Below are 113,664 nucleotides of genomic sequence, written 5' to 3'. Positions count from 1 at the left end.
GGTGCTCGTACGCGGTCTTGCCCTCCGGCGAGGAGTACAGCAGCGTACGCGCGTGCGCGAGGATCAGCGGGTCGTTGTCGACGTACACGATCTTCGACTCGGGGGCGTACCGCTGGGCGACCTCGTGGGTGTTGTCGGCGGTGGGCAGCCCCGTACCGACGTCCAGGAACTGCCGCACGCCCGCCTCTTCCACGAGGTACCGGATGGAGCGGCCCAGAAAGGCGCGGCTGCTGCGCGCAATGGTCACAATGCCGGGAAAGACGGCGGTGTAGGCGTCACCCGCCGCCTCGTCCACCGGGTAGTTGTCCTTGCCACCGAGCCAGTAGTTCCAGATACGGGCCGAGTGGGGCACCGTGCTGTCGATCTTCGTCATGCGGTCCATGGTGCACTCTGGGGGAAGTGGCGCGCGAGGGCTTGGGGTTGATGGGTGCGGGGGAAGCCCTGAAGCCGCCGCTTTCCGCCCGTTCGCGAGATGCTGAAGCATGGCCAAGGCTCACAACCCCAGAAGCTGGCGCGTCGAGACCGCCGGTGCGCACATCGGGCTGGCGTGTACCGCCGTCATCTTGGCGGTCGTCTTCCACTTCGGTGGGCTGCGCCGGGCGTTGCTCGTCTTCGGAGGGTTCCTCGTCTGGTTCCTGCTCGCCCTGACCGTGATCCTCATCCGAGGCCGACGAGGCGGCGACGCTCTCCGAAGGGCTTACGTGGCAACCTTCGGCTGGGGTGACTACGTCACGCCGTGAGGGGCCGTCCAGCCCCGGAGGCGATGCTGACACTGCCGGGTCCGTGGAGAGACTTCGGCAGTGCCGGGAACCGGGGGAACGTCAAAGCGCGCTCGCGCCGACGTCCGGTCGGTCAGGGGCCTGCTGAAAAATTCGGAGAGGGGTTGGGCATGATGGCAGCCAAAGCTGGTGAAGTCACGCTCAGGCGGCGATCCTGGCTTGTCTTTGGCGGAGCGATGATCCTAGGGCTCGGTATCGGAATGGTCGGGGCGGTCTATGGGTGACCTCGGTGAACGGGTTCCGGACCGGCTGGCAAGGCATACCCGCCTTTTTGGTGACCGCCGCCATCGTTGGCCGGATCTCGAACAGCAAAGTGGTCCTGAGTGGCGATGTGCTCACGGTCGTGAATCCGTTGCGTAGTCACGTCATTCCGAGGTCGGCGATCCGCAGAGTTGAGGTTGATACCGGTGGGACGCTTGTGGTTCGGATCGGTGGGGAAGCCGCGCTGAGGATCAATGGCTGGCTTCGTGCGGGTGGTGGGGCCGACGCTGGGGGGCCTCGGGTCCAGTGGACTCGGTGTCTGAGTGCCGATGTGTCGCTTGCCCTGTGTGTGCTCACGGTGGGAGTCGGCGCGGTGTGGATGGCGTTCAGCGGTAGTTGACCGTTTTCTGCGCGGAGGAGGGGGCACCCGGCGTGATGACCAGGTGCCCCCTCCTTTCCCCCGGGAGGGTGCTGCTTCGGTTCCCCTCCTGCTTTACCGGGGCAGCACCACGACGTAGGCGGACGGGGGGCGGTCGGCTGCGGTGAGGAGTGCTGTGTGGAGCACCATCGCCTGTTGTTCCATCGACTCGCGGAGTTTGCGGGGGGTGATGTGGACGACCGTGATGCCGAGGCGTTCCAGGGTTTCGCGTTTGCGGGCGTGGTCCGTCCAGAGGGTGTCGTCGTTGTGGTGGGGGGTGCGGATGTCGAGTTCCAGGGCGACCGCGTGGTCCGGCCAGTACGCGTCGAGGCCGCCGAGGTGGGGGCCGCCGGGGAGGCGGAGGTCGACGTTCCAGAGGGGGTCGGGGAGGGCGTGGTCGCGGACCAGGCGGTAGAGGCGGTTCTCCGCCAGGGCCCGGCTCTCGGCCATCAACGAGTCCACCGCGTCCACGACATGCGGTCGCGTCAACAGCTTCGCCCGGCTCAACTCCCGTACCGCCGCCGCAGGTTCACAGTGACCGTCCCGTACCGCCTCCGCCATCAGGCGCCGTACGACGCCGGTGTCCGTAAGGCCGGAGAGCGCGTCGGCGAGAGCGCGAGCGGCAGGAGCCACGGGAACGCCGTCCAGGAGCAGCGGAGTTGGCGGGGTCGCCGTGCGGATGATGCGGACGTACCCCGTGGAGCGCAGGCGGCGCAGGCGGGGGACCAGGACGTCGATGTGGTCGTGGGTGGGGAGCGAGGTGAAGCCGTGCAGCCGCAGCGCCGCGAGGCCGGTGAGCATGGACTCGGCGTCGGGGGCGCCTTGCCGGGGAATCGCACCCCGCCCCGAACTCCGGTTCTCCCGCGCCGCGTACAGCAGCGCCCCCCGTACCCGCTCCTCGTCGCTCAGTTGCCCGGCGTGCAGCGCGTACACCCCCGGCAGCACCTGCTGCCAAGGCCCGCCGGGCCGGCAGCGTTCGTTCGTCTCGGCCTGGGAGACGCCGTGGGAACGGAGTTGAGGGGTCGTCAGGAGGGAGTCGGTGGCGGCGCAGCTGCGGGGGGTGTCGGCGTTCATGGAATCGGGATTCCCGCGCTCGGCCCGCGCTTTAACCGGTGTTACACGCTCGTCGATAAATGCGGACAACGCCGTACTAAAGGACGGATGTTCGGATGCCGATAAGCGCCCGAAAATCGCTGGTCCAAGGGGAGAGAGCCGGAGGTTACGGGTTCGATTACCCGAATTCCGTAACGGTCACCGACAGCGGAATTAATGGCCCTAGGGCCAAAGCTTCAGGCATGCAGCGTGGGCCGGTACACGAGTTCCTGAGTACGCCCGTCGAACGTCCGGCTCCCGATCAGTTCGAGGTCGAAGTCGGCGGCGCCCTCGAAGACCCGGTAGGTCCCGGTCCGGCCGCTGAGCACGGGGAAGATCGTCAGCTGGACGCGGTCGACGAGCCCCGCGGCCAGCAGCGCCCGGTTCAGCGACAGGCTGCCGTGCGAGCGCAACGGCACGTCGGACTCCTTCTTGAGGCGGGCGACGACGTCGACGGCGTCGCCGGGCGCGACGGTCACGTCCGGCCAGGCGAGGGGTCCGGTGAGCGTCGTCGACACCACGGTCGTCGGCAGGGAGCGCATCCGGGAGTTCACCGGATCGAGGTCGGCCTCGGGAATCGGGCCCAGCAGTTTCAGGAACTGCCGGTAGGTGTTGGCCCCGAGGACCATCCGCTGCTCTTCGCGCATCTCGGCGAGGCGGTTGGCGAGGAATTCGGGGCCCTGCTTTCCCCAGTAGCCGCCCCAGTCGCCGTCGGGACCGTAGGAGCCGTAGCCGTCGAGGGTGGCGAAGACGTCCCAGGTGTAGGTGGCGGTCATGGCGATCTCCTCAAGTGCGGCGACGGTTGCTGTGGATACAGACGGGGAACCGCCGCGAAACTCATCGCACTTGGAACATCAAAAAGCGGGGCCGACGAAAACGCCGGCCCCGCCCGACACCAACTCCCCTACACCCCCTGCGCCTTCAGCGCCCGAGCCAGATCGTCCCGCCCCTCCAGCACCAGCCGCCGCAACGCGGGCGCAGCCTCCTCGTGCGAGGCCAACCACGCATCGGCCGCCCCCAACACCTCCCGCTCAGCCCCCGGCAAGGGATACGCCGGGAACAGCCCCGACACCACGTCCACCCCGATCTGGATGGACCGGTCGGCCCACACCCGCTCGATGGAGTCGAAGTACTTGGCGACGTAAGGCGCGGTCAACTCCCGCTGGGACGACCGGGCGAACCCGGCGATGGTCGCCCCGACGAGCGCGTTGGACAGCGCGTCCCCCTCGACGACCTGCGCCCAGGCCTGCGCCTTGACGGCGGCGGACGGACGGGACGCGAGGCACCGTACGTGGTGCCGCTTCCCGGAAGCCGTGTCGTCCCGGACCAGCTCGGCCGCCAACTCCCCTTCCCCCACGGCCCCGTGAGAAGCGAGGGCATCGAGGAACGTCCACCGCAGCTCCTGGTCCACATCGAGCCCGGCGATCTTCTCGGTCCCGTCGAGCAACCCCCGCAGCAGCCCCAGGTCTTCGGCGGAGGAAGCGCCCGACGCGAAGAACCGGGCCCACGCGAGCTGAGGTTCACTACCCGGCTGGGCGGCACGAAGGTCCCGCAGCGCGACCCGGGCGACCAACGCCTCCGCGTCCGAACGCCCCGCAGCGGGAACGTAGTTGACGAGCGCTGACCCGGCCCAGGCGTGGAGCATCTGCAACACCCCGATGTCGGACTCCCGTTGGGCGAACCGCCCCACCAACTCCACGAAGTCCAGGGCGGGAAGCAGCGCGTCCCGCGTCAGATTCCACAGCGCGGACCAGCACAGGGCGCGGGCGAGCGGGTCGGCGATGTCCCCGAGGGACTCCCGCAGCGTCTCCAACGACCGTGCGTCGAAACGGATCTTGCAGTACGTCAGGTCGTCGTCGTTGACGAGCACGAGGTCGGGTGCCTCGGCGCCGGCCAGCTCCGCTACGACCGTCCGCTCCCCGGTGACGTCCACCTCGGCCCGCGCGTACCGTACGACCCCGTCGGCAGGGGTCCGGCGGTACAGCCCCACGGCGACCCGGTGCGGACGGGCGGGCAACTCCTCCTGGAGCACGGCGAGTTCAGCGACCCGTCCGTCAACAACCCGAACCTCGGGGGTCAGCGAGTTGAGGCCGGCCGTCTGGAGCCAGGACTGGGCCCAAGTCCCCATGTCCCGCCCGCTGGTCTCCTCCAGGACGGACAGCAGGTCCCCAAGTCGCGTGTTCCCGTAGGCGTGCCGCTTGAAGTAGCGCCGCGCGCCTTCGAGAAACGCGTCCTGACCGACGTACGCGACAAGCTGCTTCAGTACGGAAGCCCCCTTCGCGTACGTGATCCCGTCGAAGTTGAGCTTCGCGTCCTGGAGGTCGCGGATGTCGGCGGTGACCGGGTGCGTGGAGGGGAGCTGATCCGCCCGATAGGCCCAGGATTTACGGCGGTTGGCGAACGTGATCCACCCGCCCTCGAAGCGGGTCGCGCCGACGAGGGAGAACGCGCCCATGAAGTCCGCGAAGGACTCCTTGAGCCACAGGTCGTCCCACCACTCCATGGTGACGAGGTCGCCGAACCACATGTGCGCCATCTCGTGGAGGATGACGTTCGCGCGGGCCTCGTACGACGCCTGCGTGACCTTGCCCCGGAAGATGTACTCCTCGCGGAAGGTCACGAGACCGGGGTTCTCCATCGCGCCGAGGTTGTACTCGGGGACGAACGCCTGGTCGTACTTCCCGAAGGGGTACGGGTAGTCGAAGTGGTCGTGGAAGAAGTCGAGCCCCTGCTTGGTGACGAGGAAGACGTCGTCCGCGTCGAAGTGCGGGGCGAGACCCTTGCGGCACATGGCGCCGAGGGGGATCTCCAGCGTCGTACCGTCATCGAGCGTCCGCGCGTACGAATCCGTCACGTAGTGGTAGGGACCGGCCACCACACAAGTGATGTACGTCGAGATGGGTTTCGTCTCGGCGAACCGCCATACGCCGTCCGTCTGCGTCCCAACTCCGTTGCTCCATACGGTCCATCCCTCGGGCGCCCGCACCTCGAAGCGGAACGGCGCCTTGAGGTCCGGCTGTTCGAAGTTGGCGAACACCCGGCGGGAGTCGGCCGGTTCGTACTGCGTGTAGAGGTAGACCTCGCCGTCCTCGGGGTCGACGAAGCGGTGCATGCCTTCGCCGGTACGGGAGTACGCGCACTGCGCGTCGACGATCAGCTCGTTCTCGGCGGCCAGGTCCTCCAGGGCGATGCGGGAGCCGTCGAACACCTCGCCGGGGTCGAGGTCGCGGCCGTTCAGGGAGACGGCGGTGACGCTCGGCGCGATCAGGTCGGCGAAGCTCGTCGCGCCGGGCTCGGCGCAGCGGAACCGGAGCGTGGTCACCGAGCGGAAGGTGCGGTCGCCGACCGGGTCGCCCACGGCCGAACGCAGGTCGAGGGACACCTCGTACGCGTCGACCGACAGCAGCGCGGCCCGCTCCCTGGCCTCGTCGCGGGACAGATTCTCACCAGGCACCGGCGGTACTCCCTCAGACAGTCGTGGACTCGGCGCGACCTGTTTCGCGGTACGCCTGGACAGCACCGATCCTGCCATGCGCGCCTGACCGGACACATGAGGGAACACCACCGGGAATGGTTGACCCGGGTCGTACGTTGGCACGGGAATACTCCGTCATTCCCCGCCGTGGCGCTCTTGAGGAGAGACATGTCCGAGAAGACCCCCGTCGACTTCTGGTTCGACCCCCTGTGCCCCTGGGCCTGGATGACCTCCCGCTGGGTCCTGGAGGTCCAGAAACAGCGCGACATCGACATCCGCTGGCACCCCTTCAGCCTCGCCGTCCTCAACGAGGACAAGCTCGACCAGCTTCCCGAGGAGTACCGGGAGCTGCTCGCGACGAAGGCGTGGAAGCCGATCCGGGTCGTCACCGCGGCCTGGCAGAAGCACGGTGACTCCGTCGTCGGGCCGCTCTACACCGCGCTCGGTACGCGCTTCCACAACAACGGCGAGGGGCCGACCCTCGAAGCGATCGCCGGTGCGCTGGAGGAGGTCGGTCTTCCCGCCGATCTCATCGACTACGCCGAGCAGGAGGACTTCGAGTTCGACGCCGAGCTGCGTGCGTCGCACAAGGAGGGGATCGACAAGGTCGGGCAGGACGTCGGTACGCCGATCATCGCTGTGCCCGGTCCTGAGGGTAAGGAAGTCGCCTTCTTCGGTCCCGTCGTGACCCCGGCTCCCAAGGGTGACGCCGCGCTTCGCCTGTGGGACGGCACGATCGCCGTCGCCTCCGTGCCGGGTTTCTACGAGATCAAGCGGACCCGTACGCAGGGGCCGATCTTCGAGTAGGCGCTCAGGATTCCGGCCGGATCTGCATCTCCTCCGGCAGGTTTCCGCCCATCGTCCACTTGTCCTTCCGCTGGATGCGCCGGCAGCCTGTGCCGGTGCACCGGTGGTAGGCCGACGGGCGGAACCGTTCTCCCTGCTCGCTCTCGAACTTGCTCATGACCTGCGCCGCTGCGGCGATCTCGGCACCCTCCAGGTCTCGGAATCGCTGCTGTGGTCCTTTGCAGGTGGGGTTGGGGCATCGGACGTGGGACATGTGGGCCTCCTCTCGGCGGGGGGAGGAGCATAGGGCGTGGGGCGGGTGGAGGGGTGGGTTCCGCGGTTTTGACGTACGTCATGCTTCTGCGTGCGGTGACTTTTTCACGGACTCGGCGTCGCCCTCGCTGAGGAGGATGCTTGTCTCGCCGTGTTCCGGTGAGGTGTACGTGAGTGTTGTCAGGCCGGGTCGCTGCGAGCATGAAGCCCCGGGAGCGTGCTCTCACGTCACGGCAACGAGCGTGTGAGCCAGACCACTTCACCGTTGTCTTCCGTGGAAACGTGATCCCGCTCGAACCCGAGCTTCTCAAGGACACGGAGCGACGGTGTGTTCCACGCACCGACAGTCGACCAGAGCCGTTTCCGCCCGGTCGCGATAGCGGCATCGAGCACCGCGCCGGCCGCCTCGGTGGCGTAGCCACGCCCATGCGCGCGCTGGAACAGCTCATACGCGATTTCAGGCTCCTCCACAGTGGAACGGCCGATGATCAGCCCGCAGTAGCCGATGAAGTCGCCTTCGTCGCGGCGCTGGATGGGCAACAGGGCGATCCCCGTAGTCGCCGTCGCGGTGAGCAGCTCCGCGATGGACGTCCGGATGTGTTCAACCGTGGGGGTCCCCTTGCCGCGTTCGGAGAGGAGGGCGCAGAACTCAGCGGCGTCCGACTCAGCCCACGGCCGCAGTATCAGCCGCTCGGTCTCAAGGTGGAACGGCATCGTCTCGTACGTAGTCATGCCCCCACTTTGCCCCACGGATCATCACGAACTGCAGCTGGAGTACTGGCCTCGATTCTTCGGTGGGTTTGGTCGTTGAGTGGCCCGGCGGTTCGCCCGTAATTTCCCTCGCCGTGTGAGGGTGGGCCGTCGCGTGTCACTGCGGAGTGCGCCGGGTTCCACGGGCCCGGAGGAGCGTCTCTGCTGCCGGGGATGTTCGCGCCGGGCTACCAGAGATCGCGTCGAGGACACTCCACCTTCGGCAATCACCCTACGGAGCGGACGGGGCTGGCGCGGGTTGTCGGGTTGAGGTGGGGGCTCGGCGTGGATGTGGGGTGGGGCGCTGAGGGGTTCGACGGAGGTGGGTGGGTAGGGATGGCGGGGATACGGTTTGGGCCGGGGGTTCGGGGAGGGGCGACGAAATGTCCGGTTCCCGGGAAGCGATGAGAAACGGTGGCTCGCCTGGGTAAAGGGCCAGGTCATGGACTGTGGTCCCCGCGCACGCGGGGATGTTCCCGAAAAAAGCCAGGTCGGAAACCATTCCGCCGTGTGGTCCCCGCGCACGCGGGGATGTTCCCCCGGGCGTGTGCGTGACCTGGACCGTCCGCTCGTGGTCCCCGCGCACGCGGGGATGTTCCCCCGGGCGTGTGCGTGACCTGGACCGTCCGCTCGTGGTCCCCGCGCACGCGGGGATGTTCCCATCCCCTCTCGGCCCGCGAGAGGGGTCACGCTGTGGTCCCCGCGTACGCGGGGGTGTGGAGAGATTTCCCTGTTGGCCTGGAGCGTCCAATGCGGTCAGCGAAATTGAGGGAGGCGGCTGTCACGGTGATCGTGATGCGGTCTGTGGACGGTTAGGGCGAGGTTCAGTGGGCGGCATGCGGAGTCTTTAGGGAGACCCGATAATCAGGCCGACGTCGAATTCGCGGAATTAGCCTGTTCTGACCTCAAAGGGGAGACGTGAATCGAGCCACCAGCACCTTGCTGTCCTTCTCTGCCGCGCTGATCAGTATCGGGGTGACCGTCGCTCCGGCCAGTGCAGCCGATTCCTCGCGTATCGGTCCCGTGCATGTGTCCAGGGGCAGCGGCGAGGAGATCATCCTGTTCGACAAAGGTTCTGAGTTCAGGTCGGAATCCGGATCAGCCAGCGGTGAAGTCGGCTTCCGCGGTGGATCGTTCACATGGGTCGCCGATTTTCAGATCGGGTTCGAGTCCCGCCACTACACCGCAGTCGACGCAGGCACCCACCGGATTCAGATCAACGGCATCTCCAACACCAGCGGGTCACCGTCGGCAGGCTGCGGCTCGTCCCAGGAAGTACAGGTGACACTCCACAGTGAGGACTTTCCCGGTGATGACTCACACGGCATGAAGACCCTGCCCTGCTCCGGCGGAACCGTGAGCTGGACCGGCAGGCCGGCCGACACCTACTACTTCTATGTACGTGTCACCGGCAACTGGGACAGTGACGACCTCACGAGCCGTCGTGCGACCGGTACGACCAGCTATCCCTGATAGGTACGGTCTCGGGTCGGTCGGTGCTTCGTGGTTGCCACCAGTTGCGGGTCAGCAGTGCTCCCGCCACCGCGCCCGCCGTGTTGAGCAGGACATCGTCCGTGGACGATACGCGGCCCACCGCCAGTGCGTACTGGGTGATTTCCACGGCCGTCGAGAGGAGTGCCGCGATGGTGGCCACCCGTCCCAGGGTTCTGGAACGGCGACTCCGGATTGGTAGAAGGGCACCGAAAACTAGGAGCAGTGCCGTGTTTCCGCCGACGTTGAGGAGTGTGACGTCCGAGAAAGCCAGTTGGGAGGAGGCGAATGAGGCCGACAGTTCGCCGAACGGCATCAGGCTCAGCGTTCGCTGGTTTCCGTATCCCTGGGACAGCGTGACGTAGAGGTACGGCAGGAGCGACGCGATCAGCAGGCCGTCCAGGAGTACGTCGCGTCTTACGTCAGCCGGAGTTCTGTTCCGGCGGCGCCAGTTGTGGAACGTCCAGGCCAAGCCGAGGCATGTCGGTACGCCGAGAAGGACAGCCGTCGCGAGTTCGTCCGCGTACGAGTTCCAGGCCCAACTCACGTTCGCCTCCTGCGCCGACGGCGAGTTCCGTCCGCCGAGCGTATGGCTCGGTGACCGTGCGGATTCGTTGGCGTGGCGGGTGGTTGGACCGGAACTGGTGTTCAGCGCTGCGGGAGGTGGGCCGTGATCGTTTTGCCGAGTTCCTGGTGGGGGTGCCAGGAGAGGTGGGTGGTGAGGGCGGTGACCACCTGGAGGCCGCGGCCGGCCTCGGTCGTGGGGGTTTCGCAGAGGGTGGGGAACGTGAGGGTGGGGTCCGAGACCTCGATCAGGAGGGTGTTCTCCTCGTCCTCCAACAGGGCCAGGTGGAGCCAGAGTTCGTGGCCGGGGCGGCGGGCGTGGCGGATCGCGTTCGCTACCAGTTCCGAGACGATCAGGATCGCGTCGTCCTTGTTGCCGGGCCAGTTCCAGAGGGTGAGGCGGCGGAGGGTTTGGCGGCGGGCGAGGGGGACGCTCCGCAGCGTCATGGGGTAGCTCATGTTCCAGGATTCGGTGACGGGGGTGGTGGGGGTGGGGACGGGGGTGGTCATGTGGGGTCCGGTCCTTTCGGTTGCCGCTGTGGGTCCACGGTGGCGGGGTGGGCCGTTCGACTGCAATCGAAAGTCCGCTGAATCATCAGTGATGGACGAAGTGGACTATGCCTGAATCTGAGCATTCGCCTGCGCCGGTCGCACACGGAGTGCCACACTCTGCACACGGTCACTTGCCGTACGCACGACAGCACAGAGAGGTGCACATGGCAGCCAAGCGCGGGCGCACCGCCCAACGACTCGAACTCGGCCTTCAGATGCGTCATTTGCGGGAGAACTGCGGGCTCGGCGACCGGGGTGGGGTGCTCTCCCGGAAGCAGGCAGTCGTGGGGCTGAAGATCTCCGAGGCGTCCTTGCAGCGGATCGAGTCGGGCGCGCTCAACTTCCGCAACGTCGGTGATCTGCGCAAGCTGTTGGACAAGTACGGGGTCACCGATCCCGACATCATCGACGGGCTGATCAGCCTCAACAAGGAGTCGAACCGGCAGGATTGGCTGACCCAGTACCGGGGGTTGATGCCCACGGGGATGCCCGGCTTCGTGGGGCTGGAGCCCGAGGCTCACTCCATGAGGGCCTATCACCCCTCGCTGATCTACGGCCTGTTGCAGACGGAGCGGTACGCGACCGCCGTGCACGAGGTGCAGAAGCCGGTCGAGGAGTACACCTCGGAGTTCATCAGCCAGAGCGTGGAGTTGCGGATGCGGCGCCAGGAGGTACTCACCCGCGAGAACCCCGTCGAACTGCACGTCATCCTGGGGGAGGCTGGTCTCCGGTACCCGATCGGGGGTCCCGACGTCATGCGTGAGCAGTACGGTCAAGTCGAGGAGATGGCCTCGTGGGACCACGTCACGATCCAGGTGCTGCCGTTCCGGCCGAGCTACCGTTCCCCCGACGACTTCGCGATCCTCGACTTCGGCGACGAATTCCCGCCACGTGTGCAGGTGGACAGCGCTTGGGGTTCAGTCTCCACTTCCGACAAACCTCGTGAAGTCAACCGGTTCGCACGGAGGTTCAGCTCCATGACAGCATCAGCACTGCCTCCTGAGGACACCCCTGCCTTCCTGCACCGACTAGAACGAGAGCTGTAGTCATGCACAAGCGTTACACCGCGCCAGAACTCGCCGCCGACCAGGCATGGTTCAAGTCGTCCTACAGCACCGGCGGCCAGAACTGCCTTGAAGTCGCCGACCTCGCCCCCCACATCGGCATCCGCGACTCCAAGAACCCCACCGGCCCCGCCCTGTTGCTCCCCCTCACCTCCTGGTCCCCCTTCCTCACGCACCTGCGCGCGACCTCCGCGTAGCCCGCCCACTCACCCGGTCCAGCAACGCCGCATACGACGCGATCATCCGCGTCCGGCTGAACCGCTCACGGCTCCCGGCGAGGGCAGAGCCCAGCTCCGTCCTCGCCGCGACCGCCTCCGACCACGCGGAAGCGATCGCGCCCGCGTCGAACGGCGTCACCAAGCCATGGCCCGCGACGATGGACGCGCTGTCGCCGACGTCCGTCGTGACCGGGATCGCGCCGCACATCATGCCCTCGATGAGGCACAGGGGAGCCGCCTCGCCCCACGCCGACGTGAGCGCCACGACGTCCGACGCCGCGTACAGCATCTCCATGTCCCGGCGCACGCCGAGCAGGTGCACCCCGGCCCCACCGAGGCCCGCAGAGGCCATCTCCGCCAGCAGCCCGGCGTTCTCCGCACTCATCCCCGCCCCGCACATCAGAACGTGCCCCTCAGGCTCCCTGGACAGCCACTCGGCCGCCGCGCGCAGGAACAGCGGGACGTTCTTCATCGCGTCGTAGCGGGCGGCGAAGACGACGACGGGGGCCGACTCGGAGATCCCCAGCTCCGTACGGACCGCGAGGCGCCGAGCCGCGTCGGGCCGGAAGCGGATCAGGTCGACGCCGTTGGGGATGACGGCCAGCAGCTCGCCGGGGACCCCAGCAGCCTCGTACGCGGCACGGGTCGACTCCGCGCAACAGACCGCCGCCGCGACCTTGCCGTCAGCGATCCCGGCAAGAAGGTCGTCGAGCGCCTGGTTCTCGGGGTCGGACCGGTGCAGCCCGACGACGACGGGACGGCGAGGAAGGCCGGCCTGGTTCAACAGCGCCAGCGGCTGTTCCTTCAGCGACAGGATGACGTCCGCCTCGGCCATCGCCCGAGCCGTATCGGCCAGCTCATCACCGGTGAAGGTGGCCGGATCACCCCCCGCGTACACACGGCCCAGCGCCGTCACCGGCACCCCCGCCGCCGTCAGCTTGCGATAGCACGTGTCGTTCTCCATGCGCTGCCGAGTCGCCTCGCGGTGGACCTCGGAATGCATGCTGAGGACGCGATGGTGCTGGCCCCCCTCGCTCAGGCCCAGCACCACGTCGCTGTGGACGATCCGGGCGCCTCCGGAGAAGAAGCCCTCGTAGACAGACAGCACACGGAGCATTCGCGCTCACCCGCCTTGCACATGTATCAAGCCATCCCCGTGTTGGTGCGGGTTAGCCGATATCAGGCGGTACGGATATTTCCGGCGGATGAACGGGGTGTTTTATTTCGCCAGATCCTGGATGACAGCGAGGTCGGATTCACTCGAACGGCTTGCGCCCGGTGCGGGGTTTCCACAGAATTCCGCTTCGATGACCGGCACGACGTCGCCCGTCCAGTCCGCGTTCAGGTTGAAGGCGACCGCGTGCTTGCCGTCCGCCGTCGTGAGGGCGACGGAACTGGAGCCGTGAATTCCGCCGTCGTGGCCCCAGACGGTGACGCCGCAGGAGAGGGTGCCCCCGCCGATACCGAGGCCGTACCCGGAGGCGGGGTGGACCGTCTTCATCTCCTTGAGCTGGGCCGGAGGCAGGAGTTTGCCCTGGAGGAGGGCGCTGTAGAAGCGGGTCAGATCGGCGGAGGTGGAGATCATCTCGCCCGCCGAGCCCGCGATCGAGGGGTTGAGTTCGGTGACGTCGTACGTCGGCCCGTCGGCCGTCTCCGCGAGCTTGCCGTACGCGCGCGAGGCCGGGCGCGGGAGGGTGACGGAGTTGCCGGGGACCGAAGTGCCCTTGAGGTGGAGGGGGTTGATGATGCGGGTGCGGACTTCCGCGCCGTACGGGTGGCCGGTCGCCTTTTCGATGACCATTCCCGCGAGGATGAAATTCGTGTTGGAGTAGAGCCAGTCGGTGCCGGGTTCGAAGTTCGGGGCGTGGGACATGGCGAGGCCCACGGCATAGGACGGGGTGCGGGGCGTGAAGCGGTTCTTGTAGAACCCGTCCTTCAGGAAGTAGTCGCGCCCGAACTGCTCGTCCTCCGTGTAGTTGTAGATCCCGCTGGTGTGGTTGAGGAGTTGGCGCAGAGTGATACGGCTGCCGTCGTGGCCGTTGCCGTGCACGACGCCCGGCAGCCACTTCTCGACCGTGTCGTCGAGCGACAGCCTGCCCTCCGCCTCCAGTTGGAGCAGGACGGTCGCGACGAACGTCTTGGTGATGCTGCCGACGCGGTAGTGGTCGCCGGCCGAACGCGGCTTGCCGGTACGGAGGTTGCCGACACCGGCGGTCATCGACCAGGTCGCGCCGTTCTCCCGTGCGGTCAGCGTGACGCCGGGTACGCCCTGCTGGACGACGCCCTCGACGGCCTTCCTGGTCGGCCCGTGCGAGGCCGGTGCGGCGGCCAGCGCCGGTGCCGCGAGGGCGACCGTCGCCGTGAGGGCCGTCGCCGCCAGCACCGTCGTACGGAGTCTCTTCATGGGTTTCCCCCTGCTCGTGATCATGCGGTCAGGGGGAGGGACGCCGTCGGATCAGGGGGAGTTGTGCTCGTTCCTGAGGGTTGAGCGGCTTTCAGTCAAAGTGGCCCGTCGCCGGGCGCTCGCGCCAGAGGCGTACGGATCTGGCGACCATGTCGCCCGTCGGGAGGTCCGGCAGGGCGTCGAGGTCGTGCCAGGCCGCGAGGTCCGTGGAGCCGTCCTGTTCGGAGCGCAACTCGCCGCCGGTGACCTTCGCTTCGTAGATCAGGGCCAGGCCGTGGTGGTCGGAGGGGAGGCGCAGGCCGCGCCGGGGAGCGGGGAAGCGGCGGGAGACGACTCCCAGGAGTGCGGTGACCTCGACGTCGTAGCCGGTCTCCTCGCTCAGTTCGCGGACCACCGCGTCGTACGGGTCCTCGCCGTGCTCCACTCCCCCGCCGGGCATGATCCACACGCCGGTGCCGCCGGGTTCGCGGAAGCGCGGCAGGAGGATGCGGTCGTTCTCGACGATCACCGCGTACGCGGCCGTCCTTCGGGTTCTTCTCACAGGCTGGTCACAGCTCCCTCGTAGCCGGTGGGTGGTTTGTCTCGAATTGGCGGTCTGCTACCTAAAGTCCATCGCGGGTTTTCCCCATTCGTTCACCACCTCACGGTCAACCCTCCCCAAACATTCACCCTGTGGGTAAAGCTGGGCGATCACTCGGGATCACTTCTGACATGAGCTAGGGATGCCCATGACCAACACCCCCCACAGACGTACGGTACGAATAGCCGTGGCGGCGGGGCTCGTCGCCGCGCTGTCGGCCGCCGGTCCCGTGCCGCTCGCGTTCGCCGGTGACCAGCACTCCACGGTCGCCCCCGCCCCCAAGTCGACCGGCGACAAGCTCGGTTCGGACGACGCCGCGGCGCTCACGGACGCGAAGGCCGAGGGGGACAAGACCGTCACGATGATGGTCGCGACCGCCCCCGGCGAGACCGCGCAGGTGGCGAAGCAACTCGACGGTCTGGACGGCGGGTTCGTCGGCCGCAAGGACGACGCGCTCGGGTACGTCCGCGCAACGGTCCCCACCGGCAAGGCGGATGCGGCCATCGCCGCCGCGTCGAAGCTGACGTCCGTGCAGGCGATCGACCTCCGCCAGGAGATCGCCCTGGACGACCCGACGCCGAGCAGCTCCAAAGAGGCGCCCAAGGCCGGGAGTTACCCCGCGCCCGGCAAGAAGACGCCTGCCGCCAACCCGTACAACCCGTCCTTCGAGACGGGTGCGGTGTCCTTCGTCGAGGACCATCCCACGTACGACGGCCGTGGCGTCACCATCGGCATCCTGGACTCCGGCGTCGACCTCGGCCACCCCGCGCTCCAGAAGACGACCACCGGTGAGCGGAAGATCGTCGACTGGGTCACCGCGACCGACCCCGTGACGGACCGCGACGGGACCTGGCTGCGGATGAACGCGGCCGTGAGCGGCCCGGACTTCACCGCTGCGGGCCGCAGTTGGAAGGCGCCCGCCGGAAGCTTCCGGTTCCAGACCTTCGCCGAGTCCGTCACCAACGGCGGTGACATGGCAGGGGACTTGAACCGTGACGGCGACAAGTCCGATGTGTGGGGCGTGCTGTACGACGCCGCCGCCGGGACTGTTCGCGTCGACCTCGACAACGACGGTGACTTCACGGACGAGACGCCGCTGAAGCCGTACAAGGACGGTTTCCAGATCGGGTACTTCGGTGTCGACGACCCGAAGACCGCGATCTCCGAGCGCATCCCGTTCGTCGTCGAGATCCGCAAGGACGTCGTCTTCAACGGCGCCGGGGACAAGTCCGACTACGTCAACATCGGCGTCGTCGAGTCCCGCCACGGCACGCACGTCGCCGGGATCACCGCCGCCAACTCCCTGTTCGGCGGCAGGATGAACGGCGCCGCGCCCGGCGCGAAGATCGTGTCCTCGCGCGCCTGCACCTGGACCGGCGGCTGCACGAACATCGCCCTCGCCGAGGGCATGATCGACCTCGTCACCAAGCGCGGCGTCGACATCGTGAACATGTCGATCGGCAGCCTGCCCCCGCTGAACGACGGCAACAACGCGCGCGCCCAGCTCTACACGCGGCTCATCGACCAGTACGGCGTGCAGCTCGTCATCGCCGCCGGGAACGAGGGCCCCGGCACCAACACGATCGGTGACCCCGGCCTCGCCGACAAGGTCATCAGCGTCGGGGCGTCCATCTCCAAGGAGACCTGGGCGTCCAACTACGGGTCCCAAGTGACCAAGAAGTACGCGATGTTGCCGTTCTCCTCCGCCGGGCCGCGTGAGGACGGCGGGTTCGTGCCGACGCTCGTCGCGCCGGGCGCCGCGATCAACACGATGCAGACGTGGTCGCCGGGGGCGCCGGTCGCCGAGTCCGGGTACCAACTGCCGCCCGGGTACGCGATGTTGCAGGGTACGTCGATGGCGTCGCCCCAAGCGGCCGGTGCGAGCGCGCTGTTGCTGTCCGCCGCCAAGCAGCGGAAGATCGCGCTGTCGCCGCTGGCGCTGCGAACTGCCCTCACCAGTACGGCTCGTGAGATCAAGGGGGTGCCCGCGCACGTGCAGGGGTCCGGGCTGATCCGGATCGTGCAGGCATGGGACGCGATCAAGAAGGGCGCCACCGCGCACGACTACACCGTCAAGGCGCCGGTCAGCACCGCCCTTTCCGGGTCGCTCAAGGAGCCCGGGTTCGGTACCGGGATCTATGACCGTGAGGGTGGGCTGAAGGTCGGGGAGAAGCGGTCGTACGACGTCGTCGTGACGCGAACCTCCGGGCCCGCCAAGGCTGTTAAGCACAGTGTGTCGCTGCGGACCAACGACGGTACGTTCAAGGTCGTCGGCGGTAAGAGCGTCCGTCTGCCGCTGAACACGCCGGTCACCGTCAAGGTGCAGGCTCAGGCCAAGTCGGCCGGGGTGCACAGTGCGATCGTCGAGCTGGACGACAAGGCGACCGTCGGGGTGGATCAGCGGATCCTCTCCACCGTCGTCGTGTCCAAGGCGCTTGCCGCTCCTTCGTACTCCTTCTCCAAGTCGGCCACTGTGCAGCGGAATTCGAGTCACTCGTACTTCGTGACCGTGCCGCAGGGGGCCAAGACGCTTGAGGTCGCGCTCGGGGGGCTGAAGGACAAGAGCCAGACTCGGTTCATCTCCCTTCACCCGCAGGGGGTGCAGGTCGAGGACTCCTCGACCGTGTACTGCTACAGCAACTACTCCAACCCCGACTCGCCCAACAACTGCCGCCCGGATCTTCGGACTTACCCGAACCCGATGCCGGGTGTGTGGGAGATCGAGGTCGAGTCCCGGCGGACGTCTCCGTACCTCGACAACCCGTACACGCTTGATGTGTCGGTGCTGGGTACGGAGTTCTCGCCGGCCGTTCGTACGGTGGCCGAGGCGAAGGTCGGTACGCCGGTTGTCGCGGAGTGGGCCGTGACGAACACGTTCGCGCCGCTCAGCGCGAAGCTGGAGGGTGGGTCGCTGGGGTCCGTGAAGTTGGCTACGCCGACCATCGCGCACGGTGCTTCGCAGACGTCGACTGTCGTTGTTCCGGCCGGTGTTGAGCGGTTCGACGTGTCCATCGGGGGTGTGTCCGACGCGGCTGCGGATCTTGACCTGACCGTCTACCGGGACGGTGTGCAGGTTGGGCAGTCCGCCGACGGGGACTCCGAGGAGTCGGTGAGTCTTGTTTCGCCGGCTGCTGGGACGTACACGGTTGTCGTCGACGGGTACAGCGTGCCTGCCGGGACCACCACGTTCCAGTACAAGGACGTGTACTTCTCGTCTGCGCTGGGGTCGGTTTCTGTGGACTCCGGGGCTGTGTCCATCCCGAGCGGTGGGACCGCGAACATTGCCGGGAACGTGCTCGTGAAGGCTGCTGGGCCTGAGGGGCGGGAGTTCTTCGGGGAGGTTCGGTTGGTGAATGCTCGGGGGACTGCGGCGGGTGTTGGGACCGTTGTCATCGAGAAGGTCGTGGGTTAGCGACTAATGGGGTGGTGCGGGGGGTTGTGTGTCGGCTGCGGGTAGTTCGTGGCTTGTCGCGCAGTTCCCCGCGCCCCTAAAAGCCTGCGGGTTGCCGCGCGTTGAAAGGCGGGGCGCCGCGCCCCTGAAAGACAGAAGCCACCCCGCCGCTGCGCAAGCGTTAAGGGGCGGGTGCTCCCCCAAGAGCGCCCGCCCCTTCTCGTCCCGCCCCGATTTCCCCCGTACTCCCCCACCTCTTTCCGGCCGACGCCCACCCCCGTGACGGCGTCGGCCGGTGCCTGGTGTGCCGGGTGATGCCCTCCCCCGAGGGAGCACCACCCGGCGATCACGAGATTAGGCCGGGTGTACGCGTGGCAGGGGGGTTCGGTTGTGGCACCACGCGGCCATGGCCGGGAGATGCCAAGAGGTCACGGCGGGTGACTCGAACGCAGGTACGGCGAAATCCGCGATCGGATACCGTCAGCGGCAGTCCGACGCCAACGACAGATCTCGGCCGCGAGGCGGCCTTCGCAGGGGGAGCCATGCTGGAGACCATCGGCATCGACCAGTCGACCCACGACGTCTACCGGTCTTTGCTGCTGCACCCCTCCTGGACCCTGGAGGACATAGCCCGTGAGACGGGGCTGGCCGAGGCGGACGTACGGGCCGCGCTCGACCGGCTGACCCAACTCTCCCTGCTGCACGAGGCCGCCGGCCACCAGTTCGTTCCCGTGAGTCCGGAAATCATCCTCTCGCCGCTACTCCAGCGCAGGGAGGCGGAGCTGGACGAACAGCGCGCCCGGCTGTCCCAGGAGCGCGCCGCGCTGGCCGCGCTGACCTCGGACTACGCGAACATGGCGGCGCACCGCGTGGACAGCGGGGTGGAGCGTCTGGAGGGCGTCGACGCGGTACGGGTGCGGCTGATGGAGTTGGCTCATCAGGCACGTATCGACGTCCGGACCTTCGTGCCGGGCGGCGCGCTGAGCGCGGCGGCGCTGGAGGCCGGGCGGCCGTTGGACGAGCAGCACCTGAGCCGGGGTGTGCGGATGCGGACGGTTTACCTCGACAGCGTCCGCAACGACCAGCCGACCGTGGAGTACGCGAACTGGCTCGCCTCGCGCGGCGGCGAGACCCGTACGGTTCCGGCCCTGCCGATGCGGATGATCCTCTCCGACCACACGACCGCCGTGATCCCCATCGACATCGACGACAGCCGCAAGGGCGCGCTCCTGATCCGCTACCCCGGGATGGTGCGGGCGCTGGAGGAGCTGTTCGACATGGTCTGGGAGAACGCGGTCCCGCTGGGCTCGGCCCCCCAGGACGCGCCCCCGGACGCGCCGACGGACCGCGAGGCGGCGCTGCTGAAGATGCTGGCGGCGGGCCTGACGGACGAGGGCATCGCGCGAAAGATGGGCGTCTCGCTGCGGACGGTGCGACGCAACACGGCTGATTTGCAGCGGCGGTTGGGAGTGCAGAGCCGGTTCCAGGCGGGGGCGGAGGCGGTTCGGCGAGGTTGGCTGTGAAGTTGCCGTCGTAGCGCTTATCGGTTGCTGGCATCTCCCTGCCATGACCGGGGGCTGACAGCGTTCTCGTGCCGATTTGGGTACGTCCGGTGCCTAAGGTCACCCCGTGTACGCAGTCAAGGTCGTTCTCCTCCCGTCGGCGCCCGTCGCTATGCCCAGCGACCAGCGGCTGCACGCCGTGGCCGAGACCACGAGAGCCGCCCCGCAGCCGGGCATCGCCCATGTCTCGCTCGCGCGGTGGGGCCGGCGGCTGGTCGGGATGACGTTCGTGGAGGCGGGCAGCCTGGACGAGGCGCTGGACCGGGCGCGGGACGGCTGGGCGGACTGGCTGAGCGTGCCGGGCCTACTGCCGGACTGGGAGCTGGGCGACTGCCGTCCGGACCGTTACCTGTACGGGGAACCACGGGGCGGTCGGGTCGCGTGATCACCGGTGATCCATGCGTCACCTGATTGGCATGTGACTGCCATGGCCTCCTGAGGCCAGCGAATGAACATGACAGCGGCATGACCGCCGGACCATCATCGTGGCTGGCACACGCTCACCGGGAACGAAGAAACCAGGGGCACAGAATGAAACGCATCACCGGCCGAGCCGTCCGCACCGCCCTCGCCGCGCTGGCGGTCACCACCATGGTGGCGCTGCCGCTGGCTGTCGCGGGGCACCAGGGTTCGGCTTCGCAGGGGAAGCAAGTGGTCGCCGCCGGCGACCCGCTGGACGACCTGAGGTACCCGCCGGGCGGGGACGGCAAGGGCAGTTGGGTCTGGGACGACCAGGAGTAAGTAGGAAGCGAGCAGGGGGGCAGGGAAAGGGGCGGGTGCCGGGGGGCGCCCGCCCTCTCTCGTGCGGTCAGGGCGTGCAGGAGCTGTATTCCTTCAACGCCCGTGTGAGGGCAGGGAGTTGGGCGCCGATCTCCTGGGTTCCGACGAAGAGGTCGTCGGGCGTGGTGGAGTCCGGGGAGAGGACGACCAGCACGGGGGCGCCCAGGGTGAGGGGGGTATCTGTCGTGAAGGTGACCGCAGTCGGTCCCGGCGTCGGCTTGTAGGCGTGCGTCACCCTGAGCGTGACCTCGGTTCCTTCTACGGTGGTGACGGTGCCCCTCACGATCGTCTCGGCGCACGCCAGGGACACGAGGTCGGGCAGCGCACTCTTCTCGGTCGAGCCGCCCGCCGCCGAGGAAACCCCCTGGTCGGACGAGGAGTTGCCGGGAACGTCGAGGAGGGCGACCCCTCCGCCGAGCAGGGTCAGCACACCGGCCGCCGCGACGCCGACCAGGGCGACCTTCAGGCGCCGGTGCCTGTACGGGGCGAGTGGGACGACCTGCGCGGGCGGGGCCAACTCGTCCGCGATCAGCGCGAGTTGCGTACGGAGTACGTCGATGTCCTCGCGTGCCGCGCGGAGTTCGGGTGTGTCCGGGGCCGACTCGCCGGTGATCGCGGCCAGGAGGGCGGCGTCGTCCTCGTACACGTCGTCTTTCTCCGCCATCTCACACCACCTCGTCCTCGTGCAGCCGGGCTCGCAGCGCCTTGACCGCTGTGTGCAGGCGGCTCTTCACCGTGCCTTCGGGGACGCCGAGTTGGTCCGCGATCGACGCCACGGGGAGGTCGGCGTAGAAGCGGAGGATCACCACCTGGCGCTGGGGGTCGGGGAGTTGGTCCAGGCCCTGGGCGACCGCCAGCGAGAGCACGCTGTTTTCCTCGCCGGACGGCTGGGCCGACTGGCGTAGCGAGGCGAGGCGTTCGCCCAGGCGGTCCTGGCGGCTTCTCGACCTGTGCCAGTCCATCGCCAGGTTGGAGGCGACGACCGCCGCCCACGCGGAGACGTCGCGCGGAGCGTCGTACCCCTTCGCCGCGCGCTCCAGGAGCCGGAGCCGGACCTGCTGCACCCCGTCCGGCAGGTCCGTCTGCGGCACCCCGCCGAGGGCCAGGACCGCGCGGACCCGGCGTTCCTGTGGCGCGTCCAGCGGGTCCTCCCCCTTCCGTTCCCGGCGCGTCGTTCTGCGCAGCACTGACACCCCTCCCCCTCGGCGTTTCCTCTACGACGCGGGGCGGGGGCGAAACGTTCGTGGGGTGTACGTCACATCTGTGGGCGTGGCGCGGAACAGCTTGCGGCGGGTGCGCGGCTCGGGGCGAATATCTCCAGCTCAGGGCGGGTACGGCCGGAGTTCTGGAGCCCTGCCCTGTGGCCGGTCCTGGTGTCGTGGGCAAAGAATTGGACAGGTGGACCGGGGTGGGCCGCATGATGGAAACGCCGCAGACACATCAGGTACAGCTACAGGGAGTCGCCGTGAGGATCGGAATCGTCGGAGCAACCGGGCAGGTCGGGACGGTCATGCGCAGGATCCTCACGGAGCGTGCGTTTCCGGTGACCGAGCTGCGGTTGTTCGCGTCGGCTCGTTCCGCCGGGTCCGTGCTGGACGGGGTGACCGTGGAGGACGCGGCGACCGCGGACTACTCCGGGCTGGACATCGTGCTGTTCTCGGCGGGGGGTGCCACGTCCAAGGCCCTTGCCGAGAAGGTCGCCTCCCAAGGCGCCGTCGTCATCGACAACTCGTCCGCGTGGCGGATGGATCCCGAGGTGCCGCTCGTCGTCTCCGAGGTCAATCCTCACGCGATCGCTGCGCGGCCGAAGGGGATCATCGCGAACCCCAACTGCACGACCATGGCGGCGATGCCGGTGCTGAAGGTGCTGCACGCCGAGGCGGGGCTTGAGACCCTCGTCGCGACGACGTACCAGGCCGTGTCCGGGTCCGGGCTCTCCGGGGTTGCCGAACTCGCCGACCAGGTACGGAAGGTGGTCGACGACGCGGAGAAGCTCACGCATGACGGTGGCGCCGTGTCGTTCCCCGAACCCGGTGTCTACAAGCGGCCCATCGCCTTCAACGTCCTCCCGCTCGCCGGGAACCTCGTCGACGACGGGTCGAACGAGACGGACGAGGAGAAGAAGCTGCGCAACGAGTCGCGGAAGATCCTGGAGATCCCGGGGCTGAAGGTCTCGGGTACGTGTGTCCGGGTGCCCGTCTTCACCGGCCACTCCCTCCAGCTCAACGCGAGCTTTGCGCGTCCGCTGAGCCCTGAGCGCGCGCTTGAGCTGCTGTCCTCGGCGCCGGGTGTCGTGGTGACGGACATCCCCACGCCGCTCCAGGCCGCCGGGCAGGACCCGTCGTACGTGGGCCGGGTACGGCGGGACGAGACCGTGGAGAACGGGTTGGCGCTGTTCGTGTCCAACGACAATCTGCGGAAGGGTGCGGCGTTGAACGCGGTGCAGATCGCGGAGTTGGTGGCGGCGGAACTCCAGGGTTAATCCCTTTCGACGGCGTACAGGAAGCAGCCGTACACCACCGAGCGCACGTGCACCTGGGCCACGTCCTCATCCTCGAACGCCCTCCGCAGTGCCCCGTCGAAGTCCTCCCCCACCAGTTCGCCGCCCATGATGTGTCCCTCCGCCGAATAGCGGCGCAGGACGCGGTGGTTGTCGGTGAACGCGGGGGTCGTCGTGTCGGCGGGGCCCTCGCAGGGGGCCGCGTGGATGAAGACGGGGCCCTGTTCGTCGTACGCGCCGGGGTTCGTCGCCCAGCGGCGCAGCGGGGCGTACGTGATCAGCGTGATCCGTTCGCCCTTCTCGCTGTCGCGGAGGCAGCAGCGGAGGGGGGCGTCGCCCTCCGGATCGTCGTAGGGGTGTACGGAGTTGTCGGCGTCGTCCCTCGTGCGGAGGGCTGTGAGGACGGTCGGGGGGATCGGCTGGACCGCGTAGTTCATGCCTCCTATGTTCGCGCCCGGCGTCGGGGTTCGCTGGCGGGTTCGCGACGTTGCGTTCCCGCTAGGGCCGGTGCCGCGAGGAGGGCTAGGGCCGCGCCGAGGTACAGGACCGCTGTCGGGCCGTACGTGTCTGCCGTGCGGCCTCCCGTGAACGCGCCCAGCGCGATCGCCGAGTTGAAGACGCCCGCGAACAGGGCCGACGCCGCTTCCCTCGCGTGGGGTACCGCTGCCGTCAGCCAGGTCTGGGCCGAGACCGAGACGCCGCCGTAGAGGAGGCCCCAGAGGGTGAGGAGCCCGGCGGTCAGGGGTAGGGACGTGTCGGCGGGGACGAGTAGTGCGACCGTAGTACCCAGGGACGACGCGACCAGGACGAGGGTGCGGCCGGGGTTCGCGCTCGCCCTCGTGCCGATGACGAACGTGCCGACGACGCCTGTCACCCCGTACCCCAGCAGTAGTACGCCGACGCCGCCCGCCGCGAGACCGTCGACGCGCTCCAGCACGGGGCGGACGTACGTGTACGCGGCGAAGTGGCCGGTCACCAGAAGAGCTACGGCGGTGAGCCCCCGCCTGAGCCTCGCGTCTCTGAGGAGTTCGGGGAAGACCACCAGGCGTACCGGTGCCTCCGCCGGAAGTAGGGGGAGGGTGACGTGCAGGGTCACCGCCACGGCGAGCGCCAGCACCGCGAGCGCGGCGAAGGACCAGCGCCAGCCGGCGAGGGAGCCGAGGAAGGTACCGGCCGGGACGCCGATCACCGAGGCGACGGCGATGCCGGAGAAGACCAGGGCCGTGGCCCGTCCGGCGTACCTCTCAGGTATCAGCCGCGCCGGAAGCCCCGCCGCGACCGCCCACACCCCGCCGATACAGACCCCGACCAGCGCACGGGCGACGAGCAGGACGGCCAGGCCGGGGGCGAGGGCCGAGAGCAGGTTGGCGGCGGCGAGGAGGAGCAGGAGGGCGGCGAGGACGTGACGCCGGTCGGCGCGGCGGACGACGACGGGCAGCAGGGGCGCGGAGACGGCCGCGACCAGTCCGGGAAGGGTGACGGCGAGCCCTGCCGTACCCGCCGAGACACCGAGGGAATCACCGAGGGACGTGAGCAGACCGACGGGAAGCATCTCGGTGGTGACGACGGAGAACGTGGCGGCGGCGAGAGCGAAGACACCGGGCCAAGGAGCCGACGGGGACCGGGAGTTGATGATGGACCGAGGGCTGGCGGAGGTCCGGGGTTCCAGGGAGGACATGCCTCCACTTTTCGCGCCGTGGCCCTGCGGGAACAACGGCGAAGTCCTCACCCTTCCATGAGCGTGACTTATCGATCGGCCCCCGACCTGCGCGAGCTGGAGTGCTTCCTCGTCCTTGCCGAGGAGTTGCATTTCGGCCGGACCGCCGAGAGGTTGTACGTCTCGCAGGCGCGCGTCAGCCAGCTCCTGCGCTCGCTGGAGCACCGGACCGGCGGCCGACTGGTCAGCCGCACGAGCCGCCGGGTGTCCCTGACCCCGCTGGGTACGCGGTTCCTCGCGCGGGTCCGTCCGGCGTACGACGACCTCGTGGCCGCCGTCGAGGACGCGCGCGGCGCCGCGCCGAGGCTCGGCTTCCAGGGGGCGGTGGATGCCGAACTCGCCGGTGCCGTACGGGAGATGGGCGCCGTCGAGCTCGTGGAGCTGCCGCTGTCCGACCCCTTCGGCGCCGTACGCTCCGGCGTCGTGGACGCGGCTGTCGTCCTGCTGCCCGTACGGGAACCGGACCTCGTCCTCGGCCCGGTCTTCTCGCGGCACCCGCAGACGCTCGCCGTCCCCCGTACGCATCCCTTCGCGGCGCGTACGGCCGTCTCGGCGGCGGAGGTCGCGGCGGAGCCGCTGGTCAGGCCCGCTCCCCCGGCCCCCGCGTACTGGCGTGCCGCGCAGGCGCCGGGGGTGGGCGGGCCCGAGGCGGGGACGCTCCAGGAGGGGCTGACGCTGGTCGCGACGGGGCGCGCGGCGATGCTGCTGTGCGCGCCGACGGCCGCCGCGTACCGGCGGGCGGACGTGGCCGTCGTACCCGTCGAGGGGCTCGGGGAGTCGGCGTTGGGGTTGGTGTGGGCGCGGGGTGGGGAGGGACGGGGGGTGCGGGCGCTGGCGGAGGCGGTGCGGGGGCTGGCGGAGGCGGGCGGGGCGTAGGCGGCGAGGGGGCTGGCGGCGTCGGGCACGGCGTAGGCGGCGAGACGGGCGGCGCCGTCGGCCGGGAGCGCGGGCACGGCGAAGACCGCAAGACAGGCAGCGGCATCGGCCGGGAGCGCGGGCACGGCGAAGACCGCAAGACAGGCAGCGGCATCGGCCGGGAGCGCGGGCGTTGGCGGAGGCGGTGAGGGGGCTGGCGGTGTCGGGCGCGGCGTAGGCGGCGAGACGGGCGGCGGCATCGGCCGGGAGCGCGGGCACGGCGTAGGCCGCAAGACGGGCAGCGGCATCAGACGGGGGCGCGTGAGGTGGGGGCGGCGAGGCGGGCGGCTTCGGTCAAGAGCTCGTGTGCTCCGCGATAGTGGCTGCGTGCCCGGAAGCGGCACGTGGAAAGATGGCCACAACCCACGCATAACGAGGAGATGACCGCGTGCCTGGCACAAACCTGACTCGCGAAGAGGCTCGGCAGCGGGCTCAGCTGCTCACCGTTGACTCGTACGAGATCGATCTCGACCTCTCCGGAGCGCAGGAGGGCGGCACCTACCGGTCCGTGACCACGGTGCGCTTCGATGTCGCCGAGGGCGGCGCCGAGTCGTTCATCGACCTGGTCGCCCCGGCGGCCTTGGAAGTGACGCTGAACGGCGACGCGCTGGACCCCGACGAGGTGTTCAAGGACTCCCGCATCGCCCTGCCCGGCCTGCTCGCCGGTCCGAACGTCCTGCGCGTCGTCGCGGACTGCGCCTACACCAACACCGGTGAGGGCCTGCACCGCTTCGTCGACCCGGTCGACCAACAGGCGTACCTGTACACGCAGTTCGAGGTCCCGGACGCGCGCCGCGTCTTCGCGTCCTTCGAACAGCCGGACCTGAAGGCGACGTTCAGGTTCACGGTGAAGGCGCCCACCGGCTGGACGGTGATCTCCAACTCCCCGACGCCCGAACCCAAGGACGACGTCTGGGAGTTCGAGCCGACGCCGCGCATCTCGACGTACATCACCGCGCTGATCGTCGGCCCGTACCACTCCGTGCACAGCGTGTACAAGAAGGACGGCCAGTCCGTGCCGCTCGGCATCTACTGCCGTCCTTCCCTCGCCGAATTCCTCGACTCCGACGCCATCTTCGAGGTCACCCGACAGGGATTCGACTGGTTCCAGGAGAAGTTCGACTACGCGTACCCGTTCAAGAAGTACGACCAGCTGTTCGTCCCGGAGTTCAACGCGGGCGCGATGGAGAACGCGGGCGCGGTGACGATCCGCGACCAGTACGTGTTCCGCTCGAAGGTCACGGACGCCGCGTACGAGACGCGCGCCGAGACGATCCTCCACGAGCTGGCGCACATGTGGTTCGGCGACCTCGTCACCATGGAGTGGTGGAACGACCTCTGGCTCAACGAGTCGTTCGCGACGTACACGTCGATCGCCTGCCAGGCGTACGCGCCGGGCTCGCGCTGGCCGCACTCCTGGACGACGTTCGCGAACTCCATGAAGACGTGGGCCTACCGGCAGGACCAACTCCCGTCCACGCACCCGATCATGGCGGAGATCAACGACCTCGACGACGTCCTGGTCAACTTCGACGGGATCACGTACGCGAAGGGCGCTTCCGTCCTGAAGCAGCTCGTCGCGTACGTCGGGATGGACGCGTTCTTCCAGGGCGTGCAGGCGTATTTCAAGGCGCACGCGTTCGGCAACACGCGGCTTTCGGACCTGCTCGGCGCGCTGGAGGAGACCTCCGGGCGTGACCTCAAGTCGTGGTCGAAGGCGTGGCTGGAGACGGCCGGGATCAACATCCTGCGGCCGGAGATCGTGACGGATTCCGCCGGTGTCATCACGTCGTTCGCGGTCCGCCAGGAGGCGCCCGCGCTGCCCGTCGGCGCGAAGGGCGAGCCGACGCTCCGCCCCCACCGCATCGCCGTCGGCCTGTACGAACTCGACGACGACAGCGGCAAGTTGGTGCGTGACGAGCGCATCGAGCTGGACATCGACGGGGAGTTGACGGACGTACCCCAGCTGATCGGCAAGCGCCGCCCGGCAGTTGTCCTGCTCAACGACGACGACCTCTCGTACGCGAAGGTCCGCCTCGACGTGGAGTCGCTGGCCTTCGTCACCGAGCACCTCGGCGACTTCGAGTCCTCCCTCCCCCGCGCCCTGTGCTGGGCCTCGGCCTGGGACATGACCCGTGACGCCGAACTCGCCACGAGCGACTACCTCTCGCTGGTCCTCTCCGGGATCGGCAAGGAGTCGGACATCGGCGTCGTCCAGTCCCTCCAGCGGCAGGTGAAGCTGGCGCTGGAGCTGTACGCGGCTCCGGCCAAGCGCGCTTCTCTGCTGACGCGTTGGACCGAGGCGACGCTGGAGCACCTGCGTGCGGCTGCCCCCGGCAGCGACCATCAGCTCGCGTGGGCACGGGCGTTCGCGGCGACGGCCCGGACCGACTCCGAACTCTCGCTCCTTGAGGGCCTGTTGGACGGGTCCTCGGTCGTGGAGGGGCTCGCCGTCGACACCGAGCTGCGGTGGACGTTCGTCCAACGGCTCGCCTCTGTCGGGCGGTTCGACGAGGCGGAGATCAACGCCGAGTACGAGCGCGACAAGACGGCGGCGGGCGAGCGGCACGCCCTGACGGCTCGCGCCTCCCGGCCCACCGCCGAGGCCAAGGCCGCCGCGTGGTCCTCGGTCATCGACTCCTCGGACCTTCCCAACGCGCTCCAGGAAGCGGTGATCGGCGGCTTCGTCCAGCCGGAACAGCGCGAACTGCTCGCGCCGTACACGGAGAAGTACTTCGAGGTGGTCAAGTCGATCTGGGAGACCCGGTCCCACGAGATCGCCCAGCAGGTAGCGGTCGGCCTCTACCCGGCGATCCAGGTCTCGCAGTCGACGCTGGACGCCACGAACACCTGGCTGTCCTCCGCCGAACCGAACGCCGCGCTGCGGCGGTTGGTGTCGGAGTCCCAGTCGGGGGTTGAGCGGGCGCTGAAGGCGCAGGCTGCGGACGCGTAGTACACACAGGGGCGCCCGGCGTTGTCGACGCCGGGCGCCCTTCGTCATGCCGTCAGGCGAACCGTCTCGATCATCGTCCGCACCTGTAGTCCCGTCTGCGCGGACACCGGGACCCACCGCAGGTCGAAGGACTTCTCCAGTTCCTGGAGCCAGTCGTGGAGGAGGACGGCGAGGACGTCCGCGGCCTGCGTGCCCGCGAGCGCCCGGTGGAGCATCGCCGCCGCGCGGATCGGGACACGGCGGGCCGAGATGCCGAGGGCCGTGGAGTGGCCCCGGTGGCCGGGGGGTTCCTCGGTGGCCCAGGTCTCGACGATGGACGGGGCGACACCGATGAGTTCGAGGGCGGCCGTACGGAGGGGGATCAGCGCCTCGGGGACCTTGGCGAGGGCCGACTCGGGTACGGCGTCGGTCAGTTGACGCGTTCGGTCCAGGAGGAGTTCGTTGACGCGAGCCGTCTCACCGTACGGGTCGGGGGCGGGGGTGGGGTCGTCCACGCCGGCCACTGCCCGGGCGGGGGACTCGACGATGGTCGTGAGCGTGCCGTACCGGCGGGGGTGCAGCCAGGTGCTCTCGGCGACGTAACCGCTCTGGTCGCGTTCGCCGACGCCCGCTTCGTCGGGGAGGACCAGGACTCCGGGCGGCCTCGGGCGCCAGTCGATGCCGTCGAGGGGGTGGTGGGTGAGGGGGATGTCCAGGCGGGCGGCGATCCGGCGGAAGGCGGCGGCGATGCCGGGGTGCTCGCGCGTCAGCATGACGAACGCACCGCCGAACTCGATGCCGTGCAGGGTGAATTGAACGTCGGGACGGAGTTCGTCGAGCAGCCGTACGAGCGCGGCGGACTCGGGGAGCGACTCCCCGCCCACCGGCATCGACTCCGGCTGCCACCCGAACTGCGGCCGGTAGAAGCGCCGGTAGGACTCCGCCAGCGACGGCTCGGCCCCCTCCTGTGGCTGCCCGCCTTCCGCGAGCATCGCCCCGTCCGGGTCCAGGCAGAGCAGGAAGTGCCAGGTGCAGTCGAGAGGTTCGAAGCGGTGCGGCCGGTGTGCCAGGAGCCTGGCCAGCCTCAACGCCGAAGCCCCGCCCACCGGTTCGTCCGCGTGCGCCCCGGCGACCGTGAGGATCTGCCGGGTCCCGTGTCCGGCGGAGAGCAGCCACAGGGGTCGTCCTGCGCGGCTCTCGCCCACGGCACGAAGGCGGAGGTCGCGCGGCGCCGAGGAGACCAGCGCGCGGGCCCGCCGCTCAAGGTCGCCGACGTTCGGAAAGGGCGACGAAAGGGACGGTGTCCGCACGCCGGTCCCCCCGTCTCAGGAGCCCTGTGAGTTGCTGGGGGCCGTGGTTTCCTTCTTCTCCAGCGGGCGGATCACGATCTTCGTTGCCATGCCAACTCCCTTTCCCGGCAAGGATGTCAGGTGTTCCATGGGATCCCCGGGGGTATCTGCTGTCAAGTGCGCCCCACGGGGCCACGAGGCCCGGGTGATGCCCCAGCGACGGAGGCTCTGTGGACGTGGTCGAGATGCTCGCGCTTCCGCGCGTCAAGCCCGAGCACCGCCCGTACCGGACCGTGGACGGCAACATCCGCATCGGCAGCGTGATCTACGGCATCGGCGCGGAGATCGAGGACCCGCAGGGCTGGATCTGGACCCTCGTCGAGACACTGGACGGCACGCGAAGCCCGTCCGACATCATCATCGAAGTCCGCTTCCGCCACCCGGACTTGGCTCCCGAGGACGTCCCGCAAGCCCTGGCGGATCTCTACGGCGCCGGTTTCGTCGAGGACATCGGCGCCCCCAACCCCCTTCCGCCCCACGAGCGCGAGCGCCACAGCCGAGGCGTCCCTCTCCTGCACTGGATGGACCGGGGCCCCCGCCGCACCCCCTGGGACGCCCAACTACGCCTGCGCGAGGCCCGGATCCTCCTGATCGGGCTCGGCGGCACGGGAGGCCACGCCGCGCAGAACCTGGTGGCCTCCGGTGTCGGTCACCTGCATTGCGTGGAGCCGGACACCGTCGAGCTGTCCAACGTCCCGTCGACATCTGGCGCTGGGCCAACCGCGTCTGCATAGCCGCCCGCCTGCCCTGGGTGGACGCCGGCTACCGCGGCCCGTTGGCGACGGCGGGCGTCTACGTCCCCGGCACCGGCGCCTGCTGGGAGGTCTGCGCGAGGGCGAGTTCGCGCGCCGGGACCTGCGCCGCTGCCCGGCCTGCGGCCAACTCACCCCGCGATGACCCGAGTTCGCCTGCATTCCGACGTCCGCTCACGCCCTGACGGTGAGGAGTGGATCGTCGGCCGGCTCTCCACGGGCCGGACGGTCGCACTCCCCAGGACGGGGAAACGGGCTCTGGACCTCCTCGCCGAGGGCCTCACCGCGCCGGAGGTGGCGACTCGGCTGCGTACCGAGACCGGCGAGGACATCGACGTACCGGACTTCGTGGAAGCCCTGGTCGCACTGGGCTTCGTGGTGGAGCTGGACGGCGAGGGGGCCGCCGAACCGTGCCACCGGCCGCCTCCGTTGGCCAAGATCCGCCCCCGGCACGTCCGTTGGCTGCTGCATCCGGTACTTCCGTTCCTCGTGGCGGCGTTGGCGACGGCAGCCGCCCTGAGCCGTCCGCCGGTCCCCCTGAGCCACCGCACCCTCCTGTGGAGCGACCACGGCAGCGCCGTCCTCGTGTCGGGCGCCTGCTTCGGCTGGGCCCTGATCATGCTGCACGAGTACGCCCACCTCCTGACAGCGCGGGCGACCGGCGTGAACGGCCGCATCGGACTGGGCACCCGCCTCCAGTTCCTGGTCGTCCAGACCGACATCAGCGGCATCGAACTCGCCCCCCGCCGCCACCGCCTGACCGCCTACCTCTCCGGTATCGCGGTCAACGTCACCGCCGCTTCCCTGCTCGCTCTGGCGACACACGCGGTCGACGGCACCCCGCGCCGCCTCCTCGCCGCTCTCGCCCTGCTCTCCTTGCTCCCGGTCCCGTTCCAGCTCATGGTCTTCACCCGCACCGACCTCTACTTCGTCCTCCAAGACCTCCTGCGCTGCCGGGACTTGTACGGCGACGGCCTGGCGTACGCCCGGCACCTCTCCCGGCGCCTCCTCGGCCGCGCCGCCCCCGAGGACGATCCCAGCCGTGCGCTGCCCGCCCGCGAGCGCCGCTCGGTACGGCTCTACAGCGCCGTACTCGTCATCGGTACGGCGCTGTGCCTGAGCGCTCTCGCCGTCGTCACCCTTCCCGCCGATGCGGTCCTCCTCGCCGACGCGCTCGCGGACCTGGGCTCCGGTTCCTCGGTGGGTGAGCGGCTGGACGCGGTCGCCGTCGTCGTCACACTCGGTGGAGTTCACGCTCTCTGGGCGCGGACGTGGTGGCGCGCGCGGCGGGCCTCAGTTGCCCGATGACGGTGGCCCCCAACGCCACCCCCATGCCCACGAGTTGCAGCGCCGTCAGCGACTGACCCAACGCCGCCCACCCCACGACCGCCGCCGTCACCGGCGAGAGGGAGCCGAGCAGTGAGACCTGGGCGACGGAGAGGCGGCCGATTCCTCGGAACCAGAGCCAGTAGGCGACGGCCGTGTTGGCTAGGGCGAGGTACAGGTAGCCGCTGATCGCGCGGGCGTCGAGGGCGGGGGGTGCGCCTTCGGCGAGGAGGGCGATGGGGGCGATCAGGAGGCCGCCTGCCGTCAGCTGCCAGCCGGCGAGGGTGAGGGGGCCTACGCCGGAAGGACGACCCCACTTCTTCGTCAGGACCGTACCGGCGGACATCGAGGCCGTGGAGGCCACTGCGGCCGTAATACCCAGGGTGTCCAGCGCGCCGCCCGCCTTGAGGACTACGAGGGTGACGCCGAGGGCCGCAGCTATGCCCGTGAGGAGGGGGCGGAGCGTCGGCCGTTCGCGGAGCACCACCGTCGAGAGGGCGAGTACGAACAGCGGCCCCGCCGAGGAGACCGCCGCCGCGAGCCCCCCGGGCAGCCGGTACGCGGCGAGGAACAGCAGCGGGAAGAACGCGCCGATGTTGAGCGCGCCCAGCACCCCCGCCTTCCACCACCACGCGCCGCGCGGCAGCGTGCGGGTGAGGGCGAGGAGGAGCAGGCCGGCGGGGAGCGCGCGCATGAGGCCGGTGAAGAGGGGCCGGTCCGGCGGGAGGAACTCCGAGGTCACGGCGTAGGTGGTGCCCCAGGAGATGGGCGCGAGGGCGGTGAGGAGGACGGTCGTGGACTTCATGGGACACCCCGGTCAGGTAGCTCGACGATGATTAGCTTAGCACTAAGCGAATTAGAGTCAAGCTACTTAGAAGTAAGCCAGTCGGAGGCAAGCCGGTGCCGCTTGAGATACTCGCCCCATGAGCACGCCCCCCAAGGACCCCGTGGACGCGATCGTCGACCAGTGGGCCGCCGCCCGCCCCGACCTCGACACCGCCGCGATGGAGATCTTCGGCCGCATCTCCCGCATCGCCCGCGCCATGGGCGACCGCGCCGAACGCGCCTACGCCCCGTACGGCATCTCCCGGGGCGAGTTCGACGTCCTCGCGACGCTGCGCCGCTCCGGCGCGCCCTACTCCCTCTCGCCCCGCGAACTCTCCTCGACCCTCATGCTCACGACCGGCGGCATGACGGGCCGCCTCGACAAACTCGAACGCGCGTCACTGCTGCGCCGCTCCCCCGACCCCCACGACCGCAGGGCCCTGCGCGTCACTCTTACGGAGGACGGTCTCAGGGTCGTCGACCAGGCGGTCGAGGCCGGCCTTGCCGTCCAGCAGCAGGCGATCTCGGTCCTGGACGCGGAAAAGGTCGGCCAGTTGGCCGACCTTTTGCGGGAGTTGCTGCCGGGTACTACGCAGGAGTAACTCTCGGGGCGTACCCGGTTAGTACTCAGGCAGCACCCGTATGACTCAGTAAGCGGACGTCAGGCCTTGGAAGCCTTGGGCTCGCGGTCCTTCGACCGGTCCAGGACCCAGACCAGGCCCGCGATCACGAGGAAGATCCCGATGGGAGCCACGACGAAGAGGCCCAGCGTGTCGACGACACTCAGACCCGGACCCGGGTCGTCACCGTCGTCGCGCGTGAGCGCGAGCGCGGGGGACGACATCAGCAGCATCATCAGCGTCGTACCGGCCGCCAGGGTGCCGGCGCGCAAGGCGTTCTTCTTGTCCACGGTGCAAAAGTAGCGAACGCCGGGGGAGGGCGCTCGTCCGGGGTGCCTTAAAGGACCGGGCGGGGCGAGGCGAAGGGACCGGGCAGGGGGGATCAGGGGACCAGTACGACCTTCCCGAGATTGCCCCGTGTCTCGATCACCCTGTGCGCGCGTCCCGCCTCCGCCAACGGGAACTCCGCGAAGACACGAGGCCGCAGCACGCCGGCGCTGTACCGCTCCCACAGCTCGCCCACCCACCCCGCGTACGTCTCCGGCTCGCGCCGCGCGACCGCCGCCACCTGGAATCCGGTGACCGAAGCACTCCGTACGAGCAGTTCGTACGCGTCGACCGTCCCGCCACCCGACCCGAACGCCACCAGCCTCCCGCCCGGCGCCAACACCCGTACGGCAGGCCCGAGTACGTCGCCGCCGACCCCGTCGAGGACGACGTCCACCGGGTCGCCCCAGCTGTCGTCGCCGTACAGCACGACCTCGTCGGCACCGAGTCCGCGCACGAACTCCGCTTTGTCCGCGCTGCTTACGGCGGCCACGACCCGCAACGCCCCTTTGTTCCGCACGAGTTGCAGCGCCAGCGACCCGATCGCGCTCGCGGCGGCCGTGACCAGGACGGTGTCCCCCTTCTCAACTCTCCCCACCTCCACGACTCCTCGCGCCACCGCACCGCTCCTCACCAGCGCCACGGCGTCGACGGCGCTCGCGTCCTCGGGTACGGCGGACGCCATCTCCGCGCGGAGGGTGGCCAGTTCGGCGTACGCGTGCGAAAAGCAGAGACCGACGACCCGGTCACCCACCGCGAACCCCGTGACCCCGTCCCCCACGGCGACGACCACCCCCGCGACCTCCCCGGCCAGCGGCCCGACCCCCTCGCGCACCTTCCGTACGGCAGGCAGCGTGACGCCGACCGCCTCCGTCCGGACGAGCAGCTCGCCGGAGCCGGGGACAGGGACGGGAGCCTCCTCCAGGAACAGCACCTCGGGACCGCCGCTGACCTCGTACCGGACACGCCGCATGGCCACCTCCTCGGATTCATAGTCATTGGGATTCCCAACGGATTCCGAGGTTAGACGTGAAGCCGTTGGGATGTCCAACGGTTTCTGGTTACCCTGCGGACATGACCGAACCTCGCCCCCTCACCCACATCCAGTCCCTCCCCAGCTGGCTCGCCGGCCGGGTGGCCGCTCGGGGACGTGAGCTGGTCGCGGAGGCATTCGCGGCGGAGGGGCTGCGGTTGGCGCAGCACGCGGTGCTGGCGGCGGTCGCCGAGCACGAACCGGTGGCGCAGGCGGATCTGGTGCGGCGGCTGGGGTTCGACGCGAAGGACGTCGTGCTCGTGATCAACCACTTGGAGGAGAAGGGGTACGCGGTCCGGGAGCCGGACCCGGCGGACCGGCGGAAGAACGCGGTGCGGGTGACGACGGAGGGGGTGCGGGTGCTGGAGCGGTGCGCGGAGCTTGCCGAGCGGGCCAACGCGGAGTTGCTGGCACCGCTCGGGGTGGGGGAGGCGGAGAGGCTGATGGAGTTGCTGCGGCGGGTCCACGAGGCGGCGGAGTAGCTCCTGCGGGGTACGGCGCGGTAGCTCCCGAGGTGTAGGGAGTTACGACCTCAGAGCCACTCCCGCCCACTCAACCCCTCACCCTCCCCCGCTCACCCGCAGCGCCTCGAACAACCCATGCGCCCGAGCCGACCCCGCCAGTTCCTCCAGGCTCACCGGCCTCCCCTCCCCGTCCGCGACCGGCAGCCGCCAGTTCGGGTACTGGTCCCACGTCCCCGGCAGGTTCTGCGGGCGCCGGTCCCCGACCGTGTCCGGCAGCCAGACGCCGACCAGCGAGGCTGGCGTACGCATCAAGTACCGGTACACGGCCCGGACTTGGGACTCCTCGTCGCCATCACCCCCGCCGATCACCCCCAGCCACTCCCGCACATCAGCCGCAGCCGCAGCCCGCTCCCCCTCCAGCGGCCCGTCCAACAACCCCAGCCGCTCCCGAAGTTCGACATGCTCCCCGCTGAGGCGAGCGGCGGTCGACGGCAGGTCGTGCGTCGTCGCCGTGGCGAGGCAGTCGGCGCGCCAGCGTTCCGCCGGGATCGGCCGCCCGTCCCCGTCCCAGTCCCGCTCGAACCACAGGACGGACGTCCCGAGCACCCCACGCTCCCGCAAGGTCTCCCGCACGCCCGGCTCGACGGTCCCGAGGTCCTCGCCGATCACCACCGCCCCCGCCCGCGAAGCCTCCAGCACCAGCACCGCGAGCATCGCCTCCGCGTCGTACCGGACGTACGCACCGTCCACCGGCGCCTCCCCCTCCGGCACCCACCACAGCCGGAACAACCCCATCACGTGGTCGATCCTGAGCGCCCCCGCGTACCGGAACAGCCCCCGCAGCAGCTCCCGGAACGGCCGGTACCCCGCCTCCGCGAGCCGGTCGGGACGCCACGGCGGCAACCCCCAGTCCTGGCCGAGGGAGTTGAAGGCGTCTGGGGGTGCGCCGACCGACATCTCCCGGGCGAAGATGTCCTGTTGGGCCCAGGCGTCGGCGCCGCCCGGATGCACACCGACGGCGAGATCGTGTACGACGCCGAGCGCCATCCCCGACTCCCGCTGTACGGCGCCGAGTTGGGCGTCCGTGTACCAGGCGACCCGGCAGTGGAAGTCGACCCGCCGCATCAACTCCAGCCGCGCACGGGCGGTTTCGTCGGACCGGGGGTCGCGCAGCCCCTCCGGCCACCGCGTCCAGTCGGCCCCGTACACCTCCGCCAGCGCACACCACGTCGCGTGGTCCTCCAGTGCCTGCCCCTGTTCGGCGAGGAAGTCGCAGTACACGGCCCGCCGACCCGGCCCGAGCGGAACGGCGACGACAGCCTCCAACGCCTCGCGTTTCAACGCCCATACGGCGTCCCGGTCGATCAACTCCCCTTTCTCCAGGACGTCTTGCCGCAGCGCGGCACCCCGGGCCTGGAGCACGGCGCCGTCGACGTAGGCGAACTCGGGGATCTCCTCGACCCGCAGATACACCGGATCAGGGAACCGCCGGGACGACGGCCGGTACGGCGAAGGGTCGGTGGGCGGCCCCGGCACGGCCGCGTGCAACGGGTTGACCTGCACGAACCCCGCCCCGAGCCCCCGCCCGGCCCACTCCACCAGCTCCCGCAGATCCCCGAGGTCCCCCATGCCCCACGACCGCCGGGAGAGCAGCGAATAGAGCTGGACGAGAATCCCGTACGACCGTGAGCCGAGCGCGGGCAACCGTGCGGGGGCGACGACGAGTTGAGCCACGCCGGTACGCCCGTCGGGCACGGTGACGGTCAACTCGTGCACTCCGGGCGGCAGTTCCTCCACGCCGTCCCGGACCTCCCCCTCCTCGGTGACGACCCGCACCACGCTCCCCTCGGGCAACTCCGGCGCCGCCCCGCCCACCCACTGCACGAGCGTCGGCGCCACGACCCGCTCCCCCAGCACCCGCCGCCGCTCCCGGATCCCCTCCCGCACGGCCTCCGGGCTCCCGGCGTCGACCCCCAACGCGCCCAGCACCCGCACCAACGCGGTGTCCGAAGCCTCGACCACCCTCCCCGGCCCCGGGCTGAACGACGGAGCGACCCCGTACAACTCGGCAAGCTGCGCCAGTTCCTGATCGGCCACAACGACCTCCTCGACAGGCGGGACGGGTCATCCCAGCACTACCCAGTACGTACTTCACAGACGCCCCCTCAACTCCGCACAACGCCCACTACAGTCTCTACTTGTGCCGTACGTCACACCTGGGGGGTTACATGAAGGAGATGACCAAGGGCTCGAACGTCGCACTGGCGGCGTTGAGCGAGAGCGCCGGTTCGGTGATCGTGAGCCTGAGTTGGGTGAGCCCGACGGGCGAGGGGGACGCGGATGTGTCGGTGCTGCTGCTGGACGAGAACGGAAAGGTGCGCAGCGACGGGGACTTCTACTTCTACAACAACCCCGTCGCCGCCGACGGCAGCGTGCAGATGCTCGGCAAGACGCCGACCGACAGCGGTGACGAGGACCGGATCAGCTTCGACCTGACCGTGGTCCCGCCGGAAGTCGAACGGATCGTCGTGGCCGCGAGCCGCTACGGGGCGGCAGGCTTCGGCGAGTTGGAGGACCTCAAGGTGACGCTGGCCGACGGGAGCGGGGAGGCGCTCGTCGGGTTCGCCATCGAGGACGCGGGGGCGGTCAGCGCGATCATCTTCGGGGAGCTGTACCGGCGGGGCGAGGAGTGGAAGTTCCGCGCGGTCGGGCAGGGGTACGACGCCGGACTCGCGGGCCTGGCAACGGACTTCGGCGTCGACATCGAGGACGACGCGGGCGCGGAGGAGCCGCCGGACCAGCAAGAGTTCCAGCCGGAAACCCTGCTGGAAACCCCGCCGAAAACCCTCCAAGGCCCCCCGCACGAAACGGCGTTGGCCCTGGTCCCAACTCCCCGCGCACCAGCCGAAGAAGAGGCGGCACCGAAAAAACCCGCACGCCCCCGGACCGCGAAGAAGAAAGTCACCGTCCCCAAGACCCCGAAGAAATCCCTCGCGGAGAACGAGAGTTGGCGTCAGTCCCGCCTCTTCCCCGCCTCCGCCCTCAAGAGCGACCACGACCGCGAGACCCGCGCGACCTCCGTCCTCCTCTCGGTCATGGCCCAAGTACCCGAGTTCGGCCGCAGATTGACCGCCGCGTTCGGCGCCCCCGCAGGCCGCATGGAGACGTTCACCGAGGTCTCGCTCCCCCACGGCGACACCCCGAAGCGCCCCGACGGAGTCATCCGCGTCGAGCGCGCCGGGAAACTCTGGACCGCCCTCGTCGAGACGAAGACCAACGGCAACGCCCTCAAGTCCGAGCAGGTGCAGGCGTACATGGACATCGCCGCGCGGCGCGGGTACGAGGCCGTCATCACCCTGTCGAACGACGTCGCCCTCGAAGGCAGCCCCCTCGTCGACGTCAAGGTCGACGGACGCCGTAAGCACAAGGTCGGTCTATGGCACCTGTCCTGGGCCGAAGTCGCCTACCAGGCCCAGATGTTGATCCGCCACGAGGGCGTCAACGACAAGGCGCACGCCTGGCTGCTCCTGGAACTCCTGCACTACCTGCGGCACGAGAACTCCGGCTGCCACGGCTTCCAGAACATGGGCGCGGCCTGGGTCCCCGTACGCAACGGCATCGACGACGAGACCCTGTGCGCGGGCGACCCCCGCGCACTGGACGTCGTGGAGAGCTGGGAACGCCTCGTCCGACAGCTCTGTCTCAGCCTCGGCGGCGAACTCGGCCAGAAGGTCCTGCCGGTCCAGCGCGCGAAACGCGGCGCCGACCCGAAGGAACGCCGCAGCCGCCTCGCCGACCAACTCTGCGTGGACGGACGCCTGTTGGCGGAACTCCGGATCGAAGGCGCGCCGGGAATCCTGGCGGTCGGCGCGGACCTGCGGACGGCGAGACTCCGTACGTCGATCGACATCCCGGCACCGGACCAGGGCTACCCCCTGACCTGGGCCAAACGCCTGATCCGCCACCTCTCCGAGGCCCCCGCCGACCTCCACGTCGAGACCCTCGTCGAGGACGGCACCGGCCCGCGCGGCACCCTCGAACGCCTCCGCCCCGAACCGGCGGACCTGCTCCCGAAAAACCCCGACACCCGCATCACCGGCTTCCGCCTCTCCCTGCTCAAGAGCATGGGCAGCAGCCGGGGCAACGCGGAGTCGGGGTTCATCCGCAGCGTGGACGACGCCGTGAACCGCTTTCACACGGGCGTCGTCGTCCACCTGGATCGGGCTTAGGGTCTGTCCGGCGGATCAGGCTGCACAAGAGTGACGGCCCCTTTCCATGCCGGTGAGCGGGGTCTGGTGCGTGCAGCTGCAAGGCGGAGGAGGGCGTCGACGCGGAGCGTCGGCAACCGACGACAACGCCGCAGATGCGCGTGCCAGACCCCGCGACCGCGGCCTGATCCGCCGGGCAGGCCCTAAAAGTCGTCGGCCCCGTTGCGGAGTTCGTACGTCCAGTACCCGGTGAGCGCCTTCGCCGGGTCGACGGCGATGCCGTCCTTGCCGGGCGCGGAGACGGTGATGACCGTGGAGTCGTCCTCCAGCATGACCTGGAACGCCGAGACGGGTTCGTTGTCCTCGTCGACGCCGCCGTCCGACAGCTTCACGAGGGCGTAGGCGGGAGCGCCGGCCGCCAGTACGACCGGGGTGGCCGGCTTGCTCTTCGCGACGGACGGGACGTCCTGCTTGTGGCTCTCCAGGAACTGGACACGCGGGAAGCCCGCCAGGCGGCAGGAGTGCCGGCTCGTGTTCTTCGCGGTGAGCACGATGTGGGTGTAGGGCGGGCCGTCCTGGAGAGCGGCGGTGATCCGTACGTCGGCTGCGGTGCACGTCGGCGTCGCCGCCTTGTCGCCGGTCGAACTCCCGGAGCCGGCCGAGCCGTTAGAGCCAGCGGCCTTCGCCGAGCCCGAGCCGGACGTACCGGACGCGCCCGGCTTACCGGCCGTACCCGCCGTCGTACCCGCAGCCTTGTCAGCCGTAGACGTACCGGCCACCGGAGTCGACGCCACCGTGACATCGGGCGACGCCGCCGCGGACTCGGTGCCCTCACCGCTCTGGCAGGCGGTGAGGGAGAGGGCGAGGGCCGTCCCCGCGAGGGCGAGCAGCGTGGAGCGGTGCAGTGCGGTGTTCATGAGAGATTCCCCGTAGGTGGTAGTGGGCCGCGACTCGATGCCGTCGGCTTTTTCGCTGAAGTCAGCTGAGGTCAGTTGTGGTCGGCCGAGCGGTCAATTGCCCCGGCCCGGCCGGTAGTTGGCAGGCAGCGTGTGGACGAACTCGCGAGCATCCGCATGCGCCGCCTCCAGCAGATCCGGCACGCTGTGGTACCCGAGCGCGTACAGATTCCGGCTCGGATCCCAGGTGTTGTACGCGTACATCGCGTTCCGCTTGGTCTTCATGTGCGCGGCAGGGATGTTCAGCACGTACGAGGCCCCGTCCGCCCGCTCCCCCTCGGGACGGCCGTACGCGTACACGTAGTTGAAGCGGACGTCCGAGATCGCCCCGTCGTTCATCAGCCGGTACGCCGCGTCGCTGCACGCCTTGTGCGTCTCCGTGTGCTCCAGCCACCCGGCGGTGAACTTGTGGGAGGCGCCCGGGTATTGCTCGGCGAGCGCCCTCACCTTGGCCTCGATCCGGCCGACGAGCTTGTTGTAGGCGGAGTCGCTGGAGAACCCGTCGTCCGCGACCTTGAAGTTGATGACCTTGTCCACGCCGAGCGCCTTCGCGGAGGCCATGAACTCGGCGGTCCGCGCGGAGACGATGTTGGTGACGCCGTCGGTCGGCCAGGACAGGTTGTGCCGGCCACCGGCGGCGCACGGGTGAGGGCTGGACCACTGCGTCAACGCGCAGGGGTCGGCGTTCATCCGTACGGCGAGGTCGGGATTGCGCCCGTCGCTGACGAGGACGAGGTAGACGGGCCGCCCGGCCGCCTTGTGCTCCAGGATCGACCCGGCCAGCCCGATCGCGTCGTCGTCCTGGTGGGGTGCGTAGAAGATGGCGGGCTTACCGGCGGCGGACGCGGGCCCTGCCGGGAGGGCGACGGCGGCGGCGGTCAGCGCACCGGCGGTGAGGACGCCGCGCCGGGAGAGCCGGGCGGCGTACGCGTTGTCGTTCATGTGGGGGGCCTCGTTCGGTGTAAGACGTAAGGGGGACGGCGGTGGAAGGCGGTCTACGGCAGGCCGACGACTGCGGATGCGCGGCAGAGCTACGGCTACGGCTACGGAAGCCCGGCACGCGGCAGAGTTTCGGCTGCGAAAGCCCGGCACGCGGCAGGGCTCCGGCTGCGAGAACCCGGCGCACGGCACGGCTGCGGCTGCGGCTGCGGCTGCGGCTGCGGCTGCGGCTGCGGCTGCGGAAGCCCAGCACGCGGCAAGGCTGCTACTGCGAAAGCCCGGCATGCGGCAAGGCTGCTGCCGCCGCGAAAGCCCAGCCCGCAGGCGGCGAGCGACCGGCACGCTTCCCCGCACCAGCGCCGCCCCCCGCCCACCCGGACCCCGCTCCCCCAGCCACCCGCCCGGCTCACCGGGATCACCGGCACCACCGAGCGGAGTACGCGCCGGACCCGGCACCCCCGCACCCGGAACGCCACCCCATACCTGGGAGCCACGCCCCGTGTCCTCCTCAAGTCGACCACCCCCCTCCCCCCTCCCACCAGGCAGTTCACCCGGCAGAACTACGTCCGTCATACTTCTGCCGGAGGCCCGCACCGGAACAACCCGGACGAGCCACCCCACCCGCCCGACCCGACCAACCCGGACAAGCCGCCCCACCCGGCCGACCCGACCGACCCGGATACCCCGGACGACCCGCACGATCGGAGACACCAACGGTGCGCGCCAGCACACCCCCCGCAGGAGACTTCGCCCAGCGGCTGCGCACCCTCCGCACCGAAGCCGGCCTCAGCCAGGAAGCCCTGGCGAACGCGGCAGGCGTGAGCGTCAGAGCGCTGGCCGACATGGAGCGCGGCCGTACCCGGGGCCCACAGCGCCAAACCGTGCAAGCCCTGGCCGAAGCCCTGAACCTGGACGACATGGAGACGGCGAGCCTGGAGAAGTCGGCCGCAGCCGGACGCCCCCGAGCAGCCAGCCCCTCGGCCGCAGCCGACCGCCCCCGAACGACCAAACCCACGGCCACCCCCCTCTCCCTCCCCCGCGACATCCAGGACTTCACCGCACGCGCCCCGGCCCTGGCCCAACTCGCGGCCACCCGCCCCCAGGTGACCGTCGTCTCCGGCCAACCCGGCCTGGGCAAAACGGCGTTCGCCGTACACGCCGCCCACCACCTGGCCCCGCACTACCCGGACGGCCAGTTCGCCCTGGACCTCCACGGCATGACCCCCACCCCCACCACCCCGAGGGACGCGCTGGCCCGCCTGCTGAAAGCACTCGGCGTAGCGGACATCCCGTCCACCACCGAGGACCGCGCGGCCCTCTGGCGATCGCTGGCCGGCAACCGCCTCCTCCTCCTGGACAACGCGATCGACGAGGCCCAGGTCGCCCCCCTCCTCCCCGGCACCGGCCTGACGATCGTCACCAGCCGCCACGCCCTCGCGGGCCTGGAGTCGGTCCACCGCACGGACCTGTCGCTGCTGCGCCGCGAGGAGGCGGTGGAGCTGCTGACCCGCATCATCGGCGCGGACCGGGTACGGGCGGAGGCGCAGGCCGCCCGCGACCTCGCCGACCTCTGCGGCCACCTCCCCCTGGCCGTACGCATCGCGGGCCAGCGCCTCGCGTCCCGCCCGCACGAACGCCTGGCCAAACTCGCCACCCGCCTCAAGGCCGAGAGCCGCAGACTGGACGCCCTCCAGGCCGGAAGTCTGCAAGTACGGGCGGCATTTGAACTCTCGTACCGCCAACTCCCGCCCGCCTCAAGGCTGTTGCTACGGCGCTCCGCGCTGGCCGCCGGAGGCGACTTCAGCCCCGAGACAGCCGCGCTCCTGGCGGGCCTGCCGTACGACGAAACGGCGGCCCGCGCCGAGGAGTTGACCGACGCGGGCCTCCTCCAGAGCGACCCCGTCGCCGAGCGGTACCGCTTCCACGACCTCCTCAAGCTGTACGCCGCGGAGCTGACCGAGTCCGAGGACACCGCCGAAGCCCTGGACCGTACGGCGGACTGGATGCTGCGCCGGGCCACAACAGCCGCGCTGCACTTCGACGTTGACCACGAGCGGACCTCGGAGGGCGACCCCGACCCGGACAGCGCGCCCACCGGCCGCGAGGAGGCCCGAGCCTGGCTGGAGGCCGAACGCGCGCAGTGGCTGGCCGCCCTGCACCGGGCGCACGAGACGGGCCGGCACCGCCAAGTCCTGGACGCGGCAAGGGCGATGCACTGGTTCTCCGACCTCAACCAGCACTGGGAGCAGTGGGTGGAGGTCTTCCTGCTCTCCTCCAACTCCGCGCGCCAGCTGGGCAGTCGGCAGGAGGAGGCCGTCCACCTCAACTACCTCGCGTGGGCGTACAACCTCTGCGTGCACGACCCGCGCGCCGCGCTCCCCGCCGCCGTCGAGGCGCTGGCGGCGGCCCGCGAGTGCGGGGACGGACTCCAACAGGGCTGGGCGCTCGGCTACATGGCGGGCGGCCTGCACCGGCTGGGCCGGGTGGACGAGGCGGAGGAACGCCTACGGGAGGCGACCGGCTGCCTCGCCCCGCAGGAGTCCCCGCAGGCCAGGCTCGCCGAGTTGAGCCTCCTCAACGCCCTCGGCACACTCCTCCGTCAGACCGGCCGCCCCGCCGAGGCCCTCGACGTCCACCGCCGCAGCGAGCGCATCTGCCGCGCCGGAGTACCCGGCCGTACGGCGGACGTCATGGCCATGTACCACGCCGTCGCCCGCCAGCAGATCGGCAACGACCTTGCGGCGCTGGAGCGTTGGTACGAGGCGGAGGCGCCGTTGCGGCAGGCGCTGGCGGCGTTCGACAAGGCGCAGATGCCGGCGTGGTCGGAGCAGGCGCGGTTGGATCTGGGCCGGGTGCTGGGGGCGACGGGGCACCCCGAGGCGCGGGAGGCGCTGCGTACGGCGCGGGACGCGCTCGCGGCGATGCGGAGCCCCAGACAGGCGGAGGCCGCGGAGGCGCTCGCCGCGCTCGACGGGTCCTAGCGTTTCTTCCAGTCGTCGACGAGGAGCCCGAGGATCACCTCGTCCACGAACTCGCCCATCACCCACGCCGAGGACTTGAGAACGCCCTCGCGTACGAAGCCGTTGCGTTCGGCGGCGGTGAGCATCGCCGTGTTGTCCGCGAGGGTCTCGATCTGGAGGCGGTAGAGGCTGCGGACGACGAAGGCGTACTGGCAGAGGGTGGCGACGACGTCCGTGCCGTAGCCCTTGCCGCGGGCTGCCGGGAGCAGGTTGAGGCCGATGTGGGCGGCACGGTTGTGGGTGTCGATGCCCCAGAGGCTGGCGACGCCGATGAGGGTGCCGCCCGCCAACTCGACGACGGAGAAGGGGACTCGGTCCTCGTCCCCCTCGTCCTCGACGAGGCGGGCGTCCTTGGACTCGGGGCTGAAGGGCCGCCAGGGTGCGTTGTCCGCGCGGGCGGCGTTGGCCACGTCGTTGAAGAGCTCGGTACGGAGGGTGGGGAAATCGTCCTCTTGCCGGGCTCGGAGCCCGATGGTGACGCCTGTGAGCATGTGAGCGTTTTATCGGGCGGGGTTGGAGGGGGCAACTGGATTAGCGGAGGACACGATGGAACACGACGCGAGCCTCGCGATGACCGTCGAGATCCACGGCGTGTTCCGGCGGCACGCCTGGATCGATCAGGTCAGCGCGGACCACGATCTCGACGAGGACCTCTTCAGCCTCGTCATCAAACGGGCCGCCGCGTACGGGTGGAGCAGCGCGTTCTTCGGTGGCCTGAGCGATCTCGCGGGCGCTCGCTGGGGGCATGCCGATGCGGGGAACGACTGGTCGCAGGACGGCCGGAACCGTCGGCTGGCGTGGCTGACGGTGTACCCCACGGCGGGGATGGCCCGGCAGCACGTCCCGATCCTCCCCATGACGCGGGTCATGACCGACTCCCTGCACCGGGTGGGGGACGTGACTTTCAACGCGTTGAGCGCTCACGTCCCCCTAGGGCTCGCGCCCAACACCGCGCTTGACCTCCGGATGGACGCGGATTGGTACGCCCTCTCGTCGCCGGAGGCCAGGACCGGCATCACGGTGAGGATCGCGGCGGGATCGGAGTTCGGTCCGGTCGAGGTACTCACGCATGCCGCGCAGCGGTCCATCGGGCAACTGCGCGTGGATCAACGCGGGTTGCCTGCGAGGGCTGCCGAGACGACGTTCACCGCGTCCGCGCCCGAGTGGACGCCGGATGCGGCGGCGTGGGTCACGGAGTTGGTCGTGAACTCGCTGCGGGAGTTCGGGGTGGGGGGTTCGGTGGCGATCAGCGTGTCCAGGGGGAGTGGATGAAGGCGTGCCAGGTGGTGGGGGTGAGGAGGAGGTGGGGGCCGGTGGGGGCTTTGGAGTCGCGTACGGCGATGGTGTGGGGGATGTTGCGAGCGACCTCGACGCACTCCTGCAACTGACCGGAGTAGCTGGACTTCACAAACTGGAACTCAGGCACGGTTAGCTTTCCTTGTACAGGCTGTCGATGAGCATGGTGGAGTCTTTGGGAGCCAGGCTAAGCCGAGCGAGCCGGTCGAACACCTCGCCGAAGTACGCGCACTCCTCATCGTTCTCCACCCACATCATGTCGTTGTGGGTGTCACTCTCCACCACATCGAGCGCTCCTGCCTCTGCGTACGAGAGGATGCAGAACGGACCGGCGGTAGCCGGGTGGGCGCCGGTCCGGAACGGCAGCACCTGAAGCCGGACGTTGGGATACTCCGAGACCTCCAGCAGGCGTTCCATCTGACCCCGCATGACGTTGGGTCCACCGATCTGCTGCCGCAACGCGCCTTCCCAGATCACCACATGGAGATGAACCGGGTTCTCACCCATCAGGCGCCTCTGACGCTTCTGCTTGACCTCGACGTCAGTCTCGATCTCATTGGGGTCTTCCCAAGCGGGGTTGGCCACAGCCATCGCCCGCGTGTACGAGGCGGTCTGCAACAACCCCGGAATCAGCGTGACCTGCCAGTTACGAATACGGGTGGCGCTGTCCTCCAGCGAAACGAAGTCGACCAGGCCCTTGCCGACGGAGGCGTTCAGCCACCACCCCTTGGCCTTCCGGCGTTCTCGGTCCAGCTTCGCCAGCGCGAGCAGCCTGGCCAGGACTTCGGCGTCCTCCAACCCGTACCCCTCACACAGCACCCGAATGTCCGGGTCCCGCATGGGCACCCAGCCCTGCTCCATCTTCACGATCTTCGTGCCGGTCGCGTTGATGGACTCGGCAGCCTGCGTCTGAGTCCTGCCCGCAGCGATGCGCAGCCGCAGCAACTCCCCACCGAGCTTGCGTCCCAAGACAGTTGACGTCCGATTGCCATCAGGCTGCGTTGATCGCTTCACGAGCACAGTGTGTACCCAGTTCGCCACTCAGGTCGACTAGTTCACCAATTTGGGGAAGAACTTCCCCGAACCGATTGCCGCAGTATCGGAACCCTCGCTACCTTCAGTGCCCCACCGCTCACGCAAGGGAGGCCCTCCATGCCCACCCACCACGAAGACGAACGCACCTACACCCCCACCCCCCACAACGTCACCCGCGCCCGCACCCGAACCGCCCAGCTCACCATCGACTGGGGCCACCCCACCCTCGCGGGCGACGTCGCCCTCGTCACCAGCGAGCTCACCACCAACGCCATCCTCCACGGCAGCCTCCGCGACCGCCTGATCCACATCCGCCTCTGCACCACCGACACCACCCTCCGCCTGGAGGTCAGCGACCCCCGCGCGGAACGCATCCCGTCCCCCCGCGAAGCAATCCCCACGGAACAGTTCGGCAGGGGCCTCACCTTGGTCAACGCCCTCTGCCACGACTGGGGCCACGGCCCCCGCGACGGCATCGGCAAAACGGTCTGGGCAGAGTGGAAACTCCCGAACTGAACGGCGAGGGCGAGGGCAAGCCCCTCACCCCCCGACCTCCAACACCGCCTTCCCCGCAACCCGCCGCCCCTTCAACGCCTCCGCCGCCAGCCCCGCAAGAACCGCGAGGTCTTCGCCCGCAGGACTGTCGATGACGAGCGCCAACAAGGCCCAAGCCGCGACGAGTTGAGAACCCCCTCAGCGCTGCGCACAACAGTCCCCACAAGATCCGACCCGAGCACACCCCCCACCGGAAGCCACGACTCACCCGCTCGGCGCAGCGTTCACGCGGCTTCTGCTCGACCCCGGGGATGGCTCCACCCGCGTCTCCACCAGCACCCCGACCGGCAACCGGCGTCACGGTCACCGCTTCCTCACCAAAACATTGCGGAGACCCCGCTTCCCTTTTAGCGAGAAGATCTTATGATTCACCTACTTATTTTCAGCCATCCAGTCACCCGGTGGCCCGTCCTCACCCCTGCACGGCCTCCGCGAGAGAACGACGGTCGCTCATGCCCGACACGCGCTCCTCCGACTACACCAGCCGCCTCACCCGCCTGGAAACGTCCGGCCTCAAACGCTTCCTCCCCACCCAGGCCCCGTACCGCTGGAACCTCCGCCGCCTCCACATGGGCAGAGTCCTGGACGTCGGCTGCGGCCTCGGCCGGAACCTCCTGAACTGCTCTCCGGAGAGCGTCGGCGTCGACCACAACCCCCACTCGGTCGCCACCTGCCGGGAACGCGGCCTGACGGCGTACACCCCCGACGAACTCGACGAGCCCCCGGGCTCCTTCGACAGCCTCCTGTGCGCACACGTCCTGGAACACATGGACGCGGACCTGGGCGTCAAGATCCTCGCCGAGTACCTTCCCCTGATCAAACCGGGCGGCAAGGTCGTCCTCATCACCCCCCAGGAAGCGGGCTACAAGACGGACGCCACCCACGTCCGCTTCGTCGACCTCACCGGCCTGCGCGAACACGCGGAAACAGCGGGCGTGACCGTGACCCGCGCCTACTCCTTCCCCTTCGCCCGCCCGGTCGGCAAGGTCTTCCCGTACAACGAGTTCGTCCTGGTGGGCACCGTCCCCTCCTGACCGGCCCAGCCCTCACCCCGGTGAGGGCTTGTTCCCGGCCAGCTATTCACTCAGTACATATACGTAGTGCATACTGCTCCCCATGAGCACCCGCCACATCCTCCTCGGCCTGCTCGCCACCGGCCCCAGCCACGGCTACGACCTGAAGCGGCGCCACGACGAGCGGTTCCCGCAGGCCCGGCCGCTGGCGTACGGGCAGGTGTATACGACGTTGCAGCGGCTCGTGCGGGACGGGCTCGCGGAGGTCGAGGGGACCGGGTCCGACGGGGGGCCGGAGCGGACGATGTACCGGGTCACCGAGAAGGGGGCCGCGGAACTCACCGAGTGGGCCGCCGAGGTCGCCCCGCCCGCCCCCTTCGTCGCCAACGAGATCTTCGCGAAAGTCGTCGTCGCGATCCTCAGCGGCGGGGACGCCGGCGCGTACCTCACCGCTCAACGCGCCGCGCACATGGGCCGGATGCGGGAACTCACCGCCGTGAAGACGGGGCGGAGTGCGGACCTCGCGACCGTGCTGTCCGCGGACTACGCCCTCAACCACCTTGACGCCGACCTCCGTTGGATGACCACCACGGGGGCCCGGCTCACCACACTCACCGAGGAGGTCGATGCCGGATGACGGACACTGCGCTTCTGTCGGGGCTCGGGCTGGGCAAGACGTACGGTGCGACACCCGCCCTGCGGGACGCCTCGCTGGAGCTGGCCGCGGGCGAGGTCCTCGCGGTCACGGGGGCCAGCGGGAGCGGCAAGTCGACGTTGCTGCACTGCCTTTCGGGCATCGTGCGGCCCGACCGGGGGTCGGTCGTGTACGCCGGGAAGGCGCTGGACGGGCTCGGCGAACGGGAGTTGAGCGAGCTGCGGCGTACCGAGTTCGGCATCGTCTTCCAATTCGGCCAGCTCATCCCGGAGTTGACGGCGCTGGACAATGTCGCGCTGCCGCTGCTGCTCGCCGGGCGGCGCCGGGACAGCGCCTGGTCCGAGGCGCGGGAGTGGCTGGAGCGGTTCGGGGTGCTGGGCCAAGAGGCCCTGCGGCCGGGGGAGATGAGCGGCGGCCAGAACCAACGCGTCGCGCTGGCGCGGGCGTTGATCACGGGCCCCCGTATCGTCTTCGCCGACGAACCCACCGGCGCCCTCGACTCCCTCACCGGCGAACAGGTCATGACGGCACTGACCCTCACGGCCCGCGAGAACGGCACGGCCGTCCTCCTCGTCACGCATGACGCGCAGGTCGCGGCGTACGCGGACCGAGAGGTACGGATGACGGACGGGGCGGTCGTGGCGGCGGGGGTGACGGCGTGAGCACCTCGACGCCGGGTACCTCCACGCCGGGCACCTCCGCGATGAACGCCCTCGCGAGTGACCTCCGCCTCTCCTGGGCCCTCCTTCGCGGCTCCGACCGGCGTGAGTGGTGGCGGGTCGGGCTCACCGCTCTCGGTGCCGGGCTCGCCACCGGGCTCGGGCAGGTCGCCGCCGCGCTGTCCTCGCTCCGGGGGTACCACCAAGTCCCGTACGCCGCCGGGCTGTTCAACGGTCCGGGCGAGCGGCAGGGGATCGTCTTCGCCCTCGTCCTCCTCCTCGTACCCGTCCTCGCCTTCCTCGGCCAGTGCGCCCGCATCGGCGCCGTGCACCGGGACCGGCGGCTGGCCGGGCTGCGGCTCGCGGGGGCCGGGGCGGGGCAGGTGCGGAGGATCGCGGCGCTGGAGACGGGGCCGGCGTGCCTGCTCGGCGCCGGGGTCGTCAGTGCGGGGTCCGTGGGGGTGCTGGCGAGCATCTGGAAGGGGGCGAGCCTCTATACGTGGGGCGGGATCGCCACCGTCGCCGTCGTGGTGCCGGTGCTCGGTGCCGGGGCGGGGATGCTGGCGTTGCGGCATGTCGTCGCGTCGCCGTTGGGGTGGGTGCGGAGGGCTCGGCCGCAGGTGGGTCGGGGGGCCTGGGCGGTCGTGGCCGGGTCGGTCGTCGGTGTACTCCTCCTCGTGTTCATGGTGCTCGTCATGAAGGTCGGCCTGGTGCTGCTGCCCCTGCTCCTGGTGGCGCTGGTCGTGATCGTCGGCATCGGAGCCGTAGCGATCGCGGGAGCGCTCGCCCGGCTCGCGGGGCGGGTGCTCGCACCCCGGGCCCGGTCGGCCGCCGTACTCATCGCGGCGGAGCGCCTGCGGGACGACCCGTGGGCGGCGGCCCGTACGCATGCGGCGGTGCTGCTGGTGACGGTCGTGGGGACGGGATACGTCGGGGTCCGCGCGGTGTTCGTGCGCAACCTGCAAGCGACCGCGATGGGCCCCGACTTCTACATCGCGGGGTTCGACCTCGCTGCCGCCGCCATCACCCTGGCCCTGTTCATCACCCTGTCCGGGCTCGCCGCGGGTGCCGGTGAGTCGATCGCGAACCGGCGGCGCGGGCTGGCCGCGCAGGTCGCCGCAGGGGTACCGCGCGCAGTGCTCGTACGGGCGCTGCTGCTGGAGACGGCCCTGCCCTTGGCTCCTGCGGTGCTGTTCGCGGGCGGCGGCGGCATGGTGGTCGGCCTCTGCTACGCCGCCGTCACGGAAGGCCCCGGCACGGGGATGTCGTACGCCTCCCCGCTGGTGCCGCTCCTGGTGTACAGCACGTGTCTGCTGGCGGTAGCGACATCCTTGCCCCTGCTCGGCAGGGTGGTACGGCCGGGGGAACTGCGGCAGGCGTGAGCCTCCCGGAGCGCGTACAGAACCCGGCTCACGTCCGCGCCGACGCCGTACACCGATCACGGCGTCGCGGCGACAGCGCCGTACGTATCCACAGCCTCCGCCCCGGAAACACGAGGGGATTTCCGGGGCGGATATGCGAAAGCCCGGATCTCAGGCCGATATGCCGTCGATCCGGGCTAGTGCGTCGTCCGCGCCATATGGCCGCAGGTACGGCAGCCAGCGCGGGTCCCTATGGCCGGTCCCGATGATGCGCCAGGCCAGGCCGGTGGGTGGGGCGGGTTTGTGGCGCAGGCGCCAGCCGATCTCCGTGAGGTGGCGGTCGGCCTTCGTATGGTTGCAGCGGCGACAGGACGCGACGACGTTGTCCCACGCGTGCTGGCCCCCGCGGCTGCGCGGGATGACGTGGTCGACGCTGGTTGCGACGCCACCGCAGTACATGCACCGGCCCCCGTCACGCGCGAACAGCGCGCGGCGGGTCAAGGGGACGGGCCCCCGGTAAGGGACTCTGACGAATCGCTTGAGCCGGACCACGCTGGGCGCGGAGACTGTGACGGTCGCGCTGTGCAGATAGGCGCCCGAATCCTCCAGGGAGACTGCCTTGTTCTCCAGGACGAGGACGAGCGCGCGGCGGAGCGGTACGACGCCGAGGGGCTCGTACGACGCGTTGAGGACCAGGACATGCGGCACGGATGCCTCCTTGGGCGTCGGCGGCGCGTGGCTCGCGCCGGGACGATCTGGTAGTCAGTCTCCCCTCTTGCCTGGTGGACGCGCCACCATCTCCCGGTAACGGGCTGGGAGTGTTTTCGACCACACCCCATGTTTTGCCGCCGTACGCCCCCTTCAAGCACGGGTGAGACAGGTCTCTGTCGGGGCACACGGACGGACCTCCACACAATGCCCCGTTAGTGTGGTGTGCCTGCCCGTACGGTGACCTTTTCGTGACCTCTCTGCGGGCCGCCGTTGCTCCTGGAGGTTCCCGCCGTGTCCCTGTCCGCCGCCTCGCCGACTCCTACGCCGTCGCCGTCCATGTCACCCGCCGTGACCGTGCCGACGTTCCAGGACGCGCAGGACAGCGCGACCAACGCCGCGAGCTGGGTCGAGCAGAACTGGTCGACGTGGCTGGCGATCGGGCTGCGGGTGCTGCTGATCGTCGTCGTCGCGGTGGTCCTGCGGAAGTTCGTGCTGCGGGCGATCACGAAGCTGATAGACCGCATGAACCGTACGGTCGAGTCGGTCGACGGCACGGCGCTCGGGGGGCTCCTGGTCAACGCCGAGCGCCGCCATCAGCGCTCCCAGGCCATCGGGTCCGTCCTGCGCTCGGTCGCGTCGTTCCTGATCCTGGGTACGGCGGCCCTGATGGTCCTCTCGACCTTCCAGATCAACCTGGCCCCGCTGCTCGCCTCCGCCGGTGTCGCCGGTGTCGCCATCGGTTTCGGCGCCCGGAACCTGGTCACCGACTTCCTCTCCGGCGTGTTCATGATCCTGGAGGACCAGTACGGCGTCGGCGACCAGATCGACGCCGGGGTCGCGACGGGCGAGGTCATCGAGGTGGGCCTCCGCGTGACCAAGCTGCGCGGCGCCGACGGTGAGATCTGGTACGTCCGCAACGGCGAGGTCAAGCGCATCGGCAACCTCTCGCAGGGCTGGGCCACAGCGGGCGTCGACGTCACGGTCAAGCCCACGGAGGACCTGGACCGGGTCAAGTCCACCCTCACGGACGTAGCCGAACGCATGAGCAAGGAGGAGCCCTGGAACGAACTCCTCTGGAGCTCCATCGACGTCGTGGGCCTCGACTCCGTCCTCCTGGACTCGATGGTCATACACCTGACCGCTCGCACGATGCCCGGCAAGAAACTCACGGTGGAACGGGAACTGAGGTGGCGCATCAAGCGCGCCTTCGACGCGGCGGACATCCGGATGGTGGGCGGGGTACCGGTGGCGGGCACGGAGGAGGCCCCGGATCCCTCGGCGGGGGTTGCGGCGCCGTCGGTGTTCGCGAACGCGGATTCGCCGCAGGTGGCGGCTGCTGCGCCGATTGCTTCTACGCAGCGGACTGCGCCGAAGTAGGGGCGGGACCTTCGGGAGGCTTCCTGCGGGTCCCGAAGGGGCGGAACGGTTCGGCACACTCGTTCGAGTGAGGCGGGGGGCTACATCCCCGTTCGCCGAGACGGACACCGGCCCCGAGTTCCGTACCTACGCCGTCGGCATCAGCACCGTTCTTCGGGAACGTTCACGCCGAACCCGCGTCACCGACGCCCAGTTCATCCCCGCAGCACGGGCAGACCGTGTCTTCGTCGAGCCAGCCGGGCTCCCCGAAGGGGTACTCGGCGTCGTCGGTGCCGATGGTCTCCCGCTCGGGGCGGTCTCCGGGGGTGGACGTCATTGTTGTCCCACTCCTTCCACGATGGTCGTACGTACCCCCCTCGGCCCGACGCGCCCGCGTCCTTGCGGAGTCAGCCCACGGTGGCGTTCTCCTTGGCCGGGGCGGGAGAGACGGGGGTGGGGGCGGCGGGGGTGCTGCCGAGGTCCTTCAGACGGAGCGCGGGCTGTTCGACGAGGTGCCAGGACGCGGCGGCCAGCGCGACGGTGAGCGCCATGGTCAGCGCGAAGTAGACGGGCAGCCCGAAGCGAGGGACGTCGAGGACGGCGAGGGTCTGCTGGACGAGGAAGCCGTAGATGTAGATGCCGTACGAGTAGTCGTTGCGGGCACCGATACGGCGGAAGGGTCCGGGGAGACGGATGGCGAGCCACAGGAGGGCGTACGCGAAGGCCGGGACGCCGACGACGAAGAAGTAGCCGAAGTGCAGGCTGCCGGCCATGACGACGAGGGAGACGACACCGAGCGCGTCACTGACGGGTATGCGCTCCTTGTACAGCTCGATCAGCATCCCGAGGGAGAAGGCGAACCCGAGGTAGATCATCCAGACCGGCGTGACGAAACCGACGCCGGGCAGCTCCACGGCGTGGAAGTAGCGCGCGTCGTACGCACCGGCCCAGAACCGCTCATCGATCGCCTGCCGGATGACGAGCCAGCCGAGGAAGGCCGTGAGCAGGAGTACGGCGCGCCGGGCGCGCGTGAGGACACCGGTGACGGCGAGGACGGCGACGACGACGTAGCACAGGGCCTCGTGGCGCAGCGTCCACAGGGAGCCGTTGAAGGCGGCGTTGTGGGTGACACCGGCGGTGCGCTGATGCTGCATCAGCCCGGCGATGTCGTACTGCCGGGTGGCGATCAGCCAGTTGGCCTTCACGTGCGCGACGAGCCCGCCGGGGCCGTTCAGCCCGGCGAAGGTGGAGTGGACCTTCCAGTACAGCAGCGGCGCCACGACGAGCACCGTCACCGCCAGGCAGACCCAGAACCCGGGCAGGATCCGCAGTGCACGGTGCCACAGGAACCGGCCGACCGGAAGCCGCACACCACTGCGCGCGACCAGGATTCCCGAGAGGACGAAGAAGCCGTACACCGCGAGTTTGCCGAGGTCGGTCTGGCCGCCGGTGAAGGTGTGACCGAACTCCTTGCCGCCGTATCCGAGAACGCGGGCGTGGGACGCGACCACCGCGGTGGCCAGCACCAGCCGGAGCAGCCCCAGGCTGTTGTTGCGCCCTCTGAGCAGTTCGGCGACGGTGCCGTGCGACCAGCGCGGCGTGAATGTGAAGGTACGGGTCCCGACCTGGACCTGACGGGTGAGCCTGCCTGACAGGTCGGTTCCGGATATCACGAAGTGTTCCCCACGGGTCGCGGACTACGAACGAGGGAGCGCGACCGGAGGTGAACAGGAAAAAGGGAGCACAGCCACAGCTGACGAAAAGAGATGCTCCTCCGGGTCCCCACCCTCACCAGCCGCCGACACGGCCGCTCCCCCCTACAGAGAGGGAGACCCTAACAAAACACAAAGTGAAATCAAAGCTGCCCCATGGCAAGCTCTCAGCCCCCACCCGGGTTAGCCGCATGCGACTATTTAAGTACGCTGCGTCACCAAGAGAAATCAATGACGCCCTTTCTAACCCTTCACCCCTTTTGAGGTCAGTGCACTGAAGTACCCGCTATTGACTTTGCCTCTCTCCCGGATTTACTAATCACGGTCTCAGGAATACGCATCGCACAGCTCCCCGAACTCCCGCCTCCGCAGCTCGCGCAGCGCAACCGCTTCCGGGTCCCGGGGATCCAGGAGGTACCCGAGGGGTGGGGGTCGGAGGCGGAAGCCGACGGATTCCCAGTGGGATGTCGTGGCCGCGATGGCACTGCAGCCGTCCGCCAGTGTCCAGATCGCCTCGGAGACGACGATCGCGCCGAGGCCGAACCCGCGCCAGTCGGGGTCGAGTCGGACGTCGTCGAGGACGAGGAGGTCGCCGTCGGTGGAGGTGATGTGGTCCTGGAAAGGTGGCCGGTAGCCGCCGTGGCCCATGTCGAAGATGCCTAGGAGTGCGTCGCGGACGCCGGGCTCCGTAAAGTCCTCGGGCTGCCAGTTGAAGAGTTCCGCCTTTCGGGCCCGGACTAGCTTCAGTTCGCCGATCTCCCCGGGCTCCACCGGCGTCCAGCCCGACCGTCCCCTCCCCCGCAGCCGTACGGTCACCGTCCAATCGTCGGCCCCGTCCCACTCCCCCTCCCGGCTCACCTGCCGCACCTGCTCGTACTCCAGGGCGAGGTCACGAGGGTCGGCGGGCAGGTCAGTGGCAGGTCGTCGGGTCATGGTCGAGAAGACTAGGAGACCCCTCATAAGGAACCGAACACACGCTCCCCGCGTATTCATGGGCAGAAGGTTCATGCGCAGGTGGTGACACGAACCGATCAAGATCCAGTGAAGTCCGGTGCGCGGTGCGCCTCGGGGCGGTGATACTTGCGGCGCGGACGCGACACGGGGGAGGTCGGCAGTGGGGAATCGGCCGGATGTGGGCGGTCGGAGAACGGCGTGGGCGGAGAACACCGAACGGCTGAAGCGCGCGGCGACGACGGAGCCGGGACGGCTGCGGATCATCGGCGCGGTGCTCGCCGTGCTGGTGATCGTGTTCGGCGCCGTCACCGCATGGCAGATGACCGACCGCTCGGATGCGGCGGACGACGTGCTGCACAAGAGCCAGCCGCTGACCAGCGACGCGGCGGACATCTACCGCGCGCTCGCGGAGGCGAACACGGCGGCGTCGAGCTCGTTCCTCGCGGGCGGGCAGGAGACGCCGGAGGCGCGCAAGACGTACGAGGACAGCATCAACGCGGCGGCCACGAAACTCGTCACGGCGGCCAACAGCGCGGAACAGGGCTCCCCTTCGGCGCAGGCGATCACGAAGCTGAACACGGCCCTCCCGGTCTACAAGGGCCTGGTCGAGCGCGCGCGTACCTACAACCGCATGGGCTTCCCGGTCGGCGGCGCCTACCTCCGGTACGCCAACCAGAAGATGCAGGACGAGATGCTGACGGCCGCGCAGAGCCTGTACGACCAGGAGAACGCCCGCCTGGACGACGACTACGCCGCCGCGAAACCCTATCCGTGGGCGGCGATCGCGCTCGGCGTCCTCGCCCTCGCCGTCCTCGCGGGCACGCAGGTGCGTGAATACCGGCGTACGAACCGGCTGTTGAGCCACGGCCTGGTCGCGGCGGCCGGCGCCACGGCGGTCGTCCTGCTGTGGCTGGTCGTCGGACACAGCGTCGCGCGCGCGGAGTTGGACAAGTCGTACGACCACGGCGTGCGCTCGCTGAAGGTCCTGCACGACGCGAGGATCGCGGCGTTGAAGGCGCGGGGGAACGAGAACCTGACCCTGATCGCGCGCGGCGCGGAGACGGTCAAGGTGGGCAAGGACACCAAGGACAAGTACGACGTGGAGTACGGGACCGAGATGGGGACACTCGTCTCCGGTCTCGCCCGCGCGGAGACCCTCGCCGACGACAAGGCCGGCAAGGCCCCCGTCACCTCGGCCCGCCAGAGCGTGACCGAGTGGAAGTCGCGCCACACCGAGGCCCGCACGGCGGACGAGAACGGCAACTACGAGGAGGCCCTGGCCCGGGTCGTCGGCACCGAACACCCCACCAACCAGTCCTTCGACGCCGTGGACAGCAGCCTCGACAAGGCCCTCACCCACGAACAGGCCGAGTTCAAGCAGGCCGCCAAGGACGGCAGGGGCGCCTTCACCGGCCTCCCCCTCGGCGCCGGCGTTCTCGCCGTCCTGGCCGCAGCGGGCGCCGTACTCGGTATCGGCCGCAGACTGTCGGAGTTCCGATGAGCAGGGGAGGATCCATGCGGGGCAAGGGCTGGGGCGGAGTCGGCGCGATGGCGGCCCTCATCGGCGTACTCGCGCTGGCCGTCGCCCTGTTGCTGCCGCTCGCGAGGGAGCACCAGGCGGTCGAGAAGGTCGCGGAGACGACGCAGGCCGCCGCGGAGACCTGCAAGAACCCGGAGCAGCAGACGCTGCGGCCGTCCGCCGCGGACGGCCCGACGATCGCGGAGATCAAGGCGCGGACCGGCGCGAAGCGCAAGCTGATCGTGGGCGTCGACCAGAACAGCTACCGCTGGGGCTACCGCAACCCGAACAACGAGGACGCGGTCCTGGAGGGCTTCGACATCGACCTGGTGCACGAGATCGCGGGGAACATCCTGGGCGACCGCGACGCCGTCCAGTTCAGGGCGATCCCGACGAACGAGCGGATCAACGCCATCCAGAAGGGCGAGGTCGACATGGTCGTACGGACCATGACGATCAACTGCACGCGGATCGGGCAAGTCGCTTTCTCCGCCCCGTACTTCAGGACGGGCCAGCAGGTCCTGGCGCCCAAGGCCGCGCGGGAGATCACCGGCTTCGACAAGAGCCTCGCGGGCAAGAAGGTCTGTGTGGCGGCGGGTTCGATCGCGCAGACGGCACTCGACGCGAACAGGCAGGGCGCCACCCCCCTCGTCGTACCGAACCAACTCGACTGCCTGGTAAGGCTCCAGCTCGGCGAGGCGGACGCGATCATCACGGACGGCGCCCTCGCCGCGAGCCAGGCCGCGCAGGACCCGACGGTCGAGCTGAAGGGCAAGGCGTTCACGACCGAGTTCTACGGCGTCGCGATGAAGTTGGACGCGAACGACTTGGTGAGCAGGGTCAACCAGGTTCTCGCGCAGTACCGTTCGGGCGGCTGGCAGGCCTCGTACACCAAGTGGCTGTCACCGACGATGGGTTCGGACTCCGCGCCGTACCTCCCGGCGAACCCCGTTTATCTGCGCACCAGTTAGACGACCACACGGACCCCGTTAGACGACCACACGGACAGGGAAGATCGACCGCACAGAGCAACCACCCCCGGCAGCAACTCCAGCAGCAACGACAAGAGGTGATCGATGGGCGTCGCGGGACCCCCTGGTCCGGTGATGGACCGGGACGAGGTGGACCGTGCGCTGGCGCGGCTCGGCCAGGAGCACGAGGCGATCGAGACCTCCTTGCTGGCGCTCCAGGACCACGCGGGCCGACGACTGCTGGAGGGCGCGGAGCTGACCGGCGTCACCCGCGAGCGCTGGGCGGCGGCGGACACCGCGATATCCCTGCTGTGGACGTACTTCGACGCGTACGCGGACGCCCTGCGCTCGGCCCGGGAGATCCGCTCCCGCCGCCGCTGGTCGTCCCGCGAGGACCTGGTCGAGCTGACGGAACTCCTGCGCGGCGAACCGATATCCATGACGGGCACCGGCGTCCTGGCGGAACACTTCTCGCTGGCCGCCCTGGTGGACCGCATGAACGACCTGTACGCCTCCTCCCTGGACCTGGTGGTGGCGGCGGACGCCGTCTGGTCCGCGCTCCCGGCCCGGATCGATTTACTGGCCGCGGAGTTGCAGCGCACCCGCAACCTGGCGCACTCGGTGGGAGTCCGCCCCGGCGAGCACCCGTCGGGCGACGACCTGGAACAGATCACCCGCACGCTGACGGACCTGCGGTCGAAGGTGGTGTCCGACCCGCTGGCCTACTGGGTTCCCACGAAGGGGAGTTCGGCCCCGGGCGGCGGTCGCCCCGACACGACGGTGTACGACCGTGAGGCGCGCGCACTGGAGGACGTACGCCGGGAGATCGACGCGGTGTTGACAGTCCGTCAGGACGCGGAACAGCGTCTGGTCCGGCTGAGGGACGTCCTCTCGCGCGCCGACCGCACCCTCGCCGAGGCGAGGTCGGCCCGCGGCGAGGTCCTGGCGAAGATCGCGGCGACCGAGGTCCCGGTGGTGAACGGCCCCCCGACGGCGCTCCAGGAGCAGTTGGCGGCGGCGGCCGAGTACCGCAGGCAGGGCCAGTGGCACCGGCTCTCCCCGCTGCTCGAATCCCTTGAGCAGAAGGCGGACGACGAACTGGAGCGCGCCCGCGACCAGTTGGGCGCGGTGACGGCGCCGCTCGCGATCCGCGCGGAGCTGCGCGGGCGGCTCGACGCGTACAAGGCGAAGGTGGCCCGGCTCGGGCTCGCGGAGGACCCGTTCCTCATCGAGCGGTACGACGCGGCCCGCCGGATGCTGTGGAGCGCGCCCTGCGATCTGCGGGTCGCGGAGCAGGCGGTCCTGCGTTATCAACGGCTGGCGGCGGAGCTGCTGGCGACACCACGGGACCGTCAGACTGGGGGGACGTCATGAGTCAGGCCGGCCAGAGCTGCCAGCGTCCGGGGTGCGAGGGCACGTACGAGGACGTCGGCGGCGGCGAACTGTACTGCGACACCTGCGGGTTGGCGCCCGTGGTGTCGGCGACCGGCATGGTCGGCTCGCCTGCCACGAGCGGCATCACGCCGTCCACGTCGTCCATGTCCTCCCAGTCGGCCAGATCCCGGCGCTCGGTGTCCGGACGGCTCTCGCGCTCACTGTCGGGCAAGGCCTCCAACCGCTCGGTGTCGGTGCGCAGTTCGGGCGCGTCGGCCGGGTCGTCGGGGCGGGCGCGGCTCGGTATGGGCCTGGTCTCCGTGCCGCAGGTCCCGAAGCCGGACCCGCGCGCGATGGTGCTGGACAACCCCGAAGTCCCGGAGCGCAAGAGGTTCTGCTCGCGCTCCGACTGCGGTGCGCCCGTGGGCCGTTCACGCGGCGAGCGGGAGGGGCGGACCGAGGGGTTCTGCACCAAGTGCGGCCACCCCTATTCCTTCGTACCGAAGTTGAAGTCCGGGGACGTCGTGCACGGCCAGTACGAGGTGGCCGGGTGTCTCGCGCACGGCGGGCTCGGCTGGGTCTACCTCGCCGTGGACCGCGCGGTGTCGGACCGCTGGGTCGTGCTGAAGGGTCTGCTGGACACCGGCGACCAGGACGCGATGGAGGCGGCGATCTCCGAGCGGCGGTTCCTCGCGGAGATCGAGCACTCCAACATCGTCCGCATCTACAACTTCGTCGAGCACCTCGACCAGCGCACCGGCTCCCTCGACGGGTACATCGTCATGGAGTACGTCGGCGGCAAGTCCCTGAAGGAGATAGCCAATTCACGCCGCGCCACGGACGGCCGGCGCGATCCGCTGCCGGTGGAGCAGGCGTGCGCGTACGGCATCGAGGCGCTGGAGGCGCTCGGGCACCTGCACAGCCGCAACCTCCTGTACTGCGACTTCAAGGTCGACAACGCGATCCAGTCCGAGGACCAGCTCAAGCTCATCGACATGGGCGCGGTGCGCCGGATGGACGACGACGAGTCGGCGATCTACGGCACGGTCGGCTATCAGGCGCCGGAGGTCGCGGAGGTCGGCCCGTCGGTGGCCAGCGACCTGTACACGGTCGGCCGCACGCTGGCCGTCCTGACCTTCGACTTCCAGGGCTACACGACGGTCTTCGCGGACTCCCTGCCCGACCCCGACCACATCGAGGTCTTCCGCACGTACGAGTCCTTCTACCGCCTCCTGGTCCGCGCCACCGACCCCGACCCGGCCCGCCGCTTCGCCTCGGCGCAGGAGATGGCCGAGCAACTCACCGGCGTGCTGCGCGAGGTGGTCTCGATCCAGACGGGCCGGGCGCGACCGGCGCTGTCCACGCTCTTCGGCCCGGAGATCCGCGTCACGGACACCGAGCTGTTCCCGCAACTCGACGGCGAGGTCTCGCGGTCGGGGGCGCGTACGGTCAAGTCGGGCCGTTTCACCCGGCTGTTGACGCCGAAGGCGGTGGCCGTGCCGGCGCCGGTGTCAGTGCCGGTGTCGGCGAGCCTCCCGGCGGCCGTCGCGAGCCCCGCCGTCAGCACGTTCGTCAACAACCCTACGGCGACGGAGATTTCGAGCGACCCGACCCGCGCGGTCATGCACGGACCGGGCGGAGTGTCCCTCAAGACCACTGCCTCACCCATGCTCATCGCTCCCCCGCCCACCCCCACCACCCTCGTCAAACCCGCCGACGCCTCCACCGCGTCCCTCGCCCTCCCCACCCCCCTCGTCGACCCCACCGACCCCAACGCCGGTTTCCTCGCGGGACTTTCGGCAACGGCCCCCGGCGAGCTGATCATCGCCCTGGAAGCCGTACCGACCACGTCCGTCGAGACCCAACTCCGCCAGGTCCGCGCCTGGTTGGAGACCGGCGACGCACAGGCGGCGACAACTGCCCTGCACACCCTGGAAGGTGAGCGGGAGGACGACTGGCGGGTCGTCTGGTACCGGGGTCTCGTCTCCCTCGTCACCGGCGACCACGAGAGCGCGGCGCTGGCCTTCGACGCGATCTACGACGCGTTCCCGGGCGAACCGGCGCCGAAGCTGGCGCTGGGCCTGTGCGCGGAGGTGCTGGGCCAGTTGGACAACGCGGCGGAGTACTACCGCCTCGTGTGGACGACGGACCCGAGCTATGTGAGCGCCGGGTTCGGGCTGGCCCGCGTACGCCTCGCCTCCGGCGACCGCGCGGGCGCCGTACGCACCCTGGAATCCGTACCGGAGTCGTCGATCCACTACACGGCGGCGCGGGTCGCGGCCGTCCGCGCGCGGCTGCGGCAGCGGACGGCCGGCAGCGGCGACGTACCCTTCCTGGAGGACCTCACCGCCGCGGCGGCGCAGGTCGAGGCGCTGGACGCGTACGGCCTGGACCCGAAACGGCGGGAGCGGCTGTCGGCGGAAGTCCTCGGCAGCGCCCTCGACTGGGTACTCTCCGGGGGCCGGGGCAGCGACCCGGCGCCCGCGCGGACGCTGCTCGGCAGCGACCTCGACGAGCGGGGCCTGCGCTTCGGTCTGGAGCGCTCGTACCGCGCGCTGGCCCGGCTGGCCACCGCCGGTGAGGAGAGGATCGACCTGGTGGAACGAGCCAACCGTTACCGCCCCCGGACATGGGTGTAGTTGATGTCGCAGATGCCCCCGTCGCACACGCCCCCCACGGCAGCCCTGCCGACGTGCCCGAGCTGCGCGGAGCCCCTGGAGTCGGGGGACCGCTACTGCGGCGCGTGCGGATACGACCTGTCGGCCGTGCCACCGCGCCCGGACGACCATCCGACGCTGACCCTCAACGGTTCGGCGGACCCGGCCGGTGTGCGCTTCGACCGGCCGCAGGCCCCGGAGCCCGAGCCCGAGGCCGAGCCCGAGGAATACCCCCTCCAGGCCCCCGACCCCAGAGCCGCGGCCGAGGCGGCGAAGCTCTGCGTCGCCTGCCGGGTCGGCCTGGTCGACGGTGACGGCTACTGCGAGAACTGCGGCCACGCCCAGCCCCGCGAACGCGACCACATGGAACGGGAGTTCGGCCCACTGGCCGCCGTCAGCGACCGGGGCCTTCGCCACCACCGCAACGAGGACTCGTTCGCGGTCGGTACGGCCGTCCTGCCGGACGGCGCTCCGGCGAGCGTCGCGATCGTGTGCGACGGCGTCTCCTCGGCGACCCGCCCGGACGAGGCGTCGGAGGCCGCCGCCCTGGCCGCGCACGACACGGTCCTCGCGGCGCTCCCGCAGGGCACGCACCCCCAACAGGCCCTGCACGACGCGATCGTGGCCGCCGCGCGCGCGGTGAACGCCCTGGCCGACGAGGACGGCGGCGCCCGCGAGCACTCCCCGCACCAGAACGCCCCGGCCTGCACGATCGTCGGTACGGTCGTGACGCCCGGACTCCTCGTCGTCGGCTGGGTCGGCGACAGCCGCGCGTACTGGGTGCCCGCCGACCGCGCGACCCCGGCCGTCCGGCTCACCGAGGACGACTCGTGGGCCGCGCAGATGGTGTCCGCGGGCCTGATGAACGAGGCCGAGGCGTACGCCGACGAGCGCGCCCACGCGATCACCGGGTGGCTCGGCGCGGACGCGTACGAACTGGAGCCGCACACCGCGTCGTTCAAGCCGGATCGGCCCGGAGTGGTCGTCGTGTGCACGGACGGGCTGTGGAACTACGCGGAGGCGGCTCAGGAGATGGCGCAGGTGCTGCCGCTCGACGCGGCGGCGCGTCCGCTGCACAGCGCGCGGGTGCTGGTCGGGCACGCGCTGGACGGTGGGGGCCACGACAACGTAACAGTGGCGGTCGTGCCGTTCCCGGCGGCTGCGATGGGGGCAGGATCGCTCTGAGGTATCGGTCCGAAGCGGGTACCCGGTGGGGGCCGGGTCCGCTCCGGTCAGCGCATCGCGGCTCAACGGCCGCACTCACAGGGGGATTTGAGCAGTATGGCCAATTTTTCCAAGTCCAACGTGCCGCAATTCGCGGTGGACGTCTACCAGAACGAGTACCTGCCCGAGGGCGGTCGCGAGGTGAACGCGATCGTCACGGTCACCTCGACCGGCGGCGGCACCGTCGGCGGCGCGGTCGCCTCGCCGCACCTCTACTCACCGACGCAGGGCCCCTCCGCCGCCGTCGCGATCATGGTCGACTGCTCGGGGTCGATGGACTACCCGCCGACGAAGATGCGCGGCGCCCGCGAGGCGACGGCCGCGGCGATCGACGCCGTACGCGACGGCGTGCACTTCGCGGTGATCGCCGGGACGCACGTCGCGAAAGAGGTGTACCCGGGCGCCGGACGCCTCGCGGTCGCCGACGCGGCCACCCGTGAGCAGGCCAAACAGGCGTTGCGCAAGCTCAGCGCCGGGGGCGGTACGGCGATCGGAACCTGGCTGCGGCTCGCGGAACGGCTGCTGTCCTCGACGGACGTCGCGATCCGGCACGGCATCGTGCTGACCGACGGGCGCAACGAGCACGAGGAGCCCGAGGCGCTCAAGGCGACCCTCGACCACTGCGCGGGACAGTTCACGTGTGACGCACGCGGCGTCGGCACCGACTGGGAAGTGAAAGAAGTCACAGGGATCGCGTCCGCCCTGCTCGGCAGCGCCGACATCGTCGCCGACCCCGCCGGGCTCTCCGCCGACTTCACGCAGATGATGGAGACGGCGATGGGCAAGGAAGTCGCTGACGTGGCCCTGAGGTTGTGGACGCCGGTCGGCACGACGGTCAAGTTCGTCAAGCAGGTCGCGCCCACCGTCGAGGAGTTGACCTCGCGGCGCACCGAGTCCGGTCCCCGGTCCGGGGATTACCCGACCGGATCCTGGGGAGACGAGTCCCGCGACTACCACGTCTGCGTGGAGGTGCCGGGTGCCGGACTCGGGCAGGAGATGCTCGCGGCCCGCGTCTCGCTCGTCGTACCGCAGGCGGACGGAAGCGTCCAGAACCTCGGCGCGCAAGGGCTGGTGAGGGCCGTGTGGACCGACGACATGACCGCCTCCACGTCCATCAATCCGCAGGTCGCGCACTACACCGGACAGGCCGAACTGGCCCAAGTCATCCAACAGGGGCTGGACTTGCGCAAAGCGGGCGATATGGACGGCGCAACGGCCAAGCTCGGCCGGGCCGTGCAGCTCGCGAGTGTCTCGGGGAACGCGGATACTGCGAAACTGCTTGCGAAGGTGGTGGACGTGGTCGATGCCACGACAGGTACTGTGCGGTTGAAGGCGAAGGTGGCCGAGGCCGACGAGATGACTCTCGAAACCCGGTCCACAAAGACAGTTCGTGTGAAGAAGTGACGCCGAAGCGACACAGGTAAGGAAAGGGGGACGCGCCGACATGCCGACCTGCCCGAACGGACACCAGTCGGGTTCCGACGACTGGTGCGAGGTCTGCGGTCACCGCATGGCCGGTGCCGTACCTCCGCCTCCACCGCCGCCGCCTCCGCCGCCCGGCGGATACGGCTTCCCTCCGCCGCCGGGTCAGCCGGGCGGTCCCGGGGGACCCGGTGGCCCCGGTGGAGGCCCTGGTGGCGGGCGCCACCTCTCCGCCGTACCCGGCCAGGAGGCCGAGCTGTGCCCGCAGTGCCGGACGCCCCGCGAAGGGGGCGCGCCGTTCTGCGAGGAGTGCCGGTGGAACTTCCTGACGAACACGGCTACGTCGTACACGCCGGCCGCGCCTCGTCCGTCGAACTCGCCGGGTGGCGGGTTCGGAGGGGCGGGGGGAGCGGGGGGCTACGGCGGACCTGGGGGTCCTGGTGGGCCTGCGGGTCCCGGTGGGCCTGGCGGGTCCGGGGGGCCTGGTGGCTTCGGGGACTCCGGCCGACGGGGTGGGCCTGGCGCGGGTGACTTCGGTGGACCCGGTGCTGGTGGGCCTGGCTCTGGTGGCGCCGGTGGTTTTGGTGGCCCCGGCGGGTCCGGTGGACCTGGCTCCGGTGGTCCCGGTGCCGGTGGTCCCGGAGGTGCTGGTGGCTTCGGCGGTCCCGGTGGGTCCGGTGGGCCTGGCGGTTCCAGCGGCTTCGGTGGGTCCGACGGTTTTGGTGATTCCGGCCGACCCGGTGGGCCCGGTGGAGGCAGCGGCTTCGGCGGACCTGGTGGGTCCGGCGGGCCTGGCAACCCCGGTGGGCCCGGCGGCCCCGGCAGGGCTCGTGGCTTCGGCGGGACCGAAGGCTCCGGTGCGCCCGGCGGCTACAGCGGTCCCCCTACGACCGGCGGCCCCGGCAACTTCGGCGGTCCCGGTGGGCAGGGTGGCTCCGGCGCGCCCGGCATACCCGGTGGCCCCGGTGCACCCGAGGGTCCCGGTGGACCCGGCGGCGCCGGTGGCCCCGCCGGTGCGCGCTACCCCGCCCCTTCCTACGGCAACGGTGACTCCTTCGACTACCAGGGCTCCAGCCCGTCCCGCGTGAACCGTCCCGCCGAACCGATTCCCTTCGGCGGCGAGCCCTCGGGTTCCACCGGCGCACCGCCGTTCGGCGGACGGCCGGGAGGTCCCCCGCCGACGTCGGGCGGCGGCTTCGGCCGCGACGCCGGTACGGGGACGGGGGCCCCAGGGTCGACCGGTCCCGGCGCCTTCGGGGGCCGGGAGGGGTCGCCGGGGTCCGGCGGACCGGGCGGAGCCGGTGGCTTCGGTGGACGCGAGGCGCAGAACCCGAACGGTCCGGGCGGACCCTTCGGCGGACGTGAGGGAGCAGGCCCCGGCGGAGCCGGTGCCTTCGGCGGACGCGAAGCCTCGGACCCGAACGGCCCCGGCGGACCCTTCGGCGGACGCGAAGCCTCCAACCCCAGCGGCCCCGGCGGACCTTTCGGCGGACGTGAGGGAGCAGGCCCCGGCGGGCCCGGTGCCTTCGGCGGACGCGAAGCCTCAGACCCGAACGGCCCCGGCGGACCCTTCGGCGGACGCGAAGGAGCCGACGACTTCGGCAGCCGCAGCGGCGCCCCCGCAGGCCTGTTCAGCGGCCGGGACACCACAAGCCCCGGCGGACAGTTCCCCGGCCGCGACGGCAACCCGGCGGGCACCCCCGGCGGGTTCGGCGCACCCGGCGGCCCTGGTGGACCGGGTAACCAGGGCGGACCCGGCGGCCCCGGCGGCCAGAACGGCCCCGGCACCCCCAACCCCTTCGGCGACCCCTCACGCCCAGGCCCGAACGGCCCCGGCACAGCAGGCTCCCCCCAGGCATTCCAGCAGGCAGGCGCAACAGCCCCGCCAAGGTTCCCCCAACAGGGCAACCCCACCGGCGCAGGTTCCCCGCCCGGCCCCGCGTTCGGCGGCGCCGAGGACGACTGGGTCATCTCCCCCCCGACCTCCGGCACCCCCGGCGGCGGCTACGGCTACCCCCAGCCCGGCTCAACCCCGGGCGGCACCTGGATGGCAACGGTAGGCCCCGACCGCGACTACTTCATGGCGATGATGCAGCGCTCGGGCCCCGAGGCAGCAGGCCTGAACCTCCCGGCCTACTCCCCGGAACAGCAACGCACCCTCACGGGCAACCAGGTAACGATCGGCCGCCGCCGCCACTCCACGGGCGAAACCCCGGACATCGACCTCTCGGTCCCCCCGGAGGACCCCGGCGTCTCCCACCAACACGCGGTCCTGGTCCAACAACCGGACGGCACCTGGGCGGTAGTGGACCAGAACTCCACAAACGGCACCACGGTGAACAACGGCGAGGAACCGATCCAGCCCTTCGTCCCGATCCCGCTGCAAGACGGCGACCGGGTACACGTAGGAGCCTGGACAACGATCACGATCAGACGCGGCTAACAAAACAAAACCCCACAACGAGTACGTGGCTGCTGCCGACCCCCGGCACCAGCCACGTCTTTTTAGGGGCGCGGGGAACTGCGCGATCAACCACAACGCACCCGCACCCGCCACACACCCAAACCCACCACCCCCGTAGGCATCACCGCAGCACCCACGAACAAGCCCCACCCGGCGAATCCAGCCAAGCCCAAACCCTCCCACCCTCCACGCTCACCCCAAACCGCTCCCGCCCAGGCCGCCCCTCCCTCTCCCACACCTCATACGCCTCCCCCGCCCCCACCACCCCCTCCACCAACCCAGCCATGAACCGAAACCCCTCCTCCCCCTCCACCTCCACCCCTTCCCGCCGCTCCCCCACCCCCCTCAGCTGCACAAAATAAGCAGGCGTCCCCAAAAACCTCCCCTCAGCCCGCCCCTCCCCCACCACCCGCAACAACACCAACCCCGACGCAACCGGCACCAGAATCCGCCCCCCGACCCGACACTGCCGCACCCAGGCCTCAGGCACGGTACGAACCCCACAAGTCGCGACGACACGATCGTACGGAGCCCCCTCGGGCACCCCCCGAGCCCCGTCCCCCACCACAACCGTCGGCCGACACCCCGCATCGGCGAGATGCCGCCGAGCAGACTCCACAATCTCCGGCTCAAGATCGACACTGACCACCCCCCGATCCCCCAGCCGATGAGCCAGCAACCCGGCGTTGTACCCACTCCCGGCCCCCACCTCAAGCACCCGATCCCCGTCCCGCACATCAAGGGCAACCAGCATCAGAGCCATGAGCGACGGCTGACTACTGGACGAAACCAGCTCCCCGTCCCGCACCCGGGTAGCAAGCGGCACATCCTCATAAACCCCCCGCCACCACCGCTCCCGCACCCGAGGATCGGGATCCTCCTTCCACACCCGCCGATACCCACCCACCCCGGCGACGTAGAAATAGGGCACGAACAGATGCCGAGGCACGGCAAGAAACGCCTCCCGCCACAACGGCTCCCCGGCGAACACCCCGCTCTCCTCGACGACCCGCACCAGCTCCCGCACACCCATCCCCCCACTGTGACCCGAAACAGCGCCCCCGGCGAACAGACGAGGTCCTAGGCCTAAGGTCCTGGTCCCACCGATCTGAGACCATGGGAGGCGTGAATGAGATCCGGCGCGGCACACTCCAGGAGCAGACCTTCTACGAGCAGGTCGGCGGCGAGGAGACCTTCCGCCGTCTGGTCCACCGTTTCTACGAGGGCGTGGCCGAGGACCCGATCCTGAAGCCGATGTACCCGGAGGAGGACCTGGGCCCGGCGGAGGAGCGCCTGACGCTGTTCCTGATGCAGTACTGGGGCGGCCCGACGACGTACAGCGACAACAGGGGCCACCCGCGCCTGCGGATGCGCCACGCGCCGTTCACGGTGGACAGGGCGGCGCACGACGCATGGCTGAAGCACATGAGGGACGCGGTGGACTCGCTGGACCTCTCGGAGGACCACGAGGCGACGCTGTGGAAGTACTTGACGTACGCGGCGGCGTCGATGGTCAACGCCCCCGAGTAGCCACGGCAGTTCAGCGCACGCTGAGCCCGAAGTCCCCAAGTCCCGCACGCCGTACGGCGATCGACCCGTACTCCGTGCGCAGCCGCAGCCACGCCCCGGAGGAGAAGAGGCTCACGTCCGGGCCGGCGGGCCGCAGGAACCCAAGCGCCTGGGCGGCGTGAACGGCCCGCAAGGGAAGGGGAGTTGCCCCGACCGTACGCGACCAGATCTCCCGCCCGATCCGGTCCAGCTCGGCCCGGGTACGCTGCTCGGCCGCCAACTCCTCGCTGCGGCGCCGGAATTCACCGACGACCCCGGCGACGAGGTCCCGCAGCTCGGCGACGCCGGGCAGGCCGGCCTCGGTGCGCCAGCCCCCCTTGGGAGGCAGAACTCCGGCCCAGGGAGGCCCGGTCACCGCCCCCGGCACCCCGAGGACGGACGCGTTCTCGTCGACGCCCTCCAGCAACTCCCCTGCGGAGACGGTGACATCGAGGCTCGCGTCGAGCCCGTCCTCGTACGGCTTCGCGAGCCGCACGGCCCGTACCGCGAGAACTTCGAAGGACGGCGGCCGGCCGAAGACCGCGAGCGCGGTGCCGGCCGCCTGGAGACGGACGGCCGCGCCGCGGTCGTAGTGGAGCAGCCGGGAGAGGAAGGCGGCGAGGTCGGACGCCTCCCCCTCGTCGGCGAGATGGAGCACCGTCATGCGGCGACGGCCCCCTGCGGGTCGTCGCGGTACTCCGCCAGGAACTCCCGCTCCTCCGCGGTGAGCCGGCGGGGCCGCTCCGTCTCGAAGTCGAACGGGACGATGACGGTGGCGGCGCGGACGTACACGACGTCCTCGTCCTTCACCTCGTAGCTCACGGTGAAGGACGCGGCCCGTATCTCGGTGACCCACAGCTCGATGGTGACCGGCGCGTGCCGGTGGACCAACTGCCGTTTGTAGTCGACCTCGTGGCGCGACACCACCGACCCCTGCTGGAAGTTCTTGTCGGGACGGAACAGGAAGTCGATGCGCGCTTCCTCCAGGTAGCGGAGGAAGACCACGTTGTTGACGTGGCCGTAGGCGTCCATGTCCGCCCAGCGCAGGGGGCAGTGGTAGATGTGCCGCAAGGTCAGCCCCGGGTCAGCTTCTTGTAGGTGGCGCGGTGCGGGCGCGCGGCGTCGGCGCCGAGCCGCTCGACCTTGTTCTTCTCGTAGGACTCGAAGTTGCCCTCGAACCAGAACCACTTGGACTCACCCTCGTACGCGAGGATGTGCGTGGCGACCCGGTCGAGGAACCAGCGGTCGTGGGAGACGACCACGGCCGCGCCCGGGAACTCCAGGAGCGCGTTCTCCAGCGAGGAGAGCGTCTCGACGTCGAGGTCGTTGGTCGGCTCGTCGAGGAGCAGCAGGTTGCCGCCCTGCTTGAGGGTGAGCGCGAGGTTGAGGCGGTTGCGCTCACCGCCGGACAGGACGCCGGCGGCCTTCTGCTGGTCGGGGCCCTTGAAGCCGAACGCGGAGACGTACGCGCGCGAGGGCATCTCGACCTGGCCGACGTTGATGTAGTCCAGCTCGTCGGAGACGACGGCCCACAGCGACTTCTTGGGGTCGATGTTCGCGCGGCTCTGGTCGACGTACGAGATCTTGACGGTCTCGCCGACCTTGATCGTGCCGGAGTCGGGGGTCTCGAAGCCCTGGATCATCTTGAACAGGGTCGTCTTGCCGGCGCCGTTCGGGCCGATGACGCCGACGATGCCGTTGCGCGGGAGCGTGAAGCTGAGGTCGTCGATGAGGACCTTGTCGCCGAACGCCTTGGTCAGGTTGTTGACCTCGACGACGATAGAGCCCAGGCGCGGGCCCGGCGGGATCTGGATCTCCTCGAAGTCCAGCTTCCGCATCTTGTCGGCCTCGGCGGCCATCTCCTCGTACCGGGCGAGGCGCGCCTTCGACTTGGCCTGGCGGCCCTTCGCGTTGGACCGCACCCACTCCAGCTCTTCCTTGAGCCGCTTCTGGCGCTTGGCGTCCTTCTGGCCCTCGACCTTGAGGCGGGTGGTCTTGGTCTCCAGGTACTTGGAGTAGTTGCCCTCGTAGCCGTGCAGCCGGCCGCGGTCGACCTCGCAGATCCAGCCCGCGACGTTGTCGAGGAAGTACCGGTCGTGGGTGACGGCGACGATGGTGCCGTCGTACTTGGCGAGGTGCTGCTCCAGCCAGTTCACCGACTCGGCGTCGAGGTGGTTGGTGGGCTCGTCGAGGAGCAGCAGGTCGGGGGCTTCGAGCAGCAGCTTGCACAGCGCGACGCGGCGCTTCTCGCCACCGGACAGGTTGGTGACCTGCCAGTCGCCGGGCGGGCAGCCCAGCGCGTCCATCGCCTGCTCCAGCTGGGCGTCGAGGTCCCACGCGTTCGCGTGGTCCAGCTCCTCCTGGAGCTTGCCCATCTCGTCGAGCAGCGCGTCGCTGTAGTCCGTCGCCATGAGCTCGGCGATCTCGTTGAACCGGTCGAGCTTGCCCTTGACCTCGGAGACGCCTTCCTGGACGTTCTCCAGGACCGTCTTCTCCTCGTTCAACGGCGGCTCCTGCAACAGGATCCCGACCGTGTACCCCGGCGACAGGAACGCGTCCCCGTTCGACGGCTGGTCGAGCCCCGCCATGATCTTCAGGATCGTCGACTTACCGGCCCCGTTCGGCCCGACCACACCGATCTTCGCGCCGGGGAGGAAGTTCAGCGACACGTCGTCAAGGATGACCTTGTCGCCGATCGCCTTGCGCGTCTTGCGCATGGTGTAGATGTACTCAGCCAAGAGAAACCGTCCGGCAACTTGAGATCTGGCAGTGGGCAGATACACCCCATCTTGCCGTACGTCCATCCCTCCGAGGAAACGTGTTGGCGGGGGGTGGGGTGAGCTGGGGCTCCCCCTCCGACTGCGGGTGACGACCGCGTCACCGTACGTCGCCTCCCCGGTCCTCCTACGCCCCCTGGTTCTTCCGGGCCGACAGCACCAGTGCCGTCCCCCCGATGAGCACCAGGCCGATGGCGGTCCCGGCGATGAGTGGGGTCGTGCTGTCCGTGCCCGTTGCCGCGAGGTTCGTCGGGGTGGCCGGGAGGACTGTCGCGGGCGTGGGGTCGCTGAGGGTCTGCGTTGCGAGGTTCGACGTCGTGCGGGACTGGGTCTTGCAGTCGAGGATGCCGGTGAAGCGGGGGGCCGCGCCCTGGGGCGTCGTCAGCGTGAAGTCGTAGAGCTGGTCCTCCTGGAGGGGGACCGTGAAGGTGCGGGTCTCGCCCGCGCCGACCGTGTATTCCGCCGTGAGCAGCGCGAACGTGTACGGCTGGTCGCCCTTGTTCGACGCGGTGATGTCGAGGCCGCCGCGCAGACAGTCCCGGGAGGCCGACAGCGCGGGCACCGCCCCCACCTCGGCCCAGCTGGCCACCGCGCTCGCGGACACCGTCGACTCACTGGACCCCGCGAGGATCTGCGTCTGGCTGCGCCCCTCGGAGACGAACGCCCGCCCGACGGGCACGGTCGTCGACGCCTGGAGCGTCACCTGCGCGGACCCGGCGGGCGCCTCGGCCGGCACCTTGAAGTACAGCCGGCTCCCGTCGCGGGCGGAGGTCACCGCCTCCCCGTCCGCGTCGACGACCTTGACCCCGCTGATCGCGGCGTCCGGCGGCGGCGCCACGGACACGGTCCCGGCGTCGGTGTGCACGGTCACCGGCCCGAGCAGCTCCCCGGGCTTGCCGGAGACGGCCGGGACGTCGACGGTCAGGGACGCCGACGGCTCGGCGGCGTCGCGGGCGGCCTTCTCCAGATAGTCGGCGAGCTGCCGCGCCTGCGGATCGACCGCGTCGACGTCAGCCCCGTCCGAGTACCGCCAGATCGCCACCTGCGTACCGGCCGCCGCGTCCTGCTCGGTGAGCCCGCTCTTGATCCCGGCCTTCTGGGCGAGCGAGGCGAGGTCGTTGACCTGTGGATAGGAGTTCTGGAGGATCCACCCGATCTGCCCGGCCCGCTTGTTGGCGGCCAGCGACGTCCCGCTCCACGCGGCCTCGTGGTACTTCGCGTCCTTCTGGGTGGGGTTGTAGACGTCGACGCAGTACGTCTGGAGCATCCCCCCGCCGTCGACGGACATCTCGAACAGCCCCGCCGGGATCTCCTGGTCGCCGCTCTCCTCGTGGAGCACCGCGCTGCCATAGACCTTCAGTCCGCCGATGGTCGCGGTCGCCCCGCCCTGCGCCTGCGCACCCGCAGCGGCGGCGGCCGTACCCGCGCTGGCCAGGACCCCGGCGGCGGCGAGACCGGACACCAGGGTCACCGCCGCGAGGCGGCCGACCCCTCGGGCGAACGGCACAGTGATCGAAGAAAGCACGCAATTCCCCTTCGAGCGGGACCCGTTGACGTGGGGGACGGGGTCCCACCAGCAGAATCGGAAGCCACAAGGGCCATGTCGCGCATCCTAGAGAGAGCGACGCGGCCCCTTTCCCCGTCGGATCATCGGGCAACCGATCCGAATCGGAATCGTTATCCCAAGATCGCTTCGACAAGCCGGAAACCCGGGCTTATCGACAAATCAACGCTCTTTCACGGCAGTTGACCCACTCCCACGGGAGGCGTGATCCGCCGATAAGCCCCGCCCCGGCTTCTTCAGGCGCCTCTCGACCTCACGCCACGCTCACCGGCTCCCGCTCCGCCGGCACCTCCCACTCCGGCTCCGGCCGCCCGCCCGCCGGCTCCGCCTTGGCCGCGCGGACGAACGCCGAGGTGCCCCGCGCCAGATCGTGTCCGATCGCCGACGCGTCGATGTCGGCGGACGTCCAGTTCTGCCCGTCCCGCAGGTCCGACCGCACTTTCAGCCTCCCCTGCACGACCACCGGATCCCCCACCGACAGCGACGCCGCCACGTTCACGGCGAGCTGCCGGTTGGCCCACACCGTGAAGAAGTTGGTGTGCCCGTCCACCCACTCGTTCTTCTCCCGGTCCCAGTACCGCGCGGTCGCCGCCAGCCGGAACCGCGCCGAGGCACCGCCCGCGAGCTCCCGGAAGACGGGCTGCGTCGCGACGTTCCCCACCGCGCACATCGTGACCTCGTTCATCGCTCACCCCTTGTCTGTCACGCGCCGACCACGCCGTTCGTGATCGCCGCGGAACCAGACTGGACCGGCCGCGAAAACCCCGCCGAGCCCTGTGGACGACGCCCGGCCTGTGGACAACTCCGTCACCCGATCGAGCGACCCCACGTCACGCCACCTGTGGATCACCTGCACGGATCACCCTCCGTGAACACCACGAAGCGGCGGCACCGACACCCACCGGCATCGGCACCGCCGCCCGACTTCACCTACCGGCCCGCCACCCCCACGACCCTCCCGTACTGCTCCCGCACCTCCCGGTACCGCAGCAGCTCCGCCGCCACCGGATCGAGCACCCGAGCCCGCCCGCACCCGGCAGCCGCCTCCCGCAACCGCCGCTCGGCGTCCTGCCCGTACCGCCGAGCCGGCCCCCGCGCCGCCATCCGGCAGCTCCACTCGACGAGCGGCCCGCCGATGATCCCGGCGACCATCAGCAGCACCGGCACCCCGAGGTTGGGAGCCATGACCCCGGCGATCTGCGCGACCAGCCACAGCCCCCCGACGAGCTGAAGGACCGTCATGGACGCCTGGGCGAACACGGCGACGGGCCACCAGCCAGGCCGGGGCGGACGCCCCGGCGGCAGCCCCGTGCGCGCGGCAAGGTCGTCGAGCGCCTCGGGAAGCCCCTGCGAACCCCGCACGGCGGCCTCGCGCACGGCGAGCGCCCAGGGCCCCGGCAGCCCCGAGGACGCCCGGTCGGCGACCGTACGGACCGCCTGTTCCACGCGCTGGCGCGCGGTCGCCTCCTCGTCCATCTGCGCGCGCACGGGCAGCCGCCCGGTCGGCGGGTCGCGCCGGTCCTGGTGCCAGCGCCACAGCCGCAGCCACGGCGTCCCGCACGCGCGGTTCGCGTTGCGCAGCCACGCGCGCTCGGCGGCGTCCCCGGCGGCACTCGCGCCGACGGCGTCCGCGAGACGGGCGGCGAACTCGTCGCGCGCCTCCTCGGTGAGCCCCGCGCGCCGCGCGGGCGCGTAGACGGACCGCAGCCGCGCGGCGGCGGCGTCGACGTCGGCGGCCACCCTGCGCGCGGGCGCCTCGCGTTCGGCGACGAACTGTCCGAGCAGCTCGCGCAGTTCCGGTACGCCGTCCCCGCTGAGCGCGGACAGACCGAGGACCCTCGCGCCGGGCTCGCCGTACTCGCCGAGCGCGATGCCGTCCTCGTCGAGGAGCCTGCGCAGGTCGTCGAGGACGAGTTCGGCGGCCTCGCCGGGGAGCCGGTCGATCTGGTTGAGGACGACGAACATGACCTCGGCGTGGCCCGCCATGGGCCGCAGGTAGCGCTCGTGGATGACGGCGTCGGCGTACTTCTCCGGGTCGACGACCCAGATGACGGCGTCCACCAGGGCCAGGACCCGGTCGACCTGCTCGCGGTGCAGGGTGGCGGCCGAGTCGTGGTCGGGGAGGTCGACGAGGACCAGACCGCGCAGCTGCGCCTCGGCCTCGGGGCTCTGCACGGGGCGCCTGCGCAGGCGCCCGGGGATGCCCAGGCGGTCGATGAGGCCCGCCGCGCCGTCGCTCCAGCTGCATGCGATCGGCGCGGACGTGGTGGGCCGCCGTACACCCGTCTCGGAGATCGTGACGCCGGCCAGGGCGTTGAAGAGCTGGGACTTGCCGCTGCCGGTGGCGCCGGCGATGGCGACGACGGTGTGCTGGCCGGAGAGTCTGCGGCGGGCCGCCGCCTCGTCCAGGACGCGGCCGGCCTCGGCGAGGGTCTTGCCGTCCAGGCGCGCGCGCGAGAGGCCGACGAGTTCCCTGAGGGCGTCCAGCCGGGACCTGAGGGGGCCGTCGTAGGCGAGGGGAGCGGAGGAGAGGGGGCCGGTGACGCGGGGTTCCGGGGCGGGGGGTTCGGGGTCGCCCGCGTTGACGCGGCGGGCGATGAGACCGTCGTCCCAGGAGATGGCGTCGGGGTCGGCGGGGGGTGCGCCCTTGGCGGAATCGTCGTCCTTGAGGAGGCCGTTCTGGAGGCTGCTCTCAGGGACGTCGTTTCTGTCATCGCCCTCCTTGGGGGCGCCGTTCCCGACAATTTCGTTCACGGGACCCCCGTTCCCGAGGTCGTCGAGGTCTTCCGGAGCCCCGTCCGTACCCGTGGGCCCCTGCTCGTGTTCCTGATGGTCCGTGACGGCGGTCATCCGTCACCTCTCCTTCTGCAGTACGGACAGCGCGGCGATCAGTTCGGCCTGCGGTTCGGCGTGGACGTCGAGCCCTTCGAGGGGGGCGAGGCGGCGCTCGCGTTCGGTGGTGACGACCCGGTCGAGATGGGCGGTGAGGAGGCGGCCTCCCCGGTCGCGCAGGCGCAGCGCACCGTGTGCGCCGAGGCGTTCGGCGAGCCCCTCTCCGGCGGAGCGCGCGCGCCGGCCGCCGAGGAGGGCGGTGGCGACGAGGGCGGCGACGGACTCGGGGTCGGGCGCGGAGCCCCGGTCGAGGTCGCGCACCTCGTCCTCGGCGTACTCCTCCAGTTCGCGCCGCCAGCGCCGTACGGCGAGGCCGATGCGGTGTTCGGCGCTCTCCAGGTCGGGGTCGCGGTCGTCGAAGTGGCCGGCGGCGGGTTCGCGGCGCCAGGCGTCGGCGACGCGTTCGTCGGCGGCGGTGACGGCGCACAGCAGGAGGGCCGCCAGGGACTCCACAAGGGCGTCCAGGAGCTCTCCGGGGGTGCAGTCGAGGGGGAACGCCCGCCAGCGCTTGAGAGCGTCTCCTGCGAGCACCGCGCCGCTCTGGAGGCGCCCGCGCACCCGCGCGTACTCGTTGTCGTACGCGGTGTCGACGGCGGCGGTCAGCCGCAGCGCGGCGGCGTACTGGGCGGCGGCGGCGCCCGCAAGTTCGGGCATGCGGGACTTGAGGGAGTCGAGGACGCCGTGGGCGGTGCGGGCCATCGCGCGGTGGCGGGCGCCGGGGTCCTGGGCGTGCTGGACGAGCCAGGTGCGCAGGGCGGCGACGGCGGTGGCGGGCAGCAGGCCGCCGCCCCAGGCGGACTCGGGGAGTTCGGGGACGGTGAAGCGCGGCACCTCGCCGAGCCCGGCCTTGGCGAGCAGGGCGCCGTACTGGCGGGAGACCTCGGAGACGACCTGGTGGGGGACCCGGTCGAGGACGGCCACCAGGGTCGCGTCGTACTCCTTCGCCGTACGCAGCAGGTGCCAGGGGACGGCGTCGGCGTAGCGGGCGGCGGTGGTGACCATGATCCAGACGTCGGCGGCGCAGATCAGCTGGGCCGCGAGGGAGCGGTTCTCGGCCACCAGGGAGTCGATGTCGGGGGCGTCGAGGAGGGCGAGGCCGGCCGGAAGGGTGTCGGCGGTCTCGACGCGCAGCACGTGCCGGCCGTCCTCGCCGGTCGGGAGGAGGTCGTCGGAGGGTTCCTGATGGGGTACCCACGCGCGCGTGAGGCCGGGCAGTACGCGCATGCCGCTGAACCAGTGATGGTCCTCGGGGTGGCAGACGAGTACGGGGGTACGGGTGGTCGGCCGCAGCACCCCCGCCTCGCTGACGCGGTGCCCCACCAGGGAGTTGACGAGGGTGGACTTGCCGGCCCCGGTGGAGCCGCCGATGACCGCGAGGAGCGGCGCTTCGGGGGCTCTGAGCCGGGGCACCAGGTAGTCGTCGAGCTGGGCGAGGAGTTCGTCGCGGTTGGCACGCGCGCGTGGCGCCCCCGCCAGGGGCAGCGGGAAGCGTGCGGCGGCGACACGGTCGCGCAGGGCGGAGAGTGCGTCGAGCAGCTGAGGCCGTACGTCCAAGGTCACCACATGCGAAGAATGCCCAATTTCAGGTGATTTCTGAAGCACATAGGGATGTCTGCGCGCCGACTGGACACAGGGGACGGAAGGGACGACCGGGACAAGAGCGCACCCCAGGCATAACGAGTGCACAACACCCGGCGCTCCAGGCCCGAAAAGCGATGCACGATTCGCACCTGCCTGCGATTATCAGGACCGCTTCACCGAACCTCCACATCGAGCCACGGAGGGGAAGCAACCAGGACAAGGAGCCGGGAGCCCTATCCTTGTCCCCGGCAACGTCCCGACGGCCCCACCAGGTCCCGGCACACCGCCGACCACCCGGCCCCCGTAGCTCAGTGGATAGAGCAGGCGCCTTCTAAGCGCTTGGCCGCAGGTTCGAGTCCTGCCGGGGGCGCCCCTCAGAAAGCTGGCGGCGTCATCGTCTCCGCCACCATCGTCTTCCCCTTGCTTTTCCGAGGCGCCGCCTCGGGCTGTCCGCCGGGGAGGATCCCCGCCAAATCGGCGATGTCTCCCATGCTGCCACCGGTCAGCGTCACCCGATAGATGGCCAGTTCTGGCCTGTGGCCGTAGCGGATCTCCAGCCGCAGCACCTCGAACAGGCGGCGAGGAACTCGCCCCGGCTGGCTCCAGCCCCTCCTCACCCACCTCAAAAACCTGATGGACCCCAAGCCCGCCACTTCCGCGACATCGTCCGCCGGCAACAGGACACCACCGTCTTCGAGTGGTTCCTGGAGTTCGACTTCGGCTCCTGGTCACCGCCTCCGGCGCCGACGAGTTCCCCGGGCTGTGCACCAGCCGGTGGATCACCGACCCGGCCGCGGCCAGCGCCGACCTCTCCCTGCCGGCCATCTCCCAGCGCCTGTTCGGCGGCGCCCCCTCCCACCGCTGGGGCTTCGAACTCGACGGGACGACGCCCCCGCACACGGACACCTCAGGTCTGCCGACCGAACTGGACCTCCTGCTCCACACCTGAATCGGATGTGACGCCGGGCGGGCGGGCGAGGCGCCCCAGACCCGTCACACCCCGTCGAGGGCACCCCTCGTCGCGCCCCGCGTGAACGCGACCCGCACCCTCCCCCGCCCCGTCCGGATCACCAGCCCTCGCACCAGCTCCGCCCCGCTGTGCCCCTCCGTCAGCCACAAGTGGAGGGCGGCGCCCAGGAGGAGGGGGTCCAAAGTCGGCCGAAGACCGCCCCAGGGGCGTTCGGTGTACGCCTCGAAGAGGGTGTCGCGCAGATGCACAACGGCCGAGAAGCCGTCGATCCGGGCAACCAGGACGTCGGCGCCGAGGACCCCGGACGCCTTGCTCAGGCACCAGTCCGCCGGTGAGGGCTCCGAGACGGGCACCGTGCGGGCGATCACCTCGGCGCTCTGGAACCACGCGTGGTGGACGCACTCAGCCGCAACCGCGTAAAAGCCGTCCCCCTCCTTCACCCGCTCCCGCACCATCGGCCGCCGCCGGACGTCGACCGAGCCGTCGGACAGCACCGTGCCGGTGACGGCGTACGCCAAAGGCGGCACCCCCCGCTCCAGCAAAGGCTCAGGAACAGGCGACGGCCCCGGTGCCCGCCGAGGCACGGGAACCCCCCGATGCTCCAAGAACTCGTACAACCGCCGCTGCGTCCGCTCCCCCGACTTCTCCACATCCGCAAGCTGACTGTCGACGACGGGCCGCAGCACACCAGGCTCGTACTCCCGTTCCGCGCGCAGGAGTTGCCCATACAGGTCACCCGAAGGATCGAGGCGGGGCGCGGTGGCGGCGAAGGCCGCGGCCGGGGACGCGGGGTCGAGTTCGTCGAGGCCGGTGGCGGCGAGGAGGGTGGGCCGGTCCTGGGCGGCGGAGTAGAACGTCGTACTGCCGTGATCGCCGATCACCACATCGCAGGCCACGATCGCCGCACGCCAGCCCTCGTGGGGCGGAATGACCATCAGCCCCGCGTTCATGGCCTCGCGAAGGCGCTCCAGAAGGGCGGCGCGGGTGTGTCTGGCCCACACATTGGGGTGGAAGACGGCGGCGACGGCGAACTCGTCGGCGGGCAGCGCGGCGACGAGGTCGAGGGGCAGGCGGGGATGGCGGCCGAGCAGCGAGTGCTCGCTCCACGTGGAGTGCAGGACGACAAGCCGCCGCCCGTCGGTGACGCCGAACCGGGCGCGGTAGCAGTCGCGTTGGGCCTCGCTGTCCCGGATCCGCTGGGCGCACCAGTCGCCGATCACCTCGGCACGCGGCACCGCCTCGGGGCAGGTCTCCAGCAGCCGGACGAGCTGATCGGGATGCGAGACCCCGATCGCGGCGGGAATCACCTTGCCCCGGTGCGTCAACTCCCGCCGGGACAGCCCCGCCGGGGACGTCGCGTCCCCCGTCGACTCACTGACCAGCCGGTTGTACCCGGCGCCGTGCGGCATCACCATCAGCGGCGCGTCGAGCCGCCGCATCGTGGGGTGCACGGCGCAGGCGACGGCGAGTTGGAAGGTGCGCCGCGTCGCCTCCTCCCACGTCAGCACGCGCGCCCCCGCCACGGACACCAGGTACTCGTGCAGCCCGTCCGCGAAAGCCGAGCCGGGATTCACCGTGTAGTACTTCTCGATGCCGTCCTCGACCCGCAGCAGCTCCATCACGTCGAGCACCCGCGTCGCCGAGGTCAGCGTGCGCGCCACCCCCAACACCTCCGCCCTGGGCGGCGGTTGGGTGTCCCAGCGGGACCGGGCACGCGGCGGACGCGGACGGCGGAACACGGACAACGGGCTTCTCCAGTACGGCGGTTGCGGGGTCGGCGGACGTACTCGCTCTACGGCCTCACTCCGACGTTCCTGCGCAGCTCCCCGAGCTTCGCCTCACAGGCCGCCCGCAACGTCGCGTCGCTCGCGGCCAACTCGGCGAGGACGCCCAGCGCTTGGTCGAACTTGGCGTGCTGCCGGCTCGCGGAGGCCTGCTCGGCGGCACTGACCGCCGCTTCGATCGCGGGGCCGAAGCGCCCGAGGGCGTGCAGGGCTTTCGCACGGACGATGTCGAGCCGCAGCAGCATCCCCGTGTTGTTCTCGCCCACGGCCGTCGCACGCGCCTCGTCGAGCACACCGAGCGCCTCCTGAGCCCGCCCGGCAGCGAGCAGCGCCTGTCCGACGTTGTACGACTGGACGACGATGCCGTGGGTGTCGTTCAGGGACGCGTTGGCCTCAAGTGCCTTGAGGAACAAGGCGTGTGCGTCCTCGTACGCCCCCTCCGCGAGGAAGACGAGCCCCCGGGTCTCCCACAGCACGCCGCTGAGCCGCGCGTCGGTGACCCGGTCGAGCAACTCCCCGGCCGCGTCCAGGACTTGGTGCGCCTCGTCGTACGCGCCCAACTCGTAGTGCGCCCGCGCCAGTTGGTTCCGCATCCGGATCTCGGCGTCGGGCCGCCCGCAGCGCCGGGACGCCGTGATGCCGAGGGTGTGCGCCTCGATGGACTCCAGGTGGTGCTTGCGGCTGTGGTAGAGCGCCCACAGGGATTCGCAGAGCTGCCAGACGGTGTCGTCCCACTGCTGTTCGGCGGCGACCCTCAACAGGGCGAGCAGATTGCCGCGTTCGGCGTCGAGCCATTCGATGGCCTCGGCCTTGTCCGTGAACAGCGCTTCCCTGCCGCTCAGTTCGGCCAGGGAGCGCTCCGGCGGCGACTGGAGCCGGAACCGGCCCGCGCCGAGCACGTGGACATCCGCGTGCGCGGCGGCCTCGACGTAGTAGGCGGCCACGTCCCGCAGGACGGCCGTACGCTCCGCCTCCGGAAGCCCTTGTGCGACCTTGCGCGCGTGCGGCCGGGCGACGTCGTGGAGTTGGAAGCGCACGGGCCGGTCGAGGGACTCGACGACTTCCGCCGAGCGCGCGGAGATGAGCCGGGCCACCGCCCTGCCCGCCTCGGGGACTCCGGCCGCCGTCGCGAGGGAGCCGGTGGCCGTCGTCCCCGGCAGCAGGCCGAACAGCCGGTACAGCAGCCGCGCGGACTCGGGGAGGGACCCGTACATCATGTCGAGCACCGTCGTCACCGCCTCGATCCCGCCCTCGCCCACGCAGAGTTCGGCCACGGCATCGCTCAGGCCGAGGTGGGAGTGCTCGTCCAGCCAGTCGCCGACGACGCCCAGCGCCAGCGGCAACCCGCCGCAGAACCGGACCAGTTCGGCGGCGGCGCCGTCCGCGTCCGTGTCCCGCCACCGGTGGACGAGTTCGACACCGGCCGTCTCGTTGAGCGGGTCGAGGTCGATGAGGACCGCGCCGTCCCTGGCCAGGCCGGACAGGCGGGTCCGGCTGGTGGCCACGAGCAGCCCCGAGGCCGGGACGAGCGGTCTGATCTCGGCCGCCTGCCAGACGTTGTCCACCACGACGAGCGTGTCCTGCCGGGCGGTGATGCTCCGGAAGAGCGCGGCCCGTTCGTCCACCTCGGCCGGGACGAAATCCGGGTGCACCCCCAACGCCCGCAGAAACAGGGCGAGTACGTCGCCGACATCGACCGCGCCGTCCTGCCGTCTGCCCGCGAGGTTCACGTAGAGGTGACCGCCGGGATAGTCGAGCGCGCCTGCGGCCCACCGCGCCACCAGCGCGGTCTTGCCCACTCCGCCGAGTCCGGTCAGCACGACGACCCCCGGGGTACGCGCCGTGCGCAGCGCCCGGGCGACCGAGTCCAGGCGGCCGAGTTCGGCCGTACGGTTGACGAACTGCGGTGTACTGACCGGGACTTGACGAGGCGTCACCTGTGGCGGCCCCGGCGGCAGCGTCAACGACCCCACCCGCTCCGCCATCACGACCGGTCCGAAGAACGTCGCGTTCCCGGAGATCGAGTTGTACGTCGACCCGCTCTCGCCCACCCGCCCACCCTCCCGTTCACCCACGAGTGCCCCAACTTACTACCGTGGTGGCGCAGTCGGCGGTCGTCCCTCTACCGTGAACGGGAGGACGACTTCACAGGGGGACGCGGGTGGAAGCGGAACTGGTGGCACTCGCCGGGACGGGCGCGACGACGATCGTCGGCCTGATGGCCACGGAGGCATGGGACCAGGTGCGGCAGCGGGTCGTCCGGCTCTTCACGCGCGGCGGCGACGGCAGCGCGAACGCCATGGACGACGAACTCACCGCATCCCGCACGGCGTTGGTCGCGGCGCCGGAGGAGGAGACGGCCGACGTCACCGCGTCGGTGAGAATGCGCCTGCGCAGGCTCCTCGCGGAGAACCCCGAGGCGGCCGAGGAACTCCGGCTATTGGTCGAGGAGTTCACCCCCGTGCGCGGCGACAAAGGCGGCTCGACGTACAACACCATCAACGGCGGGATCTACAACAGCCCCGTCGTGATGGGAGGTTTCATCGGGGACACGACCTTCAACAACAACAGCGGCGGCGCGAGCTGAAGCCCGAAGCCGCCGCCACCCGGGCCGCGCCAGAAGCGATCAGCGCGGCCAATGCGGTCAGTACGGTCAGTGCACCGCGCGCAGCATCCGCGTCACATTGATCCGCGTGGGCGAAAGCCCCTGCTCCACGCTCTCCATCATCCGCTCACCGTTGAGACGCCCATACGCGAGCAGGTCGACGTTGGCCAGGTTGAACTCCGGCCACGTGTGGATGCTGAGATGGGAGGCCGAAAGGAGCAGAATCGCAGTGACCGCCCCATTCGGAAACACGTGGGACGCCTCGCCGAGCACCTTGGCGTTTCCCTTTTCGGCGGCTGTCCGGAGCACCTGGAGAAGGCGTTCCTCGTCCGTCAGAATACTGTTGTCGCTCACCCAGACATCGACGGCGTACGAGCACAGATCGTCGACGTCTATACCCTCGGTGGCAAGGCTTTCGGCGTTCGTCATGGGGGACCGGGGAGCGTGACCGAGGTCACCGTCCCCGTCTCCTTTCGCTTGGGTTCTGCGCTGGTCCGCGCGGCCGAACAGGGGAGGTCGCGAGGCCAGTCGCTGGCGCTCGTTGACGCAAGCCTAGCATCAGACGCCCCCTACGGCACTTCGTCCAGTTCGTCAAGAAGGCGGCCCGACGTGACCTGCTTCACTTTATGGAATTCCACCCCGATAAAAGATCAAGGGATTCCCTGGCGGCCCGTAACGAATTCCCGGAGTGAATACCCCCGATATTCCCGCGCATACGCCGAACCCCCGTCCCCTACACTGGATGCCGCCCTGTCCGAAACCCTCCCCCGCCCTGGAGACCCCTGGTGAGTACGGCCGCCGATCGAGTGCTCAGCGAAGTCGCCGCAGCGGTCCGGCTCCAGGAAGGCCCGCCCGGCATCCGCTCGGTGCTGCGGGCGCTGCGCCGCCTGGAACCGGCGTCGACGAAGGAGCTGAGCCGGGCGACGAGCCTGCCGGTCCCGATCGTCGCGGCCGTCGGCAACGAACTGCGCCGCCGCGACCTGGTCACCAAGGAGCGCCCCTCCCGCCTGACCCCGGCCGGCCGCGCGCTCCTGGGCGAGCTGGGCATGGACCTCGCGCTGGACGCCACGTGCACGACGTGCGACGGCCGCGAGCTGGTCATCCCGGACGTGCTCGACGAGGCCGTACGGCGCCTGACCGCGCTGATGGCCGACGGCCCCGCCGCCGACCTCGCGATCGACCAGTCGCACTGCACGCCCGAGACGAAGGTCCGCCGCGTCCTCGCCCTGCTCACCGCCGGCGTCCTGCCGGGCGGCTCGCTGCTGCTGATCGGGGACGACGACCTGGTCTCCCTCGCCGTCGCGGTCGTCGGGGACGTCCTGGGCACGCCGATCGTCGAGCGGGTGACCGTCGTCGACATCTCCGCCGAGATCCTCGGGTACATCCAGGAGGTCGCCGGCACACTCGGCACGCGCGTCGAGACGGTCGAACACGACCTGCGCGAGCCGCTCCCCGAACAGCTGAGGGACCGGTTCGACGTGGCGATGACCGACCCGCCGTACACCCCGGAGGGCGCGCGCCTCTTCCTCTCCCGCGCGGTCGAGGGCCTGCGCCCCGGCGCCGCGCACAGCGTCTTCTTCTCCTTCGGCGGCAAGAGCCCGGACCAGATGCTCGCCGTCCAGCGGGAGATCATGGACCTGGGCCTGGTCACCCACGGCCACATCCGCAACTTCAACGAGTACGAGGGCAGCGGCATCCTCGGCGGAGTCGGCTTCTTCCAGCACCTCCTGACGACGAGTACGACGGCCCCGACGCACACCGGCGACTTCACCGGCCCCCTCTACACCGGCGACAAGCGCACCCGCGCCCGGCGCTACGAGTGCATGTCCTGCGGCACGGTGGTCGAGGTCGGCCCCGGCGCGAAGTGGGCCTCGGTCGGCGCCCTGCGCGCAGAGGGCTGCCCGAACTGCGGCAAGGGCCCTTTCCGGCCGGGGCAGTTGGTACCGGAGACGCCGCAGACACCTACGCCGATCCCGGCGCCCCCCGCCTCGGAGGCCACCGGGCAGCAACAGCAGCAAACGGTTGCTGAAACGCCGACGGCACCGGCGACACCGACGGCGCCCACACCTCTCGCGGCACCCCCGGCACCCCCCGCCAACTCCCCCACCCCCGAAGCCCGCACCGCCCTCACCCACCGCGCCGCCCCCTACCTCACCCGCCAGGCCGCCGAACCCGACCTCCCCGCGATCGGCGAGTTCGAGGCCGAGATCGCCCGCGTCTCCTTCGGCGAGGACGCCATCGACGACCCGGCGGTCTGGTCGGTCCGCCTCGGCAGGGCGATGGAGAAGAACCGCGAGGGCATGATCATCGCGGCGGCCCCGGACGGCGCCCCCGTCGGCTGGTGCTGGATCAGCATCAACACGAACGCGATGACCGGCGACCGCTACGCCAACTTCCGCTCCCTGGCGGTCTCCCCGCTCGACAACCGGGCGGACGTCGCCGAACTCCTCCTCACCGCGGGCCTGGAGTTCTGTCTGGCGAACGGCATCAAGGAGGTCACCGGCCGGGTCCACGTCGGCAACCTCCCGATGCGCACGCTCTACCGCCAGTTCGGCTTCGACCCGACGAGCCTGACGATGAAGCTCAAGTTCCCGACGGGCCCGGCGGGCGACGGCGCAGCCGCAGAGGCCGCCCGGTGACCACGTACGGCCACGTCAAGTGCGTCGTCTGGGACCTCGACGGCACCCTGTGGGACGAGGTCGCGGTCGAGACCCCGACGGACGAACTCCCCACGCCCCGCCCGGAGATGCTCGCCGCGATCGACGCCCTCACGGCCCACGGCGTCCTCAGCAGCATCGCGTCCCGCAGCGCGCCGACGGTCCTGGACCGCCTCGCGCAGAAGCTCCCGGAGGTGCACGCCCGCTTCCTGTCCCCCCAGGTCTCCTGGCAGGACAAGAGCGTCGCCCTGCGCCGGATCTCCGAGGAACTCGGCATCGCCACCGACTCGTTGCTCCTCGTCGACGACTCCCCGTACGAACGCGCCGAGGTCGAGGCCCTGTTGCCCGGCGTCACCACCCTCGCCCCCGAGGAACTCCCCCTCCTGCTAGCGGAGTTGGAGGGCAAGGAGGTCACCCCGGAGTCCCGTTCCCGCGTCGACCGCTACCGCACGGAGGCGGTCCGCCGCGCGGAGGGCGACCGCTTCGAGGGCACCCGCGAGGAGTTCCTCGCCTGGTGCGACATGCGCCTCACGATCGGCCCGGCCGCCCCGGACGACATCCCCCGCGCCCTCGAACTCGCCGCCCGCACCCACCGGTTGAACTCCTCGGGCCTCTCCCCGCAGCAGCTCGGCGAACTGGTCGCCGCCCCCCGGAACACGCTCCACACCGCCCGCATGTCCGACCGCTTCGGCGACTACGGCATCATCGGCGCCGCCCTCGTCGACCACTCGGTGCCGGACACCTGGTCGGTCCCCCTCCTCGCGCTGTCCTGCCGGGTCGCGGGCCGGGGCGCGGCGGCGGCGTTCCTGATCCGGCTGATGGAGAAAGCGCGCGGAAACGGCGTACACAACTTTTCCGTGACCCTGCGCCCGACGGACGCGAACCTGGAGATGCGGATCCTGCTGCGGCAGGCGGGGCTGCGCAGGACGGAAAGCGGGGAGCAACCGCTTGCGGCAAACTCCGCCGAGCAGGCCACCCCCGTACTCACCCGCTCCCTCACCGGCGACCTCCCCCAGCCCCCCGCCTACCTCCACCTCACGCAGCCCCCCGAAACCGCGACCCCCGAGACCGCGCCCTCCGAGACAGAGACCTCCGCACCATGACCGACACCGCCCCCGGCACCTCCCCCGGCACCGACGTCGAGCGCGAGATCCGCGCCCTGGTCGCCGAGGCCACCCGCCTCGACCCCGACTACCTCGCCGCCCTCCCCGCCGACACCGAACTCTTCGGCCCCCAGATCGCGTTGACCTCGCTGGCCGGCGTCGCCCTGCTCGCCGCGGTCAAGAAGCGGTACGGCGTGGACGTGGCCGATCTGGACATCGGCCTGGACAGCCTGGAGTCGATCGGGACCCTGGCACAGTTCGTCACTCGGGTGATCCACCCGGACGCGCCGTGACCCGTTCGCGCCGCTGACGTTAACGGGGAGTGCGGTCGGCGAACCCTTGCCGTCGTACGTACCGAGTCAGTGAGGAGAACGTGATGTCTCGCATCGCGAAGACCGCGGCCGTAGTGCTCAGCACGTCCGCGGTGATCATCGGCGGCGCCGGTCTGGCCATGGCGGACGCGGACGCGCAGGGCGCGGCTGTCGGCTCGCCCGGCGTCCTGTCCGGCAACGTGGTCCAGGTCCCCGTCAACGTCCCGGTGAACCTGTGCGGCAACACCGTGAACGTGATCGGTCTGCTGAACCCGGCCTTCGGCAACACCTGCGTGAACGACGGCCACGGCGGCCCGAAGCACGGTGGTGGCTACGGCGGCGGCTACGGCGGCTGACGCTCCGTCACCTTCCGTACCTGCGCGAGAGAACCCCGGCTCCTCCGAGCGCCGGGGTTTTCCCGTGTCCTCAACTCCCTTACGCGTAGCGGTAGATGCGGCTGACGTCCTCCAACTGGTCCGGCGTCATGTCCCACGGCGGCAACTTCTCGCCCCGGGCCACGATCCGCCCCCGCTGGTCCCCCGACTCCGGCTGTTTCGCCGGGAGATAGCGGTGCTGCGCGTGGCGTTTCTGCCAGCGGTACCAGAGCAGGTCGATGAAGGCGTGGTGCAGCCAGAACACCGGGTCGTTGACGGAGGCGCCGCCCAGCATCACCCCGCCGACCCAGCGGTGCACGCGGTTGTGGTTGCGCCACGAGACGCTGCCCCGCCCGGTCCCCCACCCCTCCAGCTTGTTGCGGAACCCCTTGGTGACCGTCGAGTCCCAGGGCGCGGTGTCGTAGACAGGGTCCGACATCGCCCACTCCAGCTCGTCCTTCGTGGGCAGCTCGATCGGGTCGCGGGCCCGCCCGAGGTCGCGCGTGAGGAAGTCCTCGTCGGTGATGTTCTCGTGGAGCGTCCAGTTGCCCGACCCGTACGCGAACGGCCCTGTCGTCACCTGCCGGTCGCCGGGGCGGCCGTTGCCGCCGAGCAGATCCGCCGTCCAGGGCGCCGACTTGGCGGTGCGGTCGCGCGTCCAGTCCCAGTACGGCACGGTCACCGAGTCGTCGACCTTGCGCAACGCCCGCTCCAGCTCCAGCAGGAAGCGCCGGTGCCAGGGCAGGAAGGAGGGCGCCATGTGGGCCGTACGCAGGCCCTCTTCGCCGTCGGAGACGTAGAAATCGATGTGCATGCGCACGAACTCGTCGTACTCCCCCCGGCGTTTGACCTCCAGGAGCGCCTTCACGAAGCGTTTTCGCTCGGCCGCCGTGAGGGTGCTGACGTCTTTACGCGTGTAGGCCATGGTGTCCCCCCACCTCCTTGAGCTGTTCCCCTGGGCTGAGTTCGTCGACGGCGGCGCGCGCGGCCTCCAGCGGGGTGTCGTACGAGCGGTAGTGGTCGATCATGCTCAGCCAGGTGCCGTCGGCGCGGCGCATGAGGTGCAACGGCCGTCCGTCGACGGTGACTTGCCACGAACCCTCGCCCGAGCGGCCGGTCTTCGCCGGCATGCCCTGGAGGTGCCGCCCCCGGTACATCTCGTCGAACCCCGGCCCGGGGTCCACGTTCCTGAACCCCCGCGAGGCGACGAGCAGCGGGGTGACGGCGGCGACCGCACCCACCCCGATCAGCCCCCGCAGCAGCGCCCGCCGCCCGGGTCTCGCCACCGCCACCGAACCCCTGCCCACACCGACGACCGCCATGCTCGACTCCTCCTCCGGTTTCCGTTGTCACAGCGGTAACCGCGAAGGGGGTCGGGGAGTCACGGCGTACGGCGGCCCGGGGCCGTCCACCGCCCCGGGCCGCCGCAGGAAAGTTGTGCAACCGGTTGCTACAGGCCCTCTCCCAGGCCCAGGTCGGCCGCCGGGACGGCCTGGAGCACGGGCGTGACGATGCCGGCCGCGGGCAGCTTCGGGTCCGGGAGGCCGAAGTTGTCGGGGTTCGGCGGGGTGAGGGGGAGGTCGAGGGTCGCGCCGGGGCCGAGCGCGCGAACGTCGTTCGCGGGGGCGTCCACGCCGACGTGGTCGAACTCGTCGCCGAGGACGCGCGGGAGCGGCGTACGCAGTCCGAGGCCCGGCAGGCCCGCGCCGACCGGGAGCTGGGGGAGCGCGCGGTCGGGGACGAGGCTGCCCTCGACGTACCGGGGGCCGTCGGGGGCGCCCGGCATCGGGAGCGGGAGCTCGCCGCCGAGCTTCGGCAGTTCCATGCCCAGCGCCGTCTCGGCGCCCTCCAGCGGGACGGGCACGGGGACCGTCTCGGCCGCGACGGCGGGGGTCGCGACAGCGGCACCGGCGGCGGCCAGCAGCACGGCGGCGAGGGTTCCTCGGGTGGTGGACTTCATCTCGGGTACGGGCCTTTCGGATGTCGGGGGACGCGCTCTGCGTACGGGGTAACGAGCGGGGCGGACACCCGGGAAACGAAGCCGGTTCACAATTCCCCCGGACGCGGGAATCGAACGACTAAAGCGGACGAGGTGTCACTCGCATGGGTGACACCCCGACCGCTCCGAAAAAGCGTGAAAGCGCTATCGCAAGCTGCGCGCCGGCAGCACGATGTGGGCCGCCGCGTTCAGCGTCTCGTCGGCTCCGGCGAACGCGGCCAGCGCCTCCAGTTCGACGGGCTTGCCCGGCTCGGCCTCGGGCCAGGGGCGGGTGGTGAACACGAGGTAGGCGTACCCCCGGTGCTCGACGGCGGCCAGCCACTCCGGCGGCGGCACGCACTGCGCGTTGAGGCTCGGCATGTTCAGCACCGCCTGGCCGGACTCGACCAGCAGGCTGACCGGCAGGCTCGGCCGCTCGGTCCCGTCGACGAGGTCGCCGCCGACGGGCAGACCGTTGTCGGTCAGGAGCCGCTCGATGGCGTTCGCGGTCACCTCGGGCCCGTCGGCCGCGTCACCGAGGGAGTAGGCGAGCAGGTAGGGCATGTCACTGCCGTCGGGGGCCTCGCCGCTCCACGGCATCACGACCAGGGTGCCGAGGTCGGCGACACGGAAGGGGCGGGTTTCGCTAGTTGAGGTCACCGCGCGACCATAGCGGCGGCCGACGCCCCGTCAGACCGCGTCCTCACCCGAGCGGAGGACGCACGGTGGGCGCGCCACCCGTACGAGGGACGGGCGGGGTTCCAGGTCGACGCGCGAGGCCGGTCCCGTGGGTGACGGGACCGGCCTTCGGTACGGCGCTCAGCCCTGGAGCGGCAGCCCGCCCAGCAACGGGTTGTGCTGGTTGAGCGCACCGGTCGCGCCCTTGATGGTGTTGAGCGGGGAGTCCGCGTTCTCGGTGTTGAGCGCGTCGGACTGGTGCTGGAGCGGCATCACGTCCTTCGCGGTGAGGTTCCCCGAGGTGAGCGTGTTCACCGCGCCGGTGAGGCTGGTGGGCGTGAGGTCGGCGGTGCTGTGCGCGAACGCGGGCGCGGCGGCGCCGGCGAGGGCAATGCTTCCGGCGACGACGGCGGCAGCCTTGAGCGACTTCATCGGGTTCCTTTCATCGGCGGCTGAGAGGGGGTCGTCACAACACGACGCCGTGCCTAACGACTGCCTCGCGCGCCGGAAACCCCGGACGCAGAAAATTTCTGCACCCCGGCCGGATTCCCGCCTGGCGGGCGGGAAATCACCGGCGATTGTGGAACTCCTCAAATACGGCTCGCACAGGGCGAGTTCACAAAGGAGGAGCGACCAAAGCGCCGTCGGCCGGGGTGCGGAAACCTTTTTCGGATTACGGCGGTCGTAGCGCCGTATCGGTGCTTACGGCAGCGGCAGCGCCGGCGCGGCTACGGGAAGCGGTGGCGTCGCCGGGAGCGCGGGGGCCGGCGGGAGAGCCGGGGTCGCGGGCAGGGCGGGCGCGGCGGGGACAGCGGGGACGGCCGCCGCCGGGTCGACCGGCAGGGCGGGCGCCGCCGGCAGCGCCGGGAGCGGCGGCAGTCCCGCCAGGCTCGGCGCGGGGAGGCCACCGCCGAGCAGGGTCGCCGCGACGAGGTTCACCAGCCCCAGCAGCGTGCCGGTCGCCGCGGGGACGACGCCGGCCACGTCACCGGACGTCACCGCGGCGAGCAGCTTCGCGACGGCGCCCTGCAGCGCGGTGAGCGCGTCACCCTGGAGGTCGGCGGCCTTTCTCTCGCCTCGCGCGCCGGACTTGCCGTCGTCACTCACTGAACGTTCGCCGTCCGCGGCGAGTTCCCCGGCCTCGGCGCCCGACTTCGCGGCCGGCAGCGGCAGCGTCGGGGTGGCCGGAAGCGCGGGGGCCGCGGGGAGGGCCGGTGTCGCCGGGAGCGCCGGGGTCGCGGGCAGGGCGGGGGTCGCCGGAAGTGCCGCCGGGTCCGGTGCGGGAGGCACCGCCGGGGTCGCGGGCAGCGCCGGTGCGGCCGGGGTGGCGGGCGCCGCCGCGGTGATCTTCGCGACCGCCGCCTTGATCGCGTCGGACAGAGCTGCGGCCTTGTCCGGCGTCAACTGGCCGTCGGGGGCCGCGAGTACGGCGTTGATGAGGTCGGTGATCGGGGCGAGCAGGGAACCGAGGTCACCGAGGCTCTTGGTCTGGGCGAGCAGCGCGTCGGCGTTGGGAAGAGGCGCCTTGGACGCCGCGGTGCGCTCAGGGGCGAGGCCGTCCGCCGCGAACGCGGTGGGGGCGGCGACGCCGAGGACGAGGGAGGCGCACAGGGCGGTGGACGCGAGACGCCGTACGGGCAGACCACGCATGAGAATTCCTTTCGATTGCGTCAGGTCTTGAGCCCACCGTGCGAGTGACACCCACTCACCGCAACAGGTCAATCACGTGCTGCAACCGTTTACACAACCGCATCGCCCCAGGTCGGACGGGTCGTCAAGCGCCGTACGCCGTGTCGCGCGGACGACCGCCCATTCGGGGTAGCGGCACGCGAAACGGCCGCCCCCCTGGCTGGGGAGCGGCCGTCCGGCGAAGAGGCGCGTCAGTCGTTGACGCAGGTGTTGCCGAAGGCCGGGTTCAGCAGGCCGATGACGTCGACGGAGTTGCCGCAGACGTTGACCGGAACGTGCACGGGGACCTGGAGGACATTGCCCGACAGCACGCCCGGGGAGTGCTCGGCGACACCCTGCGCGCCACTGTCGGCGGCGGCGATGCCGGAGGCGCCGGCGACGGCCGCTGCGGCAACGGTGGTGAGGGCCAGGCCCTTCGCGATACGCGACATGGAGAGGTGCTCCTTGGGGGGTTTTGACACGAACATCCGGGCGGGGATGCCCGGCGCTGTGTCAACGCGCGACACCCCGGAGGGTTGTGCGGCCAATGGGGTGATGTGCAGCCGGTCCGACTTTCACCTTTCCGACACACTTGACCGGTATCACCGTATTAGTCCGAATACGGTCTAGAGTTGCGGCCCATCCGACGCACCCCTATAAGCCAGCAAATCGCACTGCGGAATCACCCCGCAGGTTCCCCGAAAGGGCCATGCCGGTCATGCGCACTCCCACGGCTCCGCTGCTGCGCCGCGCGACGGTGGGCGTCCTCGCCCTCGCCACCTTCTGGACCTCCCACTCGGCGCTCGCAGCCCCGCCGACGCCGCCCGCGCCGGCCGCCGCCGAGGCCCCCGCCCTCCCCTTCGCCGAGCGCTACCGCGCCACCCAGCACGGCGGCATCGTCCGCGCCGCGAACACCTCGATCAGCTGCCGCGCGAAGACCCCCGGCTGCGCCGAGGCCCGTGACGCCCAACTCGCCGCCGCCAACAGCGACTTCGACATGTTCTACGTCGACGTCGACGACGACCCGAACACCTACAACTCCTCCCGCGCCGAGGTCCGCCTCCCGGAGGGCTCGCGCGTCACGTACGCCCGCCTCTACTGGGGCGGCAACCTGCGCGTCGGCGAGCAGAAGCCCCCGAAGGACAACGGCCGCGTCCTGATCGCCGAGCCCGGCGGCTCCTACAAGGCGCTCCTCGCCGACACGGTCACGGGCCACCGGGTCGCGGGCGGCGCCGACGCCTTCCAGGCCTCCGCGGACGTCACGAAGCTGGTCCGGGAGAGCGGCGAGGGGCTGTACACGGTCGCACAAGTCAACGTGGCGATGGGCAAGTCGGCGGCCGGCGCCTGGGGCGGGTGGACGCTCGTCGTGGCGTACGACAATCGGAACGAACCCCTCCGGCACCTCTCCCTCTGGGACGGCTTCGACACCCTGAACGGAAAGCGGGGGCACGAAGTGACACTCAAGGGGCGCGCGCTGGCGGCGCACGCGGGTGGGTACGCCGGGCTCGTGGCGTACGACGGCGCCCCCGGCCGAACGGGTGACTCGCTCATGTTTTCGACGGGGAAGGGCCGCGAAACCCCGCTCGGAAACGCCGTCAATCCGGCCGGCGACGTACTGAACTCCACGATCAGCGAGCCGGGGGAGGCTCCGGCGGCGCGTGAACCGGCGTACGCCGCCACCCTCGGCTACGACTCCGACGTGTTCGATCTGAGCGAGGGTTTGCGGCGCGGTGGTGACCAGGCGGCCTTCCGTCTCGTTTCCTCCCGGGACGCGGCGTGGGCCGGTGCGATCTTCGTCGCCGTCGACGCCCGGCAGTAGTCAGGCGCGTTCCCGCCCGTCCCGAGCGTCGTCCGTGAGCGAGGAAACCGCGCCATGCACCAGTCGGTACCCGAAGCCGGTCCCCGGGTCCTGCACGTCACCCAGCCCGTGGACGGCGGAGTCGCCCGCGTCGTCACGGATCTGACGGCCCTTCAGCTCGCCGCCGGGTGCCACGTCACGGTCGCCCTCCCCGACAGCCCCCTCGCCGCCGACCTGGCCGCGCTGGGGGCCGTCGTACGCCGCTGGGAGGCGGCCCGCGCTCCCGGACCCTCGCTGGCCTCCGAGGTGCGGCGGCTCGGGGGGGTACTGCGGGACGTACGGCCCCAGTTGGTGCACGCGCACTCCGCGAAGGCCGGTATCGCCGGGCGGCTCGCGGTGCGGGGGCGGGTGCCGACGGTGTTCCAGCCGCACGCCTGGTCGTTCGAGGCCGTCGACGGGGCCATGGCCGCGCTCGCCCTCAACTGGGAGCGGTTCGGGGCACGTTGGGCGCACCGGCTGGTGTGCGTGAGCGAGGGCGAGCGGGCGGCGGGTGAGCGCGCCGGGATCGCCGGGCGGTATCAGGTGATCCCCAACGGCATCGACACCGGCCGCTTCCACCCCGCGTCCGTGGACACCGTCCGCGCCGCCCTCCTCCCGGACGCCGACCCGGCCGCGCCGCTCGTGGTGTGCGTGGGGCGGCTGTGCCGGCAGAAGGGCCAGGACGTGCTGCTCGCGGCGTGGGAGTCGGTCGTCCGGCGGGTACCGCAAGCCCGTCTCGTGCTGGTCGGCGACGGCCCGGACCGGTCTCAACTCACTCTGAAGGCACCGGAGTCGGTGACGTTCGCCGGTGCCGTCGAGGACACCGTCCCCTGGTACCAGGCCGCCGATCTGGTCGTCCTGCCCTCTCGCTGGGAGGGCATGGCTCTCGCTCCGCTGGAGGCGCTGGCGTGCGGCCGGCCGGTGGTGGTGACCGATGTGGCCGGTGCCCGCGAGAGCCTGCCGCCCGCGCTCGCCGAGAGATGTCTGGTGCCGCCCGGGGAGCCCGCCGCGCTGGCGGGCGCGGTCACCGGCCTGCTGCTCGACCCCCTGCTGCGCGAGTCCCTCGGCTCCCGGGGCCGCCGGCACGTCCTGTCCACACACGACGTGCGGCGCAGCGCCGGGACGGTCGCGGAGCTGTACCGCGAACTCCTGGGCGGCGAGCGGCCGTTGCCGCGCGTCGAGCCCACCGAGTACAGGGAGTCCATCCCCTCGTGACCGCCGAAAGCACCGTCCCCTCCCCCGGTTCGCCCGTCTCCGTCATCCCGCGCCGCGACAGCGGTACGGGGTTCAGGTTCCCGGTGCGGCGGCCCTCGGCGCGGCCCCTGTCGCCGCTGCCGCTGCTGCTGGCCGACTTCGCCGCCGTGGCCGCCGGTGTCCCCGCGCTCGCCGAGGCGCAGCGCCGTCCGTTGCTGGTCGGGGCGCTGGTGGCGGCGACGATACTCCTGCGGCCCCAGCGGGCGCGGCCCGTCGCGGGGGTGCTGGACGAACTCCCCGCCGTCTGCGGGCGGATCGCGGTCGCCTGGCTGCTGCTCGCCACCCTGATCGCCGCTAACTCGCCGCTGGAAGCGCTGAGTTGGGGGACCCTCGGGTTCGGGTGCGCGGCGCAGGCGAGTGCCGCGTGCGCCGGGCGGTCGCTGGTGCACCACCGGCGCCGACGGCTGCTGGCCCGGCGTCCGCGTGCCGCGCTCGTCGTGGGTCCCGTCGCCACCGCACAGAAGGTCGCCGCCGCCGTGCTGCGGCAGCCCCGGTGCGGGGTGGAGCCGGTCGGGATCGTCGCCGAACAGGGCGGCGGGGGCGGCGGGTTGCCGGTTCTGACGACTGGTCAGGACGTCCAGATGGCGGTCGTGCAGAACGGGGTGCGGGACGTCCTGTGCGTCGACCCGTCCGTACGGGCCAGGCAGGCGCCGTTGCTGCGGGCGCTCGCGGAGTCCGGGTGCGCGGTGTGGGAGGTGGACGCGGAGTCGCCGTCGTACGCCTCGCGCGACCCGCTCGCCGGGTACGCGCGTCGGCCGCTGGACCTCGGGCTGCGGCGGCGGGGAAGCGCCGGTAAACGGTTGCTCGATGTTGCTGTCTCCGGGGTGCTGCTGCTGCTGATCAGCCCGTTGCTGCTGGTGTGCGCGGTCGTGCTGCGGTTCACCGACGGGCCCGGGGTGGTGTTCCGGCAGGAGCGGATCGGGAAGGACGGGCGGCCGTTCACGCTGCTGAAGTTCCGCACGTACCGGCCCGCCGACGAGCACGAGTCCGCGACGCGGTGGAGTGTCGCCGGGGAGCGGGAGATGAGTCCGTTCTGCCGGTTTTTGCGGCAGACCTCGCTGGACGAGTTGCTCCAGTTGTGGAACGTGTTGCGCGGGGACATGAGCCTCGTCGGGCCGCGTCCCGAACGGCCCTTTTTCGTCGGGCAGTTCAGCCAGACCTACCCCGGTTACGCGGCCCGGCACCGGATGCGGGTCGGGATCACCGGGCTCGCCCAGATCAACGGGCTGCGCGGGGACACCTCGATCGAGGACCGGGCCCGCTTCGACAACGCCTACATCGACAACTGGTCGCTGTGGCAGGACATCTGCATCCTGCTGCGCACCGCCGCCGCCTTCGTCCGTCCGACCGGGAGCTGACGCCGATGGCCCTCGCCCTGCCCCTCACGCCGCCCCGGTCCTGGTCGCCGGTCCTGCCGGTCGCCGCCGTGATCGCGCTCATCGCCCTGCCCGTCGCCCCCGGCGGCGAGGGGGGTGCGGGGCCCGCCGACGCGCTCTCCGCGCTCGTCGTCCTCTTCTGCGTCGTACGGCTGCTGCGGCAGCGGGTCCGGCCGCTGTCCCGGCGTGCCGCCGTGCTCTTCGCTATGCCGGTCGCGGGGCTCACGCTGGCGGCGCTCGGCGCGTCCTCCGCGAGCGCCGGGATGTCCGGGCTCGGGCGCTACCTCCAGATCTTCGTCCTCGTGCCGGCCACCGTGCTGCTGCTGATCCGCGACGCCCGTGACTTCCGGCTCCTCGCCTGGTCCTTCGTCGGGCTCGCCGGGTGGCAAGGGGCCGTCGGGGTCCACCAGTTCGTCACCCACACCGGGGCGTCCTACCAGGGCGAGGAGATCCGGGCGGTCGGCACGTTCGGGCCGCAGGACGTCATGGGGATGGCGACCGTCGTGTCGTTCGGGCTGATCTGCTCGGTGGGGCTCGCGCTGGGGCGGTCGGTGCAGCGGGAACGCATGATCGCGGCGGCCTGCGCGGGCGCGCTGCTCATTCCGCTGGCCCTGTCCTTCAGCCGGGGCGCCTGGATCGCCACGGCGCTGACGTGCTCGGTCCAGCTGGTGCTGGCGGGCTTGCGAAGGGCCCTGAAAGTAGGGGCAGTTGTCGCGGCCCTCGGTGTCGTCCTCGTCGGTGGCCTCGGTATCGGGTCCGCCATGCTCCAGGAGCGCGTCAGCAGCATCACCCAAGTCACCGACACCCCGGACCAGTCGGTCACCGACCGCTACACCATGTGGGCCGCCGCCATCGGCATGTGGCGCGAACAGCCCCTGACGGGCGTCGGATTGAAGGGGTTCCCCGAACACCGGGACGCGCACGCGTCGTTGGCGCTGTCCTCCGGGAGCGACACGGAGGGCGCGGGCTCGGCGTACGTGAAACAACCCCTGCTGTCCCCGCACAACATGTACTTGCTGATCCTCAGCGAACAGGGCCTGCTCGGCCTCCTGGCCCTGGCGGGCGGCTGGCTGGCCCTGCTGACCTGCGCACTCCGCAACCTCGCCCGTGAGCACAAGCGCCAACAAGGCTCCCTGGACTGCGCGTTGATCGCCTGCGGGCTGTCGGTGTGGCAGCTCACGGACTTCATGTACGCGGACATCGGGGGGCCGTCGACGGTGCTTACGGCGATCTGCGTGGGGTTGATCGCATGGTGGGGGCTGGCCGGCAAGTCCGAGGGGGCCAGCGCCCGATGACGGTGCCCGCTTCCCGAACACCCTCTACGGACGGCCCTGCGCAGGAGGTTGCGCCGGGGCCGTCCGCGAGGGTGTCCGGAACACTGGACACGGATGCCGGGTCTCGGGAGACCGGGGGGCGCGAGGGCGCTCGGGCGTCGTCCGGCGCGGAGACGCGAGCGGATGCGGGTGCCGCGTCGGAGGCGGAACGGCGGCGGGGGGCGGTTGCGCGGGCAGCGGCCGAGCCCACGCCGCAGGCCGGGCTGCTGGGCGGGGCCACCGCACCAACAGGGGCCGGCGGCGTGCCGCAAGCCGGACCACTGGCCGAGGCCACCGCGCAAGCGGAAGCCAGAGCCGCACTGGCAGCCGAAACGCTGGGCGGAGCCAGTGCCCGGGCAACAGCCGAGCCCCCGCCACAGGCCGGACCACTGGGCAGGGCCACCGCACCGACAGGGGCCGGGGGCGTGCCAGAAGCCGGAGCACTGGCCGAGGCCACCGCGCAAGCGGAAGCCAGAGCCGCACTGGCAGCCGAAACGCTGGGCGGAGCCAGTGCCCGGGCAACAGCCGAGCCCACACCGCAAGCCGGACCACTGGACAGGAACACCACACGAGCCGAAGCCAAGACCGCCACGCAAGCCGAACCGCCCGCTGAGGCCACCGCGCAAGCGGAGGCCAGAACCGCACTGGCAGCCGAAACACTGGGCGGGGCCGGTGCACGGGCAGGAGTCGGGACCTCTTCGGGAACCGGACGGCTGGGTGCGACTGCCGCGCGAGCGGAAGCCGGGCTGCGGGGCGAGTTCGGTGGGCCGGGCTGCGCCGTCCCCGAAGGCGCGCGGCGGGACGGCGTCGGCGCGTCGGCGCGCGGCACCGCCGCGGGTTCCGGCGTCGATCGCCTCCGGAGGTCCGCCGCGCCCCTCGCCGACAGGCCGCTCCCCGATCCCCCGGGCGACGGGTCCCGCCCTGATCAGAACGCCCCCCACCCGTCCCCTGAACCCACCCACCCCACCGGCAAGTTCCTCGCCAAGGCCGCCGTCCTCACCGCCGCCCTCTCCATCGCCGGGTCCCTCCTCGGGCTCGTCCGGGATCAGGCCCTCGCCCGGCTCTTCGGGGCCGGGCAGGAGACCGACGCGTTTCTTGTCGCCTGGACCATCCCGGAGTTCGCCGCGACGCTGCTCATCGAGGACGGGATGGCGTTCGCCCTCATCCCGGCGTTCAGCATGGCGCTGGCGAGGAAGGCGCAGGGAGCCTCCGGGGATCCCGTACGGGCGCTGGTCGCCGGGACCCTGCCGAAGCTGGCGCTCGCGTTCATGGCCGTCGGAGCGCTCGTCATCGGGCTGGCACCCCAAGTCGTCGAGGCGCTCGCACCCGGCCTGTCGAACCCCCGACTCGCCGTCGACTGCACCCGGTTGACGGCGACCTGCGTCGTCAGCTTCGGCCTCGCCGGATATTGCAGCGCCGCGCTGAGGGCGCACCGCACGTTCGGCGCCCCCGCCGCGATCTACGTCGCGTACAACACCGGCATCATCGCGGGGATGTTCGTGCTGGGCGGGCACTGGGGGGTGCGGTCGGCGGCGGCAGGGGTCGCGGTCGGCGGCGTACTGATGGTCCTCGTGCAACTGCCCGCGCTGCTCAAGCAGTTGACCACCAAAGCCGCCGTACAGGACAAGCGCGGCAACCAGGAACCCCAGGCGCTCAACACCGCGCTCCTCGCGACCGTCCTGCTGTTCGCGCTCTGCCGGCAGTCGCAGGTCCTGATCGAGCGGTTCCTCGCCTCCCGCCTCCCCGAGGGCGCCATCTCGCATCTCAACTACGCCCAGAAGGTGGCGCAGATGCCGATGCTGCTGTCGATGATGCTGATCACGGTCACGTTCCCGGTGGTCGCGAGGGCGCTCGCGGAGGGGGACACCGAGCGGGCGCGCAAGCGGGTGGAGAGCGACCTCGCGCTGGCGACGTGCGTCGTCCTCCTCGGTACGGCGGCCATCGTCGCCTGCGCCCCGCAGATCATCCAACTCCTGTTCCAGAAGGGCGCGTTCACCCCGGAGGACACCGCGGCGACCGCGAAGGTGATGCGGGTGTACGCGCTGGGCCTGCTGGGCCAGACCCTCACCGGCGTCCTCGTGCGCTCGTACTTCTCGGCGGGCCGCCCGAGTTGGTACCCGGTAGGCGCGATGGCCGCGGGGATCGTGGTGACGTCGTGGATCGGCGCGCTGAGCGTGGGGAGCCTGGGGGTCACCGGCATCGCCGTGGCGAACGCGGCCGGTATCTCGGTGACCGCGCTGGTACTGCTCGCCGGGCTGGGCCCGAAGAGTGTCCCGGTCCATGTCCGGGGCGTGCTGCACGAGTTGAGCAGGCCGGTACGGGCCGCGCTGGTCGCGACGGTCCTCGGCGCGTACGCGGCGGGCCACGTCGCCGGGGGGCCGATCGCGGGGGCGTTCGCCGGGGGGCTGACCGTGACCGCCGTCTTCCTCGTCCTCTGCTGGGCGCTGGACGCCCAGGGGGTCGAGCCCGTCCTCAGCTCCGTCCGTTCCGCATCCCGAAGGCTGGCAGCCCATGTCCGTTCCCGTTGAGACCAGAAGCAGACGCCAGGCACCCAACTCCCTTCCCTGGGTGGCGATGTACCACTCGGTGGGCGACTGTTCCGACGACCCGTACCGCATCACCGTCACCCCGCAGCGCCTCGCCGCACAGCTCGCCTGGTTCGCGCGCGGCGGCCTGCGGGGCGTCTCCATGGCCGAGCTGCTCGCGGCCCCCGACCGTACGGGCCTGATCGGCCTCACCTTCGACGACGGCTACACGGACTTCGTCGAGACCGCGCTCCCCGTCCTGCGCGCGCACGGCATGAACGCGACCCTCTTCGTCCTCCCCGGCCGCCTCGGCGGCGACAACGCCTGGGACCCGCTGGGCCCCCGCAAGCCCCTCCTCACGGCGGACGGCATCCGCGAGGCGGCGGCACAAGGCGTAGAAATCGGTTCCCACGGCCTTACCCACGTCGACCTCACCAAGGCCGACGACGAGACGCTCGCGGCAGAAACGGCAGAAAGCCGTTCCCTCCTCCAGGATCTCCTGAAAACCGACGTAACCGGTTTCTGCTACCCGTACGGCACGATCGACGAGCGCGCCATGACCGCCGTGCGCGACGCCGGTTACGCCTACGCCTGCGCGATCGACCCCGGCCCCCTGAACGGCGTCCACGCCCTCCCCCGCGTGCACATCGGCCAGAACGACACCGCCGCCCGCCTCTTCCTCAAGCACCGCCTGCACAGGCTGCGCCGGCGTCCGGTGGAGGGTCTGCGGTGAGGGCGCTGCACATCATCACGGGCCTGGGCACGGGCGGCGCCGAGCAGCAACTCCGGCTGCTGATCCGGCATCTGCCGGTCGAGTGCGACGTGGTGACGCTCACCAACCCGGGCGCGGTCGCCGACGGTCTGATCGCGGACGGGGTCCGGGTCACGCACCTCGGCATGTCCGGCAACCGCGACCTGGGCGCGCTGCCCCGCCTGGTGAGGCACATCAGGTCCGGCGGCTACGACCTCGTCCACACCCACCTGTACCGCGCCTGCGTGTACGGCCGTCTCGCGGCGCGCCTCGCGGGGGTGCGGGCGATCGTCGCGACCGAACACTCCCTGGGCGACGCGCAGATGGAGGGCCGCAGCCTCACCCAGGGGGTGCGCGCCCTGTACCTGGCGAGCGAGCGGCTGGGGAGTTCGACGGTCGCCGTCTCCCCCACGGTCGCCGACCGTCTGCGCCGCTGGGGCGTGCCCGCGCCGCGTATCGAGGTCGTCCCGAACGGCATCGACCTGGACCGTTTCCGCTTCGACCCGGTGGCCCGCCACCGCACGCGCCGCCGTCTGGGCCTGCCCGAGGACGCGTACGTGATCGGCGGCATCGGCCGCCTGAGCGCCGGGAAACGTTTCGACGTCCTGATCGAGGCCCTCGCCCAACTCCCCGAGGACCACTGGCTGTTGCTGGTCGGCGGCGGCCCCGAGGAGAGCGTCCTACGGCGGACCGCGCACGAAGTCGGCGTCGCCGACCGGGTGTTGTTCACCGGCGAGCGCCCGTACGTCCCGGACGGCTCCCCCGGCCCCGACCTGCCGTCGCTGACCTCGGCGATGGACGTCCTGGCGTCCCCCTCGCCGGACGAGGCGTTCGGCCTGGCGGCCGTGGAGGCGCTCGCCGCCGGTCTGCCGGTGCGGTACGCGTCGTGCCCGGCGATCGAGGACCTGCCGGGACAGGCGCCGGACGCCCGCCAAGTGCCGTGCGGCGCGGAGGAGTTCGCCAACTCCCTGCGCAGACCCCCGACTTGCGGCCCGCGCACCCCGCCCGAAGCCGCCCGCCACTACGACATCGCCCGCAGCGCCGCACGCCTCATGGACGTCTACACGACCACCCTCTCCGTCCCGTCACCCCAGAAAGCCACCGTCACATGACCGAGAACACCTCCCGCCGCCCAGCCCTCCTCACCCGCGCCAAGGCACTCCCGCCCTGGACCCTGCTCGCCGCCGGCGCCCTCGCCGGGGGCCTGGCGGGCGGCGCGTACGGCGTGCTGAAGCCGCCCGTCTACACGGCGACCGCGTACGTCGTCGCCGTCCCCGCCGAGAAGTCCGACCCGTCCTCCGCGCTGGGCTTCGCGCAGGCGTACGGCCGGGTCGCGACCCAGCTCGCGGTGCTCGGCGACGCCCAGGTGTGGGCCGGGGTGCCGGTGGACACGCTCCGCAAGAGCGTGCAGACGGCGACCTCGCCGGACGCGCCGATGGTGTCGATCACCGCGACCTCGGGGCGTGCCGACCTCGCCGCCGACATGGCGAACGCGGTGTCGCGGGCGCTGACCCAGCACGCGAAGGGCAGCGAGAAGACGACGAACGTCGAACTCCAGCAGTTCGCGCGGGCGTTGAAGCCGACCGACCCGTCCTCGCAGTCCCCGGCGGTCACCGGCCTGGTCGGGGCGAGCGCGGGCGGACTGCTGGGCGGGCTGGTGCTGCTGGTCCGACCCAAGCGCAACTCCAAGGCGGCGAGGCGGACTTCGGAAGGGACGCGGGCGCCGGAAGAGAAGCGGACCGCCGAGGACGCCAAGACCTCCGTCCCCGGCCCCGCCCTCGCCGCCGACGTCCACGGCGCGCGATGAACACCGAACTGGTCGCGGACGAGGGCGAGTTCGCGTCCCTCGCCGCCGACTGGGCCGATCTGTACGGGCGGTGCGGGACGGCGACGCCGTTCCAGAGCCACGCCTGGCTGCACTCCTGGTGGCTGTCCTACGGCAGGCGCGGCCGACTGCGCCTGCTCCTGGTGCGCGACAAGGGCGGTCAACTCGTCGCCGCCGCGCCCCTGATGGCCGTACGCAGTCCGTTCCCCTCGCTGGTGCCGCTGGGCGGGGCGATCTCCGACTACGGGGACGTCCTGGTCGACGACGAGCGCGCGGAGGAGGCCGTCGCCGCGCTCACCGAGGGTCTCGCGGCGGCGGCGCGGACCGCGCTGATCGACTTCCGCGAGGTGCGGCCGGGGGGTGCCGTGGAGCGGGTGTACGAGCACTGGCGGGGCCCTCGGCGTCGGGTCGGCGACTCGGTGTGCCTGGAGCTGCCCGCCGTACCGATGGAGGAGCTGGTCGCGCGGCTGCCCTCGGCGAAGGCGCAGCGGGTGCGGGCCAAGCTGCGCAAGCTGACCTCGCTCGGGGTGGAGCGCAGCGTCGTACCGGCCGACGAGGTGGACTCGGCGCTGCGGCGCCTGCTCGACCTGCACCAACTCCAGTGGCAGGGCCGGAAGGTGACGTCCGAGCACCTGCAACAGCGGTTCTGCGACCACCTGGTGAGGTCGGTCGGGCCGATGGTGCGGTCGGGGGACGCGGTGGTGACCGAGTTCCGGCTGGACGACGACGTCGTGGCCGTCGATCTCACGCTGCTGTCCCGGGAGTTGGCCGGCGGCTATCTGTACGGGGCGCATCCGCGGCTGCGGGAGCGGAAGGCGGATGTCGCGGTGATGCTGCTGGACGCGTGCGCCGAGCACGCCCGCCAGCGGCCCCGGGGAGCCTTGAGCCTGCTGCGCGGGAACGAGCCGTACAAGCACCACTGGCGGCCCGAACCCGTCGTCAACCAGCGGCTGTTGCTCGCCCGGCGGCGCACCGCGCCGCTGCTGTCGGCGGCGCTGTGCGACGTGGCGGCCCGGCGGCACGGCAAGGAATTACTGCACCGCTGGGAGTCCTTCAGGGAGCGGTCCGGTGGCGGCGGGACCTGAGCGTGCGGGCCCGCCGCCACCGGCCGGGTCACCGGTTGCGGGAGAACCAGTCGAACTTGAGGCAGAGCTTCCCGCCGAGCCAGTGCTCGACCCAGCTGCCGAGGTCAACCGGCGAGCATTCCGGCTGGGGTTGGGGCTGCGGCAACGGGACCGGCACCGGCTCCACCGGAGGCGTCGGGTCGACCGGCGGCACCACGACCGGCGGCTCCACCGGGGTGACCGGCTCGTCCGTCCGGCCGGACAGCATCGACCGGTAGACCTCGGAGGAGCGCGGGTTCGATCCGCACTGCCACACGCCGTGCGGGCAGTAGTCGGTGACGGTGTTGTACAGCGGTTTGTGCTCGTCCATCCAGGCGAGCATGCGCCGCATGTACTCCGGGTTGTCGCCGTTGCGGAAGAGCCCCCATTCCGGATAGGAGATGGCCTTGTTGTGGGATTTCGCGAAATCCACGTGTTGCTGAAGGCCGTAGGGCTCCGTCACCTGTTCGTCGAACGTCCGGCCGGTCGGCTGGTCGTACGAGTCCATTCCGACGATGTCGACCGTGTCGTCACCGGGATAGCACTCGGTCCACGGAACGGCGTCGCGGCCCCGGCTCGGCGTGAAGTCGAACTTGAACTGCTGGCCCGGCACCGAACGCATGGTGGTGACGATCCTGTTCCAGTACGTCTTCCAGGCCTGCGGGTCCGGGCCGCAACGATGGGTGTACGTCGTGCCGTTCATCTCCCAGCCGAGCACGATGACCGTGTCCGGCACCTTCAGGGCGACGAGGCGTTCGGCGAGGGCCTTGTAGTGGTGGTCGAACTGCCCGGCGGCGCCCTGCCGCAGCAGCCTGCGCACCTCGGGGTCGGAGACGCCCTCCTCGTTGCGCTCCAGCATCGGCACGTTGAGGACGAACGTCCGGTCGTCCTTCTCGCGCCGCCAGTCCGCCCACACGTCGAGGAAGCCGGGGGCGCCCTCGATGTTGCTCCACCGGTCGCCCGGCAGGTAGGTGTGGCCGACCTTCAGCTCCGACCCGCCGAGCCAGCGGCTCAGCTCGGCCATCCGGGACACGCCCCGGGGGCCGTAGTCGAGGTAGGCGCCGAAGGCGGGGTACTTCTTGGCGGGGGTCGCCGGGTCCTTCGGAGGTACTACGGGGTCTACGGGTACTACGGGCGCGGGGGCCTGGGCCGGCTCCTCGGCGGGGGCCGGGTCGCCGTCGTCCCCCCACCACCCGTCGTGCCACCGGCCGCTCTCCCACCACGCGGGAGCGGGAGGTTCGGCGCGTTGCACCACCCCCGCACTCGCGGCGAAACCAGGACCGGAGGCCAGGGCGGCCGATACGACGACGGCCGTCGCGACGACGGCCAGCCGACGGGACCGGGTACGTCGCTTTCGTGGGGCCATGCCTGCTCCTTTCTCCACTCTCACGCGTGATGACCGCACCATTCGCGCGTTATGACAGCGTCAGGAATTCCTGACAGACAGTCACATATAAGTCATACGAAAAGGAAGTACGCCACCGCCGTTACGGCTTTCGAGTGATCCGCTCGTCCGCACCGGTGAACGAACCGAAGGAATGCCCGTGCCCCTGCTCGACACCCGCGTCCCCGCAGTGCTGCTGCGGATCGACCGGAATCCCTTTCACCACGGAACGCTGGGTGCCGTGCGCTCGCTCGGCCGCGCCGGGGTCGAGGTCCACCTCGTCGCGGACGTGACGGGGAGCCCCGTACGCCACTCCCGGTTCGTACGGCAGCTGCATCCGCCGCCGCTGCCCGGGGCCGCCGACGCGGAGATCGCGGCCGTGCTGCTGCGGGTCGCCGCGCGCGTGGAGCGGCCCGCCGTGCTGATCCCGATGGACGACGCGAGCGCGGTCGCGGTGAGCAGGCTGCGCGAGGAGCTGGCGCCCGCCTACCTGCTGCCGCAGCAGCCCGGCGAGCTGCCGCAGCGGGTCGCGGACAAGGCCGAGCTGGCGGGGCTGTGCCGGGCGGCGGGCGTCCCGCACCCCGAGACGGTCGTCCCGGAGAGCGAGTCGCAGGCGGCGCAGGCCGCGTGGCGGCTGGGCCTGCCGGTGATCGCGAAGTGGAGCCGCCCGTGGCTGCTGCCCGGCGGCAGCGGACTGCGCAGCACGGTCGTCCTGCGCTCCACCCAGGAGGCGCGCGAGCTGTACCTCCGTACGGAGGAGGCCGGCTGCCCCCTGCTGCTGCAAGAGTTCCTGGCGCCCGGCGCGGGACTGGACTGGTTCTTCCACGGGTACGCCGACCGCGCCGGAGCCGTCCGCGCGGGCGGGCCCGGCCGCAAGCTGCTGTCCTGGCCGCGCGGCGCCGGGCTCACGGCCGTCGGCGAGTGGGTCCCGAACGCCACGGTGACCTCGCTCGCCGAGCGCCTCACCGGCGACCTCGGCTACCGGGGCATCCTCGACCTCGACTTCCGCCGCTGCGCCGCCACCGGCCGCTACCACCTCCTCGACTTCAACCCGCGCCCCGGCGCCCAGTTCCGCCTCTTCACGGACGCGGCGGGCCTCGACGTCGTCCGCGCCCAGCACCTCGACCTCACCCACCGCCCCCTCCCGCCGGGCTCCCCCCGCCCCGGCCGCGCCTTCGTCGTCGAGAACTACGCCCCCCTCACCGCCCTGCGCCCCGCCCCGCACGGCCGTGAACTCGCCTGGTACGCCGCCGACGACCCCACGCCGGGCCGCACGATGTGGGGCCTGTGGTGCCGCCACGTCGCGACACGGGTCGTCCAGCGGCTGCGGCGGGCGGGTAGCGGGTCCGGCGGTACGGGGGGTACGGGGGTACGACCCCGGGTCGTACGGCAGTCGCCCTCGCCGCCGGTATCCCGTACCGGGCTACCTCAGGGTGATAGCCGTCCGGCGTCACTCTCAGGTCTCACGGGTACGACGGCCTCCCCCACGACCTCCCCCGTGGTCTCCCCTTCGGCTTCCCCCCACACCCCTCCGAACACTCCTCCGACCGATGACTCGAAAGCGAGCAGTTGCTGATGTTCGACCTGCTGGTGGTGGGTGCCGGCCCGTACGGCCTGTCCATCGCGTCCCATGCCGCGTCCGCCGGGCTGAGCCTGCGCGTCTTCGGCCGGCCCATGGCGTCCTGGCGAGACCACATGCCGCGCGGCATGTTCCTCAAGTCGGAGCCGTGGGCGTCCAACCTGTCCGACCCCGCCGCGCGCTGGCGCCTCGACGCGTACTGCGAGACGCGCGGCGTCTCCGCGCGCCACGGCGAGCCGATCCCGGTGGAGGTGTTCGCCGAGTACGGCCTGTGGTTCGCCCGCAACGCCGTCCCCGAGGTGGACGAGCGGACCATCGTCCGGATCTCCCCGCACCCCGGCGGCTTCGAGGCGGTGACCGACGACGGGGAGACCGTCCACGCCCGTACGGTCGCCCTCGCGATCGGCGTCATGCCGTTCGTGGAGATCCCCTCCGCGCTGCACGGCGTCTCCCCCGACCTCGTCACCCACAGCAGCCACCACAGCTCCCTCGACCGCTTCCGGGAGCGCGACGTCACCGTCATCGGCGGCGGCCAGGCGGCCCTGGAGACGGCCGCGCTCCTCGCCGAACAGGGCACGAAGGTACGGGTGTTGGCGCGCGCGGACCGGCTCGACTGGAACGATGTCCCGCCGCCGTGGGAGCGGCCCTGGTGGCAGTCCCTGCGCTCACCGCACAGCGGGCTGGGCTGCGGGTGGCGTAACTGGTTCTACTCCGAGCGGGCCGGGTGGTACCGGCGCCTGCCGGAGGAGACGCGGGCCCGGATCGCCGCCGACGCCCTTGGCCCCGCCGGGGCTTGGTGGGTACGGGACCGGGTGGAGGGGATGGTGGAAGTACTGCTGGGGCACGAAGTGACGGCGGCGGAAGGGGAGTTGTCCAACTCGGCGGCCGACAAGGGCGCGTCGGCGCCGGGCAAGGGCAAGTCAGGGCCGGGCAAGAGCAAGTCGGCCTCCGGCAAGGGGCGTTCGGCGTCCGGGAAGCCACGGACCGACGCCGAGAAGCTCAAGCTGGAGATCACCGACTCCGCCGGCCGCACCCGCTCCATCGCGACCGACCACGTCATCTCCGCCACCGGCTTCAAGGCCACCCGCGACCGACTCGCCCTCCTCTCCCCCGAGTTGCGCGGAGCCCTCGCCGCCGTGGCCGACGGATCCCCTTCCGTGGGACGGGAGTTCGAGTCCTCCTGGCCCGGCCTCTTCATGGCCGGCCTCGTCACCGCCTCCGGCTTCGGCCCCGCGATGCGCTTCGTGCACGGCGCGACGTTCACGTCCGGCACGCTGGTACGAGGCGTACGCCGCCGCCTGCGCACCGGGGTGCCCGGCGGGGCGGTCCCGGCGCCGGGGCGGAGCGGGGAACGGAGCGCGGACGCCGTACGGCGTTGATCCCGGAGTCAGCTGATCCCAGGGCCAGTTGACCCACAAACGCGGGTGCCGGCCGCTTCCAGGAGCGTCCGGCACCAAGGCGTGTGCGAAGGGTTCGTCACCGACGGGAAGCGGCCCTGCCACGTCGGTAGAGAACGGCGCCGCCCGCGATCATCGCGGCGCTGAAACCCGCGGCGGCGAGCAGGTCGCTCGTACCGGTGTGGGCCAGGACCGGCGGCTTGGCGGGGGGCTGGTCGTTGCCCGTGGGCGGCTGGTTGGTACCGGTCGGCGGCTGGTCGTTGCCCGTGGGGGGCTGGTCGTTGCCGGTCGGCGGTTGATCGTTGCCCGTGGGGGGCTGGTCGTTGCCACCGGGAGGCTGATCGTTGCCCGTCGGGGGTTGATCGTTCCCGCCGGGGGGCTGGTCGTTGCCGGTGGGCGGCTGGTCGCCACCGCCGGGGGGCTGGTCGTTGCCCGTCGGGGGCTGGTCGCCACCGCCAGGGGGCTGGTCACCTCCACCGGGCGGCTGCTCGCACGTCTCCCCGTTGGAGTCCGGCCCACCGATCACATCCCCGGGGCTGTCGCACTCCTCCCCACCCCCGGGCGGCTGATCGTTGCCCGTCGGCGGCTGGTCGCCTCCACCCGGAGGATGGTCACCCCCGCCGGGAGGCTGGTCACCCCCGCCCGGCGGCTGGTCGTGGCCCGACGGAGGCTGGTCCCCGCCGCCCGGCGGCTGCCCGGTCCCGTACCCCGAGTCGTCGCCCCAGTCACCGGCCCCGTACCCGTGCTCGTGCTCGTCGCCGTAGGACCCGTACCCCCCGTACGACTCGTCGTCATCGTCCGCCCCGTACCCGGCATACTTCTGAGCCACCTCCGCAGGGGACCCGCAGGAGTTGCCGAAGGTGGGGTTGAAGCCGGCTGCCGCGTCGGCCGTGTTGCCGCACGCGTTGACCGGGACGTCGATGGGGACCTCGACGTTGTTGCCGGACAGGACGCCGGGCGAGCCGGCCGTGGTGCCGCTGGTGTGCGAGTCGGCGAACGCCGGGCTGCCGCACAGGGACAGAATGCTCGTCGCGGCAGCCGCCGCGACCATTCCCCTGCTCAGGGTCTGTCGCAATCTCGTTGTCTTCCTGCTCGAACTGCCATGAATGCTGGACTCGGCGTGAACGGACCTCGACGGCGGCCACGACTGGCGCGGGAGTGCCGAAGGCCGGCCTCGGAACGTTGGGCAGGTGTCCAAGGCCGGCCTTCGACCAAGCCGTTCAGCCTGGTATGACGCGAACGTCAGTCGTTGACGCAGGTGTTGCCGAACGCCGGGTTCAGGGCCGCGATCACGTTGACCGTGTTGCCGCAGACGTTGACCGGGACGTGCACCGGGATCTGGACGACGTTGCCGGAGAGGACACCCGGCGAACCGATGGCCGCACCCTCGGCGCCCGCGTCCGCGAAGGCCGGAACCGCACCGCCGAGGGCCAGTACCAGACCCGCGATGACAGCAGCGCTCTTCTTCATGTCTATCCCTTCTCCGTGGTCATGCCTCCCATGACCTACAGGCTGCAAACGAGAGATAGACAGCGAAAGAAACTGAGCAACATGGGCCGAACGGGAATTCACTCGAACGCATTCATATAATCAGCAGTTTGGCGTGACAGAACGATTCTTCGCAGGAAAGTAAAGCGAATTGACGGCGTGTCACAGAGAAACGCCCGGACGGCCCACACGCAGAGCGGACCGCCCGGACGCGACACACCGGCGGACGTCAGCCGTTGGAGACGCCGTTGCCCGAGAGCGCCGAGATGTCGCTCGCGAGGTGCGACAGCGGCTCGTCGCCCTTGGCCTGCGTCGAGTTCTCGGCGCACTGCTGGTTCTGCGGGGCCGACAGGATCGGGATGTCCTGGACGGCGATCGGCACCACGCCGACGACGGAACCGACGTTCGCCTTCAGCGGCACGCCGGCGCAGAGCTTGTTGACCGAGCCCTGGACCAGGGTGGCCTGGGGGCTCATGTCGCCCTTGGTCACCGAGTTGCCGAACGCGGACTGCGCGCCGTTGCCGCTGGCCGAGGTGGTCCCGCTGTCGTCCCCGATGGCAAGCGCCTGGGGGGCCAGCGCCGCGCTCGCGCCGACGACGGACGCCGCTACCGCCGCCACGGCCATTGCCTTCTTCAGCATTTCGCTCTCTTCTCTTTCCCGATCCCGGCCGTGGAGCCGGGACCTTGTGCCTGCCCCCGACACAACAGCGGACGCGGGAATTGGTTGCGGCACGTCACCCGATCGGTTTTCCGACACGCCGGTCTTGAGCCGTACGGGTGAATGGGGGAAACCGACGGGCCCCTTCGTCGGTTGATCAGCACGCTCCGGTGGACGGGGTTTCTCGAGAAGGGATTTATTCACGTGATCAAGAAGGTACTCGCCGCTGCTGCTGTCGCCGCGTCCGTCGTCGGCGCGGGCGCCGGCCCGGCCCTCGCCATCGGCAACGACCACGGCACGACCTCCGCGAGCGGCAACGGCGCCTCTCAGTCGTTCGGCAACTCGGCGACCTACGGCAACATGAGCCCGCAGATGGCGCTGATCCAGGGTTCGCTGAACAAGCCCTGCATCGGCCTGCCGGCCAAGGTCAACGCCGGTTCGATCGTCGGCCTCGTGCCGATCGCGGTCCAGGACATCAACGTCCTGTCCTCCCCGCAGAACCAGCAGTGTGTCGAGAACTCGACGCAGGCCAAGGGCGACGAGCCGCTGTCGCACATCCTCGACGACATCTCGGTCCTCGCGGGCAACGGCGCGGCCAACCACTGAGCCGTCGAACGGGTTCACTTCGCTGAGCCCAGGGGCTGATTTCCGCCCCGTCGCAGCGGGCCGCCGGTCTTCCGGCGGCCCGTTCCGTTTACGGTGCGCCGCGTGACGAGCGACAGAGCATCGAACTCATCCGAGAGAAACCTTTCGCCACTCCTACGGCCGTCCCGGCGCCGTCTCGCCTGCACGGCCGTCGTCCTCACCACCACCGGCACCCTCCTCGCCGGTGCCGCACTCCCCGCAGCGCACTCCGCCCCTCGCCGCCCCCTGAACATCCTCGTCCTGGGCACCGACGAGCGGGACACCATCACGGCCGCCGAGAAGCGCCGCTTCCACGCGGGCGGCGAGCCCTGCGGCTGCTCCGACGCGATGATGCTGGTGCACCTCTCGGCCCGCCGGGACCGGATCAGCGTCGTCGGCCTGCCCCGCGACTCCTTCGCGACGATCCCGGCGTACCGCGACGACGCGGGCCGCACCCGCCGCGCGCACCCCGCGAAGCTCAACTCCGCCTACCAGGAAGGCGGTCCGGAGCTGGCGGTGAAGACTGTGGCGGCGATGACGGGGGTACGGATCGACAAGTACCTCCAGGTGGACTTCCGGCGCTTCATGGACACCGTGAACCAGGTCGGCGGCGTCGAGGTGTGCACGCCGAGGCGGCTCAGGGACTCCGCGACCAAGATGGACCTGCGGCCCGGCAGGCACCGGCTGAGCGGTGGCCCGGCGCTCCAGTACGTGCGGTCGCGGCACTTCGACGGCAGCGCCGACCTCGGCCGTATCCAGCGTCAACAGCGGTTCCTCGTGCAGGCGTTGCGCGGTCTCCAGGCGCGCAGGCTGCTCGCCGATCCGGTGCGTACCGTCAAGTGGGCTCGGACGCTGCTCGGTTCGGGGCCGCAGGGGTTCGGGGTGAGTGAACTCGTGCGGCTGGCCGGGGAGTTGCGCACAGTGCCGGTGGGGGCGACGGAGTTCACGACCGTGCCGATCGCCGGGTTCAACCCCGTACGCAGGGACGTCGGTTCGACGCTCGCGTGGGACAAGTCGAAGGCGCGGGCGGTGTTTTCGAAGGTCGCGAAGGACCAGCCGCTGCTGGTGAAACGGGCGAACCCGCGCCCCAAGGATCCGCCGAACCTGGTGGGTGCGCCGGTGCCGGTGCGCGGGAGCGCGTACGCCTGCAAATAGCGCGCTCGGCTGAACGGGTCATCCTGCGCAACCTTCGACGGGGGCCGACAGTTCTCGATCACGCAGCTCCTCCCCCGGAGTCCGCTTTTCGAAGGGAACAAGAACCATGAAGAAGCTGTGGGCAACCGCCGCTGTAGCCGCGTCCGTAGCCGGTATCGCGGCCGGTGCCGCGCCCCAGGCGCTGGCCATCGGTGACGACAGCGGCACCACGTCCGCCAGCGGCAACGGTGCCTCGCAGGAGTTCGGCAACTCCGCCACCTTCGGCGACATGAGCCCGCAGCTCTCGCTGGTCCAGGGCTCGCTCAACAAGCCCTGCATCGGTCTGCCGGCGAAGATCAACGCCGGTTCGATCGTCGGCCTCGTGCCGATCGCCGTCCAGGACATCAACGTCCTGTCGGCGCCGCAGAACCAGCAGTGCGTGGAGAACTCGACGCAGGCCAAGGGCGACGAGCCGCTGTCGCACATCCTCGACGACATCTCCGCTCTGTCGGGCAACGGCGCGGCCAACGGCTGAGCCGTACCGCTCCCGTCGTACGGCGGGTCACCGGGCTTCCCGGTGGCCCGCCGTCCGTCATTTCTTGCGGTAGATCCCCTCGATCTGCTCGGCGTACACGCGCGTCACGACGTCCCGCTTCACCTTCAGGGACGGGGTCAGCATCCCGTTCGCCTCGGTGAACTCCCCTTCCACCAGCGCGAATTCACGGATCGACTCGGCGCGGGAGACGGCCTGGTTGGCGTACTCGACGGCCTGCTGGACGGTCTCGCGCATCCTCGGGTCGGCGGCGATCTGCGGGAACGGGGTGTCGGCGGGGAGCCCCCGTACGGCGAGCCAGTGGGCGAGCGCGTCCGGGTCGAGGGTGATCAGCGCGGCGATGAAGGCGCGGTTGTCGCCGACGACCAGGCACTGGCCGACGGGGGTGCGGCTGCGCAGGCGGTCCTCCAGGACGGCCGGGGAGACGTTCTTGCCGCCGGAGGTGACCAGGAGGTCCTTCTTGCGGCCGGTGATCGTGAGGTAGCCGTCGGCGTCGAGCGCGCCGAGGTCGCCGGTCTCGAACCAGCCGTCTTTCAGGGCCTCTTGGGTCGCCTCGGGGTTGTTCCAGTACGCGCGGAACACCGCGCCGCCCTTGATCAGGACCTCGCCGTCGTCGGCGATGCGGATCGCGGTGCCGGGGACCGGGCGGCCGACCGTGCCGGGGCGGGGTTCGAGCGGCGGGATCATCGTGGCGGCGGCTGTCGTCTCCGTCAGGCCGTAGCCCTCGTAGACGATGATTCCGGCGGCCTGGAAGAAGAGGTTGAGGGTGCGGTCGAGTGGACTGCCGCCGCTGATCGCGTAGTTGAGCCTGCCGCCGAGTTCGCTGCGGATACGGCGGTAGACGAGTACGTCGTACAGGGCCCAGGCGGCGTACAGCTTGAGGTCGGGGCCTTTGGTGGTCTGGCCGAGGAACTTGGCGAGGTACGCCTCCGCGAATTTGACCCCGATGCGTTCGGCGCGGTCGAAGGAGGCGCCTCGGCCGATCTTCTCGGCGGTGGCGCGGCCGGTGTCGTGGATGCGCTCGAAGAGGTAGGGGACGCCGACCAGGAACGTGGGCCTGAACTCCTTGAGGGCGGGGCGGAGTTCGTCCGGTTTCACGCTCGGGAAGTGGCCGACCTCGATGCGGCCCGTGAGGCAGGCGATCTGGAGGACGCGGCCCATGATGTGCGCGA

General features: G+C 70.7%; 106 protein-coding genes and 1 tRNA gene (2 of these 107 running past the window's edge). 54 read left to right on the top strand and 53 right to left on the bottom strand.

All coding sequences use genetic code 11. The features are described 5' to 3' along the window. A protein-coding gene (locus J8M50_RS10070) for an SAM-dependent methyltransferase (protein ID WP_029184081.1) crosses the window boundary here: on the bottom strand, positions 1-373 show its 5' end (the start). It extends 404 nt beyond the left edge of the window; only the first 373 of its 777 coding nucleotides appear in the window; its start codon is at positions 371-373; its stop codon lies beyond the left edge, outside the window. Between the two features lie 109 nt (positions 374-482). Between J8M50_RS10070 and J8M50_RS10065 the strand changes: the two genes are divergently transcribed. Continuing rightward, positions 483-740 carry a hypothetical protein gene (locus tag J8M50_RS10065; protein WP_010355297.1) on the top strand — a complete coding sequence of 86 codons (258 nt, stop codon included), beginning with the start codon at positions 483-485 and terminating at the stop codon, positions 738-740. A gap of 733 nt (positions 741-1,473) precedes the next feature. Here J8M50_RS10065 and J8M50_RS10055 read toward each other — a convergent pair. The 3 genes from J8M50_RS10055 to pepN (J8M50_RS10045) form a co-directional block, all read right to left on the bottom strand. Further along, positions 1,474-2,472 (bottom strand): putative endonuclease domain-containing protein, encoded by a 999-nt coding sequence (locus J8M50_RS10055; RefSeq protein ID WP_010355296.1) that lies wholly within the window; start codon positions 2,470-2,472, stop codon positions 1,474-1,476. A 215-nt stretch (positions 2,473-2,687) separates the two neighbouring features. Continuing rightward, positions 2,688-3,266 carry a dihydrofolate reductase family protein gene (locus tag J8M50_RS10050; protein WP_010355295.1) on the bottom strand — a complete coding sequence of 193 codons (579 nt, stop codon included), beginning with the start codon at positions 3,264-3,266 and terminating at the stop codon, positions 2,688-2,690. A 128-nt stretch (positions 3,267-3,394) separates the two neighbouring features. Continuing rightward, positions 3,395-5,944, bottom strand: a complete 2,550-nt coding sequence (pepN, locus tag J8M50_RS10045; RefSeq protein WP_010355294.1) for an aminopeptidase N — start codon at positions 5,942-5,944, stop codon at positions 3,395-3,397. Positions 5,945-6,133: 189 nt separating this feature from the next. Here pepN (J8M50_RS10045) and J8M50_RS10040 point away from each other — a divergent pair, with 189 nt between their 5' ends. Further along, complete coding sequence (locus J8M50_RS10040) at positions 6,134-6,772, top strand: mycothiol-dependent nitroreductase Rv2466c family protein (protein ID WP_010355293.1); 639 nt, start codon at positions 6,134-6,136, stop codon at positions 6,770-6,772. 4 nt (positions 6,773-6,776) lie between these two features. Here the strand turns inward: J8M50_RS10040 and J8M50_RS10035 are convergent, their stop codons facing one another. Both J8M50_RS10035 and J8M50_RS10030 read right to left on the bottom strand, forming a co-directional pair. After that, a complete protein-coding gene (locus J8M50_RS10035) occupies positions 6,777-7,025 on the bottom strand; it encodes a hypothetical protein (protein ID WP_010355292.1) in 249 nt (82 codons plus the stop codon). A 227-nt stretch (positions 7,026-7,252) separates the two neighbouring features. Continuing rightward, positions 7,253-7,756, bottom strand: coding sequence for a GNAT family N-acetyltransferase (locus J8M50_RS10030; protein WP_010355291.1), 504 nt, complete (start codon positions 7,754-7,756; stop codon positions 7,253-7,255). A gap of 936 nt (positions 7,757-8,692) precedes the next feature. On the opposite strand from J8M50_RS10030, the gene J8M50_RS10025 reads away from it, so the two are divergent. Then, entirely contained in the window at positions 8,693-9,247 is a 555-nt protein-coding gene (locus tag J8M50_RS10025) for a hypothetical protein (protein ID WP_010355290.1), read from the top strand. On the opposite strand, the gene J8M50_RS10020 is transcribed toward J8M50_RS10025, so the two are convergent. Beyond that, complete coding sequence (locus tag J8M50_RS10020) at positions 9,207-9,812, bottom strand: VanZ family protein (protein WP_010355289.1); 606 nt, start codon at positions 9,810-9,812, stop codon at positions 9,207-9,209. The genes J8M50_RS10025 and J8M50_RS10020 overlap by 41 nt on opposite strands. A gap of 101 nt (positions 9,813-9,913) precedes the next feature. After that, complete coding sequence (locus tag J8M50_RS10015) at positions 9,914-10,339, bottom strand: ATP-binding protein (RefSeq protein WP_010355288.1); 426 nt, start codon at positions 10,337-10,339, stop codon at positions 9,914-9,916. Between the two features lie 206 nt (positions 10,340-10,545). On the opposite strand from J8M50_RS10015, the gene J8M50_RS10010 reads away from it, so the two are divergent. Further along, entirely contained in the window at positions 10,546-11,427 is an 882-nt protein-coding gene (locus J8M50_RS10010; protein ID WP_010355287.1) for a helix-turn-helix domain-containing protein, read from the top strand. A 2-nt stretch (positions 11,428-11,429) separates the two neighbouring features. Next, on the top strand, positions 11,430-11,642 hold the full coding sequence (locus tag J8M50_RS10005; protein WP_010355286.1) for a DUF397 domain-containing protein: 213 nt from the start codon (positions 11,430-11,432) through the stop codon (positions 11,640-11,642). Here the strand turns inward: J8M50_RS10005 and J8M50_RS10000 are convergent. The 3 genes from J8M50_RS10000 to J8M50_RS09990 form a co-directional block, all read right to left on the bottom strand. Beyond that, on the bottom strand, positions 11,614-12,771 hold the full coding sequence (locus J8M50_RS10000; protein ID WP_029184079.1) for a glycosyltransferase: 1,158 nt from the start codon (positions 12,769-12,771) through the stop codon (positions 11,614-11,616). The genes J8M50_RS10005 and J8M50_RS10000 overlap by 29 nt on opposite strands. Before the next feature lie 111 nt (positions 12,772-12,882). Beyond that, a complete protein-coding gene (locus J8M50_RS09995) occupies positions 12,883-14,067 on the bottom strand; it encodes a serine hydrolase domain-containing protein (RefSeq protein ID WP_010355284.1) in 1,185 nt (394 codons plus the stop codon). A 91-nt stretch (positions 14,068-14,158) separates the two neighbouring features. Beyond that, positions 14,159-14,608, bottom strand: a complete 450-nt coding sequence (locus J8M50_RS09990; RefSeq protein WP_029184078.1) for an NUDIX domain-containing protein — start codon at positions 14,606-14,608, stop codon at positions 14,159-14,161. Between the two features lie 187 nt (positions 14,609-14,795). On the opposite strand from J8M50_RS09990, the gene J8M50_RS09985 reads away from it, so the two are divergent. From J8M50_RS09985 to J8M50_RS09970, 4 genes are all read left to right on the top strand, one after another. After that, positions 14,796-18,059, top strand: coding sequence for a S8 family serine peptidase (locus J8M50_RS09985; RefSeq protein WP_029184077.1), 3,264 nt, complete (start codon positions 14,796-14,798; stop codon positions 18,057-18,059). Positions 18,060-18,580: 521 nt separating this feature from the next. Further along, positions 18,581-19,561 carry a helix-turn-helix domain-containing protein gene (locus J8M50_RS49060; RefSeq protein WP_010355281.1) on the top strand — a complete coding sequence of 327 codons (981 nt, stop codon included), beginning with the start codon at positions 18,581-18,583 and terminating at the stop codon, positions 19,559-19,561. Positions 19,562-19,667: 106 nt separating this feature from the next. Next, complete coding sequence (locus J8M50_RS09975) at positions 19,668-19,985, top strand: hypothetical protein (protein ID WP_010355280.1); 318 nt, start codon at positions 19,668-19,670, stop codon at positions 19,983-19,985. 146 nt (positions 19,986-20,131) lie between these two features. Next, a complete protein-coding gene (locus tag J8M50_RS09970) occupies positions 20,132-20,341 on the top strand; it encodes a hypothetical protein (protein ID WP_010355279.1) in 210 nt (69 codons plus the stop codon). Between the two features lie 67 nt (positions 20,342-20,408). Here the strand turns inward: J8M50_RS09970 and J8M50_RS09965 are convergent, their stop codons facing one another. Both J8M50_RS09965 and J8M50_RS09960 read right to left on the bottom strand, forming a co-directional pair. After that, on the bottom strand, positions 20,409-21,044 hold the full coding sequence (locus tag J8M50_RS09965; RefSeq protein ID WP_010355278.1) for a hypothetical protein: 636 nt from the start codon (positions 21,042-21,044) through the stop codon (positions 20,409-20,411). 1 nt (position 21,045) lies between these two features. Beyond that, positions 21,046-21,567 carry an RNA polymerase sigma factor gene (locus J8M50_RS09960; protein WP_010355277.1) on the bottom strand — a complete coding sequence of 174 codons (522 nt, stop codon included), beginning with the start codon at positions 21,565-21,567 and terminating at the stop codon, positions 21,046-21,048. Between the two features lie 278 nt (positions 21,568-21,845). Here J8M50_RS09960 and J8M50_RS09955 point away from each other — a divergent pair, with 278 nt between their 5' ends. Then, positions 21,846-22,862 carry an aspartate-semialdehyde dehydrogenase gene (locus J8M50_RS09955; RefSeq protein ID WP_010355276.1) on the top strand — a complete coding sequence of 339 codons (1,017 nt, stop codon included), beginning with the start codon at positions 21,846-21,848 and terminating at the stop codon, positions 22,860-22,862. Here J8M50_RS09955 and J8M50_RS09950 read toward each other — a convergent pair. Further along, positions 22,859-23,317 (bottom strand): DUF1203 domain-containing protein, encoded by a 459-nt coding sequence (locus J8M50_RS09950; RefSeq protein ID WP_010355275.1) that lies wholly within the window; start codon positions 23,315-23,317, stop codon positions 22,859-22,861. The genes J8M50_RS09955 and J8M50_RS09950 overlap by 4 nt on opposite strands. A 5-nt stretch (positions 23,318-23,322) precedes the next feature. Then, positions 23,323-24,558 carry an MFS transporter gene (locus tag J8M50_RS09945; RefSeq protein ID WP_010355274.1) on the bottom strand — a complete coding sequence of 412 codons (1,236 nt, stop codon included), beginning with the start codon at positions 24,556-24,558 and terminating at the stop codon, positions 23,323-23,325. 57 nt (positions 24,559-24,615) lie between these two features. On the opposite strand from J8M50_RS09945, the gene J8M50_RS09940 reads away from it, so the two are divergent. Then, positions 24,616-25,473 (top strand): LysR family transcriptional regulator, encoded by an 858-nt coding sequence (locus J8M50_RS09940; RefSeq protein ID WP_075824953.1) that lies wholly within the window; start codon positions 24,616-24,618, stop codon positions 25,471-25,473. A gap of 427 nt (positions 25,474-25,900) precedes the next feature. After that, the gene (gene pepN, locus J8M50_RS09935) at positions 25,901-28,465 is read left to right on the top strand and encodes an aminopeptidase N (protein ID WP_010354205.1); all 2,565 of its coding nucleotides are present in this window, start codon (positions 25,901-25,903) and stop codon (positions 28,463-28,465) included. Between the two features lie 44 nt (positions 28,466-28,509). On the opposite strand, the gene J8M50_RS09930 is transcribed toward pepN (J8M50_RS09935), so the two are convergent. Further along, entirely contained in the window at positions 28,510-29,754 is a 1,245-nt protein-coding gene (locus J8M50_RS09930) for a M14 family zinc carboxypeptidase (RefSeq protein ID WP_010354204.1), read from the bottom strand. 209 nt (positions 29,755-29,963) lie between these two features. On the opposite strand from J8M50_RS09930, the gene J8M50_RS49670 reads away from it, so the two are divergent. Together J8M50_RS49670 and J8M50_RS09920 are read left to right on the top strand one after the other, a co-directional pair. Beyond that, the gene (locus tag J8M50_RS49670) at positions 29,964-30,527 is read left to right on the top strand and encodes a ThiF family adenylyltransferase (RefSeq protein WP_010354203.1); all 564 of its coding nucleotides are present in this window, start codon (positions 29,964-29,966) and stop codon (positions 30,525-30,527) included. Between the two features lie 159 nt (positions 30,528-30,686). Next, entirely contained in the window at positions 30,687-31,853 is a 1,167-nt protein-coding gene (locus tag J8M50_RS09920; protein WP_010354202.1) for a hypothetical protein, read from the top strand. Here J8M50_RS09920 and J8M50_RS09915 read toward each other — a convergent pair. Continuing rightward, on the bottom strand, positions 31,780-32,676 hold the full coding sequence (locus tag J8M50_RS09915; RefSeq protein ID WP_010354201.1) for an EamA family transporter: 897 nt from the start codon (positions 32,674-32,676) through the stop codon (positions 31,780-31,782). The two genes, J8M50_RS09920 and J8M50_RS09915, sit on opposite strands and share 74 nt — an antisense overlap. 118 nt (positions 32,677-32,794) lie before the next feature. Between J8M50_RS09915 and J8M50_RS09910 the strand changes: the two genes are divergently transcribed. Next, a complete protein-coding gene (locus J8M50_RS09910) occupies positions 32,795-33,298 on the top strand; it encodes a MarR family winged helix-turn-helix transcriptional regulator (protein ID WP_010354200.1) in 504 nt (167 codons plus the stop codon). Positions 33,299-33,357: 59 nt separating this feature from the next. Here J8M50_RS09910 and J8M50_RS09905 read toward each other — a convergent pair whose 3' ends face one another. Together J8M50_RS09905 and J8M50_RS09900 are read right to left on the bottom strand one after the other, a co-directional pair. Continuing rightward, complete coding sequence (locus J8M50_RS09905) at positions 33,358-33,606, bottom strand: hypothetical protein (RefSeq protein WP_029183925.1); 249 nt, start codon at positions 33,604-33,606, stop codon at positions 33,358-33,360. A gap of 92 nt (positions 33,607-33,698) precedes the next feature. Continuing rightward, the gene (locus J8M50_RS09900) at positions 33,699-34,616 is read right to left on the bottom strand and encodes a quinone oxidoreductase family protein (protein ID WP_010354198.1); all 918 of its coding nucleotides are present in this window, start codon (positions 34,614-34,616) and stop codon (positions 33,699-33,701) included. Positions 34,617-34,717: 101 nt separating this feature from the next. Here J8M50_RS09900 and J8M50_RS09895 point away from each other — a divergent pair, with 101 nt between their 5' ends. Further along, positions 34,718-35,158: a MarR family winged helix-turn-helix transcriptional regulator gene (locus tag J8M50_RS09895; protein WP_010354197.1), complete on the top strand. Its 441-nt coding sequence runs from the start codon at positions 34,718-34,720 to the stop codon at positions 35,156-35,158. Positions 35,159-35,236: 78 nt separating this feature from the next. Here J8M50_RS09895 and malQ read toward each other — a convergent pair whose 3' ends face one another. Then, positions 35,237-37,237, bottom strand: coding sequence for a 4-alpha-glucanotransferase (gene malQ, locus J8M50_RS09890; RefSeq protein WP_010354196.1), 2,001 nt, complete (start codon positions 37,235-37,237; stop codon positions 35,237-35,239). 131 nt (positions 37,238-37,368) lie between these two features. Between malQ and J8M50_RS09885 the strand changes: the two genes are divergently transcribed. Next, entirely contained in the window at positions 37,369-39,369 is a 2,001-nt protein-coding gene (locus J8M50_RS09885; RefSeq protein WP_050987234.1) for a TerD family protein, read from the top strand. Positions 39,370-39,551: 182 nt separating this feature from the next. Here the strand turns inward: J8M50_RS09885 and J8M50_RS09880 are convergent, their stop codons facing one another. Continuing rightward, positions 39,552-40,265, bottom strand: a complete 714-nt coding sequence (locus tag J8M50_RS09880; protein ID WP_010354193.1) for a DUF4232 domain-containing protein — start codon at positions 40,263-40,265, stop codon at positions 39,552-39,554. 93 nt (positions 40,266-40,358) lie between these two features. Then, entirely contained in the window at positions 40,359-41,246 is an 888-nt protein-coding gene (locus tag J8M50_RS09875; protein ID WP_010354192.1) for a PIG-L deacetylase family protein, read from the bottom strand. 713 nt (positions 41,247-41,959) lie between these two features. Between J8M50_RS09875 and J8M50_RS09870 the strand changes: the two genes are divergently transcribed. Next, positions 41,960-44,224, top strand: coding sequence for an ATP-binding protein (locus J8M50_RS09870; RefSeq protein ID WP_010354191.1), 2,265 nt, complete (start codon positions 41,960-41,962; stop codon positions 44,222-44,224). On the opposite strand, the gene J8M50_RS09865 is transcribed toward J8M50_RS09870, so the two are convergent. Continuing rightward, a complete protein-coding gene (locus J8M50_RS09865; protein ID WP_010354190.1) occupies positions 44,221-44,754 on the bottom strand; it encodes a GNAT family N-acetyltransferase in 534 nt (177 codons plus the stop codon). The genes J8M50_RS09870 and J8M50_RS09865 overlap by 4 nt on opposite strands. A 55-nt stretch (positions 44,755-44,809) precedes the next feature. Between J8M50_RS09865 and J8M50_RS09860 the strand changes: the two genes are divergently transcribed. After that, positions 44,810-45,535: a hypothetical protein gene (locus J8M50_RS09860; protein ID WP_010354189.1), complete on the top strand. Its 726-nt coding sequence runs from the start codon at positions 44,810-44,812 to the stop codon at positions 45,533-45,535. On the opposite strand, the gene J8M50_RS09855 is transcribed toward J8M50_RS09860, so the two are convergent. Continuing rightward, positions 45,510-45,689: a DUF397 domain-containing protein gene (locus J8M50_RS09855; RefSeq protein WP_029183924.1), complete on the bottom strand. Its 180-nt coding sequence runs from the start codon at positions 45,687-45,689 to the stop codon at positions 45,510-45,512. The two genes, J8M50_RS09860 and J8M50_RS09855, sit on opposite strands and share 26 nt — an antisense overlap. A gap of 2 nt (positions 45,690-45,691) precedes the next feature. Further along, positions 45,692-46,528, bottom strand: a complete 837-nt coding sequence (locus J8M50_RS09850) for a helix-turn-helix domain-containing protein (RefSeq protein ID WP_010354187.1) — start codon at positions 46,526-46,528, stop codon at positions 45,692-45,694. 183 nt (positions 46,529-46,711) lie between these two features. On the opposite strand from J8M50_RS09850, the gene J8M50_RS09845 reads away from it, so the two are divergent. From J8M50_RS09845 to J8M50_RS09825, 5 genes are all read left to right on the top strand, one after another. Then, positions 46,712-47,110 carry an ATP-binding protein gene (locus J8M50_RS09845; RefSeq protein ID WP_010354186.1) on the top strand — a complete coding sequence of 133 codons (399 nt, stop codon included), beginning with the start codon at positions 46,712-46,714 and terminating at the stop codon, positions 47,108-47,110. 491 nt (positions 47,111-47,601) lie between these two features. Beyond that, the gene (locus J8M50_RS09840) at positions 47,602-48,183 is read left to right on the top strand and encodes a class I SAM-dependent methyltransferase (protein WP_010354185.1); all 582 of its coding nucleotides are present in this window, start codon (positions 47,602-47,604) and stop codon (positions 48,181-48,183) included. 82 nt (positions 48,184-48,265) lie between these two features. Then, positions 48,266-48,799 carry a PadR family transcriptional regulator gene (locus J8M50_RS09835; RefSeq protein WP_010354184.1) on the top strand — a complete coding sequence of 178 codons (534 nt, stop codon included), beginning with the start codon at positions 48,266-48,268 and terminating at the stop codon, positions 48,797-48,799. Next, complete coding sequence (locus tag J8M50_RS09830; protein WP_010354182.1) at positions 48,796-49,479, top strand: ABC transporter ATP-binding protein; 684 nt, start codon at positions 48,796-48,798, stop codon at positions 49,477-49,479. The genes J8M50_RS09835 and J8M50_RS09830 overlap by 4 nt, the downstream gene beginning before the upstream one ends. A gap of 41 nt (positions 49,480-49,520) precedes the next feature. Then, on the top strand, positions 49,521-50,858 hold the full coding sequence (locus tag J8M50_RS09825; RefSeq protein ID WP_029183922.1) for a hypothetical protein: 1,338 nt from the start codon (positions 49,521-49,523) through the stop codon (positions 50,856-50,858). A 150-nt stretch (positions 50,859-51,008) separates the two neighbouring features. Here J8M50_RS09825 and J8M50_RS09820 read toward each other — a convergent pair whose 3' ends face one another. Beyond that, positions 51,009-51,545 carry an HNH endonuclease gene (locus J8M50_RS09820; protein ID WP_010354180.1) on the bottom strand — a complete coding sequence of 179 codons (537 nt, stop codon included), beginning with the start codon at positions 51,543-51,545 and terminating at the stop codon, positions 51,009-51,011. A gap of 339 nt (positions 51,546-51,884) precedes the next feature. Here J8M50_RS09820 and J8M50_RS09815 point away from each other — a divergent pair, with 339 nt between their 5' ends. Further along, entirely contained in the window at positions 51,885-52,925 is a 1,041-nt protein-coding gene (locus tag J8M50_RS09815; RefSeq protein ID WP_078480805.1) for a mechanosensitive ion channel family protein, read from the top strand. A 163-nt stretch (positions 52,926-53,088) separates the two neighbouring features. On the opposite strand, the gene J8M50_RS09810 is transcribed toward J8M50_RS09815, so the two are convergent. The 3 genes from J8M50_RS09810 to J8M50_RS09800 form a co-directional block, all read right to left on the bottom strand. Then, complete coding sequence (locus tag J8M50_RS09810; RefSeq protein ID WP_158002801.1) at positions 53,089-53,241, bottom strand: hypothetical protein; 153 nt, start codon at positions 53,239-53,241, stop codon at positions 53,089-53,091. A gap of 70 nt (positions 53,242-53,311) precedes the next feature. Then, entirely contained in the window at positions 53,312-54,577 is a 1,266-nt protein-coding gene (locus J8M50_RS09805; protein ID WP_010354177.1) for an acyltransferase family protein, read from the bottom strand. 366 nt (positions 54,578-54,943) lie between these two features. Then, on the bottom strand, positions 54,944-55,549 hold the full coding sequence (locus J8M50_RS09800; protein ID WP_040836660.1) for a GNAT family N-acetyltransferase: 606 nt from the start codon (positions 55,547-55,549) through the stop codon (positions 54,944-54,946). A gap of 199 nt (positions 55,550-55,748) precedes the next feature. Between J8M50_RS09800 and J8M50_RS09795 the strand changes: the two genes are divergently transcribed. The 7 genes from J8M50_RS09795 to J8M50_RS50385 all read left to right on the top strand — a co-directional run bounded on the left by J8M50_RS09795 (position 55,749) and on the right by J8M50_RS50385 (position 67,180). Next, on the top strand, positions 55,749-57,071 hold the full coding sequence (locus tag J8M50_RS09795) for a GlnX family signal transduction membrane protein (protein WP_010354175.1): 1,323 nt from the start codon (positions 55,749-55,751) through the stop codon (positions 57,069-57,071). A gap of 14 nt (positions 57,072-57,085) precedes the next feature. Beyond that, the gene (locus J8M50_RS09790; RefSeq protein ID WP_010354174.1) at positions 57,086-58,060 is read left to right on the top strand and encodes a glutamate ABC transporter substrate-binding protein; all 975 of its coding nucleotides are present in this window, start codon (positions 57,086-57,088) and stop codon (positions 58,058-58,060) included. Positions 58,061-58,165: 105 nt separating this feature from the next. Further along, complete coding sequence (locus J8M50_RS09785) at positions 58,166-59,434, top strand: coiled-coil domain-containing protein (RefSeq protein WP_029183920.1); 1,269 nt, start codon at positions 58,166-58,168, stop codon at positions 59,432-59,434. After that, positions 59,431-62,073 carry a serine/threonine-protein kinase gene (locus tag J8M50_RS09780; RefSeq protein WP_029183919.1) on the top strand — a complete coding sequence of 881 codons (2,643 nt, stop codon included), beginning with the start codon at positions 59,431-59,433 and terminating at the stop codon, positions 62,071-62,073. Before J8M50_RS09785 ends, J8M50_RS09780 begins: the two co-directional genes overlap by 4 nt. Positions 62,074-62,076: 3 nt before the next feature. Beyond that, positions 62,077-63,276, top strand: a complete 1,200-nt coding sequence (locus J8M50_RS09775; protein WP_010354169.1) for a PP2C family protein-serine/threonine phosphatase — start codon at positions 62,077-62,079, stop codon at positions 63,274-63,276. Between the two features lie 96 nt (positions 63,277-63,372). Next, the gene (locus J8M50_RS09770) at positions 63,373-64,719 is read left to right on the top strand and encodes a vWA domain-containing protein (protein ID WP_010354167.1); all 1,347 of its coding nucleotides are present in this window, start codon (positions 63,373-63,375) and stop codon (positions 64,717-64,719) included. A 40-nt stretch (positions 64,720-64,759) separates the two neighbouring features. Next, the gene (locus tag J8M50_RS50385) at positions 64,760-67,180 is read left to right on the top strand and encodes an FHA domain-containing protein (RefSeq protein ID WP_078480802.1); all 2,421 of its coding nucleotides are present in this window, start codon (positions 64,760-64,762) and stop codon (positions 67,178-67,180) included. Positions 67,181-67,322: 142 nt separating this feature from the next. Here the strand turns inward: J8M50_RS50385 and J8M50_RS09760 are convergent, their stop codons facing one another. Further along, a complete protein-coding gene (locus J8M50_RS09760) occupies positions 67,323-68,234 on the bottom strand; it encodes a methyltransferase domain-containing protein (RefSeq protein WP_223786186.1) in 912 nt (303 codons plus the stop codon). 83 nt (positions 68,235-68,317) lie between these two features. Here J8M50_RS09760 and J8M50_RS09755 point away from each other — a divergent pair, with 83 nt between their 5' ends. Then, complete coding sequence (locus J8M50_RS09755) at positions 68,318-68,731, top strand: globin (RefSeq protein WP_029183918.1); 414 nt, start codon at positions 68,318-68,320, stop codon at positions 68,729-68,731. 10 nt (positions 68,732-68,741) lie between these two features. Here J8M50_RS09755 and J8M50_RS09750 read toward each other — a convergent pair whose 3' ends face one another. The 7 genes from J8M50_RS09750 to J8M50_RS09720 form a co-directional block, all read right to left on the bottom strand. Continuing rightward, complete coding sequence (locus tag J8M50_RS09750) at positions 68,742-69,413, bottom strand: DUF8010 domain-containing protein (RefSeq protein ID WP_010354162.1); 672 nt, start codon at positions 69,411-69,413, stop codon at positions 68,742-68,744. Next, complete coding sequence (locus tag J8M50_RS09745) at positions 69,410-69,820, bottom strand: acyl-CoA thioesterase (protein ID WP_010354161.1); 411 nt, start codon at positions 69,818-69,820, stop codon at positions 69,410-69,412. The genes J8M50_RS09750 and J8M50_RS09745 overlap by 4 nt, the downstream gene beginning before the upstream one ends. Positions 69,821-69,822: 2 nt before the next feature. After that, positions 69,823-71,487, bottom strand: coding sequence for an energy-dependent translational throttle protein EttA (gene ettA / locus J8M50_RS09740; protein WP_010354160.1), 1,665 nt, complete (start codon positions 71,485-71,487; stop codon positions 69,823-69,825). A gap of 166 nt (positions 71,488-71,653) precedes the next feature. After that, on the bottom strand, positions 71,654-73,051 hold the full coding sequence (locus J8M50_RS09735) for a TQXA domain-containing protein (protein ID WP_029183917.1): 1,398 nt from the start codon (positions 73,049-73,051) through the stop codon (positions 71,654-71,656). A 292-nt stretch (positions 73,052-73,343) separates the two neighbouring features. Then, positions 73,344-73,775 carry a single-stranded DNA-binding protein gene (locus J8M50_RS09730; RefSeq protein ID WP_010354158.1) on the bottom strand — a complete coding sequence of 144 codons (432 nt, stop codon included), beginning with the start codon at positions 73,773-73,775 and terminating at the stop codon, positions 73,344-73,346. A gap of 245 nt (positions 73,776-74,020) precedes the next feature. Further along, on the bottom strand, positions 74,021-75,940 hold the full coding sequence (locus J8M50_RS09725) for a YfjP family GTPase (RefSeq protein WP_059047665.1): 1,920 nt from the start codon (positions 75,938-75,940) through the stop codon (positions 74,021-74,023). Positions 75,941-75,943: 3 nt separating this feature from the next. Next, positions 75,944-77,545, bottom strand: coding sequence for a dynamin family protein (locus J8M50_RS09720; protein WP_010358328.1), 1,602 nt, complete (start codon positions 77,543-77,545; stop codon positions 75,944-75,946). Between the two features lie 315 nt (positions 77,546-77,860). On the opposite strand from J8M50_RS09720, the gene J8M50_RS09715 reads away from it, so the two are divergent. Next, positions 77,861-77,933 (top strand) — tRNA-Arg (locus tag J8M50_RS09715). 4 nt (positions 77,934-77,937) lie between these two features. On the opposite strand, the gene J8M50_RS09710 is transcribed toward J8M50_RS09715, so the two are convergent. Continuing rightward, positions 77,938-78,180 (bottom strand): hypothetical protein, encoded by a 243-nt coding sequence (locus J8M50_RS09710; protein ID WP_141655640.1) that lies wholly within the window; start codon positions 78,178-78,180, stop codon positions 77,938-77,940. A gap of 80 nt (positions 78,181-78,260) precedes the next feature. Between J8M50_RS09710 and J8M50_RS09705 the strand changes: the two genes are divergently transcribed. Then, entirely contained in the window at positions 78,261-78,512 is a 252-nt protein-coding gene (locus J8M50_RS09705; RefSeq protein ID WP_010358333.1) for a hypothetical protein, read from the top strand. A gap of 44 nt (positions 78,513-78,556) precedes the next feature. Here J8M50_RS09705 and J8M50_RS09700 read toward each other — a convergent pair whose 3' ends face one another. Both J8M50_RS09700 and J8M50_RS09695 read right to left on the bottom strand, forming a co-directional pair. Further along, positions 78,557-80,194: a hypothetical protein gene (locus tag J8M50_RS09700; RefSeq protein WP_010358334.1), complete on the bottom strand. Its 1,638-nt coding sequence runs from the start codon at positions 80,192-80,194 to the stop codon at positions 78,557-78,559. 131 nt (positions 80,195-80,325) lie between these two features. Next, positions 80,326-82,392, bottom strand: coding sequence for an ATP-binding protein (locus J8M50_RS09695; protein WP_162947362.1), 2,067 nt, complete (start codon positions 82,390-82,392; stop codon positions 80,326-80,328). Between the two features lie 86 nt (positions 82,393-82,478). On the opposite strand from J8M50_RS09695, the gene J8M50_RS09690 reads away from it, so the two are divergent. Next, the gene (locus tag J8M50_RS09690; protein WP_010358336.1) at positions 82,479-82,904 is read left to right on the top strand and encodes a hypothetical protein; all 426 of its coding nucleotides are present in this window, start codon (positions 82,479-82,481) and stop codon (positions 82,902-82,904) included. Between the two features lie 66 nt (positions 82,905-82,970). On the opposite strand, the gene speD is transcribed toward J8M50_RS09690, so the two are convergent. Next, positions 82,971-83,351, bottom strand: coding sequence for an adenosylmethionine decarboxylase (speD, locus tag J8M50_RS09685; protein WP_010358337.1), 381 nt, complete (start codon positions 83,349-83,351; stop codon positions 82,971-82,973). 356 nt (positions 83,352-83,707) lie between these two features. Here speD and J8M50_RS09680 point away from each other — a divergent pair, with 356 nt between their 5' ends. From J8M50_RS09680 to J8M50_RS09665, 4 genes are all read left to right on the top strand, one after another. Next, positions 83,708-85,561, top strand: coding sequence for a GNAT family N-acetyltransferase (locus tag J8M50_RS09680; RefSeq protein WP_010358339.1), 1,854 nt, complete (start codon positions 83,708-83,710; stop codon positions 85,559-85,561). After that, positions 85,558-86,682 carry an HAD-IIIC family phosphatase gene (locus tag J8M50_RS09675; RefSeq protein ID WP_010358340.1) on the top strand — a complete coding sequence of 375 codons (1,125 nt, stop codon included), beginning with the start codon at positions 85,558-85,560 and terminating at the stop codon, positions 86,680-86,682. Before J8M50_RS09680 ends, J8M50_RS09675 begins: the two co-directional genes overlap by 4 nt. Beyond that, on the top strand, positions 86,679-86,975 hold the full coding sequence (locus J8M50_RS09670; protein ID WP_010358341.1) for an acyl carrier protein: 297 nt from the start codon (positions 86,679-86,681) through the stop codon (positions 86,973-86,975). The genes J8M50_RS09675 and J8M50_RS09670 overlap by 4 nt, the downstream gene beginning before the upstream one ends. An 83-nt stretch (positions 86,976-87,058) precedes the next feature. Next, on the top strand, positions 87,059-87,349 hold the full coding sequence (locus tag J8M50_RS09665) for a chaplin (RefSeq protein WP_010358343.1): 291 nt from the start codon (positions 87,059-87,061) through the stop codon (positions 87,347-87,349). Positions 87,350-87,428: 79 nt separating this feature from the next. On the opposite strand, the gene J8M50_RS09660 is transcribed toward J8M50_RS09665, so the two are convergent. The 7 genes from J8M50_RS09660 to J8M50_RS09630 form a co-directional block, all read right to left on the bottom strand. After that, positions 87,429-88,292 (bottom strand): tyrosinase family protein, encoded by an 864-nt coding sequence (locus J8M50_RS09660; RefSeq protein WP_010358344.1) that lies wholly within the window; start codon positions 88,290-88,292, stop codon positions 87,429-87,431. Next, positions 88,276-88,689 carry a tyrosinase family oxidase copper chaperone gene (locus J8M50_RS09655; RefSeq protein ID WP_010358346.1) on the bottom strand — a complete coding sequence of 138 codons (414 nt, stop codon included), beginning with the start codon at positions 88,687-88,689 and terminating at the stop codon, positions 88,276-88,278. The genes J8M50_RS09660 and J8M50_RS09655 overlap by 17 nt, the downstream gene beginning before the upstream one ends. Positions 88,690-88,817: 128 nt before the next feature. Continuing rightward, the gene (locus J8M50_RS09650; RefSeq protein WP_010358348.1) at positions 88,818-89,327 is read right to left on the bottom strand and encodes a hypothetical protein; all 510 of its coding nucleotides are present in this window, start codon (positions 89,325-89,327) and stop codon (positions 88,818-88,820) included. Positions 89,328-89,510: 183 nt separating this feature from the next. Continuing rightward, complete coding sequence (locus J8M50_RS09645) at positions 89,511-90,005, bottom strand: DUF5949 family protein (RefSeq protein WP_010358349.1); 495 nt, start codon at positions 90,003-90,005, stop codon at positions 89,511-89,513. 159 nt (positions 90,006-90,164) lie between these two features. After that, complete coding sequence (locus tag J8M50_RS09640) at positions 90,165-90,455, bottom strand: hypothetical protein (RefSeq protein ID WP_010358350.1); 291 nt, start codon at positions 90,453-90,455, stop codon at positions 90,165-90,167. Between the two features lie 270 nt (positions 90,456-90,725). Then, on the bottom strand, positions 90,726-91,673 hold the full coding sequence (locus J8M50_RS09635) for a hypothetical protein (protein WP_063870991.1): 948 nt from the start codon (positions 91,671-91,673) through the stop codon (positions 90,726-90,728). A 230-nt stretch (positions 91,674-91,903) separates the two neighbouring features. Beyond that, positions 91,904-92,143, bottom strand: a complete 240-nt coding sequence (locus tag J8M50_RS09630) for a chaplin (protein WP_010355688.1) — start codon at positions 92,141-92,143, stop codon at positions 91,904-91,906. A 266-nt stretch (positions 92,144-92,409) separates the two neighbouring features. On the opposite strand from J8M50_RS09630, the gene J8M50_RS09625 reads away from it, so the two are divergent. The 9 genes from J8M50_RS09625 to J8M50_RS09585 all read left to right on the top strand — a co-directional run bounded on the left by J8M50_RS09625 (position 92,410) and on the right by J8M50_RS09585 (position 103,657). After that, complete coding sequence (locus J8M50_RS09625) at positions 92,410-93,510, top strand: DUF3344 domain-containing protein (RefSeq protein WP_029184127.1); 1,101 nt, start codon at positions 92,410-92,412, stop codon at positions 93,508-93,510. Positions 93,511-93,564: 54 nt separating this feature from the next. After that, complete coding sequence (locus J8M50_RS09620; protein WP_010355684.1) at positions 93,565-94,743, top strand: glycosyltransferase family 4 protein; 1,179 nt, start codon at positions 93,565-93,567, stop codon at positions 94,741-94,743. After that, entirely contained in the window at positions 94,740-96,140 is a 1,401-nt protein-coding gene (locus tag J8M50_RS09615) for an exopolysaccharide biosynthesis polyprenyl glycosylphosphotransferase (protein ID WP_010355683.1), read from the top strand. The genes J8M50_RS09620 and J8M50_RS09615 overlap by 4 nt, the downstream gene beginning before the upstream one ends. Positions 96,141-96,145: 5 nt before the next feature. Beyond that, positions 96,146-97,453, top strand: a complete 1,308-nt coding sequence (locus tag J8M50_RS09610; protein ID WP_010355682.1) for an O-antigen ligase family protein — start codon at positions 96,146-96,148, stop codon at positions 97,451-97,453. 443 nt (positions 97,454-97,896) lie between these two features. Further along, positions 97,897-99,999 carry a murein biosynthesis integral membrane protein MurJ gene (gene murJ / locus J8M50_RS09605; protein WP_010355681.1) on the top strand — a complete coding sequence of 701 codons (2,103 nt, stop codon included), beginning with the start codon at positions 97,897-97,899 and terminating at the stop codon, positions 99,997-99,999. Beyond that, the gene (locus J8M50_RS09600; RefSeq protein WP_029184126.1) at positions 99,983-100,729 is read left to right on the top strand and encodes a polysaccharide deacetylase family protein; all 747 of its coding nucleotides are present in this window, start codon (positions 99,983-99,985) and stop codon (positions 100,727-100,729) included. The genes murJ and J8M50_RS09600 overlap by 17 nt, the downstream gene beginning before the upstream one ends. Beyond that, on the top strand, positions 100,726-101,859 hold the full coding sequence (locus J8M50_RS09595) for a glycosyltransferase (protein ID WP_010355678.1): 1,134 nt from the start codon (positions 100,726-100,728) through the stop codon (positions 101,857-101,859). The genes J8M50_RS09600 and J8M50_RS09595 overlap by 4 nt, the downstream gene beginning before the upstream one ends. Further along, the gene (locus tag J8M50_RS09590; protein ID WP_010355677.1) at positions 101,856-102,554 is read left to right on the top strand and encodes a YveK family protein; all 699 of its coding nucleotides are present in this window, start codon (positions 101,856-101,858) and stop codon (positions 102,552-102,554) included. Before J8M50_RS09595 ends, J8M50_RS09590 begins: the two co-directional genes overlap by 4 nt. Next, positions 102,551-103,657: a GNAT family N-acetyltransferase gene (locus J8M50_RS09585; protein ID WP_010355675.1), complete on the top strand. Its 1,107-nt coding sequence runs from the start codon at positions 102,551-102,553 to the stop codon at positions 103,655-103,657. Before J8M50_RS09590 ends, J8M50_RS09585 begins: the two co-directional genes overlap by 4 nt. A gap of 28 nt (positions 103,658-103,685) precedes the next feature. On the opposite strand, the gene J8M50_RS09580 is transcribed toward J8M50_RS09585, so the two are convergent. Continuing rightward, the gene (locus J8M50_RS09580) at positions 103,686-105,041 is read right to left on the bottom strand and encodes a glycoside hydrolase family 26 protein (protein ID WP_010355673.1); all 1,356 of its coding nucleotides are present in this window, start codon (positions 105,039-105,041) and stop codon (positions 103,686-103,688) included. 172 nt (positions 105,042-105,213) lie between these two features. Here J8M50_RS09580 and J8M50_RS09575 point away from each other — a divergent pair, with 172 nt between their 5' ends. Further along, the gene (locus J8M50_RS09575) at positions 105,214-106,635 is read left to right on the top strand and encodes a carboxylate--amine ligase (protein WP_010355672.1); all 1,422 of its coding nucleotides are present in this window, start codon (positions 105,214-105,216) and stop codon (positions 106,633-106,635) included. Beyond that, the gene (locus J8M50_RS09570; protein ID WP_010355670.1) at positions 106,635-108,017 is read left to right on the top strand and encodes an NAD(P)-binding domain-containing protein; all 1,383 of its coding nucleotides are present in this window, start codon (positions 106,635-106,637) and stop codon (positions 108,015-108,017) included. The genes J8M50_RS09575 and J8M50_RS09570 overlap by 1 nt, the downstream gene beginning before the upstream one ends. A gap of 97 nt (positions 108,018-108,114) precedes the next feature. Here J8M50_RS09570 and J8M50_RS49665 read toward each other — a convergent pair whose 3' ends face one another. The 3 genes from J8M50_RS49665 to J8M50_RS09555 form a co-directional block, all read right to left on the bottom strand. Continuing rightward, positions 108,115-109,110, bottom strand: a complete 996-nt coding sequence (locus J8M50_RS49665) for a chaplin family protein (protein WP_040837110.1) — start codon at positions 109,108-109,110, stop codon at positions 108,115-108,117. Between the two features lie 167 nt (positions 109,111-109,277). Further along, the gene (locus tag J8M50_RS09560; RefSeq protein ID WP_010355667.1) at positions 109,278-109,505 is read right to left on the bottom strand and encodes a chaplin; all 228 of its coding nucleotides are present in this window, start codon (positions 109,503-109,505) and stop codon (positions 109,278-109,280) included. A gap of 247 nt (positions 109,506-109,752) precedes the next feature. Continuing rightward, the gene (locus J8M50_RS09555; RefSeq protein ID WP_010355666.1) at positions 109,753-110,163 is read right to left on the bottom strand and encodes a rodlin; all 411 of its coding nucleotides are present in this window, start codon (positions 110,161-110,163) and stop codon (positions 109,753-109,755) included. A 222-nt stretch (positions 110,164-110,385) separates the two neighbouring features. Between J8M50_RS09555 and J8M50_RS09550 the strand changes: the two genes are divergently transcribed. The 3 genes from J8M50_RS09550 (at position 110,386) to J8M50_RS09540 (ending at position 112,474) form a co-directional block, all read left to right on the top strand. Then, positions 110,386-110,787 carry a rodlin gene (locus tag J8M50_RS09550; protein ID WP_010355665.1) on the top strand — a complete coding sequence of 134 codons (402 nt, stop codon included), beginning with the start codon at positions 110,386-110,388 and terminating at the stop codon, positions 110,785-110,787. Positions 110,788-110,889: 102 nt separating this feature from the next. Further along, on the top strand, positions 110,890-111,960 hold the full coding sequence (locus J8M50_RS09545; protein ID WP_010355664.1) for an LCP family protein: 1,071 nt from the start codon (positions 110,890-110,892) through the stop codon (positions 111,958-111,960). A gap of 106 nt (positions 111,961-112,066) precedes the next feature. Continuing rightward, positions 112,067-112,474, top strand: coding sequence for a rodlin (locus J8M50_RS09540; protein WP_010355662.1), 408 nt, complete (start codon positions 112,067-112,069; stop codon positions 112,472-112,474). 57 nt (positions 112,475-112,531) lie between these two features. On the opposite strand, the gene J8M50_RS09535 is transcribed toward J8M50_RS09540, so the two are convergent. Then, positions 112,532-113,664: the 3' portion of an AMP-dependent synthetase/ligase gene (locus tag J8M50_RS09535; RefSeq protein ID WP_010355660.1), read on the bottom strand. It continues 790 nt past the right edge of the window; 1,133 of the gene's 1,923 nt are visible here — the last part of the coding sequence; its start codon lies off the right edge, out of view; it ends in the stop codon at positions 112,532-112,534.

Origin of the sequence: Streptomyces acidiscabies (genome assembly GCF_020010905.1) — a bacterium.
Taxonomy (GTDB): domain Bacteria; phylum Actinomycetota; class Actinomycetes; order Streptomycetales; family Streptomycetaceae; genus Streptomyces; species Streptomyces acidiscabies.
Note: the sequence above shows the minus strand (reverse complement) of the source record. Positions and strands in the feature narration are given on the sequence as shown.

Bases quoted from the DNA above. Each gene is read 5' to 3' on its own strand.
- J8M50_RS09995 (WP_010355284.1), bottom strand. From the start codon at position 14,067: ATGAAGAGACTCCGTACGACGGTGCTGGCGGCGACGGCCCTCACGGCG.
- J8M50_RS09630 (WP_010355688.1), bottom strand. From the start codon at position 92,143: ATGTCGCGTATCGCGAAGGGCCTGGCCCTCACCACCGTTGCCGCAGCG.
- J8M50_RS09970 (WP_010355279.1), top strand. From the start codon at position 20,132: ATGAAACGCATCACCGGCCGAGCCGTCCGCACCGCCCTCGCCGCGCTG.
- J8M50_RS09885 (WP_050987234.1), top strand. From the start codon at position 37,369: ATGAAGGAGATGACCAAGGGCTCGAACGTCGCACTGGCGGCGTTGAGC.
- J8M50_RS09600 (WP_029184126.1), top strand. From the start codon at position 99,983: ATGTCCGTTCCCGTTGAGACCAGAAGCAGACGCCAGGCACCCAACTCC.
- J8M50_RS09625 (WP_029184127.1), top strand. From the start codon at position 92,410: ATGCGCACTCCCACGGCTCCGCTGCTGCGCCGCGCGACGGTGGGCGTC.
- J8M50_RS10050 (WP_010355295.1), bottom strand. From the start codon at position 3,266: ATGACCGCCACCTACACCTGGGACGTCTTCGCCACCCTCGACGGCTAC.
- J8M50_RS09865 (WP_010354190.1), bottom strand. From the start codon at position 44,754: ATGCTCACAGGCGTCACCATCGGGCTCCGAGCCCGGCAAGAGGACGAT.
- J8M50_RS09985 (WP_029184077.1), top strand. From the start codon at position 14,796: ATGACCAACACCCCCCACAGACGTACGGTACGAATAGCCGTGGCGGCG.
- J8M50_RS09575 (WP_010355672.1), top strand. From the start codon at position 105,214: ATGCCCGTGCCCCTGCTCGACACCCGCGTCCCCGCAGTGCTGCTGCGG.
- J8M50_RS09910 (WP_010354200.1), top strand. From the start codon at position 32,795: ATGAGCACGCCCCCCAAGGACCCCGTGGACGCGATCGTCGACCAGTGG.
- J8M50_RS10035 (WP_010355292.1), bottom strand. From the start codon at position 7,025: ATGTCCCACGTCCGATGCCCCAACCCCACCTGCAAAGGACCACAGCAG.
- J8M50_RS09785 (WP_029183920.1), top strand. From the start codon at position 58,166: ATGGGCGTCGCGGGACCCCCTGGTCCGGTGATGGACCGGGACGAGGTG.
- J8M50_RS09800 (WP_040836660.1), bottom strand. From the start codon at position 55,549: ATGACCCGACGACCTGCCACTGACCTGCCCGCCGACCCTCGTGACCTC.
- J8M50_RS09750 (WP_010354162.1), bottom strand. From the start codon at position 69,413: ATGACGGTGCTCCATCTCGCCGACGAGGGGGAGGCGTCCGACCTCGCC.
- J8M50_RS09790 (WP_010354174.1), top strand. From the start codon at position 57,086: ATGCGGGGCAAGGGCTGGGGCGGAGTCGGCGCGATGGCGGCCCTCATC.
- J8M50_RS09875 (WP_010354192.1), bottom strand. From the start codon at position 41,246: ATGAACGACAACGCGTACGCCGCCCGGCTCTCCCGGCGCGGCGTCCTC.
- J8M50_RS09825 (WP_029183922.1), top strand. From the start codon at position 49,521: ATGAACGCCCTCGCGAGTGACCTCCGCCTCTCCTGGGCCCTCCTTCGC.
- J8M50_RS09760 (WP_223786186.1), bottom strand. From the start codon at position 68,234: ATGGGTGTGCGGGAGCTGGTGCGGGTCGTCGAGGAGAGCGGGGTGTTC.
- J8M50_RS09570 (WP_010355670.1), top strand. From the start codon at position 106,635: ATGTTCGACCTGCTGGTGGTGGGTGCCGGCCCGTACGGCCTGTCCATC.
- J8M50_RS09660 (WP_010358344.1), bottom strand. From the start codon at position 88,292: ATGGCCTACACGCGTAAAGACGTCAGCACCCTCACGGCGGCCGAGCGA.
- J8M50_RS09920 (WP_010354202.1), top strand. From the start codon at position 30,687: ATGACCCGAGTTCGCCTGCATTCCGACGTCCGCTCACGCCCTGACGGT.
- J8M50_RS09775 (WP_010354169.1), top strand. From the start codon at position 62,077: ATGTCGCAGATGCCCCCGTCGCACACGCCCCCCACGGCAGCCCTGCCG.
- J8M50_RS09900 (WP_010354198.1), bottom strand. From the start codon at position 34,616: ATGCGGCGTGTCCGGTACGAGGTCAGCGGCGGTCCCGAGGTGCTGTTC.
- J8M50_RS09895 (WP_010354197.1), top strand. From the start codon at position 34,718: ATGACCGAACCTCGCCCCCTCACCCACATCCAGTCCCTCCCCAGCTGG.
- J8M50_RS09940 (WP_075824953.1), top strand. From the start codon at position 24,616: ATGAGCGTGACTTATCGATCGGCCCCCGACCTGCGCGAGCTGGAGTGC.
- J8M50_RS50385 (WP_078480802.1), top strand. From the start codon at position 64,760: ATGCCGACCTGCCCGAACGGACACCAGTCGGGTTCCGACGACTGGTGC.
- J8M50_RS09670 (WP_010358341.1), top strand. From the start codon at position 86,679: ATGACCGACACCGCCCCCGGCACCTCCCCCGGCACCGACGTCGAGCGC.
- J8M50_RS09840 (WP_010354185.1), top strand. From the start codon at position 47,602: ATGCCCGACACGCGCTCCTCCGACTACACCAGCCGCCTCACCCGCCTG.
- J8M50_RS09755 (WP_029183918.1), top strand. From the start codon at position 68,318: ATGGGAGGCGTGAATGAGATCCGGCGCGGCACACTCCAGGAGCAGACC.
- J8M50_RS09950 (WP_010355275.1), bottom strand. From the start codon at position 23,317: ATGAACTACGCGGTCCAGCCGATCCCCCCGACCGTCCTCACAGCCCTC.
- J8M50_RS09655 (WP_010358346.1), bottom strand. From the start codon at position 88,689: ATGGCGGTCGTCGGTGTGGGCAGGGGTTCGGTGGCGGTGGCGAGACCC.
- J8M50_RS10065 (WP_010355297.1), top strand. From the start codon at position 483: ATGGCCAAGGCTCACAACCCCAGAAGCTGGCGCGTCGAGACCGCCGGT.
- J8M50_RS09620 (WP_010355684.1), top strand. From the start codon at position 93,565: ATGCACCAGTCGGTACCCGAAGCCGGTCCCCGGGTCCTGCACGTCACC.
- speD (WP_010358337.1), bottom strand. From the start codon at position 83,351: ATGACGAACGCCGAAAGCCTTGCCACCGAGGGTATAGACGTCGACGAT.
- J8M50_RS09590 (WP_010355677.1), top strand. From the start codon at position 101,856: ATGACCGAGAACACCTCCCGCCGCCCAGCCCTCCTCACCCGCGCCAAG.
- J8M50_RS09835 (WP_010354184.1), top strand. From the start codon at position 48,266: ATGAGCACCCGCCACATCCTCCTCGGCCTGCTCGCCACCGGCCCCAGC.
- J8M50_RS09845 (WP_010354186.1), top strand. From the start codon at position 46,712: ATGCCCACCCACCACGAAGACGAACGCACCTACACCCCCACCCCCCAC.
- J8M50_RS09915 (WP_010354201.1), bottom strand. From the start codon at position 32,676: ATGAAGTCCACGACCGTCCTCCTCACCGCCCTCGCGCCCATCTCCTGG.
- J8M50_RS09730 (WP_010354158.1), bottom strand. From the start codon at position 73,775: ATGAACGAGGTCACGATGTGCGCGGTGGGGAACGTCGCGACGCAGCCC.
- J8M50_RS09650 (WP_010358348.1), bottom strand. From the start codon at position 89,327: ATGAAGTCCACCACCCGAGGAACCCTCGCCGCCGTGCTGCTGGCCGCC.
- J8M50_RS10055 (WP_010355296.1), bottom strand. From the start codon at position 2,472: ATGAACGCCGACACCCCCCGCAGCTGCGCCGCCACCGACTCCCTCCTG.
- J8M50_RS09830 (WP_010354182.1), top strand. From the start codon at position 48,796: ATGACGGACACTGCGCTTCTGTCGGGGCTCGGGCTGGGCAAGACGTAC.
- J8M50_RS10005 (WP_010355286.1), top strand. From the start codon at position 11,430: ATGCACAAGCGTTACACCGCGCCAGAACTCGCCGCCGACCAGGCATGG.
- J8M50_RS10015 (WP_010355288.1), bottom strand. From the start codon at position 10,339: ATGACCACCCCCGTCCCCACCCCCACCACCCCCGTCACCGAATCCTGG.
- J8M50_RS10040 (WP_010355293.1), top strand. From the start codon at position 6,134: ATGTCCGAGAAGACCCCCGTCGACTTCTGGTTCGACCCCCTGTGCCCC.
- J8M50_RS09560 (WP_010355667.1), bottom strand. From the start codon at position 109,505: ATGAAGAAGAGCGCTGCTGTCATCGCGGGTCTGGTACTGGCCCTCGGC.
- J8M50_RS09580 (WP_010355673.1), bottom strand. From the start codon at position 105,041: ATGGCCCCACGAAAGCGACGTACCCGGTCCCGTCGGCTGGCCGTCGTC.
- J8M50_RS09770 (WP_010354167.1), top strand. From the start codon at position 63,373: ATGGCCAATTTTTCCAAGTCCAACGTGCCGCAATTCGCGGTGGACGTC.
- J8M50_RS09640 (WP_010358350.1), bottom strand. From the start codon at position 90,455: ATGAAGTCGCTCAAGGCTGCCGCCGTCGTCGCCGGAAGCATTGCCCTC.
- J8M50_RS49060 (WP_010355281.1), top strand. From the start codon at position 18,581: ATGCTGGAGACCATCGGCATCGACCAGTCGACCCACGACGTCTACCGG.
- J8M50_RS09780 (WP_029183919.1), top strand. From the start codon at position 59,431: ATGAGTCAGGCCGGCCAGAGCTGCCAGCGTCCGGGGTGCGAGGGCACG.
- J8M50_RS09815 (WP_078480805.1), top strand. From the start codon at position 51,885: ATGTCACCCGCCGTGACCGTGCCGACGTTCCAGGACGCGCAGGACAGC.
- J8M50_RS09860 (WP_010354189.1), top strand. From the start codon at position 44,810: ATGGAACACGACGCGAGCCTCGCGATGACCGTCGAGATCCACGGCGTG.
- J8M50_RS09540 (WP_010355662.1), top strand. From the start codon at position 112,067: ATGAAGAAGCTGTGGGCAACCGCCGCTGTAGCCGCGTCCGTAGCCGGT.
- J8M50_RS09665 (WP_010358343.1), top strand. From the start codon at position 87,059: ATGTCTCGCATCGCGAAGACCGCGGCCGTAGTGCTCAGCACGTCCGCG.
- J8M50_RS09945 (WP_010355274.1), bottom strand. From the start codon at position 24,558: ATGTCCTCCCTGGAACCCCGGACCTCCGCCAGCCCTCGGTCCATCATC.
- J8M50_RS09585 (WP_010355675.1), top strand. From the start codon at position 102,551: ATGAACACCGAACTGGTCGCGGACGAGGGCGAGTTCGCGTCCCTCGCC.
- J8M50_RS09610 (WP_010355682.1), top strand. From the start codon at position 96,146: ATGGCCCTCGCCCTGCCCCTCACGCCGCCCCGGTCCTGGTCGCCGGTC.
- J8M50_RS09555 (WP_010355666.1), bottom strand. From the start codon at position 110,163: ATGCTGAAGAAGGCAATGGCCGTGGCGGCGGTAGCGGCGTCCGTCGTC.
- J8M50_RS09965 (WP_010355278.1), bottom strand. From the start codon at position 21,044: ATGGCGGAGAAAGACGACGTGTACGAGGACGACGCCGCCCTCCTGGCC.
- J8M50_RS09635 (WP_063870991.1), bottom strand. From the start codon at position 91,673: ATGCGTGGTCTGCCCGTACGGCGTCTCGCGTCCACCGCCCTGTGCGCC.
- J8M50_RS10010 (WP_010355287.1), top strand. From the start codon at position 10,546: ATGGCAGCCAAGCGCGGGCGCACCGCCCAACGACTCGAACTCGGCCTT.
- J8M50_RS09880 (WP_010354193.1), bottom strand. From the start codon at position 40,265: ATGAACACCGCACTGCACCGCTCCACGCTGCTCGCCCTCGCGGGGACG.
- J8M50_RS09725 (WP_059047665.1), bottom strand. From the start codon at position 75,940: ATGACCGCCGTCACGGACCATCAGGAACACGAGCAGGGGCCCACGGGT.
- J8M50_RS09810 (WP_158002801.1), bottom strand. From the start codon at position 53,241: ATGACGTCCACCCCCGGAGACCGCCCCGAGCGGGAGACCATCGGCACC.
- J8M50_RS10030 (WP_010355291.1), bottom strand. From the start codon at position 7,756: ATGACTACGTACGAGACGATGCCGTTCCACCTTGAGACCGAGCGGCTG.